The organism is [Anoxybacillus] calidus (assembly GCF_013760845.1).
GTDB lineage: Bacteria > Bacillota > Bacilli > Bacillales > Anoxybacillaceae > Paranoxybacillus > Paranoxybacillus calidus.
The window spans coordinates 1-115,343 of sequence record NZ_JACDUU010000009.1 but is presented as its reverse complement, the minus strand read 5'-3'; the positions used below and the strand labels follow the sequence as shown (position 1 = coordinate 115,343).

Sequence of the window (115,343 nt, the reverse complement as noted above, 5' to 3'; positions counted from 1 at the left end):
GCTCCCTCGAGTTCACGGATATTGGAGTCAATTTGGTTTGCTATATAAAGCATCACTTCGTTTGGAATATCAAACCCTTCCGCTTTGGCTTTTTTGCGCAGGATAGCAATTCGCGTTTCCAAATCAGGAGGAGTGATGTCCGTAATAAGGCCCCATTCAAAGCGTGAACGTAGGCGATCTTCGAGCGTCGGGATTTCTTTTGGAGGTCGGTCGCTCGAAATAACAATTTGTTTACTTTCTTCATGAAGCGTATTAAATGTATGGAAAAATTCCTCTTGTGTTTGTTCTTTTCCCGCTAAAAATTGAATATCGTCAATTAATAGAACGTCTACATTTCTATATTTATTGCGAAAATCGACCGCTTTGTTATCTCGAATGGAGTTAATGAACTCGTTTGTAAATTTTTCAGAAGATAGGTAGACAACTTTGGCCGATGGATTGTGCTCAATAACATAGTGACCAATTGCATGCATTAAGTGTGTCTTCCCTAATCCTACACCGCCGTATATGAAAAGAGGATTATATGCTTTAGCAGGCGCTTCCGCTACTGCTAATGAAGCTGCATGGGCAAAGCGGTTTCCTGAACCGATGACAAACGTATCAAAAGTATATTTTGGATTCAGCATGCTTTGCGGCAGTTCTGTTTGTTCTTCCTCTGTTTTCCGATGTTTTTTGATGGCGGGCTTTATGTTAAACTCTTCCTCGTTTTGATTTTGCGGAATAATAAACTTGATTTTCAGCTCTTCACCAGTAATGTCATAAATCGTTTCAGCAATTAAGTTGGCATAGCGGGAGTCTAGCCAGTCTCTTGCAAATTCATTAGGGGCTATGATGACGAGTGTATCACCTTTAAGAGAGTGGGCTTTTGTTGACTTTAGCCATGTTTCAAAGCTGGGCTTGCTGATTTTCTTTTCAATTTCTGCGAGCGCCTTATTCCATAAATCATGTATATTTTCCACCCGTTGGCCCTCCTTTACATAAGAGGTTGTTTAACTTTTGTATAACTGTATAAGATGAATGAATATAAGATTATAAAAATGCAAATGTGGAAAAACATATAAATAGGAAATAATAAAGTATTTCGACAAAATCCACGCTATGTGGATAACGTTTATTCACATGTTAAATACGATGTCCACAACTTATTCACATTTTGTGGATAAATAACTTATTCACAAAAATTATCCAAAGTAAAAACAACAATATAATAACAAATAAACTACTATGTTGCAATGTATTTTTAAAATTATCCACAATAACCAAAGTTGTGGAAAAGTTGTTATCCACACAGGAATAAAATGTGAAAAAAATGTCGATAAATGTTGTGGATAATATAAAAAGAGTGAAAAAAATTATCCACATTGAACTTTGTATAAGTTTAAAGATCATTTTGAAGAAAGATACTCCTGGAACGGTTGACATTTTTATAGATTTCTCACTATAATTAGAAAGACTGCCTGTAACAGTTATTCCTCAGGGAGGTGTCATATAATGAAAAGAACTTATCAACCAAATAAGCGTAAGCGCAGCAAAGTTCACGGTTTCCGCGCTCGCATGAGCACAAAGAACGGACGTAAAGTTCTTGCTCGTCGTCGTCGTAAAGGAAGAAAAGTATTATCAGCATAGGCCACTGAAACCTCAGTGGTCTTTTTTCTAAGCTTGCTTTCATCATAAAATCCCGAACGAATATGGGAGTGTGTTGGACCTTGGGATAAAGAAAAAATATCGTATAAAGAAAAATGACGAGTTTCAAAAAGTGTTCCAAAATGGAAGATCAACGGCAAATCGTCAGTTCGTTATTTACGTGCTTGATAAGCCGGAGCAGCCTTACTTTCGTGTCGGGTTGTCAGTAAGCAAAAAACTTGGCAAAGCTGTAGTTAGAAATCGAATTAAACGATATATAAGACAAGTGTTTTTAGAGACGGGGGAACAAATCGTTCCAGGCAAGGATTATGTTATTATTGCGAGAAGGCCTGTTTCGGATATGGGATATGCGGAAGTAAAGAAAAGCTTAATCCATGTCTTTAGGAAGGCTGGAATCATGAAATAACTGACATTTGGACAGCTATTTCAGCTATGATAATGTTAAAATACATAATGGATATGCACGAATATTAAATGTTAGGAGGAAAAAATGGTGAAAAGGCGGATTTGGTTAGCATTTTTATTAGTGGCCTTGCTAGCCTTTGTATCAGGTTGTTCACAAATAAACGAACCAATTACACCGGAGAGCAAAGGATTTTGGAATCAGTACATTGTTTATCCGCTTTCATGGCTAATCACATATGTTGCGAATTTGTTTAATGACAATTATGGTTTGTCGATTATTATTGTTACTGTTTTAATTCGCTTAGTTATTTTGCCACTCATGATTCAGCAGACGAAAAACTCAAAAGCAATGCAAGCTCTTCAGCCAGAATTGCAAAAGTTGCGCGAAAAATATAGCTCTAAAGATATGCAAACCCAACAAAAGCTGCAACAGGAAACAATGCTATTGTTCCAAAAGCATGGAGTAAATCCGCTGGCAGGCTGTTTCCCGCTTTTAATTCAGATGCCGATTTTGATTGGTTTTTACCATGCTATTATGCGAACAAAAGAAATCGCTAATCATAACTTCTTATGGTTTGATTTAGGAGATAAAGATCCGTACTATATTCTACCGTTAATAGCTGGAGTAACTACTTTTATTCAACAAAAAATGATTATGGCTGGAACGGAACAACAAAATCCACAAATGGCAATGATGCTCTGGATGATGCCGGTTATGATTGTTATTTTTGCGATTAATTTCCCGGCAGCGTTATCATTGTATTGGGTAGTTGGAAACATCTTTATGATTATTCAAACATACTTTATTAAAGGCCCAGATATAAAGACTGCTAATTCAGGAGGAGCGAAGAAGTGAAAGAAGTAACTGCTACGGCCCAAACTGTCGAAGAAGCAGTTCATCTAGCTTTAGCTCAACTAAATGTTTCGAAAGAACGGGCGGAAATTATTGTTGTTGATGAAGGAAAGAAAGGTTTTTTAGGGATTTTTGGGGCAAGACCGGCTATTGTAAAGGCAAAGTTAATCTATAATCCTATAGAAGAAGCTGAGAAATTTTTAAAATCTGTAATTGAAAAGATGGGAATTCAAGCAGATATTCAAAAAATAGAAAATGGCAGAAATGCAGAATTTATTTTAAGTGGCGAGCAAATGGCCTTATTAATTGGCAAACATGGACAAACGTTGAATTCGCTTCAATTGTTAGCTCAACTTGTAGCCAATCGATATTCGGAACATTATATTCATATTACGATTGATGCAGAAAACTATCGCGCGAGACGAAAAGAGACACTTGCTCAATTAGCGCAAAAATTAGCGGACAAAGCAATAAAAACGGGAAAAGAAGTCAAGTTAGAGCCGCTTCCAGCTTATGAAAGAAAAATTATTCATGCCGCGTTAGCGGAGCGTAAAGGAATAAAAACATATTCTGTTGGAACGGAACCGCACCGCTACATCGTTATATCCCCGGATCAATAAACTCTAGGGCGTAATGCCTAGGGTTTATTTTTTTAACTTTTTAAAGGCAAAATTTATGTTTATTCGTCTTCATTACTCCTGAATTGATATTGACGTGCTTATTATTATTGTTATTCACATGTGGATAAGTTAAAATTAAAATGATTGCACTGAATGTGGATAATTTTTGTGTCTGGGAATATAGAAACATTTTCTTTTGTTCACAATATAAATGTGTTATTTTAATAATTTAGGGAATCTATTCGGGATATAATGGGATTTAACATATAGATAGGATAGCGGCTTTTTTAGTAAAAAAGAGGTGATAGGAGATGGAGTTTGATACAATTGCAGCCATTTCAACGCCGCTGGGAGAAGGAGCGATAGCGATTGTCCGACTAAGCGGAAATGAGGCGATACAAATTGCTGATAAAATTTTTAAGGGAGTCGGGGACAAGCGCTTAAAAGACGTACCATCTCATACGATTCATTATGGTCATATTGTCGATCCTTCTTCAGGGCAAACGGTTGAAGAAGTAATGGTAACGGTGATGAGAGCGCCAAAAACATTTACAAGGGAAGACGTCGTGGAAATTAATTGTCACGGTGGTCTCTTTTCTGTCAATCGTGTTCTACAGCTTGTGTTAACGAATGGAGCGCGTTTAGCTGAACCGGGAGAATTTACAAAACGCGCCTTTTTAAATGGGCGCATTGATTTGTCACAGGCGGAAGCGGTTATGGATTTAATTCGTGCGAAAACAGACAGGGCGATGAATGTAGCGTTAAGTCAAATGGAAGGGCGCCTTTCAAAGCTAATCCGCGGGTTACGGCAAACGATTTTAGAGACATTAGCTCACGTTGAAGTAAACATCGATTACCCAGAATATGACGATGTTGAAGAGATGACGCATAAAATGCTCATTGAAAAAGCGCTCTATGTTCGTGATGAGATTAATAAGCTTTTGCAAACATCACAGCAAGGGAAAATATTGCGTGAAGGTTTGGCAACGGTGATTATTGGTAGGCCGAATGTCGGGAAATCATCATTACTCAACAGTTTAGTACATGAAAATAAGGCGATTGTCACTGATATTCCAGGAACAACAAGGGATGTCATTGAAGAATACGTAAACGTGCGCGGAGTGCCGCTTCGATTAATCGATACAGCTGGAATTCGTGAAACGGAAGATATTGTCGAAAGAATCGGAGTAGAGCGTTCGCGCGAAGTGCTTAAGAAAGCCGACTTAATTTTACTCGTTTTAAATTATAATGAGGAACTAACCCCAGAAGATGAGCAACTTTTTGAAGCGGTTAAGGATATGGATGTGATTGTCATCGTCAATAAAACGGACTTACCGCAGAAAATTGACATGGGACGTGTTCGGGAGCTCGCTGGCAATTGGCCAATTGTAACTACATCTCTTTTACAAGAAAAAGGAATTGATGAATTAGAAGAAGCGATTTCTTCTCTATTTTTTACGGGTGCTATTGAAGCAAAAGATTTAACATATGTATCTAACTCTCGGCATATTGCACTTCTTCATCAAGCGAAACAGGCGGTTGAAGAAGCGATTTCTGGAATAGAAGCAGGAGTGCCAATTGATATTGTGCAAATCGATTTAACAAGAACATGGGAATTGCTAGGTGAGATTATCGGTGATACGGTACATGAAAGTTTGATTGATCAGCTCTTTTCGCAATTTTGCTTAGGAAAGTAAGTATATTTGTCACAGAGGGATTGAAAGAAGGAGGTTATTTTTATGGAATATCACGCCGGCTCATATGACGTTATTGTAGTTGGTGCCGGGCATGCGGGGTGTGAAGCGGGATTAGCCGCGGCTCGCATGGGAGCAAAGACGTTAATGATTACACTCAATCTTGATATGGTTGCGTTTATGCCTTGTAACCCATCGATTGGTGGTCCAGCAAAAGGAATTGTTGTGAGAGAAATTGATGCGCTGGGCGGAGAAATGGGGAAAAATATTGATAAAACCTATATTCAAATGAGAATGTTGAATACAGGAAAAGGTCCAGCTGTGCGTGCGTTGCGTGCTCAAGCGGATAAGTTCCTATATCAGCATGAAATGAAAAAGACGCTTGAAAATCAAAAGAATCTCACATTATTGCAGGGAAAAGTAGAACGTTTAATCGTTGAGGACGGCGTCTGCAAAGGAGTTATTACGCATACAGGGGCTCACTATTATGCCAAAACAGTTGTTATTACAACTGGAACATTTTTACGCGGAGAAATTATTATCGGTGACATTAAATACTCGAGCGGTCCAAATAACCAGCAGCCTTCTATCAAGTTATCTGAGCATTTAGAAGAGCTTGGGTTTGAATTAGTGCGTTTTAAAACAGGAACACCTCCTCGAGTAAATAGTCGATCTATCGATTACAGTAAAACAGAAATTCAGCCGGGTGACGATGTTCCTAGAGCGTTTTCCTATGAGACGACGGAGTTTATTACCGATCAGCTTCCTTGCTGGTTAACGTATACAACGGAAGAGACTCATCGAATTATTGACGAGAATCTTCACTTATCACCAATGTACTCAGGAATGATTAAAGGAACAGGACCACGCTACTGTCCGTCCATTGAAGATAAAATTGTCCGTTTCCATGACAAACCGCGTCATCAAATTTTCTTAGAGCCGGAAGGACGCAATACAGAGGAAGTGTATGTACAAGGATTATCAACAAGCTTACCAGAGCATATTCAGCGGAAAATTTTAGCAACGATTCCTGGTTTAGAGAATGTGGAAATGATGCGCGCTGGCTATGCAATTGAATATGACGCGATTGTACCAACACAGTTGTGGCCAACGCTTGAAACGAAAATCGTGAAAAATTTATATACGGCCGGACAAATTAACGGAACTTCTGGCTATGAAGAAGCAGCGGGACAAGGAATTATTGCCGGAATTAATGCCGCTAGAAAAGCACTAGGAAAAGAAGAGCTTATTTTAAGTCGTTCCGATGCTTATATCGGTGTATTGATTGACGATCTTGTCACAAAGGGAACAAATGAGCCATATCGTTTACTGACATCACGTGCGGAATATCGTTTATTACTTCGTCATGATAACGCTGATTTGCGTCTAACAGAGATTGGTTATAAAATCGGTCTCATTTCCGAGGAGCGTTATCAAAAGTTTTTAGCGAAGAAAGAGGCCATTGAGAAAGAGAAAAAACGATTAGCTTCCCATATTATTAAACCGACTGCACAAGTGCAAGAGGTTATTCGTAATGCTGGCGGAAGCGAGTTGAAAGACGGAATTCGCGCTGCCGATTTATTGAAACGTCCAGAAATGACATACGAGCACATCAAAATGCTTGCACCGGCAGATGTAGAAATTCCGCCAGAGGTAGCGGAACAAGTAGAAATCCAAATTAAGTATGAAGGATACATTGAGAAATCACTTCAACAAGTAGAACGCTTGAAGAAGATGGAAAACAAAAAAATTCCAGAGGATATTGATTATGATGCGATTAACGGGCTTGCAACAGAAGCAAGACAAAAGTTAAAACAAGTTCGCCCGCTTTCCGTTGCACAGGCTTCCCGTATTTCCGGAGTAAATCCAGCCGATATTTCAATATTATTAGTTTATTTAGAACAAGGAAGAATCGCTCGAGTGTCGAATGAATAACAATAGTGAAAGGATTGGCTTATGGAGACGAGACAGTTTCAGACGATGTTAGAGGAGAGGGGAATTGTCCTTTCTCCTCAACAACTTGAACAATTTGAACTGTATTATGAATTATTAGTGGAATGGAACGAAAAAATGAACTTAACTGCTATTACGGACAAGCCTGGAGTATATTTAAAGCATTTTTTCGATTCAATTTCTCCAGCATTTTACTATGATTTTTCAAAGCCGATTTCTATTTGTGACGTAGGAGCAGGAGCCGGATTTCCAAGCATTCCTTTAAAAATTTGTTTTCCGCATTTAAAGTTATCAATTGTCGATTCATTGCAAAAACGAATTACGTTTCTTAACCATCTTGCGTCTAAGCTACAGTTAGAGAATGTGGCATTTTATCATGACCGTGCAGAAACATTTGGGAGAAAAGAAGGAATTCGCGAATCATTTGATGTAGTTATAGCAAGAGCGGTTGCACGAATGGCAGTATTAAGTGAGCTTTGCCTTCCATTAGTTAAAATGAACGGAACATTTATCGCCATGAAAGCAGCTGCTGCCGGGGAGGAATTAGAACAAGGAAAAACGGCTATTAAAGTACTTGGCGGGGAAGTTGAACGTACAGAACAGTTTATTTTACCAATTGAACAAAGTGAGCGCACGATCATTTTTATTGAGAAAAAACGGAAAACACCAAAAAAATATCCTCGAAAACCAGGAATGCCAAATAAGCTTCCGATTGAATAAATGTTTTATATTAACAGAATACAGGGGAGAGTTTTCAAAGGTGGTGTAGGGGCATGAAACATCCTTTTTCGCGCTTTTTCAATTTTGGGGAAAAGGAAACTGAACAAGTAATGGAAAAAACAGAAGGAGAAGAAATTAGAAAAATTCCTGTATCTCTTATTGTACCGAATCGCTATCAACCGCGTACGATTTTCGCAGAGGACAAGATTGAAGAATTAGCGCTAACCATCCGGACACATGGAATCATTCAACCGATTGTTGTCCGCGAATGCGAAGATGGGAAATTTGAAATTATTGCTGGAGAAAGACGCTGGCGGGCTGTCCAAAAACTTGGATGGGAAGAGATACCTGCTATTGTTAAAAATTTAAATGACACAGAAACCGCGTCTGTGGCGCTCATTGAAAACTTGCAGCGCGAGGAATTAACACCGATTGAAGAAGCGCTTGCATATGCGAAACTGCTTGAATTGCATAATTTAACTCAGGAGGCGTTAGCCCAACGATTAGGAAAAGGCCAATCAACGGTAGCTAACAAGCTGCGTTTATTAAAACTTCCTCAAGAGGTACAGGATGCTCTTTTACAAAGGAAAATTACAGAACGCCACGCTCGTGCGCTAATCGCATTGAAAGATAAAGAAAAACAGCTAAAACTTTTACAAGAAATTGTTGAAAAGCAATTAAATGTAAAACAAACAGAAGATCGCGTTCTCAAAATGTTGGAGAATGCTTCGCCTAAGCCAAAGCCTAAACGAAAAGCGTTCAGCAAAGATATGAGAATCGCTGTAAATACAATCCGCCAATCATTAACGATGGTGGCAGATAGCGGTCTTGCGATCGATTCAGAGGAAGAGGACTTTGAAGATTACTATCAAATTACGATTCGCATTCCTAAAAAGTAATATTGCCCTTAATTATGCCTCATCATAAGCTACATTGATGAGGTTTTTTATTTAATTTTTATTTATAGATTAGAAAAAGCATCCATCTTAGTTGTTTCATGATAAAATAAAAAACATAGCGACTCTTCTCGTCCGTTATGTTTTAAACAATAAATATGAAGGCAGCATTACGTACGGTTAGAACAAAATAAAGATTTGATTTAGTATGAGTTGAGGGTAGGTGTCATCGTGGGCAAGATTATCGCGATTGCAAACCAAAAAGGCGGGGTTGGAAAAACGACAACAGCAGTGAATTTAGCTGCCTGCCTTGCATATATAGGAAAAAAAGTGTTGCTTGTAGATATTGATCCGCAGGGAAATGCGACAAGCGGAATCGGCATTGAAAAAGGCGATGTGGATGAATGTATCTATAACGTTCTTGTTGAAGAGATGACAGCGAAAGAAGTAATAAGACCAACCTCTATCGAAAACCTACATATTATTCCTGCTACCATTCAGCTTGCAGGAGCGGAAATAGAGCTTGTTCCGATTATTTCTCGTGAGATTCGTTTAAAGAAAGCACTCGAGCCTTTAAAATCTCTATATGAATTTATTATTATTGATTGTCCGCCTTCTTTAGGCTTGCTCACTGTCAATGCTTTAACTGCTGCAGATACCGTTTTAATTCCGGTACAGTGTGAGTACTATGCTCTTGAAGGGTTAAGTCAATTACTGAATACAATACGTTTAGTACAAAAACATTTAAATAAAGATTTACGATTAGAAGGCGTTGTTCTGACGATGCTGGATGCTAGGACAAACCTCGGCATTCAAGTAATTCAAGAAGTGAAAAAATATTTTCGAGAAAAAGTCTATCAAACGATTATTCCACGGAATGTCCGCTTAAGCGAAGCACCAAGTCACGGGAAACCAATTATTCTTTATGATACAAAATCCCGCGGAGCAGAAGTATATTTAGAGTTTGCGAAGGAGGTGTTAGAACGTGGCTAAAGGTCTTGGAAAAGGGATTAATGCATTGTTTGCGAATTTAGAAACTAAAGAAGACGAGGTTATTCAAGAAATCAGTATTAAAGAGCTGCGGCCGAATCCTTACCAACCGAGGAAAACATTTAAGCAAGAAACAATTGACGAGTTAAAAGAATCAATTCTTCAACATGGTATTTTACAGCCGCTCATTGTTAGAAAAAGTATTAAAGGTTATGAAATTGTTGTTGGCGAAAGACGATATCGCGCCGCTAAAGAAGCAAAATTAAAAACAGTCCCTGCCGTAGTCCGCGATTTAACCGAACAGCAAATGATGGAATTTGCGCTATTAGAAAATTTACAGCGTGAGGATTTGACACCAATTGAGGAGGCGCGGGCTTATCAAGCGCTTATTGACCATTTGAACATTACTCAAGAAGAGTTGGCAAAGCGATTAGGAAAAAGCCGTCCTCATATTGCTAATCATATTCGGTTACTTTCACTTCCAAAAGATGTGCAGCAGCTTATCACAGATGGGATTTTATCGATGGGGCATGGTCGCGCTTTGTTAGGATTAAAGAAAAAAGGAAAATTGAAAACGATTGTCGACAAGATTGTAAAAGAAAAACTAAATGTTCGCCAAGTGGAACAGCTCATCAATCAGATTAACCAAAATGTTTCACGTGAAACATCACAGATAAAAGTAGAGAAAAGCATATTTTTAAAACAAAGTGAGTCTTTGTTAAGGGAAAAGCTTGGAACTCCTGTTGTGATTAAACAAAATCGAAAAAAAGGGAAAATTGAAATCGAGTTCTTTTCAAATGAAGACTTAGAAAGAATATTAGAATTATTAAATGTAAAATTTGATGAGCTGGAGTAACGATAACCATCCGTTATGATGGTTTATTTTTTTACTGCATAGGGGGAACAAAAAATTGGTTTTATTAGGAACAGTTGTTAATGGAGTTTGCATTACGATCGGAGCTTTGTTAGGGAAAGTTTTCCGTCGTATTCCTGAACGAGTAAAAACGACAGTGATGAGCGGAATTGGTCTTGCGGTTACGTTGTTAGGAATTCAGATGGGGTTAAAAGGTGAACAATTTTTAGTTGTTATTTTTAGCCTTGTGCTTGGCGGGATTTTAGGGGAATTATGGAAGCTAGAAGATAAGCTAAACAAGTTAGGTCTATGGTTAGAGAGAAAATTAGGGGATAATCAAGAAGGGAATATTGCAAAAGGATTTGTAACGGCAACTTTATTATTTGTAATTGGTGCTATGGCTATTATTGGTGCTTTGGACAGCGGTTTGCGGGGAGACCACAGGGTGTTATATACAAAATCAATTATTGACGGTTTTACAAGTATTATCCTTACGACAACTCTTGGTATCGGTGTTATTTTCTCAGCCATACCGGTTATGATCTATCAAGGAACAATTGCTCTATTAGCGACGCAAATTGAACGATGGGTGCCGAATGCTCTTCTTGAGTCGTTTATTACGGAATCGACTGCTACAGGAGGCATTTTAATTATTGCGATCGGTTTAAATATGTTAGGGTTGACGAAAATTCACGTAGCAAATTTACTCCCAAGTATTTTAGTAACTGCTATATTCGTTTCAATCATTTACGTCATATAAAATAAATAATCCCTTCTTGTTAATGAAAGAGGGGATTTATTTACTTTAAAAAAATTTATACTTTTCATGATTCATATCGAGTTTTGCTAAATGGATTCTTCTCATTAATTGTAAATCAGCTTCATAAATACCGTTCGCAATCGTTTTCGCCATATTCATAACTAAATGAAGTCGTGTGTTTTGCAAAACAAAAAATTCCATAAAACCGCTCACATTAACAGTTCCAGTAATATGAATATCACCAACGGGAGGTAAATCCTTGTTCACTCCTGCTCCTGGCCGTACCGGCCCTTCTCCGATTGTGATGGCACCGACGCTTTTTAATCTACCTAAGCAAGCATCAATTCCAATGATAAATGCATTTTCATGAAGCGAGTGAATCATGTTTAACTTTTCCTGTAAGTTCATTGCGTGAATGGGATCTTCTAATGTACCGTACACAAGGAAAGAAGAAACATCTTTTTCTTTTAACATCGTCCCAACAAGCGGACCAAGAGAGTCACCAGTGGAACGGTCTGTTCCGATGCACACGATGGCAATTGGTTGAGATAAATTAGAAGGTAGTAAAGAAGTAAGCCTCATTGCTACTAGTGTGGAAGCATCTTGCTCATCGTGGAAAATCCGTTCTTTCCCACCCTTCTGACCAAAAAAGGCAGACTTTAAGCTCATTATTTTCACTCCCGAATTCATTTAAGTATTAACAGTATACGGAAAATAGTGAATTCCTATACATATCTAATCCGTTTTTTGTTATAACAATAATGTATATTGCTACAAATCAACCTGAAATCTTGGTAGAATAGCTTATGTATCGAAAGAATCATCTGTATAGGCAACTAATTTAGACAGAGGTGTACATTTTGTGAATAGAGTAGAGAGGTTTTATGATAAAGTGTTGGGGATTCTTACAAATGGAGAGTTATGGATTAATATCGGATTAGGTTCAGTGAAAATTATTACCATTTTCGTTTTATCAACCATTTTTCTAAAAATTGTTAAGCTTGCTTTGCATAACGTATTCAAGGTGCGGCAAAAAGCGGCTTTGCGGATTTCGGAGCGAAGAGAGGCGACATTATTACGCCTGCTGGATAATGTTGTAACATATGTTGTTTATTTTATTGCGATTATTATGATTTTAGATACACTTGGAGTAGAAGTGAAAGCGATTCTTGCCGGTGCAGGGATTGTCGGTCTTGCTGTCGGCTTTGGGGCACAAAGCTTAGTAAAAGATATCATTACAGGCTTTTTCATTATTTTCGAAGATCAATTTTCTGTTGGTGACTACGTTCGAATTGGAAATTTTGAAGGTTATGTAGAGGAAATTGGCCTAAGAACAACGAAAATCAAAAGTTGGACAGGAGAAGTCCACATTCTCCCGAATGGAAGTATTAACCAAGTAACAAACTTCTCGTTAAACAACAGTATGGCCGTTGTTGATGTTAACATTGCCTATGAAGGAGATATCGAAAGAGCGGAAAATGTCATTCGCGAGTTGCTGGCGGAACTGCCGGCAAAGTATGAAGATATGGTTGCTGCGCCAGAGTTATTAGGAATTCAAAGTTTCGGGCAATCTGAAATTGTCTTGAGAGTCATTTGTGAAACGAAGCCAATGCGTCATTGGTTTATTGCCCGGGCGTTACGCAAGGAAATTAAACTTCGATTAGATGAGCATGGAATCGAAATACCGTTTCCGCGCCTTGTCCTTTATAATCGCCAGGAAGAAGCGGAGCCGGTACAAAAAACGATGAAATCAAATGCTTAAATAATCGAAGAAAGGCGGGATTCCGTTTGCTTGATAAAGAGTTTAATTTACACGACATCGTTGAAATGAAAAAACCGCATCCTTGCGGGACAAATCGCTGGAAAATTATTCGAATGGGCATGGATATACGCATTAAATGTGAAGGATGTGCTCATAGCGTGTTAATGCCGCGCAAAGAGTTTGTAAGAAAATTAAAAAAGGTATTAGTAAAGCATGGGGAATAAATTCCTCATGCTATTTCTATAAAGAAAGGGGTTAGGAGCATGGCAGCTACGTATCAATCCTCTTGTCCGTTAAATTGTTGGGATACGTGTGGATTTACGGTAACGGTAGAGAACGGTAAAGTAGTGAAAGTAGAAGGAGACAAGAGCCATCCGATTACGCAGGGGAAAATTTGCAGCCGGGGCCGCATGTTGGAAACGCGAACAAACTCAACAGAACGGTTGCTTTATCCGCTCAAAAAAGTGAATGGACAATTCGTAAGAATCTCATGGGAACAAGCATTAGATGAAATCGCTGAAAAAATGGAAGAAATTAAAGAAAAATACGGTACAACTGCCATTCTCCATAGCCACGATTATGCAAACAATGGATTGTTGAAAAATTTAGATCAGCGTTTTTTTAATTGTTTTGGAGGAGTGACAGAATTAACAGGCAGCCTTTGCTGGGGTGCAGGAATTGAGGCGCAAACGTGGGATTTTGGCAGTTCTTATAGTCATGCTCCAGAGGATATTTATAACAGTCAAAATGTCGTCATCTGGGGGAGAAACGTTGCACGCACAAATATGCATTTATTTCAGCATCTTCAAGCAGTCAAAAAACAAGGAACTAAGCTAGTTGTTATTGACCCGATTTTTAACCAAACTGCGAAAATAGCCGATATGTATGTTTCGATTAAACCGGGTATGGATGGGTTTCTTGCGATTGGTATCATGAAAGAACTGCTTCGTCTTGGGCTTGAAGATCAAACATTTATTAAGAACTATACAGTCGGTTTTGAAGACTTGTTGGCATTAATCGAACAAATCACACTTGATGAAATTATTGAGATGACGGAAGTTCGCCGCGAAGTGTTTACAGAACTTGCCTATATATATGGAAACCGTCCAACGATGACGTATTTAGGATTAGGAATGCAACGATATGCCAATGGTGGAAATACGATTCGTTTAATAGATGCGTTAGTTGCGATAAGCGGCAATATCGGTATCCCTGGAGGCGGTGCTAATTTTGGCAATCTTCAAGTAGGACAAAGTTTTAATATAAAAGCGTTAACGTTGCCGGAAAGAAAAACAGCTTCAAGAACATTTACGATGATGAAGCAGGCGGAAGGAATTTTACAGGCAAAAAATCCGGCAATTAAGATGATTATCGTGACGTGCGGTAATCCGCTTACTCAAGTTCCAAACACCAATCTAGTGAAAAAAGCATTTCAATCTGTTGAGACGGTCGTTGTGTTTGAACAGTTTATGACGGATACAGCAGAACTTGCCGATTATGTATTACCAACGACGACGGTTTTTGAGGAGGAAGATATTTATTATTCATCAATGTACCATGCTTATGTGAATTACGGTCCAGCCATTGTTGATCCGCCTGGCGAAGCAAAATCCGATCTTTGGATTTGGACGGAACTGGCAAAGCGACTCGGTTTTGGCGATGATTTTTCTTACTCAAGGGAAGAGTTTCTAAAAATGGGATTAAGCCATCTTGAAAAACATGGCATTACTTTAAAAAAGTTAAAACAAGAAAAACATATGCTTCTTCCGGTAAAATCTGTTCCATGGGACGATTATCAATTTAAAACGCCAAGCGGAAAATATGAATTTACTTCATTGCTTGCTAGACAAAAAGGGTTTGACGGAAAGTTGAAAATGATGTATCCAGCGGAAATTGGAAACCCCAAACTGGAAAATAAATATCCTTATACATTGCTAACGATTCATCCTCTTCGTTCCAATCATTCACAGCATTATCATTTGCTTGAGTCAATGCAGTCTGTAAAAATAGAAGTTTCTGAGGATATTGCAATAGAAAAAGGGCTAAAGGACGGCGACCTTGTGAAAATATTTAATGATCGTGGTGAACTGACTGGAAATATAAAGGTAATGAAGAAAGCCCATCCAAAAACGATTAATATTGATGAGGGACAGTGGCAAAAGTTTGGCGGGAGCGTTAATACTTTAACATCCGATCTGGAGTCTGACAATGGAGCTGGAAGCACATTATATGATTGTCTAGTCAATCTTGAAAAAATTTAGAGATGCTTGTCATTTCTTTTACTACTATCCTATAATTGTGAAAGATGTTTACGGTTTAAAAGAGGAGTGAAAACAATGGGATTAACAGCAGGAATCGTCGGTCTTCCTAACGTTGGAAAATCTACATTATTTAATGCTATTACGAAAGCAGGGGCTGAATCAGCCAACTATCCATTCTGTACGATTGAACCGAATGTTGGGATTGTTGAGGTGCCGGACGAACGTTTGAAAAAATTAACTGAAATCGTAAAACCAAAAAGAACAGTACCTACAGTTTTTGAATTTACAGATATTGCTGGAATTGTAAAGGGTGCCAGCAAAGGTGAAGGCTTAGGAAATAAGTTTTTATCTCATATCCGTCAGGTTGATGCCATCTGTCAGGTTGTTCGTTGCTTCGCTGATGAAAATATTACCCATGTTGCTGGTAAAGTCGATCCGATTGCCGATATTGAAACAATCAATCTCGAACTTATTTTAGCTGACCTTGAGACTGTAGATAAGCGTATTGATCGTGTAGGTAAAATGGCAAAGCAAAAAGATAAAGACGCAATGTTTGAGTACGATATTCTTCTCCGTTTAAAAGAAACGTTTGAAGCAGGAAAAGCAGCGCGTACATTACAATTTACGGAAGAAGAAATGAAAGTCGTTAAGCATCTTCATTTGTTAACCATTAAGCCGATGTTATATGTGGCAAATGTCGGCGAAGAGGACTTAGCTGATCCAAATAGCAATCCGTTTGTTCAGCAAGTGCGTGAGTTTGCGAAAAACGATAATGCAGAAGTCATTGTTGTGTGCGCAAAGGTGGAAGCGGAAATCGTTGAACTTGATGATGAAGAAAAAGAACTGTTTTTACAAGAACTTGGCATTGAACAATCAGGCTTAGATCAATTAATTCGCGCAGCTTACAATTTACTTGGCTTAGCGACTTACTTTACTGCCGGAGAACAGGAAGTACGTGCTTGGACGTTCCGTAAAGGTATGAAGGCCCCACAATGTGCAGGTATTATTCATTCAGACTTTGAGCGCGGTTTTATTCGTGCTGAAACCGTTTCTTACGAAGATTTAGTTGCTTGCGGCTCGATGGCGGCGGCGCGTGAAGCAGGAAAAGTTCGCCTAGAAGGAAAGGACTACGAAGTACAAGACGGAGATATTATGCATTTCCGCTTCAATGTTTAATATTGCATCTGTCTTTTTGCCATGTTATAATCAGAAAATGTGAGTAATGCTTTATTGCTCCTTGCTCTAGCTATAGAGCCGTTGAGACCAAAAGGAGGTGACTGTGATGAGAAAATACGAAATCATGTACATTATCCGCCCAAATATGGACGATGAAGCAAGAAAAGCGGTAGTTGAGCGTTTCAACAGCGTATTAACAGAAAATGGTGCGGAAATTACAAACGTAAAAGAGTGGGGTAAACGTCGCTTAGCATACGAAATTAAAGATTTCCGCGACGGTTACTACATGATTGTGAACGTAATGTCTGAGCCTAAAGCGGTACAAGAGTTCGACCGTTTAGCAAAAATCAGCGAAGACATTATTCGTCACATCGTCGTAAAAGAAGAAGAATAATTCCCTTATTTAAGGAGTGGTTCTGATGATTAACCGCGTAATTCTTGTAGGAAGGCTTACCAGAGACCCGGAATTACGCTATACTCCAAATGGAGTAGCTGTTGCCACGTTTACACTGGCGGTGAACCGGACTTTTACAAATCAACAAGGTGAGCGCGAAGCAGATTTTATTAACTGCGTTGTTTGGCGTCGTCCCGCAGAAAACGTTGCTAATTTCTTGAAGAAAGGGAGTTTAGCGGGAGTAGACGGTCGACTACAGACAAGAAGCTACGAAGGTCAAGATGGAAAACGAGTATATGTGACTGAAGTGGTGGCTGATAGCGTTCAATTTTTAGAACCGAAAAGTAGCTCAGAACAACGTGGCACAACAGCAGGCGGTGGCTACTACGGTGATCCGTTTCCATTTGGACCAAATCAGAACCCACGCAGCACAAATGATCCAGGATTTAGTCGCATCGATGAAGATCCATTTGCAAATGATGGACAAACAATTGATATTTCCGATGACGACTTACCGTTTTAATTAAGATATAAATGGAACGTGTCATAGATAATTTAGTAAGGAAGGAGGAAAAAGAGATGGCAGCACGTAAAGGTGGACGTGCAAAACGTCGTAAAGTGTGCTATTTTACAGCAAACGGTATCACACACATCGACTATAAAGATGTTGATACATTAAAGAAATTTATTTCTGAGCGCGGTAAAATTTTACCTCGTCGTGTAACTGGAACAAGCGCAAAATATCAACGTAAATTAACAGTTGCGATCAAACGCGCTCGTCAAATGGCATTATTACCATACGTTGCAGGTGAATAATAATGAAAAGGCAGTAAGGGGTCCTTACTGCTTTTTATTTTTTATGTTCTTAAATCAGCAACGATTATTAAAATGAACTATTCACTATGTTAAGGAGGTGGCCAAGTGAAAAATACATATGTTCTTACAGAAGGAGCCATTCAACTGGCCATTTTTGTGGTTTTATTTTTAGTTTCTTTAAATATTCCTTTATTAGGAGCGTTTGCCGCTTTATTTTTATCTCTTCCTTTTATCATTTTTACCATTAGGCACGGGATTAGAAATGGATTATTATTACTTTTTATATCGTTAATCGTCTCCTTAGTCGTTGGTTCCATATTTTCTGTTCCTATTGCATTTATGTTTGGAATGAGCGGAGTTGTCATTGGCTCCCTTTTGTCTAAAATGAAAAATCATTATATTATTTTATTGGCAGGAACCGTTGCATTTTTAATTGGAATTATTGTTGATTACGTTATTTCTGTTGTATTTTTACAATTTGATGTCATTAAAGAATCGATATCCTTATTGAGCAATGCTTTTGACCAAGCTTTTAAGTTGATGGAAGCAACGGGAAAGCAGCCGCCAAAAGAACTGATGGATCGTTTTAATGAAAGGCTAGAGTTTATTGGCTATATGACGCCAACTTTTTTCGTTATATTTGCATCTGTTTTATCTTATTTAACGATTTTGATCTCTATACCAATATTAAAACGTTTGAGAATAGAAGTGAGTGCTTGGCCGCCTTTTCGTCATATCGTCTTTCCTAAAAGTCTTATATGGTACTATTTGATAGTGGTCATCATTGCAACATTTTTCCCAATGGAAAAAGGAACGTTTGTTTATATAGCAATACTGAACATTTATTATTTACTCCAAATTTTAATGCTTATTCAAGGGTTTTCATTTATTTATTATGTTAGCCATCAAAAAGGGTTAGCGAGAGGAATAGTAGGCGTTTTTACGATTATTTCTTTCATGGTTCCTTTTTTTCTTTATCTTATCGCAATCTTAGGTATAATTGATTTAGGATTTGAATTGAGGAAGTATATTAATAATAAATAAATATTTTATACCATTTGTAACTTAGGAGCTGACATTGATGTCTAATTTTTATAAAAAGCAGGTATATCGCTATCCCATATATGCCTTAATTGGATTGTCGCTGATTTTTATAGTAATTGTTTCCTATTTCCAATGGATGATGGGGTTAGCAGGCTTATTGCTCCTTGGCTTTGTGATTTATTATTGGCTGAAATCACAACAAGCGTTAGATAAAGAAATGGAAGAATATATTTCCACTCTTTCCTATCGGGTCAAAAAAGTTGGCGAAGAGGCGTTAATGGAAATGCCTATAGGGATCATGCTGATCAATGATGATTATGGAATTGAGTGGACAAACTCGTTTTTAGCTTCTTGTTTTAATGAAGATACGTTAGTTGGTCGCTCGCTATATGATATTGCTGAGCAATTAATCCCGCTTATAAAGCAGGAAATGGATACAGAAGTAATTGATATTCATGGCAGAAAATTTAGGGTCATCGTTAAAAGAGAAGAAAGGCTTTTATACTTTTTTGATGTAACGGAACAAGTAGAGCTCGAAAAGCAATATGAAGAAGAAAGAACGGTATTGGGAGTTATTTTTCTTGATAACTATGATGAAGTCACTCAAGGATTGGACGATCAAACGAAAAGCCAAATCAATAGCCAAGTGATGTCGATTTTGAATAAGTGGGCAAATGATTATGGCTTATTTTTAAAAAGAACTTCTTCTGACCGCTTTATTGCTGTTATGAATGAACATATTTTGCAGCAGCTCGAGAAAAATAAGTTTTCGATATTAGATGAAGTTCGCGACCAAACGATGAAAAATAATATTCAATTAACGTTAAGTATCGGAATTGGCTCGGGAGCTTCCTCTTTGCCAGAGTTAGGGGCATTGGCACAATCAAGCTTAGATTTAGCATTAGGTCGTGGCGGTGACCAAGTAGCGATTAAACAAACGAACGGAAAAGTAAAGTTTTACGGCGGAAAAACAAACCCAATGGAAAAACGGACGCGGGTTCGAGCAAGAGTCATTTCTCATGCATTAAAAGAGTTGATTGCCGAAAGTGATAAAGTGCTCATTATGGGACATAAATATCCTGATATGGATGCATTAGGTGCTTGTATCGGCATTTTAAAAGTGGCCCAGCTCAATCAAAAAGAAGGTTTCATCGTTATTGATCTCACCCGCATCGATTCAGGAGTTCAACGGTTAATTGAAGAAATAAAAAAACATGCAGAACTTTGGTCTCGTTTTATTACTCCAGAAGAAGCTCTTGAAATCGCTACAGATGATACACTGCTCATTGTGGTTGATACACATAAGCCTTCTCTCGTGATTGAAGAGAAATTATTGTTTAGAATTGATAATGTAGTCGTTATTGACCATCATCGCCGCGGTGAAGAATTTATTGAAGATCCGCTTCTTGTTTATATGGAGCCATATGCGTCTTCAACTTCAGAACTTGTCACAGAATTGCTGGAATATCAACCGAAACGAATGAAATTAACCATGTTGGAGGCAACGGCTTTGCTTTCTGGTATTGTTGTTGATACAAAAAGCTTTACGTTAAGGACCGGCTCCCGCACATTTGATGCTGCTTCTTATTTACGCGCTCAAGGGGCTGATACAGTCCTTGTTCAAAAGCTATTAAAAGAAAATATTAGCAATTATATAAAGCGCGCTAAAATCATTGAAAACGCATCGATTGATGCCAATGGGATTGCGATTGCGAAAGGGAATGCAAATGAAACCTATGACCAAGTATTGATTGCACAAACAGCGGATACATTGCTGTCGTTAAATGGTGTTGTTGCTTCATTCGTCATTTCAAAAAGGGACGACCAAATGATAGCGATTAGTGCACGTTCTTTAGGAGATATCAATGTTCAGGTGATTATGGAAAGCCTTGGAGGAGGCGGACATTTAACAAATGCGGCTGTTCAGCTCCGCAATATCACATTAGAGGAAGCAGAAAAACGTCTGCGGGAAGCAATTCATGATTATTTAGAAGGGGGTAACAAATCATGAAAGTGATTTTCTTAAAAGATGTAAAAGGAAAAGGAAAAAAGGGCGAAGTGAAAAATGTAGCGGACGGTTATGCGCAAAATTTTCTTTTTAAACAAGGATTAGCAATTGAGGCTACTCCAGCTAATCTAAAAGCGTTAGAAGCGCAAAAAAATAAACAAAAGCGGGAAGCTGAAGAAGAGCTAGCTAGAGCCAAACAACTAAAAGGACAACTAGAACAGTTAATGGTGGAAATTTCGGCAAAAGCAGGAGAAGGTGGACGTCTATTTGGTTCGATTACAAGCAAACAAATTGCCGAAGCTCTTCAAAGCCAACATAAGATTAAAATTGATAAACGTAAAATCGAATTAAACGATGCTATTCGTTCACTAGGATATACCAATGTACCAATTAAGTTGCATCCGGAAGTAACAGCGACATTAAAAGTACATGTAAGCGAACAAAAATAATTTAATTTATAAAAATGTGATTTTATGAAGACGGTTTTCTTCATATAATCACATTTTTCTTATTGTTAAATCAGTTCGTGGAAATAAGAGGAAAGGAAGGTGAAAAGGATGAGCGATTTATTTGCTGACCGTATTCCACCGCAAAATATCGAAGCAGAACAGGCAGTATTAGGAGCGATTTTTCTTGATTCAGCTGCTTTAACGTTAGCTTCTGAGGTTCTTGTTCCAGAAGATTTTTATCGCGCTTCCCATCAAAAGATTTTTCATGCAATGCTGAAAGTTGCGGACAAAGGGGAACCAGTTGATTTAGTAACCGTAACAGCGGAGTTAGCAGATGCGAAGATGTTAGAAGAAGTCGGCGGTGTTTCATATTTAAGCGAATTGGCTAACTCTGTCCCAACAGCGGCAAACGTAGAGTACTATGCTCGTATTGTTGAAGAAAAATCGATTTTGCGTCGGTTAATTCGTACAGCCACCTCGATTGCCCAAGAAGGATATACAAGAGAAGATGAGGTTGATGACCTTTTAAACGAAGCAGAAAAGAAAATTATGGAAGTTTCCCAACGGAAAAATACAGGGGCTTTCCAAAATATAAAAGATATTCTTGTTCAAACGTATGATAATATTGAAATGCTTCATAATCGCAAAGGAGAAATTACCGGAATTCCAACCGGTTTTATTGAACTTGATCGGATGACAGCGGGGTTTCAGCGTAGTGATTTAATTATTGTGGCTGCCCGTCCTTCTGTTGGAAAAACAGCATTTGCCCTCAATATCGCCCAAAATGTGGCGACAAAAACGAATGAAAATGTAGCGATTTTCAGTTTAGAAATGAGTGCACAGCAGCTTGTGATGAGGATGTTATGTGCAGAAGGAAACATTAATGCGCAAAATTTACGTACCGGTAAACTGACCCCAGAGGATTGGGGAAAGTTAACAATGGCGATGGGGAGCTTATCGAATGCGGGAATTTATATTGATGATACTCCGGGCATTCGTATCAGTGAAATTCGCGCTAAATGTCGCCGCTTAAAGCAAGAAAGCGGGTTAGGAATGGTATTGATTGATTATTTGCAATTGATTCAGGGCAGCGGCAGAAATCGCGAAAACCGTCAGCAGGAGGTATCGGAAATTTCCCGCTCCTTAAAGGCACTTGCCCGCGAATTAGAAGTTCCGGTTATCGCTCTATCACAGCTATCTCGCAGCGTTGAACAGCGGCAAGATAAACGGCCAATGATGTCTGATATTCGTGAATCGGGAAGTATTGAACAGGATGCTGATATTGTTGCGTTTTTGTATCGCGATGATTATTATGATAAAGACTCAGAAAATAAGAACATTATTGAGATTATTATTGCGAAACAGCGGAATGGTCCGGTTGGAACGGTACAATTGGCATTTATTAAAGAGTACAATAAATTCGTTAATTTAGAGCGACGTTTTGATGATGCGAACATCCCTCCTGGTGCATAATCCTTCTTCAGCATGGAGGGATTTTTTTATTTCTTATTAAGACGAATGAAGGATTGGAATTACAATATAAATGTTCGGATTTAATTGACTTTAGTTCATAAAACTGATACACTTACTATGTTTGGTAATGAAAATGTTCTTATTTGAGACTAGTGGAGGTGCTCACCATGTCTTCAGTTGTAGTTGTCGGGACACAATGGGGAGATGAAGGAAAAGGGAAAATTACAGATTTCCTTTCAGAAAATGCGGAAGTTGTAGCAAGATATCAAGGTGGAAATAACGCAGGACACACGATAGTGTTTAATGGCGAAAAATATAAACTACATCTCATTCCATCAGGGATTTTTTATAAAGATAAAATTTGTGTCATCGGAAACGGAATGGTTGTCGATCCGAAGGCATTAGTAGAGGAATTAAAATACTTACATGAACGCGGTGTAAGTACAGATAATTTACGCATAAGTAATCGGGCACACGTGATTTTGCCTTATCATTTAAAGCTAGATCAAGTAGAAGAAGAGAGAAAAGGCGCTAATAAAATTGGAACAACGAAAAAGGGAATTGGACCGGCTTACATGGATAAAGCGGCCCGCATTGGTATTCGCATTGCTGATTTGCTTGATCGTGAAGTATTTGAAGAGAAACTTGCCCGCAATTTAGAAGAGAAAAACATGTTGTTTGAAAAAGTATACGGTGTTGAAGGATTTAAATTGGAAGATATTTTAGATGAGTATTATGAATATGGTCAACAAATTGCCAAGTATGTTTGTGATACATCTGTTGTTTTAAATAATGCTCTAGATGAGGGACGACGCGTATTATTTGAGGGCGCTCAAGGAGTTATGCTTGACATTGACCAAGGTACATATCCGTTCGTTACTTCTTCTAATCCAGTAGCTGGTGGAGTGACGATTGGTTCTGGCGTTGGTCCGACAAAAATTAAACATGTTGTTGGTGTGGCAAAAGCTTATACAACTCGTGTTGGCGATGGTCCATTCCCAACAGAACTAAAAGACGAAATCGGCGACCGTATTCGCGAAGTAGGACGTGAATATGGTACGACAACAGGACGGCCACGCCGCGTTGGCTGGTTTGACAGCGTCGTTGTTCGTCACGCTCGCCGTGTCAGTGGAATTACCGATTTGTCTTTAAATTCCATTGATGTTTTAACTGGAATTGAAACATTAAAAATTTGTGTTGCTTATCGCTACAAAGGACAAATTATGGAGGAATTTCCAGCAAGCTTAAAAGTGTTGGCAGAGTGCGAGCCAATATATGAAGAGCTTCCTGGATGGACAGAAGATATTACGGGCATAAAAAGCCTAGATGAACTTCCAACAAATGCTCGTCATTATGTCGAACGTATCTCACAGTTAACAGGAATTCCTTTATCAATTTTCTCTGTAGGCCCAGACCGTTCACAAACAAACGTTATACGTAGTGTATATGCTTAATAATATACAGAACAAGAAGCCTGCTAATAAAAAATGTTAGCAGGCTTCATTACAATTCATAACCATGTTAAAAACAGGCATCACTGTTTTATAAAGAAAATATTTTATAAAACACTTGTCAAAATCAGTATTCATATGTTAACATAAAAAACGTCACTAAAATAATATGGCTCGGTAGCGACGAGCGAAGCTTCTGTGAATGAACTGCGAGTTGTCCCGACGCATATAACTTCTTTGAATTGGCTAGAAGAGGAAGGGACACAGTCGGTAGAGCACGATCGAGTAATCTTCGGTGAGTAAACTACAGCGTACCGCTCGAGCCGCTGCTTGGATAGACTTACTGAGAGCGGGACGAAGGATTGTAAAAGTAGAAATATTTATTATTGTTGATTAAATAATATGGCTCGGTAGCTCAGTCGGTAGAGCAAAGGACTGAAAATCCTTGTGTCGGCGGTTCGATTCCGTCCCGAGCCACTTCTTTTTATGTAAAGCATAGATACGGTAAGGTGTCTATGCTTTTTTTATTTATACTAATATTGGTAATGGCTAATAAGTGAATTAGGTTATATAACGTGGTAAATTATAAATGTACTTATCTAAAAAAATTCATCTAGTGTACTAGATGTAATGATAGAAAGTACGAGATGTAATAATAGAAATGAAAATAAGAGAAGGGATGTGAATCACCATGAATAAGCGTATTCTCGTTGTCGATGATGAAAAACCGATTGCAGATATTTTGCAGTTTAATTTAAAAAAGGAAGGATATGAAGTTGTCTGTGCTTATGATGGAGAGGAAGCATTGCAAAAAGTAGAAGAACTTACACCTGACCTTATTCTATTAGACATTATGCTTCCACAAAAAGATGGAATAGAAGTATGTAGAGAAGTACGAAAAAAGTATGATATGCCAATTATTATGCTAACAGCTAAAGATTCAGAGATTGATAAGGTTCTTGGCTTAGAATTAGGTGCGGATGATTATGTTACAAAACCGTTCAGTACTAGGGAACTACTTGCTCGTGTAAAAGCAAACTTGCGCCGCCATCAACAAAATGCAAATGTTTCTGATGAGAACAATGACACAGGAGAAATTGTCATAGGTTCTCTCGTTATCCATCCAGATGCTTACATCGTATCTAAGCGCGGAGAAAAAATCGAACTGACTCATCGCGAATTCGAATTACTTCATTATCTTGCTAAACATATTGGTCAAGTAATGACGCGCGAACATTTGCTGCAAACGGTATGGGGATATGATTACTATGGGGATGTGCGTACGGTTGATGTCACAGTGCGCCGTTTGCGGGAAAAAATTGAGGATAATCCATCCCATCCGACATGGATTGTAACGCGCAGGGGAGTAGGATATTATTTACGCAATCCAGAACAGGAGTAAATGAAGAAGATGAAAAAAGTTGGACCGTTTCGTTCGATTCATTTTAAGTTTGTTCTCATTTATGTTCTTTTAATTCTTGTTGCGATGCAAATTATCGGTGTGTACTTTGTCAGACAATTAGAAGAGCAGCTCATTAATAATTTTAAAAACTCTTTAAATGAGCGTGTAACATTACTTGCTTACAATGTGGAGCAAGCAATGAATAAAGAACGGGATAAGAATAGCCCGACTCTGGAGGAAGATATTCGTCTTCTGTTACAAGACTTTGTCTCGCAAGATATTTCCGAAGTCAGAGTGATTGATAATAAAAGTAAAGTATTAGGAACATCTAATCCATATAGGCAAAATATTGTCGGCAAAAGAACAACAGAAATATTTGTCAAGCGAACATTAGTATCTGGTGAAACAGTTGAAGTGGATAAACCATGGGTAGATCCTAATACGAGACATCGAATGTACAGTTCTTCGACACCGATTAAATCGGACGGAGAAATAAAAGGAGCGATTTATGTAATCGCTTCGATGGAAAATGTCTTTTCACAAATGAAGCAAATTAATATGATTTTAGCGACAGGAACGGGAATCGCTCTTGCCATTACAGCTGTATTAGGCATTTTATTGGCGCGCACGATTACGCGACCAATTTCTGACATGAGAAGACAAGCGCTCGAGATGGCGAAGGGGAATTTTTCAAGAAAAGTAAAAGTATATGGTTATGATGAGATTGGGCAGCTGGCAATGACATTTAACAACTTAAACAAAAAATTGCAAGAAGCTCAGGCGACAACAGAAGGAGAACGACGAAAATTGGCTTCCGTTTTAACGCATATGACCGATGGAGTGATTGCAACGGACAGAAAAGGAAGAATTATTTTAATCAACGATGCAGCGCTTAATATATTAAATGTTTCACGTGAAACAGTTCTTTCTAGTTCGATTATTGATGTATTAGGCTTGAACGACCAATATACGTTTGAAACTTTAGTGGAAGAACGGGATTCTTTAATTTTAGATTTTAGTACGGATAATGAACTTTATATTTTACGTGCTTCCTTATCCGTTATTCAAAAGGAAACAGGGTTTATAAACGGATTAATCGTCGTGTTACATGACATTACTGAGCATGAAAAAATTGACCAAGAGAGAAGAGAATTTGTGGCAAACGTTTCTCATGAGTTGAGAACACCTTTAACAACGATGAAAAGTTATTTAGAAGCGCTCGCTGATGGAGCGTGGAAAGATGAAGAAATTGCTCCGCGGTTCATTGAAGTAGCACAAACAGAAACGGAGCGAATGATTCGTTTAGTCAACGATTTATTACAGCTTTCAAAGCTGGATAGTAAAGATTATAAGCTCAATACATCCTGGGTGAACTTTTCACGTTATTTTCATAAAATTATCGATCGTTTCGAATTAACAAAGCAAGAAAATGTTAAGTTTGTTCGCAAAATACCTGATGAGGCGATATTCATTGAAATTGACGAAGATAAAATTACACAAGTGCTCGATAATATTATTTCCAATGCGTTAAAATATTCCCCTCAAGGCGGTAAGATTACGTTTTGTGTAAAAGAGCTAAGCAACCATATTGAAGTTAGTGTAAGCGATGAAGGGGTTGGAATTCCAAAAGCAGATCTTTCAAAGATTTTTGAACGATTTTATCGTGTAGACAAAGCGCGCTCAAGAAAGCTTGGGGGAACAGGATTAGGTTTAGCAATCGCAAAGGAGGTTGTTGTCGCCCATGGTGGTGAAATTTGGGCGGAAAGCCGAGAAAACAAGGGCACAACCATTTTCTTTACTTTACCACTTGAGCGTATTCAAGAGGATGAATGGAATGACATATGAAAAAATAAAAACGATTATTTTGACCGTTTTGGTATTGACCAGCATTGTTTTAACAGGGGCATTATGGACATATCAACCGAAGTATGATTTTATGGAAAATGTAGATTCCGATTATATTCAAAATGTATCAGTAAGTAGCAATACTCAAGTTGATGCAGGCATTATTATTCGTCCTTCCAAAATACTCATTCATAAAGATGGAAAGCACTATGGAATTGTCCAAGAAACAGAAATGAATAAATTGATGAAACAAGTGAAAAAGTGGTCGTTTGACGAGTTTGAAAATATCTCATCAACCGTTTCAAAGAAAGATTTTTTATCTTTTCTTCATGGAAAGGGAAAAATTGAAATCATTTACCCCGATGATTTTCCGATTGAAATGTATCATTATATTTTTAAAATCGAGGATGAGGGCATTCAAGGGGTGAACTTTGATCGAATTGTCATTCCTGTAGAGAAAGAAAAGGAAGGAATTGTTTACTTTGTATGTATGAAGGACCGTAAAATTTATAAAGCAACGGTCAACAACTTTTCACTTCAAGAAATTCAGAACACATACTATTATCAAGCCGAAAAATACCCACGTTATTTTGTTTATGATATTGATGTAACAAAATCTTTATTTATTCCTGAAGGGCCTATTACGATGAACCGGTTGCAATATTACACGGATGAATTGGATCCTGATAAATTTAAACAGGCGCTTTTTAGTAATCCAAGCTTTGTGAAGCAAGATTTATTAACAAACGGTGAAGAGTATACAGATGGATCAAGTCTAATGAAAATCAATTCTATGCACAAGATATTATCATATGTCAATCCAGCTGCACAAAGAACATTGATACAGGGGCAAGACCCATTTTTAATCCAGAAAAGCATTGATTTTGTTAATGAACATGGTGGTTGGACAGATACGTATCATTTTGCCGAATGGGATGAGAAAAAGCGAAAAGTGGTTTTTCGTTTAGTGAAAAATAGTTATCCAGTATTTAATGCATTTGGTATGTCCGAAGTTGTACCAGAATGGGGAGACAGCGAAATCATTAATTATTCTCGACCAATTTTCAGGCTTGAAATCGCTGATCGAACTAACGTTTCCGTTCAATTGCCATCCGGGCGAGAGGTCGTTAAGCAGTTGAAAAACATGAGATGGTTTGAAAAAAAAGAGTTGGTTTATGATATAGTCTTAGGATATGAATTAATTAGAGACTCACAGAGAGATAAAATTGTTGTGTTAGAACCAGCATGGTTTTGTTTATATGATGGTACATGGCGGAAGATTGTTTTTAAAGAGAACGAAGAAATAAAAAGAGGCGATGTAATTGGATTGGAGTAAAACAAAAACAATATTTATTATTACCTTCCTCATCCTCGATATTTTTTTGGCTTATCAATTTATTCAGAAACGAAGCAGCAGCCAGTTGAATGTTATGTTGGAAACGACGATTGAAGAACAGTTAGAAGTAAATGGAATTACGTATGTTGAACCGCCAAAGGAGATTACAAAAGCTGCTTATTTAAGCGGGAAAAGTAAAATATTTACTGATGAAGAAGTAAAAAAGCTATCCAATCAACAAGCCGTGATTAGCAATCAACCGATATTAAAAGTATTATTTACGAAGCCTATTCCACTTTCCAATCCAAAGGATCAATACTTTTTAAATGATTTTATAAAAAGAAACATCATTTCAGGCGAAAATTATTCGTTTTGGAAATTTGATGAAAAGGCAAAAGAGATTTTGTTTTTTCAAAAGTATAACGGCAAAGTCATTTATAAAAATGCCAACAGTATGCTTGTACTACATTTAAATGAAAAGAATGAGATCATTTCTTATGAACAAACGTTACTTAATGATTTAGAAGAATATGAAAAACAAGAAATTGTATCAGCTATTAAAGCAATTGAAACGTTATATAAGAAAGATCACTTAAAGCCCGGTGACCATGTGACGAATATTCAACTTGGTTATTATGCACTTGTTCAATTTACTGCTTCTTCGCAAGTGTTAACGCCAACATGGCGTATTGTTGTGAATGGAAACAAGGATTATTATGTAAATGCCTTCGAAGGCCAAGTCATTAATGAAGAAAATAAAATTTTGGAGTGAGACATGGTGAGTATAAGGTTTAGCGTCCTTGCAAGCGGAAGCACAGGAAACGCCTTTTTTGTGGAGACCGATCGAAGTAGTTTGCTTGTTGACGCAGGCTTGAGCGGAAAACAGATGGAACAGCTGTTTCAGCAAATTGAGCGGGACATGAGGCAGCTATCAGGCATTTTAGTTACCCATGAACATAGTGACCATATTAAAGGTCTCGGCGTCATTGCCCGAAAATATCAATTGCCGATTTATGCTAATGAAAAGACGTGGAAAGCGATGGAAGGATTAATCGGCGATATTCCAACTGAGCAAAAATTTGTATTTCAAATGGGAACGGTAAAAACTTTTGGCGATCTAGATGTTGAATCATTCGGTGTTTCACATGATGCTGCTGAACCGATGTTTTATGTATTTCATCATGAAGGGAAAAAACTTGTATTAATTACTGATACAGGCTATGTAAGCGACCGTATGAAAGGCATCATTAAGAACGCCGATGTGTTTGTATTTGAAAGCAACCACGATGTGGAAATGCTAAGAATGGGGCATTATCCATGGAATATTAAACGTCGGATTTTGAGCGATGTTGGACATGTTTCCAATGAAGATGCAGGACTTGCTTTAGCTGATGTAATTGGTGATAATACAAAACGAATTTATTTGGCTCATTTAAGTCAAGATAATAATATGAAAGATTTGGCGAGAATGTCAGTGACTCAAGTACTGGCAAGCAAAGGAATTATTGTTGGAGAGCAGTTTGATTTATATGATACAGACCCAAAAATTCCAACAAAGCTGACGTATGTGTAACGATGTTTTTGGATATGCTGTGCTAATATCTTAATAATGGATTTTTAACGGTGGAGAGGAGTATAATGATAATTGGATACATACACTACCTTTTACTGACTCCTCTTTGATGAAAGGATTGGTGAGTGCAGTGGGGTATTATGATGATCATTATCAGCAATATCAACAAAAACAAAAAGGAAATCGGGGCGGTTGGTTTTTATCGGCTTTAGTTGGTGCGATTTTAGGCGCATTATTAATCATGTTCTCCATTCCGACTCTTTCAAAATGGAATGTTCTCCCTTATGATATAGCTATTACGGAGGATGAGAACGAACCGAAGGAAGGTACGTCCCGTCAGCCAACTATGCAAAAAAGTGTTGAGGTCGATGTCGTTTCCCAAGTGACGAAAGCCGTCGATAAAGTCTCTGACGCAGTCGTTGGCATTGTAAATATTCAAGAAGCTAACTTCTGGTCTCAAGGCGGCGAAGCAGGAACAGGATCAGGTGTGATTTATAAAAAAGCAAATGGTAAAGCATTTATTGTAACGAATCATCACGTTGTGGAAAACGCAAGTCAAGTGGAAGTGAGCTTAAAGGACGGTACAAGAGTTCCAGCGAAAGTATTGGGAAGCGATATTTGGACAGATTTAGCCGTACTTGAAATTGATGCGAAGCATGTAAAGAAAGTGGCGGAGTTTGGCAACTCCGATGCGGTCAAACCGGGTGAACCAGTCATCGCTATTGGTAACCCGTTAGGTCTTCAATTTGCTGGTTCTGTTACACAAGGAATTATTTCGGGAACGAACCGCACGATTGAAGTTGATTTGGACCAAGACGGTGTACCGGATTGGAATGCGGAAGTGTTACAAACAGACGCTGCCATTAACCCTGGAAACAGTGGAGGCGCTCTTGTAAACATTGAAGGTCAAGTCATTGGCATTAACTCGATGAAAATCGCCCAGCAAGCCGTTGAAGGAATTGGATTTGCCATTCCAATTAATTTTGCTCAACCAGTTATTGCTGACTTAGAAAAATATGGACAAGTGCGTCGTCCGTATATGGGAGTAGAACTCCGTTCGCTAAGTGACATTGCTTCTTATCATTTACAAGAAACGCTTCATTTACCGAAAGACGTAACTGAAGGAGTGGCGATTGTTCAAGTCGTACCAATGTCTCCGGCAGCACAAGCTGGTTTAAAACAGTTCGATGTCATTGTCGCTTTAGACGATAAAAAAATTCGTAACGTTCTTGAATTGAGAAAATACTTATATACAGAAAAATCCATTGGAGACAAAATGAAAGTGACGTTCTACAGGGAAGGCAAAAAGCAAACGGTCACAATGAAGTTAGCAAAAGAATCATTTTAAGTAGAAAAACGAAAAGAATTTCGGATATAATTTATCAACAGGAGAGTAGTTTCTCTCCTGTTTTTCTTTTTCCACAAGTGGATAACAGGAGGTACTGCAAGATGTATAAATGTTGCGAAGAACATATTGAATTAGCGATCGATATGTATATTGATGAAAGAGAAGTAGCACCAGAGATTGAAAAGATTTCTGTGGATAACCAGGCATTACATTGTGATTTTTGCAAAAATCAAGCGGTATATATTGTAGGGAACTAATGTTTCCACACAAAATGTGGATATGTTTTGTGAATATGTGGATAAATTCTGTGGATATTATGTTTGTAAAGTGGGGATGAACTGTGAATATCTCGATTATTTGTGTCGGCAAACTGAAAGAAAAATATTTAAAGCAAGGAATTGATGAATACGTAAAACGGTTATCAGGCTACGCAAAAGTAGAAATCATTGAAGTACCGGATGAAAAAGCGCCAGAGAATCTAAGTGATCAAGAAATGGAGCAAGTAAAGCAAAAAGAAGGCGAGCGCATCTTAGCGAAAATTTCAGATGATACATATGTTATTGCCTTAGCCATCGAAGGAAAGATGAAATCGTCCGAAGAGCTGGCAGAAAGCTTGGATAAGCTTGCTACCTACGGAAAAAGCAAAATGGCCTTTGTTATCGGGGGCTCACTTGGATTAAGCAAACAAGTCATGCAGCGGGCTGACGAAGCCTTATCCTTTTCAAAGATGACGTTTCCACATCAGCTCATGCGGCTTATTCTTCTTGAACAAGTATACCGGGCGTTTCGCATTAATAGAGGGGAACCGTATCATAAGTAAATGAGGTTTGTTTCTGATGAAATATCTTTTATATATTGATAATGAGAAAGCAAATTGCACAGACTTTATTCAGAGTAAATGAAAGATGTTTAGTTATGAGAGGAAAAGAAAAAAATATTAGAAGTTTAATTTATAAACAATGTAAGTGAAGTAGTAAGATAGCGATAAAAAGACTCCAAAATTCTTTTTTTTATACACCCATAATATATTTTGGTTCGTTCGTATTCTTTTAATACGATCATTTAAAAAACACGAGGGGATTTATATGAAGAAACTAACCAAGGGAGCCCTTGCCATGGTTTTAGCGGGATCTGTTACGTTTTCTGTCACCAACGCCTTGTTAGTCAATCAATCTTCTAAAAAATTTACAGAAGAAAATGCTTCAACTATATCCGGAGACCCAAAAAAAGCGGGTATAATCAGCCAAGCAGAAAAAACGGTGAAAGATCACACGCCAACAACGAATGTGAAAGACGGTCAAACCAAGCTTTCTCATGATATTCCTGCTTTTCAAGAGTCTTTAAAAAATAGAAACAAGAGTGATATGGCTATAGCAGCCATTCAACAAAATACGAAAAAATTCAGCAAGAGAACTACAACAAATCCTGCTAATACGGATACGGCAACAACCACAAAGCCAGCTGCAACAGCGATATCGTCGACAAGGGCAAAAGCACCGACGACAACGACTACACCCGTGACGACGGGAACTAATACAACAAATGTAACCACAACGCCTGTTGCAACAACGATACCTTCAACTAGCACAAAAGCACCAACGGCAACAACCACACCCACGGCGACGGGAACTAATACAACAACAAGTACTAATACAACAACAAGTACTACTAAAACGACAAGTACTACTACAAAGACAACCAACCGTGGACAACAAGTTTCTCAAGCCGCAAAAGAAAAGGCTGCGAGCCATGAGGATAAAAAAGACAAAAACGGAAAGAAAATATAATTCTTTCAAAAAGGATCATCAAAAGGAGGTGATCCTTTTCTTTTATAAATTAATATATAAAAGGCCTTCCCCAAATGGGAAAGACCTGTACGAAGATGCCATTATGCAGATTCCTTAACCGTTACAATAGAGGTTTCCTGAGTTACATTCCCTTTTCGTATTAGTTTATTCCAACCAACGGTTACTCCCTTTATTGCGGAGAAGAGGGATTTTATCACCACATAAGTCATAAGCTGTTTGTATAAGATTCGTTGTAGAAACAATGAACTTAGTGGTTTAGGACTTTCTTTCTCCAAACGAAATGCATATAGAGAAGTAACGAAATCCAGTAAGTAAAAAAGTATAAATCCAATGACTGCTTTTCCAGGGTTCGGACTAAAAAGGGATATAATAAACAATATATCTGCAATAGGCGATATGGTTTGATAAATATATTGGAAAAGCCACATGTTTGGTAGGCCGATATATCCTAATGATTTATGTTTTTTATTGAATAAAGCATCACGATGTTTCCATAAGCATTGTAACGTACCATAAACCCATCGGTAACGCTGTTTTGCCAGACTTTTAATATCTTCCGGTACTTCTGTATAGGCATAAGCCTTTTCTTCAAATTCAATCTTTTTCCCATGGCGTAAAAGAGTAAGAGTGATATCGGTATCCTCTGCCAGTGTATCCTCTTTAAAGTATCCTGCTTCTTCTACAGCCGTCTTTCTCCATGCACCGATCGCACCTGGTACAACCGTAATGCAATTAAGCGCGGCAAAGGCCCTTCTCTCTAGGTTAAAGCCTGTCACATATTCGATGTGCTGCCAGTTTGTAAGGAGGTTCACCTTATTGCCGACCTTTACATTACCAGAAACAGCAGCAACATTTTCATTTTTAAAATGGTTAACAAGCAGTGAGATAGCATTTTCAGCAATGAGTGTATCAGCGTCAAGAGCAACCACGATTTCCCCTTTTGCTTCTTTAAAACCAAGATTAACAGCGGAAGATTTTCCCCCATTGGTTTTTTTGATTAATCTGACTTGATGATGGTTTGCATAAGTTTCTTGAACCACAACAGCAGTATTATCCTTTGATCCATCGTCGACAATCAGCACCTCAAAGGCTGGGTAATCGCTGGATAAGATAGAATCAACGGTTTTGCAAATTACTTTTTCTTCGTTATAGGCAGCAATCACGACACTGACAAAAGGTGTAAAGTTAGGGTCGATCTGGGTTTCTTTATACCTTTTTACCTGTATTCTCGAAAGGAAAACGAAGATAATCAGCCGTAAGATTCCTAAAAGGATAGCCGAGTAGAACAGGAAATTTAACCCTATGTGCCAACCTTGTATGACTTTGAATACAGCCTTGTTATAGACCAAATAAGGGCTGTCCTGATCAGCAGGGGGCATAATCTGACTATTACTTTTTCCAATTAGATCAGCAATGGTGGTAAATGTGTAGCCGCGCTTTTTAAGTTCTTTAATAATAATAGGCAAGGCCTCTACAGTGTTGGAGCGGTCACCGCCAGCATCGTGCAGCAAAATCACATTTCCTTCTGGCAGCTGATCCAATACCCGCTTCACAATTTCATTACTAGAAATTTCTTTCCAATCTTCAGAGTCAATTGATTCACCGACCATGGTATAACCCATTTCCTGTGCCCGCAATATGGGCACGAGTTCGCTCCTTGTGCTCGGTTCGGCATCAGCAATATACGGTGGGCGGAAAAGGGTCATCGAATGACCTGTAATTTCTTGAAATAAACGCTGAGTTGCATTTAGCTCCATTCTCGTTTGAAATGGTGTGATGGATGCAACATCAGGATGGGTAAAGGTATGGTTGCCAACTTCATGGCCTTCCTTAAACATCCTTTCAACCAGTTCTGGATGCTTCATAGCATTCTCTCCAAGAATAAAAAAGGTCCCTTTTATATCATTCTTGTCCAAAATGTCCAATATTTGCGGTGTATAGGTTGGATCTGGACCGTCATCAAAGGAAAGGACGACTTCCTTACGTTTCGGTTTTCCATATCGAGCCACCTGAAAAGGCTTTGGTAATTTAATATAGGTTTCAGTTTGAATCATCCCATGAGAATCCAATTGAATCGTTCTTTTACCTTTTTCAGATTGAGAATCAATTTTTAAAATCTCACCATCACCTATATAGTGAACAAGTTCAGGACTGACCAAGGTTTTAAGGGCATTGGATGGATTGTTCATTTCCTCTGGTTTATTAATGTAATTCCAGATAGAAGGATCTTCAGAACCGAGACGCCAAACCGCTATTCCTCTTGAGCCGGCACCTATCGCTAACTTCATTTGATTATAAAAAGTAGCAGCATCTAAAAACCAAACAATATGGTTTTTTCCGTTTATTTTGTAGCGTAAATAAGGGTTGCCTGCTTGTTTATTCCAATGGATTTGGAGGTTGGTTCCCATTCCCAAATTCATGATATCTCCGAAGGTCATCGTATCTGCAGGCTGATTGGAGTTTTCTTCCCAGTCGTAACCGTAGCTTCCCAAACTCACAATCAACTTTTGGGAAGGAATATTGAGCTGGTTTAAGCTCTCTTTTACCCAATCAGATGGAGCAACAGGTCCAGGTTTACTCATGGAGTTGTGCAGGTCATATAGCATGACAATCATCCGATCAACTTTAGCTGCTAAAGAAGCATAGTCAAAACTATTGTTCTTCGGCGGGACATCCACTGTGACCATGAGACCATGTCGATGAAAGCTTTTAGAAACTTTATCAATAAAACGAGTGAAATGATCTTTGTCATTTGGATTGATTTCTTCAAAGTCTATATTAATACCGTCAAAGTCATTTGTTCTCACATAAGCCAGCAAATTTTTAATAAAAAGATCTTCAGCGCCGGGAGTAGTAAATAACCGATGCAGTGTTTCGCCATCCCATTTATTATTAATAAAATTATGAACTAATGGGAGAATCTTTACATCATGTGCTTTTGCCTCTGCAATAATTGACCTGTCAGTGTTGGTTTTAAGAGTAAGGTTAGGCGTAAGCTGCACCCACTCCGGCACTAATGTTGTAATAGAATTGATATTTTTTTTAAAAGAAGTTTTGCTGTTTTCGTCCCAATTGACGTAAAAACCATAAACTTCTTGTTTGCTCGCCAATTGTTTTTTGTTCAATATACCCATATATGGGGAAGGATTCGTTTTTTGAACCTGTGAAGCGAGCTGTTCTTCACTAAAGCTTTTATTAATCGGCTCGATCCCGCTCTTTGATGCGCTTTTATTTAATTGCAGCTCAGGAAATACTGGGTTCGTAGTAAGGCTTTCAATAAAAATAGTTGATACTAAAACAATTAAAATAGTAAAGCCTACACTCATTCGTTTAATAATGGACCAGCGTCTTTTTGCAGGATCAAGAAAAACATTTTCTTGATTTCGCTCCCTTTTTTTCAGCCCTAAATTGTAAAACCAGTAGAAGAAAAAATAGCAGACAAGACCAATCAAGCCCCCGAAGACCCCTGATGCAATGATTTGTGAAGATTGTATTTTAGTTTTTAGGACAGAAAATAGCCAGTAATCTTCCAATACAAGTAAATCTAGGAAGGGTAAATCACGAATATTAGGAATAAAAATCGTAATTAACGTTCCAAGGAATAAGGCAATGATATTAAGACGAAACAAAAGTGAAAAAGCAAGCAATAATGGAATTCTTAAACTATCTAAAGGTAAAAAGGCCAGAAAAAAACCAAGTGTACTCGCAACTGCTCCTGCATTTCCGGTGACAGGTGCAAACAATGATCTGACAATCCACCTAAAAATTCGATTCACTAAAGACTCCTCCTCATAGGTGAAGTATCGAAAAATGTATAACTATATTTTTAATAAATTGATTTTATACAAATAAAATCTGTAAAAAATCCAAAGGAACGTTAACTATTATGTCCCGGATCCAGCGGATAGCTTTTTCGATAAAAAATGACTATCAACAAAAGTTTAGGTAGACATTTTAAGATTTTGGGGGTATGCTGAAAAAGTTTTTTTTACTTATATATAGTAATTGAGAATATTTTTGGTTTTTACTTGAATTATTTTTGATGAATCAGTTTGGAGAGAGGTGTTAGGCGGAACCATGATAATAATAAGATGAATCTTTTTTTAAATAGGAATCTAGAACAAAATCTTTATTGAGAAATGAATAAGAAAGAATGTATATGTTCGAATGAATTGCTGGTACACATTACTCAATTCAATTAACGAGCACAAGCCCTTCAATTGTTGATTAGAGGTAAATATAAAAACCTCATTTAAATACGTTACGGTGAACCATATCACAAATAGTGTTAAACCCCAAAATAGAGATAGAGTAATTCTAAGCAAAATAATACTATATATGTAGTGAAACACAACCAGAGGCCCAATGTGCATTTAGTTTAAAAGATGTAAAATATATCTGGATGTTGCTTATTTCTGTATTGGTTTTTGCAACCACATTATATCTTGATTGGCATTCTGTGCTGTCACTTGTTCAGCTCAAAGCCTTGGTAGGTTATAGTGCAGTTTTTATTATTACGGTTCTTTGGAGAAAAGAGTAAGGAAATAAGATTGAGGGAGTGTTTTTAGGTGAATTTGTGGGAATTATTTGTAGCATTGATTTTAGGCATTGTTGAGGGGTTAACGGAATTCGCACCCATTTCCTCAACGGGTCACATGATTATTGTGGATGATATATTGCTCCATTCGAAAGAAATATTTACAGAGCCGGTGGCTAATACGTTCAAAGTTGTCATTCAACTAGGCTCTATTTTAGCAGTTGTTATTCTTTTTAAAGAAAGATTTATACATTTATTGAGACTGGACAAAGGAAAATCAGAACACCAAAATCAAAAGGCAAAGTTAAGTCTATCAAAAGTTATTGTAGGGTTAATACCAGCAGGAGTGTTTGGAGTTATTTTTGAAGATTACATTGATGAATACTTATTTTCCGTTCAGACGGTTATCATTGGACTGATAGTTGGAGCGGTTCTTATGTTAATAGCAGATAGATTGAGCTCAGGTAAACTTATTACAGAAACGGTTGATCAAATCACGTATAAACAGGCTTTGGGAATGGGGCTTTTTCAATGTTTAGGATTATGGCCTGGTTTTTCTCGATCAGGTTCCACCATCGCGGGTGGAGTTTTACTGGGTATGAGTCACCGTGCTGCAGCTGACTTTACTTTTATTATGGCAGTCCCTATTATGTTAGGAGCAAGTTGCTTATCGCTATTAAAGAATTGGGAATACTTCACGATAGAAGCGTTGCCCTTCTTTATAGTTGGCTTTATAAGCGCTTTTGTGGTTGCATTAATAGTTGTAAAATTCTTTTTAAAGCTAATTAATCGAATTAAACTTGTGCCTTTTGCCATTTATCGAATTGTATTGGCTGTATTGATTTATGTTGTTTACCTGAAATGATTTACCAGTGAAATTCTGTGAACCGTACTATAAGTAACAAACTCTTCTGAGTATGATGCAACATTTTTTGTAGAAAATACTGGCTTTTTACGCTCTCTATGAAAAGAAAGTATAACGAGTGAAAGAAAGAAGGAGTCAACCATCTGATTAAGAAATTTAAAATCCCCCTGTATCATTCAGCGGGGATTTTATTTATGTATTGTCCCTTTCCTTGAAGTGTTCAATTTAAAAAAGCGGCTGCTCCAAAAGCAAGTGTCAGACCCCACAACCAAATATATAGAGCATAACAACGGATCAAACCACTATATTGTGAGTTATGTGTGAGGTCAGACACTTATGGATCAGCCACCGAGGAGGAGGGTGTCTCTATGGATATCTAAACTTATTATATGCATTATTTTTAGATTAGATTAATGAAACATTTAGTTATCCTCGTCAAAACTTCGCCGCTTTTCATAACGTTATACATATATTTTCATGATCTTTGTACACTAATCGTACGCCAATAAGGTCCTTCCCACTTGACTTCTTCATATACTAGGGAAAGAACTGTTTGATTCCCAGTCTCATAAATCATCAACATGGTCGAGATTGTTTCGGATTCATTCCATCGTATGTTCATTTACTCGATAAATAAAGCCAACCACTAAATGGCTGTTACAGTATATTAAATAAGGATTAGAAGATTTCTCTTAAAATTTCTAACCCAGTAGTAAACTAATTACATACTATCCTCATTTCATTTTCATACAGCTCGAACGGTTTTTGGGAGTTCGATAGGCTCTTTTTTCGAGTTGTTCAAAGTAGTTATAAAAATTGTTTGTTTGCTGTATTAAATTTTTGTCTTTACGATGAAATCCTTCTCCACGAAATAAAGGATGTTTTTCATAATTCTACAGCGAACGCTTAATAAATTCCTTTTTACTGAAAGATTCAAGTCAAATTGCTTTCATTTTAGGAGGAATTCACATTTGATTTTGGGAACCAGTTGTAAAGTGACTAGGCATTAGTGAAGGATTCTGTGAACTTCCCACTCCATTTTTTTCTTTAGTCTAAATGGAAGGATAGGAGGTAAAAAGGAGAGAATGGGATTTTTCATTTGGAGGCCAGCTTATAATGATTTTGGTTTATTACCTAGAGCTTTTTCTCCGTTTTCCAAAGATGAAAGTTGATGAAAGCATAGAAGTATCTTTAGTGGAAATTTCAAACATCCTGTTTTGCACGGTTTGCAACAGCAAACTGACTCTGAAAAAGCTCGAGGAATTAGGCTGGATGATATGCAAACTAGGGAAAGGACGAGGCAATAAATCTTTGTTAACTTTTAGGGAAGAGCCTGATCGCTTAATTTGGAAAATAGGAATTATTCTTATTTTAATTGGTATTGCTATTACGCAAGTTTCTCTACGTTGACGATCTCATTGGAACATCGGATTTCATAGGAATTAATGTCTTGTCATTACGTGATAGAATGGTATACAATAGAGGGCTCCTCCTATGATGTCCTAATAAAAAGGTTTTTATGCTTTCATCAAGCAAAGTATATGTATACAAAATTTTCAATTAAGTGTCAAATTCTCCGCCATTTTGACTATTGGATAGTTCCTCAGAAAGGAGTTCCTCGTGTTGCGAATGATTTTGGTTATTCATCTTTGCTGAGTCCTCTTCTTGATGGAATGAATCGTGTGTTTGCTTTAGTTCATCCATTTTTTCTTTCCATTCCTCAGCCAACTCAGGAGGAATGATGCCTTTTTCATAGGTCGCTCCAATGTTTAAGCTGCCGCTTAATTCTTTAATACCTAGCTGGGCAATATTGTTGTTAAGTTCATATTTATCTAGGAGCATTTTGTCAATATGGATTTCTTGAAAGATAACCGGTTGACTTGTTGATTTTTCTTTCGTTTTTTGCTGTTGTTTCATACGTCCAGTTTCTTCTCGCAATTCGTTAAGCTGGGATCTGTATGTCTGCATTCGTTTTTTCAAATCAGAAAGGGTAGTTTCCAAATGGTAGAGCCGTTCTTCAATATCTGTTATGAGCCTATAATATGGCTCTAGCTTGCTGACAATGCGTTGTTCTATTTTTGCAAGTATTTGTTTTTCCCACTCCACGAATGAAGGTTGCTCGTTACTGTAGGTTCGATAAGGAGTATGGTGTTTTTTTTCGCTTTTTTCCCTACTTAGTTGTTCTTTTAAAGCGGAGACGGGGCCAAGCTGCTTCTCGAGATTGACTAATCGCTTAATATGAACTTCAAACGTGTTGAACTTTTTTAATTGTTTTTCTATAAGTTCGATTTTTTGCTTTACTATATTTAAATCTTCATGATGATCATTTTTGTTAAATATCCTTTTTATAGGCATATCGTTCCCCACACTTTTTTATTAGATAAATGAAGAAGGAAGAAGCGAAATTGAATTTTAAATATAGAATAAATATGCATTTAATCAAGATGAATTCGATCGGTAGACACTGTAGCATTTTCATAGCTAATATGTTCTAAATAGAGAAGCGTGTAATAAACAAAAAACAAAGGTTTAGTGAGAAAAAGGCAGATGGATGATGCATTCTTTCTTCAGATTTGAATGTTACAGATACTGATTTTTTAATAAGCAGACCGAAAACAAATGATAAATTATTCAATTACGATGTGTTCTTCGCGACTATATTTCCTTATATAGGATAAAATGAGCAATCCATTATCAAATCTTGCTGTAATATTTTTTCCTTCTGTTGGTTCTGGAAGTTCAACTGTTCTTTGAAATTCCCCATACATACGTTCGTTTTGTATGGTAACAACAGGAATTATTGGTAATTTACAATTTCCCTTTATGACCAACTGATTACCAGATACGAATAATTGAACATCCTCTTTGCGGAATCCTGGTAATTCAATCAAAATGATGACTTGTAAATCTGTCAAATAAATATCTGTTCGCGGGAAATTGGGGACAGTTTTACGTTCTTGTTTTTCTGTTGTCTCCCCTCCACCCATTTCCTGCATAAACTTTGTGTCGGAATCTTGATCAAACACATTTTTCCAAAAATTACCTGTATGGTATTTCTGCGCAATTTCCATCCATTGCTTTAATTTTTCAAAATCCAAGGCGCATTCCTCCTTCATTTAACTCATAAAAAATGATGATTTGAACATATTTTGTAAAAAAAGGTGGGGATATTGGCTGGTGCCTTTGTAAATATTAATATTTTTCTATTGAAGATTCATTCCTTTGAAAATGCTTCAACTGTAAATATAGTCCAGAACTTGTTGGCTAATTGGCGCAACTTTGACAAAAGACTAAAGAATATGATCAAAATTTTGGTGATGAGAGTACGCTCGTTGGCACACAAAGTTTGGTGATGATAAAGGCCAAATTGATTCTCTAACGTCATTTTCAGTGACTCCTATCAAATAAGAAAGGGGAGTTAGTCATTCATTTTCTTGCCTTAAACATCATGGATCGTGGATGAAGTGTTAGCTTTTATCGAACTCAACAAATCGATTTACTTCCTTCTAACAAGCAAAATTAAGGATTTGCTGAGGGTAACGGACATGTGTTGTTTGTCAATGTTCCATTCAGTGTAGTAAATCACTCCAATTTTCGTGACAAGAACGCAGGCAGGACAAGTGTAATTAAAAGGAAATAGACGTCCTCAATCAATATTAGGGACGTCTATTTCTGTGTACTGAAAATCGATTCGCTTAGGGATTTTTATTTGCAAAATGCCGTCTTTATAGTTCGTAGAAGCTCCTTTCTTTTTCACGATGGATGGCAAGGGAATGACATGGCGATCTTCAGGAGAGGGAATGCCTTCGATGATAGCTTGATTAGATGTATGGAAAATTTTCAGTTGGGATAATTGGGAGGAATCTTTAATTGGCATTTTTAAATAAATATGGTCAAGGGATTCGAATATATTTACATCAAGTTTAGGAGCAACAGTGGAGTTATCAGACGTGTGAGAGTTTGTGTGCTCGCTATTTCCAAACAGTTTTTTTAAGATTTCTGCATGATGCTCATACATCTGCATGGAATTAGGAATGGATTTAGCAATAGAATCTTGGACATATTTTTCAATTTCCATAGCATGTGATTGTTGTAACCATTTTTGAATGCCTTCTTTAAAAGGAAAGAATGATTGGAAAGGAAACATTCGCTACCCTCCTTTGGGTTAAAATTGATTGGTTATCGGTAATGATGGGTCCAGAATTTGGTCTTGATCGCTTACATCGGTATCGAAATATCCGCTAGCCATCCATGAGCTCGTAGGTGAAAAATCCCCTAATGAGATGTTAGTACCTATATTTTTCGAGTTAGCAGTATGGCTATTGTGAACGGTACCGCCTATATCGATACTTCCAACTTGCTTCACTCCGTTTGTTTTCATGTTAAAGATGTTGATAACAAAAGGCATAATTACTCCTCCTCTTTTTTGTAATCATTTTACTTTAAAGGAATTTTAGTTAAAGAAAAAATTTAAAACTGTATGATTTAGGCAGATGAATATCTGGCTTATGCTCCTAATCTCTTTGAATCGTTCCTGTTTAATCTTGGATGGCATTTACATTTGCAGGGTTTGCAATGTCGCCTTGGTCATTGACATCAGGATCGATAAATACATTTTCCATACCTGAAGTTGTAGGAGAGTGGTCCCCATATGAGGCATTCTGTCCTTGTAATTTGCTGTTGGCTGTAGGAGCATTATTAAGCGTTTCGCCAATATTAACCGACCCGTTGTTAGATATATTGTTAATTTTAACTAAATAAATATTGATAATAGAGGGCATAATATAGTTCCTCCTAGCGTCCTGTTATTCGGTAATATATGCAATTACTTGCTTATTTGTGAATCCAATGCCCAGATTCTTAAAACTATGGAGCGTCATTGTGGATGCTACTGTTTCTGTGCCCCATAACCTATTTTCCATGCCAAAAACCCCCTTCTCTACGAAGAGAGGGGGATTTCAGAATCACTTTATTCCAATTCAACTTTCTTTAAAGGCTTTTGCGCCGGACCTTCAACGACATCGCCATCGATGGAAAATCTTGAACCGTGGCAAGGACAATCCCATGTCCGGTCACCGCTGTTCCATTCCAATTCACAGCCCATATGCGTGCATGTGGTGTCAACAATATGCAACTTTCCTTCTTCGTCTTTGTAGGCCCCAGCCCTTTTCCCGTTAACGGAAACGACTGCTCCTTCATCGTTGGTTAAATCTTCAGGTTTTCGTAGGGCAAATTCCAGTTTTCCTTCAATTAAATGTTTGGCAACATCCATGTTCATCGAAATAAACTTTTTCACACTAGGATCGGCATAAAATCTCGATGGCGTATAAAGCTCGTGATAGCGGTTTTCTTTTTTCAGCACCAAATCCGTCAGCAACAATGCTGCGGCGGTTCCATTTGTCATTCCCCATTTTCGATATCCTGTCGCAACGAAGATATTTGGTGTACCATTATTCATTTGCCCGATATAAGGAACTTTATCTAATGTTGTGAAGTCTTGGGTAGACCAGCGATAAGGAATTTCCTTGATTCCAAATACTTCGTCACCGAACGATTGCAGAGCTTCATAATGTTGCATCATCGGAACGCCTTGTCCTGTTTTATGGTTTTCCCCGGCGATTAACACAAGCTTTTCTCCGTTCACATTAGCGTATCGGAGCGAACGTATAGGATCTTCGGCACTAATATACATACCTCCGGGATAGTCTTTTTCTGTTTTTACCGCAATGATGTAAGAACGTTCTGCATACATTCTTGAAAAATAAAATCCGGCATCATAAAAAGGAAAATGGGAACAGGCGATCACGTTTTCGCATGTAATTTTATATCCGTCTCTCGTTACTACTTTTGGCTGTGTTCCTCTTTCGACATCAATAGCGGTTGTATGTTCATAGATTTCGACACCCTTTTGTGTCATTTGTTCGACAAGTTTTGTTAAATATTTTAGAGGATGGAATTGGGCTTGATTTTTCATAATGACCGCTGCTTTTATCTGTATAGGAAGAGAAATGCTTTCCGCAAACGCCCCGTTAATTCCTAATTTTTCATATGCTTTGAATTCATTAATGACTTTGCTTATGTATGGATTGGAATTCGTGTATACATAGGCGTCTTCTTCCATCCAATCGCATTCAATGTGATGCTCGCGAATCGTATTCCGGATAAACTGCAGCGCATCGTTAGCAGCTTCATAATACATCTTTGCTTTTTCTTCACCTAAATGATTGATAAACTCGTCATAAATAAGACCATGTTGTGCCGTGACTTTTGCGGTTGTATGGCCGGTTGTTCCGTTTAAAATGCGATCTGCTTCAATGAGCGCGACTTTTACTCCGTGCTGAGCAAGCAAATAAGCCGCTGTTATTCCCGATATTCCTCCGCCGACAATGGCGACATCTACATTGATATCCTTGTTAAGTTTTGAAAATGACGGAAGCTTTATAAAATCCCGCCAATATGGTTCGGGAAATTGTGGCAGAACTCCCTCAGCTTTGTTCATTTCATTCATTGAAAAATTCCCTCCATTCATCGTTTTATTACATAAAATTCCCAATAAATAAAAATTCATGTATGGCGTGTCAGCTATTTATAATGGATAACGTATATTAGGTTGTCTTAGTTTACATAAGATCGTGAAAACATATAGCAGTACCGTTTCTTTTTTCAGGCAATAAACGCTCAATGAATGTGAAAGATGATAAAATAGAGAAAGAAGCTGGTAATTGGCGTGCTGATTTATCACGTTCTAACGGACGCTAGAAGTGCGATCAGTTCAACCAACATCAGTGGGGTTTTCTTCATCCTCCACTGATGAAGTTGTACTTTATTTTTATAAAATAGTTTAAGAGGGAGAGTAGAAGTGAATAAAAATACAGTTTATCCAACTGATCATTCATCAGGATTACAGGATAATTTGATTTTGGAGCATTATGGATTAAATGAATTAAATTATGAATCTGTCAAAAGTTATCGGGAACGGTTTGCTGCGGTGAAACCGAACCATCCTTGGAACGGCCTTGAGACGAAAGAATTTTTATACAAAATTGGTGCATGGGGGAAATTACGAAACAGCAGCAAAGAAGGAGTCACTCTTGCGGGGTTATTAATGTTCAGTGAAGAAAGAATCATTACAGAAGTTTTACCGCAATATTTTCTCGAATATCGAGAAAATTTGTCGAATATAGTAAATGGTACGTGGTCAAAGCGGTTTACGTCACAAGATGGCACATGGTCAGGCAATGTGTATGATTTTTATTTTAAAGTAATGTCCCACATTGCTGCGGATTCGTTTGCTGAACCAGCGATTCGCTCTGCTTTACATGAAGCGTTAATCAATGCGATCGTCCATTGTGATTATGATGGTGAAGGCGGCATTGTTATTGAAAAAGAACAGAATTTGTTCCGTTTTTCTAATCCTGGTCTTTTCCGCCCTTCGATCGAACAAGCCTTTGAAGGTGGAATCAGCAATTTACGTAATCCGAATCTGTTTAAAATGTTTATTTTAATCGGTCTTTGCAAACGGGCTGGTTCAGGATTAAAAAGTATTGAATTAACGTGGAAACAACAATATTGGCCAAAGCCTGAATTAGTACAACATCTTCAATCAAAACGGACGATTTTAACCTTGAGCATTCTAGCGAATGTTCATCAACATGAAGACCATACGAGCAATATAGATAAGGAATTAGATCTTTTCGTCACGGATGTTAGCGCTGAAAATGATTTTGTAAATAAAAAGATCAACTCCGTAAATAAAGAGTTGAACTTCATAAATAAAGAAGAAAACTCCGTAAATAAAGTGGTTAACTCCGGTAATAACAAAACAAACTCCATAAATAAATCTATCAACTCCTTAAATAAATCGGTCAACTCCTTAAATAAAAGCACTAACTCCGTAAATAAAGAGTTGAACTCCGTAAATAACAATAAGGTTTCCCGATCGATGAAACAAATGGAAGAAAAAGTAAATAATACGATAGGAAACCAAACGGATCAAGAAGACGAATTATGGAGAATCGCCGAATTAGCCCGTAAGAAAAAACGTCTCAGTCCGACTATAATGGAAGAGATTATTTTACAACTTTGTTCGAAAAGGCCATTAATGTTGAAGGAATTGGCTTATTTGCTGGAAAGAACACCAGACGGGCTGAGGAACAATTATTTGGCAAAATTATTAAACGAAGGAAAAATAAAGTTAAAATATCCAGATCAACCGAATCATCCGAAGCAAGCTTATATGATTGCAAAATAGCATATCTTTTCTAAGAATAGTTGATTGTCAAGGGATATCTCATCGTTTATGAGATGTCCCTTTTTCATTTAACATTTTCCCGAGAAATATTCCTCTTCTAAACAAAGTGTAGGAAGGAGAGGTTCATTACGTCTCAAGTCTTAGATAAAAATATAGCTCGAGCTCATTATGTGAATTTTAGATTGAAGATAAGATGAAGGTAAGAAAGGAGGGCAACGGGAAATGAAAAAGTTCGGATTACTTATAGCAGGCGGAATTGCAGCGGCAGTGCTGCTTGCCAACCTCGGTCCGATGGTTGGTCTCGCAATCAGTTTAATCATTCTTTACTATTCGTTTAAACAATTTATGAAAGCAGAATCGACTGGGAAAAAAGTGTTTTGGGCTGTCCTTGGACTGATTGCATTATCTGCTTCTGCTTCAAATGTGCCGGCTATTCTCGGCATGGTAGCGGCATACGTGTTATATATCGTGTACAAAAAATGGAATGAAAACAAAGAAAGAAGAAGTGTAGACGATCCATTTACAAACTTTGAAAAGCAATGGGCAGAGTTAAAACGAAATTATTAAGAGGAGTGAAAGATATGAGCAACTTATTGACACGTATTAAAAATGTCATCATGGCTGATTTACATGATATACTTGAGCAAAAAGAACGACAAAATCCAATCGCTTTATTAAATGAATATTTACGTCAATGCGAACAGGAAGTCGAAAAGGTGCGAAAGCTTGTTGAGCGCCAGTATTTATTGAAGGAAGAGCTTACACGTGAATACTATCACGCACAAGAACTTGCGGAGAAACGTAAGCACCAAGCACAAATTGCTTCGCAAGCGGGGGAGACAGAACTATATGAATTTGCTGTTCAAGAACAAATGAAATATGAAGAACGCGCTTCAAGATTAAAACAATCTCTTGATCAAGCGCTACATCAGCTTGAAGAATTAGAGCGCAAATATGAAGAGATGAAACATAAATTGAAAGATATGCATATTAAACGTATGGAGCTAATGGGGAGGGAAAATGTAGCACGCGCTTATTATCGAATAAACAAAGTATTGGAACAAGACCTATACGGAAACAAACCTTTTTCTCGTTTTGTCGAAATTGAGCAATACCTTGAACGATTAGAGCAGCAAGTCAGCTCGGCTTATTATTCCAGCACGATTGATGCCCGCATTGCTCAATTGGAAAAGGAATTAAAAAAACAAGAAACTCATTCAAATTCTTAATATAAACGTGGTATCCTAAAAGGGCGTAGATCTCTGCGCCTTTTTCTGTGTATTTCGTAATATAAGAAAACGAATCAATCGGAGGAAAGGAGGCACCTCTCATGGTCGATCAACTGAAAAAGGATTTTATAAGTTGGGTTCTTTTTATCGGAGTGATTCTTTTCTTAGGAGAGCTATTGTTTTTTCATGGAGGTGCCATTTTCTTCCTGGTGATTGCGATTGGCTGTATTTATATAGGCCGGAAGCGGATGCCGCGAACATCTGGGACAGTTCTGTTCTGGTTTGGTGTCATCAGCTTAATGATTTTAGTTTTTCATATGATGGCATTTCGATTTTTGTTGTTTGTTTATCTTATGTATATGATTGTTCAATTTGTCCGCTCAAAACAAAAACCAACGTATATCACTCCAGCCATTCAAGAGGCTGAGAAGATTCAAACAGGAGAATCTCTTCTGAGAAGAAAACCACTATTGAAAAATGTCTGGTTCGGGAGTCAAAAGACACCGGAACATATATATGAATGGAACGATGTAAACGTTCAAACGGGTATTGGCGATACGATTATTGATTTAAGTTATACGTTGCTTCCTAAAGGTGAAGCTGTTATCGTGATTCGCAATATTCTCGGAAACATTCAAATTATTGTACCTTATGAGATTGAAGTGAGTGTTCATCATTCGGTTATTGCTGGTTCTGTCGCAATCTTCGAGCACAGCGAAATGAAAGTATGGAACGAAACACTTCATTTCCAAACGGCAGGATATGAAAGTGCGGCACAAAAAATTAAAATTATCACCTCTATGATGATCGGAAACTTAGAGGTGAAACGAAGATGAACATACTGCAGCGGCAAATCGTTATTGGTGCAAGTCTCGCTTTTTTCGTGTTTCTTTTTGTGATGACAACGTTTTTTGTCGTATTTCCTTTATCAGACTGGTCTTTATTATGGGAACAAGAGATGATAGATGTTCCATTTATTATTTTTGTTTCCGGTATGAGTGTATTTATTGGTATCGTCTTTGGAGTTATTTCTGGTCTTTTTTGGAAAAAACAGCTGCGCATTGTAGAAGATGGGTTAAGGCAAATCGAGCAAGGGCAGCAAGCTGAAATAAACGAGCCGTTGCGTTTGAAAGAATTGGAATTGATTAACGCACGCATTGGAAAAATTCAAAAGCATCTTGCTGAACAGACAAAGCTGTCGCAAAAGCTTGCGAGTGAGAAAGCAGAAGAACAAGAAAAGCGCATTCAAGAGATTGTTTCCCAAGAACGTCATCGTTTAGCCCGTGAGCTTCATGATTCCGTTAGCCAGCAGTTGTTTGCGGCTTCAATGCTGATATCTGCCATCAATGAGGCACAAACATGTTCTGACAATATACAAGCAAAACAACTCAAATTAGTCGAAGAGATGATTCATCAATCACAGCTCGAAATGCGGGCGCTTCTCTTACATCTTCGTCCTGTTGCCTTAAAAGGAAAGTCGCTGCAGGAAGGAATTCAAGAGCTGTTACTCGAGTTACAGCAGAAAGTCCCAATGAAGATTCAATGGAAAATTGAACATTTTTCGCTTGATAAAGGAATCGAAGATCATTTATTTCGCATTTTGCAGGAGTCTGTTTCCAATACGCTTCGTCATGCGAAAGCGACAACGCTCGAAGTGTTATTAGTGAAGCGTGGCAACCTTGTTATTTTGCGTGTTGTAGACGATGGAATTGGATTTGATGTTGAAAAAACAAAGACGGGATCATATGGATTACAAAATATGCACGAGCGTGCCGTAGAAATTGGCGGAACGTTGCAAATTGTCAGCGTACCGAATCAAGGGACGCGCTTGGAAGTGCGAGTTCCGCTGCTGTCGTTAGATTAGAGGGGGAGGACAATGATTAAAGTGCTGTTTGTTGATGATCATGAAATGGTAAGAATCGGTGTATCCGCCTTTTTGTCTTCCCAGCCGGACATCGAGATTGTCGGTGAGGCGGATAATGGAAAAAAGGCAGTAGAACTGGCTTTAAACTTGCGCCCTGATATCATCTTAATGGATTTGGTCATGCCGGAAATGGACGGCATTGAAGCGACGAAGAAAATTATTCAAGAATGGCCGGAAGCAAAAATCATCATTGTAACAAGCTTTCTTGATGATGAAAAAGTGTACCCGGCATTGGAAGTAGGAGCAACCAGCTATATGCTAAAAACGTCAAAGGCTAACGAAATCGCCAATGCCATTCGCGCCACCTATTACGGTCAATCGGTTTTAGAACCGGAAGTAACGAACAAGATGATGGCGAAAATGCGTAAGAAAGAGGAGCGTCTTCCTCATGAGGAATTAACGAATCGGGAAATGGAAGTTTTGTTGTTGATGGCTCAAGGAAAGACAAACCAAGAAATTGCTGATGAATTGTTTATTGCGTTAAAAACGGTCAAAGTTCACGTCAGCAATATATTAAGTAAACTTGGAGTCCAAGACCGCACTCAAGCAGTCATCTATGCGTTTAAGCACTCTTTAGTAAAATAAATTAAGAAGAGGCTCGCCCTAAGGCAAAGTGTCAGAACTCGCAATCACAATAGGTCATGAGTTGTGCATGTTCAGACACTTTTAGGGCAGCCTCTTTTCATTAGATGACTTGTTTGCTTTCTGCAGTAGTTTCTTTATTTCGCTTATGGAATCCTTTGCCGTAGTAGAATGCAATCAAGATCGCATACCAAATCGGACCGACAATTAAAGCAATTCGTGTATCAGGGAAGTATGCCATCAACCCGATGACGCCGATTAAAAAGGCAAGCGCGATATAAGAACTGTAAGGGAAGAAAGGCATTTTGAATTTCAACTGTTTTTGTTGTTCAGGACTTAAGCTTTTACGGAAACGAATTTGTGATAGTAAAATGACGGCCCAAGTCCAGACGGCACCGAATGTTGCGATACTCGTTACCCATGTAAATACTTTTGCAGGAACGACATAGTTCAAACCAACGCCAATGAGCAACGCAGCTGCGGACACTAAAATCGCTGTACCAGGTACGCCGCGTTTTGTTAAATTCGCATATTTTTTTGGAGCTTCCCCTTGTTGCGCTAAGTTAAATAACATGCGTCCCGTGCTGAAAATACCGCTGTTGCACGAAGACAATGCCGCTGTTAAGACAACGAAGTTAATGATTCCCGCAGCGGCAGGAATACCGATTTTTTCAAACGTTAATACGAACGGGCTTCCTTTTTCTCCAATTTCAGTCCACGGATAGATGGACATGATCACGAATAAAGCACCGACATAGAAAATTAAGATTCGCCAAAAGACAGAGTCAATCGCACGTGTTAATGATTTTTGCGGATTTTTTACTTCGCCGGCTGTCACCCCGATCATCTCAATGCCTAAATAAGCAAACATCACCATTTGTAAAGACATTAACACACCAGTAATTCCGTTCGGGAAAAATCCGCCATGCTTCCAAAGATTGCTGATTCCAGTTGCAACGCCGCCGTTGCCAAAACCAAAAATAATCATGCCAAGGCCGACTAAAATCATAAAGACAATCGTTACAATTTTAATAAGGGCAAACCAAAACTCGAGCTCTCCATAGGCTTTGACGGCAAGGAAGTTTACTGCTGTCATAATCACTAGTGCCGCTAATGCCCAAATCCATTGCGGAGTTTCCGGAAACCAATATTGCATGTAAATTCCAGTTGCTGTAATCTCCGCCATACACGTAACAACCCATAAAAACCAATAGTTCCAACCGGTTAAATAACCTGCTAAAGGACCTAAATAGTTACGCGCATAACGGCTGAAGGAGCCAGCGACAGGGTTTTCAATCGCCATTTCACCAAGCGCGCGCATAATCAAAAACATGACGGCTCCGCCGATTGCATACGCCAAAAGAATGGATGGCCCTGCCAATTTAATGGTAGAAGCGGAACCAAGAAATAATCCAACCCCGATTGCTGCACCAAGGGACATAAGAGTAATGTGTCTTTCCTCTAACCCCCGATGTAACTCTTTTTCAGGTTTATTATTTCCCATAAACCTTCCTCCCTTGAGAAACATTATTTTTTAAAAATTATAAAAATAATAAAATAAAAGCGCTTACATTTTGATTCTAAAAATAAACAGATATTTTAATGATTTTATCTGTAAATAAAGTATTTGTTTTTAATATATATAAAATGAATGTAATTGTAAATAATTTTTATAATAAAATATTTACAAAAAATAAAAAATATTGGTTATTATTGCGCGTATATAATTTAGAAGGAACAAAAAAAGGCGTTCCCATATTTAGAGACACCTTACTTAGAGAACTAAAATAGTTTTTTGTAACAGAACCACCAGTCTAGACATTGAATTTGTCCTTGTTTTTGTTGTTCATAACGTTTTTTCGCTTTATCGATCGTGTCAGCCGGCGGCAAAATAACATTGCTGCCAATGAAACTATTATTTGGCCAATTTTCCGGTGTTGCTACATGATATAAACTTGCTGTTTGCAAAGCATGAACAGAACGCCAAATCTCCGCAATATTTCGTCCAACCTCTTGAGGATAATACAGCATTTGTCTGATAATGCCTTTATCATCAATGATAAACACTCCTCGTACCGTTCTTGTCCCTTTGTAAGGATGAATCATACCTAACATTTTAGCGAGTTCTCCTAGTGGATCGGCAATAATTGGAAATGTAATTTGCACGCCTGTTTTCTCTTTAATCCATTCAATCCATTTAATATGGGAAAATACTTGATCAATCGATAAACCAATTAAATCGGTATTCATCTTATGAAATGAATCTTTCCATTGTTCAAACGCAATAAATTCTGTTGTACAAACAGGTGTAAAATCGCCAGGATGGCTAAAAAGGATGAACCAGCGTCCTTTATAATCGACAGGAATCGTTTTTTGGCCGAGCGTTGTATGAATGGTTACTTCTGGAAATGGTTCGCCAATCGTTAAGGGCTTCAAGTCACCTTTGTTTTCGATCATTTCTTTATACCTCCTCAGTAAGAAAATGCGTGGTATTATATTCTGTTCAATACGATTTTGTTCCATAAAGTTAAGGCGAACATCAATTAACGATAGATGCAACGGGACTTTAAAATGATGTAGATGTCATTTCCTAATGGATCCTAATACATCAAAATTATTTAAAAAATTTACAAAAAATGTTTTCATCAAGTATGGTAAAAAATCAGATCAAATTGTCATTTTAAATAAAGGAAAAATTGAAGAAATTGGCACACCGCAAGAAATAGATTATCGGCCGCGAAACGTATTTGTCGCTCATTTTATCGGGGAAAATAATATTTTTGTTTTAGATAGCTATGGATCCGCAGTAAATGATTGTAGTTTGTACAGCAAAGATAAATCATGTAAAATGAAACTCGTTCTAAAACGATATCGGTAAAAAGTTTGTACGATATAACGATTTTTGCAGGAGGAAGGAGGAGAAAGAGATGGAGGATCATTTGGCTGTAAAGATGTCGGCTGAGGAAGCGAAAGCTTTTATTGAAAAATTAAAAGCAGAAGGGTTGTTAACAGAGGAAAACCGTATTGTCTGGGAAATGATTGTTCCTGAGCGGCTAAAGCGGATGTATGATGTATTAAACCGGCGTACCCGCTATATTACCGTTTTGACAGAAGGAGTCGACGACCCTCATAATCAATCAGCTGTATTGCGTACAGCCGAAGCATTTGGATTGCAAGACGTATTTGTCGTAACAGGAAAGGCACCGTTTCGACCAAATAAGTTTGTCACCCGCAATGCGGATAAATGGTTAACAGTGCATCAAAAGCCGGATATCGAAACAGCAATCAAAGACCTGCAAGCAAGGGGATATCAAGTATTTGCCAGTTACCTCGGTGAGGGAACGATTCCTCTTCAAGAAATCGATTTGTCAAAACCGACGGCTCTTTTATTTGGCAATGAGCATTCGGGAGTTTCTGAAGAAGCGATTCGTTTGGCAGATGGGAAATTTATTATTCCGATGCAAGGATTTGTCCAAAGCTTTAATATTTCAGTTGCCGCTGCTCTAAGCTTATACGATGTAACGGAACGGGCGAGAAAAATCGCAGGCGAGCGTTATTATTTAACGCTCGAGGAGAAAAAAGAGATTTATGAAAAATGGATGATGGATACGCTGAATCCAAGAGTAAGAAAGATGATTGAGACAGGGGTTATTTCCTAAGGTTGTTTGACATCGATGTGTTATGCAAGAAAGCCATTGATCTTTTAAAACGCGGAAAGAGGTTGTTTTCAGAGAAAAAATGTGATAAGACAACCTCTTCCTGAGTAAAAAGGACGTGTGATGGGCAATGAATAAAAGCCTAAAGGCAGTCATTTTTGATATGGATGGTGTTATTGCTGATACGGTCGAGTTTTATTATCGCGCTAATAAAAAGATCGCTGATGAAATAGGGGTTCCTTTTGACCGTGAGCTAAACCAAAAAATTCAGGGGCTTAATAGGTTTAAAACAATAGAAATCATGTTAGGAGATAAAAATGCGAATTATACTTATGAGGAAAAGCTTAAGCTTGCAGAAAGAAAAAACAAGTATTATTTAGAGCTCATTAAGGATCTCAACCGCTCGTATATTCTCCCAGGTATTTTGGAGCTGCTGAAGGAATTAAAAGAAAAAAGGATAAAAACCGCTGTAGCTTCTTCCAGCTCTAATGTAAAAACAGTACTTACCAGATTGGAAATCATCGATTGTTTTGATTATATTGTTGATATAGCAAAAATTAAAAAAGGAAAGCCCGACCCTGAAATCTTTTTAACAGCGGCGCAGGAGCTGCGAGTGCCTCCTCATTGTTGTGCAGCAATTGAGGACGGTGAAGCGGGGCTTAAAGCAATTCAAGAAGCAGGTATGTTTTCTGTTGCTGTTGGAGCACATTTAGCGTCAAGTCCGGCTCATTGGCATGTACTGAGCACAAAAGAAATTACTCTTAAAAAACTAATAGAGCGTTTTGAAAATTAAGGGACAACAATGGGGGTAAAAACATGGGTAAAATTTATATCATTCATGAAAATAGTGAATGGACGGTTCATTTAACGAAAAGGTTAGAAGAATTAGGCCTGCCATATGAAGAATGGTTTTTAAATGAAGGAATGGTTGATTTATCAGAAGCGCCGCCTGAAGGAGTATTTTACAATCGAATGAGCGCATCTTCACATACGCGCAATCACCGTTATGCACCTGAATTAACGGAGGCTGTGTTGGCTTGGCTTGAAAGGCATGGACGGAAAGTCTTTAATGGAAGTCGAGCATTAAGATTAGAGGTAAGTAAAGTAAACCAGTATATGGCGTTAAATGTGCACGGTATTCGTACACCAAAAACCATTGCGGCTGTTGGTAAGAAACAAATTGTTGCGGCAGCGAAAAAATTAGGCAGTCCATCTTTTATTACAAAGCATAATCGTGCTGGTAAAGGGCTTGGGGTCCAATTATTCCACTCTATGGAAGCACTACAGGAATATTTACAAAGTCCTTTGTTTGAAGATTCTGTAGACGGGATTACGCTTGTTCAAGAATATATTCAAGCTCCTGAGCCTTACATTACCCGTTGTGAATTTGTCGGTGGAAAATTTTTATACGCAGTGAGAGTAGATACATCAGAAGGATTTGAACTTTGTCCAGCTGATGCCTGTCAAATCGGAGACTTGTTCTGTCCAGTTGGTGAAACGACGGCAAGACCAAAATTTGAAATTATTGAAGGATTTGATGATCCAATTATCGGAAAATACACGCAATTTTTGAAAGCCAATCATATTCATATAGCCGGTATTGAATTCATACGTAACAAAGAAGGGGAAATCTTTACGTACGACGTGAATACGAATACGAACTATAACTCCGATGCTGAAGCAAGGGCCGGCAAATTCGGAATGCTTGAAATAGCAAAATTTTTGGGAGCGGAATTGCAAAAACTTTCATAAATACGGAGGAATGATCGATACTACTATTTTTGGGTAGATATCATCGATTGGTGTTATCTACCTTTTTTGAGGTCGTAAGGTTTTGGGGTATTTAGGAATAAACGTCATTTTTTATAAGTTGACAAGACTTCGAAAGCGACCTGCTGTAAAATTTATGGTAATATGATCTTGTTTATGAGCGAGAGGAAGGAAGTGAAGTCAAATGCGTGTATCAGCTGTTCAATATCATCTTCATACGATTCACTCTTATCAGGAATTTGTTGACCAAGTGACACATTATGTGAAAACAGCGCAAGAATTTGAGGCAGACTTCGTGTTGTTTCCGGAATTTGTGACAACGCAGTTAATGTCGATTCCGAATGGCAAAAAACAAGTGCAAACGATTGAAGATTTGCCAAATTATACGGAACAATATTATGAACTGTTTACTTCGCTGGCGAAAGAAACAGGAATGTACATTATCGGTGGAACTCATGTTATTCGCAAGGAAGGGAAACTGTATAACGTTGCCCATTTATTTTATCCGGACGGACAAATTAAAGAGCAGGCAAAGCTTCATATTACGCCGACGGAAGTAAAAGAATGGGGAATTACTCCTGGCGAGAGCGTCAACGTGTTTGAGACAGAAAAGGGAACAATCGGTTTATTAACATGTTACGACATTGAGTTTCCAGAAATTGTACGGATGGTTCGCGCGAAGGGGGCGGACGTCATTTTCTGTCCGTCATGCACGGACGATCGCCATGGCTTCCATCGTGTTCGTTATTGCTGTCATGCCCGCGCAGTTGAAAACCAAGTATATATTGTAACAACTGGCACAGTAGGTTCTTTGCCAACAGTAGATTTCATGCGGGCCAACTTCGGTCAGGCAGCTGTGATTACACCAAACGACATTCCGTTTCCGCCGCGTGGCATTTTAGTCGAGGGAGAAATTAACGACGACATGATTGTGACAGCGGACTTGGACTTGTCGCTATTGTATAAAGTGCGGGAAAAAGGCTCGGTAACGACATGGCGCGACCGCCGCATCGATTTATATCCAGATTGGAAGTAAAGGAGAGAAAACAATGGAATATGTACAAATTAAAAGCATTGATGATCCGCTTTTTGTAAAAATGTATGAGCTCTTGCAAGCTGTTTTTCCAGAAGAAGAAGTATTGGAGTTTGAGCTTTGGCGCGAACCGATTCAAGACCCTCATTTGCGCATTTGTGTCGCGGTGCATGAAGGAGAAGTCGTTGGTGCGACCGAGTATCGCTATTATCCAGATATGAATGTCGCGATGACGGACTTTACGATTATCGGTAAAGAAGGACTTGGCGTTGGCCGCTTTTTAATGAAAAAACGCGAAGAAGATTTAATGAAAATGGCGAAAGAACATGGAAACGAATTATTTGGCATGTTTGCAGAAATTTATGATCCTTATCGCGTTGAAGAACATGAATTCGGTGGAATTAAGCCGATGGACCCTTACGTGCGTCGCGAAGTTCTCTCCCATATTGGCTATCGGAAGTTGAACTTCCCTTATGTTCACCCATCATGGAAAAATGATGGAGAAGCGGTTTCGGCTTTAGATTTTTGTTTTCTCTCTTATAAGCATGAAGGAGACACTTTACCGGCACATTTAGTTGTACAATTTTTGAAAAAATATTATGCCGTTTTACCGAATAAATCGGATGCTTGGTATGAAATGATAAAAAACTTAGAAGCGAAAACGGAAGTGGAATTATTGCCAATTTAATAGAAAAAGTCGGTTGTCAAGAAAAAGTTCACTCTCCCCGTGAACTTTTTCTTTTCTTTGATTACATTAGGTGCTGTTCTTATGACAATCAAACTTGAAATATTCCCTATCCCAGATAATCTAATTGATTCATTTACAAGTATTGCTACCAAAAGTTATTAAAGCATTAAGTTCATTGACTTAGTCCCCACAGCGTAATAGAAACTCCAACTTATTTTCCCGTTCAACAATCTTGCCCTAGTAAAACAAAAAAGTGATATCTCCAATACAACAATTAATTTTAAACCAACTTTTTACGAAAAAATTGAAACTTTTGTACGCATTTTTACGTACATTAAGTTGTTAATTCTGTTCACTCTTGTTTGTGAAACTAAACTACCTTTGATAGCTACTCATTCATATGAGTAGAACAACATGTGAAAGCATACACATAACGATGGAGTTTGTACACTCTAATTCTATCATTACAAAAGGAGGATTAGAAAATGAATATTCGAGAAAGTGAGCTTCCTGGAATTGGAAAGAAATTTGAAGTGTTTACGAAAAACAAGGACAAAATGGTGATTATCATTCATGATAATGGTCGAAGAGAGCTTTATTATTTTGAACAGGATAATTATGAAGATTATGTGGCTAGTGCTGCTTTCGATGACGCTGAAGCTAGACAAATCGCAGCGATTATTGGGGGTATGACATATAAGCCCAGGGCGTTGGAGACCATTGAAATTGCTTTTGATGAGTTGGTCATTGAATGGTTTAAAGTGGAACGGAGTGCTAAAGCGGCAAATCAATCCATTGGTCAATTAAATGTCCGTCAATCTTTTGACGTAAATATCATCGCTATTGTCAAAAAGAATCATCAAGTAATCCATACCCCTGGTCCTGAAACTATTATTGAAGAGGGGGATACACTTATCGTCTCAGGTGAGCGTACTCAAGTAAAGAACATGGTCAAAGAGCTGTTGGCTGGAAGGGGGTCTTAATATCTCATGACAAATCATTTGGTTTTTGAAGTCGGTGTAGCTTTGATTTTAGTTGCTGTTGCAGCATTATTGGCTGGAAGATTAAACTTCTCCATTATCCCCTTTTTAATTTTGTTAGGGATGGCAGTAGGTCCTCATGCCCCTCAATTTGGAATTATCGATCTTACATTCATTGAGAGTTCAGAGATTATCGCATTTTTCGGACGTATTGGTGTATTATTTTTATTATTCTATCTTGGTTTAGAATTCTCCATCGGTAAACTGATCAGGTCTGGTCGCTCTATTGTCGTTGGAGGCTCCATTTATATCCTCATTAATTTTAGTCTTGGTCTTTTGTATGGTTATATTATGGGATTTCCTTTTCTTGAGATTTTGATTATTGCAGGTGTTATTACGATTTCATCTAGTGCTATTGTTGCAAAAGTATTAGTCGATTTACGAAGAACAGCTAACCCTGAAACTGAATTAATATTAGGGATTATTATGTTTGAAGATATTTTCCTGGCTGTTTACTTATCAATTGTCTCAGGACTAATATTGGGCGACTCTACTTCACTTGGAGGAACATTGTTATCAGTTGTCATTGCTTTAGGCTATATGCTATTATTCTTTATTCTAGCTAGAAAAGCTACACCTTTTATAAATAAATTGCTTAATATTTCCTCAGATGAAACCTTTATCATTGTTGTATTTGCAACCTTGTTCTTTGTAGCAGGATTCTCCGAAACGATTCATGTCGCAGAAGCGATTGGTGCTTTGTTATTAGGTCTGGTCCTCTCTGAAACAGAGCATAGTGATCGAATCGAGCGTCTGGTTGTTCCTTTTCGCGATTTCTTTGGTGCCATTTTCTTTTTCAGCTTTGGATTAAGTATCGATCCGTTTACGTTAGGTGAATCTGTCTGGCTGGCAATAGGAGCGGTTGTATTAACGGTAGTCGGTAATTTTGTAGCAGGTATAATCGCAGGCAGAAGATCAGGATTGTCCCATAAAGCCTCCTCTAATATCGGATTAACTATTGTGTCAAGAGGAGAATTCTCTATCATTATGGCAAATCTAGGGATAGCTGGTGGTTTATCAGCTAGTCTGCAACCTTTTGCTGCGTTATATGTGTTGATCTTAGCTATAATCGGTCCCTTATTAACTAAAGAATCGAAACGAATTTACGAATTCCTAAACAAGATATTTAAATGGAATAAACCTACTGATAAAAGGATGACAGGCGTTCAATCATAATACTGAAGTCGATTTAAAAACCCTTAAGAGCATCAATAGAAGTTGGACTGTATAATAAAGGAAAAACCCTTCTTGTTTTGAGAAGGGTTTTTCCTTTATTATAAAGCCTGCTTAAATTTATCAAACTGCTCGACAACTTGATCAGATGGTTTTGTCAATAAGCTTACGATGACAATAGCAATTAAGCTTGCCGCAAAACCTGGAATCATTTCATATAAAAGATTTTTCAAATAGCTAAACTGTGTCCAAATGATAACGGTGCTTGCACCAGCGATCATTCCCGCAAGTGCGCCCCATTTTGTCATGCGCTTCCAGCCTAAGCTTAATAAAATCACTGGTCCGAACGAAGCACCGAACCCAGCCCACGCATAGCCAACAAGCGCTAAGATCGTATCATTTTGCTCAAATGCAAGCGCAGCAGCTACAATGGATACAATTAAAACAGAGAGACGTCCTACCAATACAAGTTCTTTATCAGAAGCAGAACGACGGAATAATACTTTGTATAAATCTTCTGTTAAAGAGCTTGATGTTACGAGCAATTGTGAAGAAATGGTACTCATAATGGCCGCTAAAATCGCTGCCAACAAGAAACCAGTGATAAGCGGATGGAATAAAATCTCACCAAGTTTAATAAATACTGTTTCTGGATCTTCAAGTGTTATACCGCTTTTCGAAAAGTAAGCGATTCCAAAAAATCCTGTAAACATAGCCCCGACAATGGAGAAAATCATCCAGCCCATACCGATACGGCGAGCGTTTTTCATTTCTTTTACTGAGGAGATTGCCATAAAGCGGACAATGATGTGAGGTTGCCCGAAATAACCTAGTCCCCATGCAAAAAGCGAAATGATGCCAAGGAAGCTTGTTCCTTTAAATAAGTCTAAAAGAGTTGGGTCAATGTCGCGAATGGTTGAAACCGTATCACCTACACCACCTGTATGGAACAACGTAACAGCAGGAACAAGAATTAAGGCAATGAACATAATGAGACCTTGCACGAAGTCTGTCCAACTTACCGCTAAAAATCCGCCAAAAAGCGTGTAAGCAACGACAACGCCGGCGACAATCCAAAGACCAGTATGATAGCTAAAGCCGAAAGAGTTTTTAAATAGGACTGCTCCTGATACAAGACCAGAGGATACATAGAACGTAAAGAAAATCATAATAACGAGACCCGAAATTAAGCGTAACATTTTCGAAGTGTCATGAAATCGGTTCTCTAAAAATGCTGGAATTGTAATCGAATCGTTTGCTACTTCTGTGTACACACGTAAACGCGGTGCTACATATAACCAGTTAAAATAAGCACCGAGTGTTAAACCGATAACAATCCAAGAAGCGCTAAAACCTTGCGCATACATAGCACCTGGAAGTCCCATAAGCAGCCAGCCGCTCATGTCCGATGCACCGGCACTTAACGCTGTAACGGCTGGACCCAAATTACGGCCACCAAGCATGTAATCTGAAAGATCGGAAGTACGCTTATATGCCCAATAACCAATTACAAGCATACCTACCATGTAAATCATGATTGATACTAATACCAAATCCATGGTGTAACCTCCTTTGTTATGCTTCATTTTTCAAAATTGTTAAACAAAATAATATCTGAAGAGTACTATTTATGCAATAGTAATTATATTTTTTTTGCTGTAATATAACATAAGGGTTAAATTGGAAAAAATAATATTTTAAATAAAAAAGAAATATATTGCACTAAAATCTATTATTTTACTAAAAAATACCTTTATTATTTGAAGTTTTACAGATTTAATCGCGTAAGTCTAAATACTATTTAGGGAGAAACTTTATTTCCAAAATTTACGTAATATAAAATGAAAAATATTTCTTCATTGAATAAATATTCGTTTTACATAATATTTATTACGTATAACACAGGGACATCTCTATTTATATATTTTTTATATCTTCTAAATTTTTCTAAATTTATTTTTATGAATTATATTGAATAAATAATAAAGTATTGATAATATAGTAATTGCCTTAACATTAAGATTTTAATAAAAATAAAGACAAATCGTCGCTAATAAAAAAGGGGAGAAAGAAGGATGAAGAAAAAGAGCTTTATTTTTGGATTGATTGCTGTTTTGCTCTTGGCGTTAGTTGGTTGTGGAAAATCTGCTGAAGAAACTTCCTCAACAAATGGTGAGGCGAAGAAAAAAGTAGTAGTAGGAACAGACGCTGCCTTTGCTCCGTTTGAGTATATGGATAAAGGCGAGATTGTTGGCTTTGATGTTGATTTCTTGGATGCTGTCATGAAAGAAGCGGGTATTGATTATGAATTAAAAAATATTGGTTGGGATCCTTTATTTGCGGCAGTGCAAGGAAAGGAAGTAGATTTGGCGATTTCCGGAATTACAATTAATGACGAACGCAAACAAACATATGATTTTTCTACTCCTTACTTTGAATCTACTCATATGATTCTTGCAAAGGAAGATAACTCAATAAAAAATGCATTAGATTTAAAAGGTAAAGTGATTGGTGTACAAAATGGTACAACTGGACAAGAAGCTGTTGAAAAAATTGTCGGAGCTAATAGTAAAAATATCAAGAAGTTTGAAAATACGGCTGTAGCGATTATGGAACTTGTGAATGGCGGAGTGGAAGTAGTTGTTACTGATAACGTAGTTGCGACTGAATATATTAAAAATAATCCTGATCAAAAATTAAAAGCGATTGAGGATACGAAAAATTTCGAGTCTGAGTTTTATGGCTTAATGTTCCCTAAAGGAAGCGAGCTAAAACCAGAGATTGATAAAGCAATTAAAAAGGTGATTGAAAGCGGAAAATATGAAGAGATTTATAAAAAGTGGTTCGGTAAGGAGCCAAATGTAGATAACTTACTAAAACAGCAGTAATACATTACAGTTTTAAAAATTGCGTAACTAGCAAATAAATAGTTACGCAATTTTTATAATAGGGGTGAGGAGAATTGGATTTTCGTTTTGATATTATTGCGGAATATGCTCCGTTCTTTCTAAAGGGTGTCTTGTTAACGATTGGCTTATCTATTATTGCAATTATTGTAGGTTCGATTCTTGGATTAGTGATTGGGCTTGGGAAGATATCATCTAAGCAGCTTGTACGCTTGCCGTTTGAATGGTATATTAACTTCTTCCGCGGAACACCTTTATTTGTGCAAATTTTACTTGTTCATTTTGGTTTAATGCCGATGCTCTTTCCACAACCCAATCCAATTATTTCCGCTTCTGTATCGTTATCTTTAAACGCGGCGGCTTATATTGCGGAAATTTTTCGTGCGGGTATTCAATCCATTGACAGGGGACAAATGGAAGCGGCACGTTCGCTTGGAATGACACATGTACAGGCAATGTCGTATATCATTTTGCCTCAAGCATTAAAACGAATGATTCCGCCGTTTGGCAACGAGTTTATTGTCTTAATTAAAGATTCTTCTTTAGCTGCCATTATTGCCGCACCAGAATTAATGTATTGGGGAAGAGCGGCACAAGGACAGTATTATCGCGTTTGGGAGCCGTATTTAACGGTTGCACTCATTTATCTAGTGTTAACGCTTTCGCTTAGTAAGTTACTACATTACTTAGAAAGGAGGTATTCAGCGAAATGATTAAAGTAACAAATTTAAAAAAATCATATGGTGATTTAGAGGTATTAAAAGGGCTTGATGTTCATATTAAAGAGCGGGAAGTTGTTGTTGTCATCGGGCCGTCAGGTTCAGGAAAATCAACATTTTTACGCTGCCTAAATCTTTTAGAAGACTTTAATGAAGGAGAAGTTATTATTGACGGTTTTAATTTAAAAGATAAGAATATCGATATTAACAAAGTGCGTGAGGAAGTAGGGATGGTGTTTCAACGTTTTAATTTATTTCCACATATGACAGTGCTTGATAACATTACGTTAGCTCCCGTGAAAGTGCGAAAGTGGTCGATGGAGAAGGCAAAACAGAAAGCGTTGGAATTACTTGTGAAAGTAGGGCTGCAAGATAAGGCGCATGTTTATCCTGATTCGCTGTCAGGCGGTCAAGCTCAGCGTGTTGCTATTGCCCGTGCGTTAGCAATGGAACCAAAAGTGATGTTGTTTGACGAACCCACTTCTGCTTTAGACCCGGAAATGGTCGGTGAAGTATTGGCAGTTATGAAGCAGCTTGCGCAAGAAGGAATGACGATGGTTGTTGTAACCCACGAAATGGGATTTGCCCGTGAAGTTGGTGATCGCGTTATTTTTATGGACGGCGGCTACATTATCGAGGAAGGAAAGCCGAGTGAGATTTTTGATAATCCAAAGCATGAGCGGACGAAATCATTTTTATCGAAGGTATTATAGTAAAATTTGAGTAGGTTAACGGTCTCGTTATATCCTGTTTCATATAGGTGTTTTTTGGTTAAAAGGTTAGTGAATGTAACAGAAAATAATAGCACACAGGGCTCTTAAAAGGAGCCTTGTGTGCTTACAAAGTTAGAAATTATGACAGTATTTGCCCCTTTGGAACAGTTTGTTTTAATGCATAAATTAGTTTCCAAAGGGGCATTTTTTATACATTTTAAAGTTGGATTTTAGAGTGTAACTTTCCAATTAATAAAAGAATTAGTCAATTTTTATATTATGTGAAAGGTTGTGGGAAATATTAATTTTTTTAATAAATTCACATTTTTAGCAATAAAAATAGTTCACTTTTATTATAAAATGTATTATTATGTTAATCGCTTATATTATTCGACATAATATTACAAAATCATCAAAAAAATTACATAAATCGGCAAACTACTCGAAAGGGTAGGACGCAAAACTAAAGGGGCTAAACCTATTTTTATAAATAGGTATGCCAGCCAGTTGCTCTTTCTATGAAGAATCATTGTGATTTTTTAAGAAGGTTCTTTATTTAGGCGGAATAGTGCTGTCTAATCAACTGCCCTCTTTAGAATTTTAGAGGGCAGTTTTTTAGTTAGTAATTAATTAGAAAGGAGTTGTGATGATGGAGCAAAATATAAAATGTGTTGTTATCAAGCTACATAACGAACAATTTGGAATTGATATTCATCAGGTTCGTTCTATTGAACGATTGCAAAGTATTACAGTCATTCCTCAGACTCCCTCCTATGTCAAAGGGATTGTGAATCTTCGAGGAAATGTAATTCCTGTAATCGATTTATGTCAACGCCTTTCAATGGAATCGAGTTCTTATACTGATCAAACTAGATTAGTAGTAGTAACAGTCAAGGAAATAGATGTAGGGCTTATTGTCGATGCAGCAAACGAAGTAATGGATATCAGCCGAGAACAAATCCAACCTACACCTACTATTACCCAAGACAAGAAAATAAATTTTTTATATGGAATAGCAAAATTAGAAAATCAAATTTTAATTCTATTAGATGTAGAAAAATTGTTAAGTAATGATGATGTCATTCATTTAGAACAACTAAAAGAGTTGAAAGAAAACCTAGGAGAGGGGGATGAATTATGAAAAGCCTTCGATTAAAGATTATTAGTGGATTTTTAGTTATCAATTTTTTATTAATCATTGTATCAATTCTTAGTTTAAACGAAATCAATCAATTAAATACAAATGAAGCGGAAAGAGCATATACCTTGATTCTAACCTTTGCTATTATTTCTATCATTATTGGCTTGGGGATTGCCTTTGTCCTTTCTAACATGATTGTAAAACCAATTTTCCAAGTAGTAGATCGTATGAAAATGGTAGCAGAAGGAGATTTGTCGGCAAAGTTACTTGAAACCAAATCCAAAGATGAAATTGGTCAATTAACTCAATCAATGAATGAAATGATTTTGAACCTACGAAATATCGTTAGTGAAGTAAGAAACACAGCGGAACAAGTCGCTGCATCTTCAGAGGAATTAACAGCAAGTGCAGATCAGACAACAGCTGCAACGGAACAAGTCGCTTCTGCAATTCAACAAGTGGCAAGTGGAGCTGAAACGCAAACGAAGGGAATTGAGCGAAATGCTACTTCTTTAGAAGAAATTGCACAAGGTATTATCCGTGTTGCTGATAGTTCTAATCAGGTTACAGAACTTGCAAAACAAACCACTCAACAAGCTGAAGATGGCGGAAATTCTGTTGTACGTACAGTTGACCAAATGAATTCAATCTATAAATCGGTTATAGAAACTGATAAAATGGTTAAGTCTTTATATGAACGTTCAAAAGAGATTAGCAAGATTCTTGATGTAATCAGTGGAATTGCTGATCAAACGAACCTTCTTGCTTTAAATGCAGCAATTGAAGCAGCAAGAGCAGGAGAGCATGGAAAAGGATTTGCGGTCGTAGCCGATGAAGTACGAAAACTTGCTGAACAATCTCAAGCATCAGCGAAGCAAATAGCCGAATTAATTCTAAAAACCCAAAATGACACAGAAAATTCTGTTAAATTAATGACAGAAGTTACACAAAACGTAGAAAATGGTCTTGAAATATCGAAAGAAACATCTGAGAAATTTTCTCAAATAGTTCAAAATATGAAAGATATTGCTCCACAAATTGAGGAAATTTCTGCAATCACTCAACAAATCTCCGCAGGAGTACAAGAAATAACATCCACAGCGAATGAACTTACAGCGATTGCAAAAGAAAACGCAGCTACATCTGAAGAAGTAGCAGCCTCTACAGAGGAACAACTAGCTTCGATGGAGGAAATTACTGCTTCAGCGAAATCTCTCGCAAATATGGCAGAAGAATTGCGGGAAGTGGTTCATAAATTTAAGTTGTAAAGAAGAGGCTGTCCCAAAAGGAACAATATTTCAGTGCACTTTATTTGGTTGTATCCCCACTTATCAAAAACAATATACAGATATCTTTCAATGGCAAAAGGGGATATCTCATGTCTTATGAGAAATCCCCGCTTATAGAATGAAAATATTCGAAATAAATACAAAATTAAATGGGTTGAATGAGTGTTTACAAAAGTTTTCACACTTTTGAGCTGTAAGAAAGAACAATTTGGTGTTATCACACAGCTGTTCTTACTCTTGTTTGTCTAGCTCAAGCGTCTTATTATTCTTCTATTGAAATGTAAACATCTTTTGTCGGAAAAAGCATTTTCTCGATGGTAGCAAGTGTGGTACTCTTGCTTTTACTAGTTATTTAGTAAACATTTTCTCTTTATACAAACGATATGCCGCATGATTTGTCGGACCGACATATTGATTTAACGGGAATGAATGGCGAATCGCTTCAGTAATAAACGCTTTCGCTGTAAGAATTGCTTCTTTCACGGATTTTCCTTTTGCTAATTCGGCAGTGATTGCTGCGGAATATGTGCAGCCAGCACCGTGAGTATATGTCGTGTCAATGCGGTCTGATTCTAAAATTTCAAACGTTTTGCCATCATATAAAACATCGACTGCTTTTTCATGCGGAATTTTGCTGCCGCCTTTAACAAGAACGTATTTTGCGCCGAGTTCGTGAATTTTTGCCGCCGCCTCTTTCATTTCTTCAATCGTTTTAATTGGTGCTTGTCCGCTTAATTGCGCTGCTTCAAATAAGTTTGGTGTTACTACTGTTGCTTTTGGCACAAGCACTTCGCGATAACATACCGTATTTTCCGGATGCAGTGCTTCATCTGCTCCTTTACATACCATGACAGGGTCAACAACAACATTTGTCAGTTGATGCTTTTCAATCGTTCTTGCCGCAAGCTCAATAATATCAGTCGTTGGAAGCATACCTGTTTTCATGGCGTGGATGCCAACACCAACGATAATCGTTTCAAGCTGTGCTTCAATGGTTTTTAGGTCAATCGGAAATACTTGATGGAACCAGTTGTTGTGCGGATCCATTGCGACAATGGTTGTTAATGCGGTCATGCCGTAAACGCCGCGCTCTTGAAATGTTTTTAAGTCGGCTTGAATTCCCGCACCGCCGCTGCTGTCGGAGCCAGCGATCGTTAGTGCTTTGTACATCGTCATAAAAGTTCCCTCCTGTAAAAAACGTCTGTCTATATTATTCTATCAAAAACCATTCATATTTGGCTGTTAATGAGTTTTAAGAAAGCAAGTTCGTAATTTTAACGATTTCATTTTGATACCGGTAGACGCGCGGCACGCGTTTGCCGATTAAACAGACGACTTCGTAATTAATCGTGCCCATAAGTTCTGCCACTTCATCGATTTGCTGGTCGTCAAAAATCGTTACCTCATCGCCGACTTTGACTTCCGGAACGGCTGATACATCAAGCATTGTTTGATCCATGCATACTCTTCCGATAATTGGAACTTTTGTGTTTCGGACTGTCATTGTTCCACGATTGGATAATAAACGTGATAATCCGTCAGCATAACCGACAGGAATCGTCGCAATGATTGCTTCGCGCTCTGTTTTGTATGTGCACCCATAGCTAATTGCTTGTCCGCTTTTGACCTGTTTTAACGTCGCAATTTTCGTTTTGAACGTTAACGCTTGTTTGAGAGAGAACGCTTGATGGGCGATAGCTGGCGACGGAAGCAAGCCGTAAAGACTGATACCGACACGAACCATATCAAGATGGAACTCTGGGAACTTCATGGTTGCTGCGCTATTACAGCAATGTTTGATCGGGATTTCAATTCCATGTTCACGTAAGTAGTGGATCACTTCCATAAAATTAGCAAATTGTTGCTGTGTATAAGTTGGGTCAGGATTGTCAGCATCAGCAAAGTGCGTGAAAATGCCTTCAAGGATTATCCGGTTAGATGATAACGCTTTCTCAGCAAGTTTTAATGCTTCTTCTTTTGTTTGTACGCCAATTCTTCCCATTCCTGTGTCAACTTTCAAATGAACCTTTGCTTGTTTGCCTAATTTGGCTGCCTGTTCAATAATCGAATCGAGTACTTCTTCTGAAAAAAATGTTATCGTAATATCATGTTTAATCGCTGCTTCGACATACTGGGAAGCGGTATAGCCAAGAATTAAAATCGGGGAGGTGATGCGGGCATTTCGCAGCTGCAATGCCTCATCTAAAAAAGCAACACCTAAATAATCAGCGCCCCCCTTAATAGCCGCCTGCGCCACTTCCACTGCTCCATGGCCGTATCCGTCTGCTTTGACGACTGCCATAAAACGGCAATTTGTATTTAGCTTTTCTTTAAATTGTTTCACATTATGCTCAATGGCATCTAAATGAATTTCCACCCATGTATCGCGGTAATGAGTAAACGTCATACTGTATCTGCCCCTTTGTTTTAGTTGGAAAAAAAGCCGAATACGGAGACTGACCTGCAAGCAAAGTGTCAGATCTTACAACACCATAATATATAGTACATAACAATGGATAAAAATACTATATATTATACATTGTGCGTAAGGTCAGACACAGCTTGGTCAGCCCCGTACCGGCTTTTGAAAACACATATCCTAAGTTTCTTGAGGGTGAGAAATTTTTATTTATTGTGACAAGCTCCTGTTTACCTCGTCACACGGTAGTCAACGTAACAAACTTTCTGAAAACCGCTTAGTTAGTAGCTAGTTCTTTTTCTAATGCTGTTTCAACTGGCACATATTCATAGCCAAGGTCACGGGCAACCGCCTCGTATGTGATTTCACCGTTTGCTACGTTTACACCAAGTTTAAGTGCTGGGTTTTCCATGATCGCTTTATGAACACCTTTGTTCGCGATTTGTAATGCATATGGAATTGTTACGTTTGTTAATGCGATTGTAGATGTTCTTGGAACAGCGCCAGGCATATTTGCAACCGCGTAGTGAACAACGCCATGTTTTACATATGTTGGGTTGTCATGAGTTGTTACGTGATCGCTTGTTTCGACGATACCGCCTTGGTCGATTGCAACGTCAACGATGACAGAACCAGGTTTCATAGCTTTAACCATTTCTTCTGTTACAAGTTTAGGCGCTTTTGCACCTGGGATTAATACGGCACCGATAACAAGGTCAGATTCTGCTACTGCTTGGGCAATGTTCATTGGGTTAGACATTAATGTGTTAATTTGGTTGCCGAAAATATCGTCTAATTCACGGAGACGATCTGCGCTTAAGTCGATGATTGTTACGTCAGCACCTAAGCCGATGGCTACTTTTGCTGCGTTTGTTCCTACAACACCGCCGCCGATGATGGTTACTTTACCGCGGCTTACGCCTGGAACACCAGCAAGAAGGATACCTTTTCCGCCTTTTGGCTTTTCAAGGAATTGCGCACCGATTTGCGCTGCCATGCGTCCAGCCACTTCACTCATTGGTGTAAGAAGTGGAAGAGAGCGTCCTACTTGGACTGTTTCGTAGGCAATTGCGATCACGCCTTTTTCTTTAAGTTCACGCGCTAATTCAGGTTCAGCAGCAAGGTGTAAGTATGTGAATAAAATTAAACCAGGACGGAAGTATTTATATTCGCTTGCTAACGGTTCTTTCACTTTCATAACCATGTCAGCTTGCATCCATACGTCCGCTGCGTTGTCAATAATTTGTGCACCAGCATTCATGTAATCTTCGTTTGTGAAACCGCTTCCAATTCCTGCGTCTTTTTCGATAATGACTTTATGACCAGCATTTACAAATGACATAACTCCAGCAGGAGTAATTGCTACACGATTTTCGTTATTTTTGATTTCTTTTGGTACACCAATAATCATTGGTTGAGTTCCTCCTTTATATAGGTCTGTACTTGCAGTATAAACCGTTTTCATAATTTTTTCTTTGTTTATAAGAAAAAAAGAAGCGGCCTAATTTTGTGGATTTCCACAAAATTAATGCAGCGCTTCATATTTGGATAGTTTAATGTCAATATATAGTTTTAATTTTTGATTAATATCTGTTAAATCTATCTCGCCAATTTCCGCGATGCGTTTTAAGCGATAAGAGAGCGTGTTTGTATGAATGTTTAATGATTTTGCTGTTTCGTTCACATTGCTGTCGTGGTCAAAAAAGACTTCAAATGTTTCAACTAAATTCGTATGATGTTTTTCATCATATGCTTGTAATTTTCGGAGCGAAGAATTGATAAGCTCACCTTGTTGTTTTTTCTCTAAAAGCAAATCAAAAAACTGGTATATTCCTAATTGTTGGTAGCTGTAAATGGCGGCCGTTTCCGTTGGGAATTTTTCTTTCATCGCTAACACAGCTAAAGCTTCTTTGTAACTTTTTTCAATATGTTCGTATGTTTCATAAACGCCCCCAAAGCTGCTTTTGATACTATTGACATGAAATCGTTCATTCATTTTTGTAGCGAATGATATCATAAATTTATTGAATTCATGTATAGGTTGAGCCGTCGATTTAGGAGCGGCTAGTAAAATAAAGTCGTGACGGTCAATCGTGTGAAGGAGTACTTGGATTTGCTGCGTCGTTTGTAAAATATAAGAAATTTGTTTCTCCATCTCCTTCGTAATTTCGTTCGCAAATCGGAAGATGAGTACGGAAAATAACGGAGCAGTTGGAATCTGCATCATCGCAAAATTTTCTTTAATCTCTTCATTAGCTGTAATATGCCCAGTTAACAGCTTCCAAAAAAATTCCTGCACCCGCTCTTCTTTTTTATTTTTTCGCATATAAAGCTGCAATACTTTATTTTTTGCCGCTTTTGCCGCTTGTTTTAATAATTCCATATCGTCTTTCGATAGGATGCGGTCTGTTTCAAGCGCCCAAATAAAGCCGATGACTTCATTGTTTTTCCAAATCGATACGGCTACACGATTGCCGAGGCCAACGTCTGAGATGGTTTCAACGCGTACCGGCTCTTTGCTGCTTAATAATGTTTGAATGACTCCTTGTTTCCATAGACTATTAATTACTTTTTCCGGAACGCGACGGCTAATGATTGTTGCGGTACGCGCTGGGTCTGTATAGTCATCGTGCGCACTATAGGCAATTAATCGATGGTTTGCATCTTCAATCGTAATCGGACATTGCAAAAGTTCACTAATGTGGTCGGCAAATTCTTCCAGGCTATCAAAATTTGCTTTAAACGGATCGTTATTATATACCACTTCCTATGCCTTCCTTTCTTGAAGGGGAATTGTTGAAATCAACAAATATATGATTAAAAATATTGTAGCAAAAATTCTTGTTTACAAGGTAGCTTTAGATGGTTTCCTAGATATATGAAAGCTTTTGTGAATATCCGCTTTTATCACGGGATTGAATTTGACAAATAATAGGATGTTGTCATTTTGTTGGCTACTTTTTTCATGAAGTTTTTATTAATGACAGTGAAGAAGTATTTACAGCAAGAATCTTTCTTGATCGGGAGAACCGTTCTATTACGTTTGCAGCAAACCGCCAGATGTTTTTCAATATGGCAAAATGGAACTTATAACAGTGGTGTACATATGTATGCTGCTGTTTTTTTATTTTTTATTTTAATAATTTTAATAATATTGATAAAATAATCAGAGAGTCTTTAAGAAAAAGCGGGGGAAGAAGATGAAATGGCAAACGACGCAACAGTTAAAGCAACTGCTTTGTAAATTAGTACAATACCCAAGTGTAAGCGGATCGCAGGCAGAAGTGCTTTTGCCGCAATATATCGTTGAGCAATTAAGCACACTTGATTATTTCCAAGAAAATAAAAAACATCTGCAGTTAAATCCGACTGGTGATGGTCGTTATTTTGTAACAGCGCTTGTGAAAAAAAACGAAGAAACTCGTGATACGATTGTTCTTATCAGCCATTTTGACGTGGTCGATGTTCAAGATTATGGAGTGTGGAAAGATCTTGCTTTCTCTCCTGAGGAATTAACGAAACGATTCTATGAAAATAAAGAAAGTATTCCGCCAGCAGTGCAGGCCGATTTAGAAACAGGCGAATGGCTATTCGGACGAGGCGTCATGGATATGAAATGTGGACTTGCTTTACATATGTCACTCATTGAAAAGGCATGCTCAGGCAAGTTTAACGGAAACTTGCTGCTTTTAACCGTGCCGGATGAAGAAGTAAACTCTGTCGGCATGTGCGCTGCTGTCCCTGTTTTACTGGAAATAGCAGAAAAACACCATTTAAATTACAAGCTTGTCTTAAATTCTGAGCCCATGTTTGCCCGCTATCCGGGTGATCAAACGAATTATGTATACACGGGCACTATTGGAAAGGTACTGCCAGGGTTTTATTGTTACGGCAAGGAAACACATGTTGGAGAGCCTTTAGCGGGATTAAATGGAAACTTCATGGCTTCACAAATTACAAATGAGTTGGAATTAAATACGGATTTTTGTGAAGTATTTGCTGGAGAAGTAAGTCCCCCACCGACAAATTTAAGTCAGATGGATTTAAAAGAAGAATATTCCGTGCAAATTCCACATCGTGCTGTCACATTATTTAATTTATTTCTGCAAAAAAAATCAATGGACGAAGTAACTTCATCTTTGCTTGAGTTAGCAAAACGTTCAGCAAAGCTTATTGAAGAACGTTATCACCATCAAGCTGTTCGCTTTGCACAGCTGGAACAATCAACACCCCAATCTCTTTCAGTAAATGTATTTACATTTGCCGAATTAAGAGGCAAGGCAGTCGAAATGTTTGGACTCGAGAAAGTAGAGCAGATCGAAAAAAGTATTCTAAAGAATGAAAGCAATAAAGAGGAACGGGAGCTAACGATTGAATTAGTCGATCAATTAGCGATTCTTTGCAAAGATTTAGCGCCGATGATTGTTTTATTTTTTGCTCCACCTTATTATCCAGCGGTAAACTCAAGCGATGAACCGCTTATTCAGCGGATTGTCGGACAGCTGCAAGAGTATGCTGAAAAGAAGCATGGGGTTTCGTTTATTCAGCAGCATTATTTCGGTGGAATTTCCGATTTAAGCTATGTAGGGCTACAGCAGCCGCTTTCGTCATTGCAGTCGCTTACTGACAATATGCCGATGTGGAATCAAGGATATAGTCTGCCGTTTGCAGCGCTTGAGAAATTGAATGTGCCTGTATTGAATGTTGGACCAGTTGGACGCGATGCACATAAATGGACGGAGCGGTTAAACGTCCCTTTCTCGTTTGAGACGGTAAAAGATTTATTATTGTATACAATTGCAAAAGTATTTGAAGAATAAGAGGGATGACCGATAAGTGTCTGATCCCGCCATGTACTTCATTACGTGTCATATATTGTGGTTGTGGGGTCTGACCTTTTACTTTAGGTCGGCCTCTTTTTTCTTTGCTTTCTATTGCATCTGCACATATAATAGTGTAAAGTATAATCTTTACATCTGTAAATGAAGGGGGCTTGTCATGAGTCAACAGCAGACGATTTCAAACCGAAAGTTGTTAGGAATTGCCGGTCTTGGCTGGTTGTTTGATGCGATGGATGTAGGGATGCTATCCTTTATCATTGCTGCGCTGCAAAAAGAGTGGAATTTAACGGTCGAGCAAATGGGCTGGATCGGTAGCGTAAATTCCATCGGCATGGCCGTTGGTGCGCTTGTTTTTGGTCTTCTGGCTGACCGCATCGGGCGGAAAAATGTCTTTATTATTACGCTTTTACTATTTTCCGTTTGCAGCGGATTATCCGCATTTACAACTACGTTGACCGTCTTTTTAATTTTGCGCTTTTTCATTGGAGCTGGATTAGGGGGAGAGCTGCCGGTTGCGTCAACGCTTGTATCGGAAAGTGTTCCGGCGAACGAGCGTGGCAAAGTGGTTGTTTTGCTTGAAAGCTTCTGGGCAGTCGGCTGGTTGTTAGCAGCGTTGATTTCTTATTTTGTCATTCCAAAGTACGGTTGGGGAACGGCGCTGATTTTAGGAGCGCTTCCTGCATTTTACGCCCTTTATTTGCGTTGGAATTTACCTGATTCACCGTGTTTTATGAGCGTAAAAAAAGAGGAAACCGCTTTAGGAAATATCATCAAAGTTTGGTCTTCCGCTTATGCAAGACAAACGACGATGCTTTGGATTCTTTGGTTTTGTGTTGTATTCTCTTACTACGGAATGTTTTTATGGCTGCCAAGCGTGATGGTCATGAAGGGATTCAGCTTAATTAAAAGCTTTGAATATGTACTCATTATGACGCTAGCGCAATTGCCGGGATATTTTAGCGCAGCATGGCTCATCGAGCGCATGGGAAGAAAATTTGTTCTTGTTACTTACTTAATGGGCACAGCTCTCAGCGCATACTTTTTCGGTAATGCAGAGTCTTCAGCATTATTAATTACGTTTGGAGTTCTTCTATCATTTTTTAACTTGGGAGCTTGGGGTGCGCTGTATGCATACACACCTGAACAATATCCGACCGCGATTCGCAGCACAGGTGCAGGAATGGCAGCATCATTTGGACGAATTGGCGGCATTCTTGGTCCGTTATTAGTCGGCTACCTCGTTGCACAAAAGACCGCAATTACAACGATTTTTGCGATTTTCTGCGTGGCGATTTTCGTCGGTGCATTGGCTGTCCTTCTTTTAGGAAAAGAAACGAAGCAGCAGGAATTAGCGTAAGACAGTAATGGATTGACAAAAAGGGGAAGAAGCTATAATTTTGATATTATGGCTTCTTCCCCTTTTATTTTTTGCCCTATGTTGAATGAATGTGGAAACATTGCTAAGCGCAGCAGCTTCCTTGACTTACACTTAGTAACAATGATGTTGAAAGAGGTTAGAGCTATGTCGAAACTATCAACGTATCTTGCTCTTGTATTCGTGACGGTCATTTGGGGTGGGAATGTCGTTGCCGTTAAAATATTAGTGAATGCTTTTGAGCCGATAACGATTACAGCTCTCCGCATTTTTACGGCTTCTTTAGTTGTTTTTCTTGTTTTGTTAGCGACAAAAGGAATGAGGAAATTAACAAAACAAGAAATGGGAGCGATTTTTGCAGCTGGTCTGTTGAATGTTGTTGGTCATCATTTCTTTTTAGCAATGGGGTTAACGAAAACAACTGCTTCGAATGCTGGCATCATTTTAGGGCTTTCCCCACTGATCACAGCGGTGCTGGCGACGCTGTTCTTAGGAGAAAGATTTAGCCTGTTAAAATTCAGCGGCATTATTTTGGGATTTATCGGCGTTGTTTTTATCGTTTTGCATGGTTCAACGGCGATCGGTGTCATTTCCTTTGGCGATATATCCATTTTTTTATCCGTATTATCGCAAGGGATTAGCTTTATTTTAATTAAAAAAATGGCGCATGCGATTGACACGCGGCTGTTAACGGGGGGGATGCTTTTGTCCGGTTCCGTTGTTTTATTTTTAATCAGCCTGTTCAGCGAACCTCAAGGGTTGTCGACATTAAAACACGGTGAATTATTAACATGGCTTGTGTTCTTTGCTTCCGCTATATTTGCCACTGGGCTTGGTCATATGATTTACAATAAGGCGATTCATCGAATTGGAGCAACAGAATCAGCCATCTTTATTAATTTAACGCCGTTCTTTTCATTACTGGCGTCTTATTTATTTTTAGACGAAACGATTCATTTCGTACAAATATTCGGTTTTGTATTGATTGTAGTCGGGGTCATTTTAGCCTCAGGGGCTGTTGCCGATAAAGTAATAAAGCTGCAGATTCGTCGCAATAAAGTAAATTGGGGCCAGTGATAGAAAATAAACAGAAATAACATTGACTATTATTTTTTCTTTTTGTATGATAAGTACTAAAATATGAAATGAATATGTTAGTAACGATGAAGGACGGATAGTAGTTGATCCCTCTCTTCCTGCAGCGAGCCGGGGACGGTGGAAGCCCGGTGAAGACGGTCAATGAAACGGCAGTCCGGAGTTTCTTTTCTTTAAAAGTGGATGAGGCTGACCATAAAAAGCAAAGTGTCAGACTCATCAACTAGGGTGGAACCGCGGGAGTTACGCTCTCGTCCCTAGGCGCGAGGCCTAGTGGCGAGAGCGTTTTTATTTTCAGAAAAAAGTGAAGGAGGAAGAGAAGATGTCAGTTACAATGGAGCAAATTGTCGCTCATGCGAAGCATCGTGGCTTTATTTTCCCAGGCTCAGAAATTTACGGTGGTCTCGCAAATACATGGGATTACGGTCCATTGGGTACGGAATTAAAAAACAATATTAAGCGTGCATGGTGGAAAAAATTCGTTCAAGAGTCACCTTACAATGTCGGCTTAGACGCAGCGATTTTAATGAATCCAAAAACGTGGGAAGCATCTGGCCACTTAGGCAATTTTAATGATCCGATGATTGACTGTAAAAGCTGCAAAGCGCGTCATCGTGCCGATAAATTAATTGAAAACGCGTTGGAAGCGAAAGGGATTGAGATGATTGTTGACGGCCTTCCATTTGAAAAAATGGAAGAGTTAATAAAAGAACATAACATTGTTTGTCCAGAATGCGGCAGCAATGATTTTACAAGCATTCGCCAATTTAATTTAATGTTTAAAACGTTCCAAGGTGTAACCGAGTCAAGTGCGAACGAAATTTATCTTCGTCCGGAAACAGCGCAGGGTATTTTCGTCAACTTCAAAAACGTGCAGCGCACTATGCGTAAAAAGCTTCCATTTGGTATTGCACAAATTGGTAAAAGCTTCCGTAATGAAATTACGCCTGGTAACTTTACGTTCCGTACACGTGAATTCGAACAAATGGAGCTTGAGTTTTTCTGTAAGCCTGGCGAGGAATTAAAGTGGTTTGATTACTGGAAACAATTCTGCGAGCAGTGGCTGCTTTCGCTAGGTATTAAGAGTGAAAATATCCGCCTGCGCGACCACTCCGAGGAAGAATTATCACACTACAGCAACGCAACGACAGATATTGAATACAAGTTCCCGTTTGGCTGGGGTGAATTGTGGGGGATTGCGTCCCGTACAGATTACGACTTAAAGCAGCATATGGAACATTCCGGTGAAGACTTTAACTACATTGACCAAGAAACAAATGAGCACTACATCCCTTACTGCATTGAGCCATCACTTGGCGCAGATCGTGTCACTTTAGCATTCATGATTGATGCATATGAAGAGGAACAGCTCGAAGATGGTACAACTCGCACAGTGATGCACTTGCATCCAGCATTGGCGCCTTATAAAGCGGCTGTTTTACCATTATCGAAAAAGCTTTCTGAAGAAGCGCGCAAAATCTTTGAAGACTTATCAAAATACTTTATGGTTGACTATGATGAGTCTGGCTCCATCGGTAAACGTTACCGCCGTCAAGACGAAATCGGTACACCATTCTGTATTACTTACGACTTTGATTCCCAAGAAGATGGAATGGTAACAGTGCGCGACCGCGACACAATGGAACAAACGCGCGTACCGATTGCTGAATTAAAAAGCTTCCTTGAAGAAAAAATTCAATTTTAATAAAAAACGGTGCAGAAAGCGGTTTTTCTGCACCGTTTTATTTGTTTATAGAGGAGTTGTTCTTGTGGTACATTAATGATGAATGTTAATCTACAAATAGGGGTTTTGCATATGGCCATTTTGAAAAATGATTGGGCACCTTTATTGGAAGAAGAGTTTAAGAAACCGTATTATTTAAAGCTGAGAGAATTTTTAAAAGAAGAATACCGGACAAGGACGATTTATCCGGATATGCACGATATTTTTAACGCGCTTCATTATACTCCATATGAACAGGTAAAAGTGGTAATTTTAGGACAAGATCCTTACCATGGTCCTAATCAGGCGCACGGCTTAAGCTTTTCGGTGAAGCCGGGCGTTCCTTTGCCGCCTTCGTTGTTAAATATTTTCAAAGAGCTACATGATGATTTAGGATGTTATATCCCGAATAATGGTTATTTAGTGAAATGGGCGAAGCAAGGCGTTTTGCTGTTAAATACCGTTTTAACGGTACGACGTGGTGAGGCGAATTCCCATAAAGGAAAGGGATGGGAATTTTTCACTGATCGCGTCATTGAACTCGTGAACGAAAAACAAGAACCGGTTGTCTTTATTTTATGGGGACGACATGCCCAAGCGAAAAAAGAGCTCATTACAAATGCTCATCATTATATCATCGAAGCGCCTCACCCAAGCCCGTTTTCTGCAGCGCGTGGCTTTTTTGGCAGCCGCCCGTTTTCGAAAGCGAACGAATTTCTTGAAAAAGTAGGTCGAGACCCGATTGATTGGCAAATTGAGAACATATGAGGAGAAACATGGAGCGTCATCGAATCAATTGCTATCAATGCAAACATTTTTATGTGACGTGGGATCCGAAGTTTCCAAGAGGTTGTCGCGCTTTTGCGTTTAAGAGTACAATGATGCCTTCTGTTACCGTATTTCAGTCATCTGGGAAAGCGTGCATGAAGTTTGAACCAAAACAAAAGAAATAGAAGATAAAGGGCTGGCCCATCAGTGTCTGACCTCACGTGCATTTCATAATAGATCGTTCATTGATCCAATGTGATGTCCTATATATTGTATTGTGGGGTCTGACACTTTGCTTTGGGGTCAGCCTCTTTTCGGGTTTATGTTTAAACAAGTTTATAAATTCGTGCTTCATGCGGGCGCATATGTAAAACAGCGCCGCTTTCTTGAATGTCCGCATAGTTGCCAAGCAGCCATTCACGCTTATAATGGGCGAGTTGTTCAGGAAGTTCATACGTATTTTCATGGTCACAATGATTTAAGACAATAAGCCAGCGTTCATCATCTAATTCACGTGTGTATGCGTAAATGTATGGGTCACCTTCTGAGTAGTCATGGAAATTGCCGTATACCATGACTGGATTTTCTTTGCGCAGCTGAATCAACTTTTTATAGTAGTAATAGACGGAATTTGGATCTTCGAGCGCCTTTTTCACGTTAATTTCTTTATAGTTAGGATTCACTTTAATCCATGGCGTTCCTGTCGTAAATCCGGCATGTTCACTGTCGTCCCATTGCATCGGTGTCCGCGAATTGTCGCGGCTTAACGGCTGCAAGCTTTTCAATACTTCTTGAGGGTCGCGTCCTTTGGCGACTTCTTCTTTATATTTGTTTTTCATCGCAATATCGTTGTAATCTTCAATGGAATCAAATCGAACACCGGTCATACCAATCTCTTCGCCTTGGTAAATATATGGTGTTCCAGGCAATGTATGAATCATCGTTCCAAGCAGTTTTGCTGACTCGACGCGATATTCTTTGTCGTTGCCGTAACGTGTTACTTGTCGCGTATGGTCGTGGTTGTTTAAAAATTGCGAGTTCCAGCCTTTTCCCCACAATCCTTCATACCAGCGCTTTTGAATTTCTTTAAAGCGCAATGGTTCCCAGCTTGGCATTTCATCGCATACTTCAAAATGGAACAATGTGTGTAATTCGTTTCGATCCTCGCCTACGTATTTAAGCCCTTCTTTCGGCGACACAAATGCGACTTCACCAACGGTAAAAATGTCATAATGCTTTAATACTTTTTCGTTCATTTCCCATAAATATTCGTGAACCCCAGGATTATTTGTAAGGTAACGGATATCTTCGGGATTTTCAGCATCTGGAAAATCTTTTGGTTTAGCGAGCAAAGCAATCGCATCCAATCGAAATCCGTCAATACCTTTATCAAGCCAAAAGCGCATCATTTTATAAATTTCATCACGTACTTCGGGGTTTTCCCAGTTCAAATCCGGCTGCTCAACGGCGAAAGAGTGGAAGTAGTATTGTCCTGTTGCTGCGTCATATTCCCAAGCAGACGGCGTAAAATACGAGCGCCAGTTGTTCGGTTTATCGCGCCATATGTACCAGTTGCGCTTCGGATGATCTTTAGACGAACGAGATTCAATAAACCATGGATGCTTGTCTGATGTGTGATTGACGACAAGGTCCATAATCAGTTTCATGCCGCGTTTATGAACTTCTTCTAAAAGCTTTTCCCATATCTCCATGGTCCCGGCTTTATCCATAATTTTATAATAGTCAGAGATGTCATATCCGTTATCTTTATCCGGCGACTCGTAGCATGGATTGAGCCAAATCACGTCAACACCTAAATCTTTAATGTAATCTAACTTTTCGATAAGCCCTTGTAAATCTCCATAGCCGTCTCCGTTCGAATCATAAAAACTGCGCCAGTACACTTGATAGACGACAGCCTCTTTCCACCATGCTCTTTTCATTTGCTCTCTTCTCCTTAAACATTTACAGTTTTTTATTTATAGGTTACCATTAAATCACCCGGAAAAGAAAGATGGGAGTGAAAACGCTTTGAATATACCTATTACAACGATTTTGGAAAAGATGGCTAAAGAGATTCATGAGGCTCAGTCGTGTTATAGCGTGCAGCAAATTCGCGAACATGCCGCTGTCATTCGGGCGCTTTGCGACCTGATACTTGAGCGGTCAAATGAGGAGCAGACCGCCAATACGATGTCAAATGATGAAATTGTAAAGCTGATACAGTCATCTTCAGCAAGCAATGAGCGGATCGAGATAGGAGACGATGCAAACGGCCCTTCCTTGTTTGATTTTTAAAATATAGAAAAATTTTACTTTTTCTAAAATAATGTTTTAATATAGAGATAGAACTTTTACATAAACGATAAAAGGGGAAAGAGGTCAATGAAAACATTTTTATTATTAGGAGCGATTAATGCATTTTTAGCAGTAGCACTGGGGGCTTTCGGTGCGCATGGTTTAGAAGGGAAAATTCCTGACAAATATTTAGAAACATGGAAAACGGGTGTCAATTACCAAATGTTTCACACATTAGGATTGTTTGTCGTTGCTTTTTTAGCAGGTAAACTGACAAATGTTGGGCTGGTAACATCAGCAGGGTGGGTGATGCTAGTAGGAATTATTCTTTTTTCTGGAAGTCTTTATGTTTTAAGCATTACTCAGGTTAAAATACTAGGAGCCATTACTCCGTTTGGCGGAATTGCCTTTTTGGCAGCATGGCTTATGCTCGGATATGCAGCAGTTAAATATTTGTAAAAATTTAAAGAGGCTGCCCTATAAGTGTTTGACCTCATGCGCACTTCCATCGCTATAGCTCATTGATCCAATGGTGTGTTGAGGGATCTGACACTTTGATTTTGGGACAGCCTCGTTTTTGTTAACGCGGGGAGTATGTGCTTAATCCAGCCCCTCCTCCTGCATATGGGTACTCATAGGCGATTGGTTCATCAAACGTAATGTAGTCTACATAAATCATCGGTAAAAGGTAACGTGTACCTGTTTGCGGATCGCTTAAAATGACATGATCACGCCCTGCTGCTTCAATGACCCCTCTAAATACTTTGGCATTCCATTCGCGATTGTTTTCAAATGTGGCATAGATAGTAGCTACTTTGCCTTTATTTAAGCGTAAAATGTTTTCGATGTAAGATTCTTCGATTGGAAGCATGCCTGGAATCGGCTGGCTGGCCATTGTTGGTGGTTGCGTCGGCATAGCGAAAGTAGGTGCTTGTAGTCCGAAGCCGGTTTGTTGGGTAGGTGTTTGTTGTTGGTAGTATGGGTATGCTGTTTGGTAATATGGCTGTGAAAGCATGTAGCCATACGGGTATGGATTATAGCCTTGCTGGCGTTCGTCGCCGTAAGTTTGGCCTAAAGAATCGTGTTGATTTGCAGTCATAGGGTTACCTCCTATCAAAATATTTAAGAATAAACGCCAGGACAATCTGTTTGTGACGGTGAATAAAAACAATGTGACTTATAGCGTCCAGCGTTCCATTGATTAAACCATTGCGGCGGACAGGCTCCGTCCGGTTTAAAAAACCAAAGGCAATAACTAGCAGGGTGATAGCGCCAACCACGGATTACCTGGCGAGCTAATTGGATATCTACTTCTCTTGCTCGTTGGTAAAAATATCCCTTTTGCGTCGCCTCAAAGCCGCCTGGCCTTTGGAATACCATTTGGGGAATTGTACGTATCCCTCGAAAATCAAGACAGTTCGCCTTAACGCGGTTGACACCAACATTTCCGACCATGAGCATCCCTAGTCTTCCGTCACCTTCCGCCTCAGCCCGCATTAGTCTCGCCAGTAGTCTTACATGCTCTTCTGTACACGCAACAACAGCCATTTAATCACCTCACTTAAGGGGGGATCTTTTCCCGTCTTTTTCTAGACAATAATAGGCTATTGCAGAAGCGGAAAATGGTGACAAGAAAAACGGATTTTTATGAACAAATTTCTGATTTATATTTATGGGAAAATACGTTGTCATATGACAATAAAAACGAGGGGTGTCCTTAAATTAAAAAAATGGGGGACGTCTTGCGATGAGACATCCCCCTTCTTTATTATTATACGTGTAAAAACGAAGACACTTTTTCTTTTGGTAAAATATTTCCAACGAAGAAAGAACCGAACTCGCCATAACGCGCACTGACTTCATCAAAACGCATTTCGTAGACAAGCTTTTTAAATTGTAAGACATCATCAGAGAATAGCGTGACGCCCCACTCGTAATCGTCAAAACCGACAGAGCCAGTAATAACTTGTACGACTTTTCCCGCATATTTGCGGCCTGTCATGCTGTGAGCGCGCATTAAATTGCGGCGTTCTTCCATCGGAAGCATATACCAATTATCATTTCCTTGACGACGCTTGTCCATTGGATAGAAGCAAATATGTTTTGTTTTTGGCAGAATTGGGAACAAGCGGCGGCGCACTTCAGGATTTTCGTATGGATCGCTGCCATCAGAAGGTAGATAGTTGCTTAGCTCGACAACTGAGACATAAGAATAAGTTGGAATTAAATATTCTGCCAGCTTTGTTTTATTAAGTTCTGTCTCGATTTCATTTAACTCTTCCATTGTCGGACGTAAAATCATAAACATCAAATCTGCTTTTTGCCCAACAACTGTATAAATCGCATGGCTTCCCTCTTTTTTGTCCTCTGTCACCTGCCATTTTTCTACTATAGTTAAAAATTCATGAATGGCTGCTTGGCGTTCGTCACTTGTGAGCGTTTTCCATGCGGACCAGTCAACAGAACGGAAATCATGCAGACAATACCAACCGTCGAGAGTTTGTGTAGCTTGGCTCATTTCGTCTCACTCCTATACTATGTATTTACAGTTTTACTATAACATAGTTTAACCAAGAAACGCTCGAAAGTCACAAAATCAACAACATGGCTGAATTTTTTTAATAAAAAGACTATTTTTGTAAGGGCTTAACTTGGTTGCTTTTCCCTCTAATAAGAGTATCCTAGTAAATGGATGACTTTATTGTATTAAGGAGGAACTTCTGTGAGTGACTTATTTTCCATCTTAAAGCAAAAAGTGGTTGGAAAAAATCTTAAAATTGTATTTCCTGAAGGATTAGATGAGCGTATTTTGACAGCGGTGAGCCGTTTAGCTAATGAAAATGTATTGAATCCGATTGTGATCGGCAATAAAGAAGCGGTGGAGAAAAAGGCAGCGGAAATCGGCGTAACGCTTCCAAACGTTGAAATTGTCGATCCAGAACAGTATGAAGCAATGGATGAACTTGTGGATGCGTTCGTAGAACGCCGTAAAGGAAAAGTGTCGAAAGAAGAGGCACGTAACATTTTATTAGACGAAAATTATTTTGGCACGATGCTCGTTTATATGGATAAAGCACACGGCTTAGTGAGCGGTGCGGCTCATTCCACAGCGGATACGGTCAGACCAGCATTACAAATTATTAAAACAAAACCAGGTATCCGCAAAACATCGGGTGTGTTTATTATGGTGCGTGGCGACGAGAAATACGTCTTTGCTGATTGCGCGATTAATATTGCACCGGATAGCCAAGATTTAGCGGAAATTGCGGTAGAAAGCGCGAATACAGCAAAAATGTTTGACATCGAACCGCGTGTAGCAATGCTAAGCTTTTCAACAAAAGGTTCAGCAAAATCTCCGGAAACGGAGAAAGTGATTGAAGCGGTTCGCCTTGCAAAAGAAATGGCTCCTGACTTAACGCTTGATGGTGAGTTTCAATTTGACGCTGCATTTGTTCCGTCTGTGGCGAAAAAGAAAGCACCTGGTTCCGTCATTCAAGGAGATGCGAACGTGTTTATTTTCCCAAGCTTAGAAGCGGGAAATATTGGTTATAAAATTGCACAACGTCTTGGTAACTTTGAAGCAGTTGGTCCGATTTTACAAGGGCTAAATAAGCCAGTGAACGACTTATCCCGCGGTTGCAATGCCGAAGATGTGTACAAGTTGGCGCTAATTACGGCAGCTCAGGCTCTGTAATATGAAAAGGGGACGTTTTACAATAACATTGCTCATCTAAAGAAGAGGAATTTTTTGAAAAAAACACTAAATGGAAAATCGATAAACGAAACGCTCGGATTTTATCATCCGAGCGTTTTTATATTCATATTTTCTTTTATTATGTTAGTTGAAGATTTCATTTTCGAATTACATTGAGAATGTCAAACAGCAATAACATGTACGATTATTTCAAAGTTGCTTTCTTACAAGTGAATGGGCAGTCTTTATGATATAATGGATAGGATTTTAGCGATCATGACATCACGTTCAAATGCGGTGTGAGGAGATAAAGATGATGAATGAGCTTTTACAACAGCCGAAATGGCGGATTATTGATCAGTCTCATTTCGGGCCGATGTTTGACGCAAAACAGTCGTTTGCGATTGATGATACACTTTGTACAACAGTAGGACAAGGTGCATCGGATGCGGTTGTTCGTTCGTGGGTTCATCATAATACGATTGTTTTAGGGATTCAAGATACGAAGCTTCCATATTTACATGACGGAGTTTCCTTTTTAGAAGAACAAGGCTACCGGGTGATTGTCCGCAACTCCGGGGGATTGGCGGTCGTTCTTGATGAGGGAGTATTAAACCTTTCGCTTATTTTACCGGATACAAAAAAAGGAATCGATATTAACCGCGGCTATGATGCGATGTGGGAGCTTGTCAAGCATATGCTTGCGCCGTATCAGGCCAATATCGAGGCGCGCGAAATTGTCGGTTCATATTGCCCGGGTAGCTATGATTTAAGCATTCACGGCAAAAAATTTGCAGGGATCTCGCAGCGGCGCATTCGCGGTGGTGTCGCTGTGCAAATTTATTTATGTGCCAGCGGCAGCGGTTCGGCGCGTGCGGAAGTTATTCGCGGATTTTATGAGCGCGCTTTAAAAGGAGAAGAAACGAAGTTCACCTACCCGAATATTGTTCCGGAAACAATGGCATCGTTGTCAGAATTACTGCATGAGCCGCTGACAGTTCCGACGCTAATGCTGCGTTTGCTTGAGACACTCCGCTCATTTGGTGGAGAACTATATTCTTCTTCATTAACCGCGGAAGAATTGGCATTGTACGAACACCATTTGCAGCGAATGATTGAAAGAAATGAAAAGGTCTTTTAATGTATCTTTAAGTATCGGTTAGTCAGGAAAATAGTCGTTTCAATGCATTGATACAGTTGGCAAGCAAAAAGGGTACCTCATTTATAGAGATACCCTTTTTGCTTATTCTGCAATTTTTTCCAAATTTCCATTACGGTCCATTTTAAATTTTGTCGCTGGCCGCTCTTCTTCTTCTAACAATACCATTTTTCGAGCGCGGTTCATAATTTTCATCAGTGTTTCATAGTCTTCTTGAATGGTTGAAGAGTTTTCTTCCAGTTTGGCAATCTTTTTCTCAAGTTCTTCATTTTTTGCGATCATTTCGGCATTTTCTTTTTTCAATCTTTCATTCTCTTTTTGCAGTGCCTCGTGATTTGTATTCATTGCTTTTAATGTTTGCAAGAAAGAAATGACGTGGTCAATGGACATGCCATTTACTTCAACATTGTTCGTTGACGTCTGCAAAATGCTTGTCGCTTCTAAATCTTCTAATGAAGGTACAGGAGGTGTATAAAGCAATTTTTTGCGAACGGGCTGATTTTTGCCGAGCGCTCGTTGACGTTGTTTTCGCTGTTTTTTAGCAAGTTGCAGCGCTTGTTCGTAACGTTGGCGAACAACTGCATTCCAGCGGAACCCGCAAGCAGCAGATGTTCGATTTAATTTATCTCCTACTTCCTCAAAAGCATTCAGCTGTGTACTTCCTTCTCTCACATGGCGCAATACCGTTTCCGCCAACAGTAAATCATCTTCTTCTGACCACGCATCTTGTCGTTGTTTCATGCTCTCAACTCCCTTTTCTTGATAAATGTCTAGCTTCAGCGCCCATCCAGTTCGCTTCTTGAAAATACTTCATGGCAAAACTTGCGAAAAGCATGACCGATGCTTTAAGCAGCTCGAGATGCTCACAATCGCTCCAGCGCGTTTCGGGGCTAGATGGGGCGCTTACGCTTTTCTTATTAGTAGTAGCATAGACAAAAATAAGAAAGCCTATACTATTTTTTGGTAGATTTTTTATTTATAAATAAAAATTTGTGAGACTTTTAATCCATTAACTGGAGGAGCTAACAGCTTGCATTGTAAGCTGAGAAGATGTAGAATACACGTTAGTGTTGAAACGCCTGAATGATAGAAAGGATGAGAATCGATGACAAACGAGTTTCGTGTGTGTGATGACTGTCAAGCGACGAATTTGAAGACGCTTTTGCCGCGCCTAAAAAAGCTCGATCCGAACGCGAAAATTCAAATCGGTTGTCAATCTTACTGCGGTCCAGGAAGAAAAAAATCTTTTGCTTTTGTTAATAACCGCCCTATCTCTGCTGCAAACGAAGATGAATTAATCGAAAAAATTGCACAAAAGATTAAAAAATGACGAAAAAAATCGCCTTCATTTATGAAAGGTGATTTTTTGTTTCTATTTTTAGGAAATACTAGTATATAAAAATCAAGTATTTTTTTGCCGAAATAAACCGCTTATAATAGATTCATGTTAGAAATGGAAGAGGAGATAAAATGGCGTATCCAGGCGGACAATTAAGCGAAGAAAAAGTATTTAAAGATCCCGTTCACCGTTACATACATGTTCGGGATAAACTTATTTGGGATTTAATAGGGACAAAAGAATTTCAGCGCTTGCGCCGCATTAAGCAGCTTGGTACGACCTATTTAACGTTTCACGGCGCTGAACATAGCCGATTTAATCATTCGCTTGGTGTCTATGAAATCATTCGCCGCATTATTGACGATGTGTTTGTTGGGCGGGAGCATTGGGACCATAGTGAACGGCTCTTATGTTTATGTGCGGCGCTGTTACATGATTTAGGGCATGGTCCCTTTTCGCATTCGTTTGAAAAAGTGTTTCATCTCGATCATGAAGATTTTACGCAAGCAATTATTTTAGGTGATACGGAAGTCAACAAAGTATTGCGCCGTATGGGTGATGATTTTCCGAAAAAAGTAGCCGAAGTTATTGCGAAAACATATAAAAATAAGCTTGTTGTCAGTTTAATTTCCAGTCAAATTGATGCTGATCGTATGGATTATTTGCTTCGCGATGCTTACTATACAGGTGTCAGCTATGGAAATTTTGATATGGAGCGAATTTTGCGTGTCATGCGTCCGCGCGAAGATCAAGTCGTTATTAAGCGAAGCGGAATGCATGCGGTAGAAGATTACATCATGAGCCGATATCAAATGTATTGGCAAGTATACTTTCACCCAGTAACAAGAAGCGCTGAAGTGATACTCACGAAAATTTTGCACCGCGCGAAAAAGCTTCATGAAGACGGTTATTCTTTCAAAACAAAACCTGTTCATTTTTATTCCCTATTTCAAGAAAAAGTGAATCTCGAAGAATATTTAAGATTGGACGAGGCAGTTATTCTCTATTATTTTCAAGAGTGGCAAAATGAAGCGGACTCGATTTTAAGCGATTTATGCCGTCGGTTTGTCAATCGAAACTTGTTTAAATATGTGGAGTTTAGCCCGACGAACGAGCAGATGAAGAAGCTTTTGGAGCTGAATGCACTATTTAAAAAAGCAGGCATTGACCCGGAATATTATTTAGTTGTTGATTCATCGTCTGATTTACCGTATGACTTTTATCGTCCGGGTGAAGAAGGGGAGCGTCTGCCGATTTATTTGCTGATGCCAAATGGTGAATTGCGGGAGCTGTCCAGAGAGTCTGTCATTGTCGATGCAATATCGGGAAAGCGGCGGACTGATCATAAACTATATTTTCCGCAAGATTTTATTGATGACTTATCGACGAAGCGTGCGACAAAGAAAAAAATTAAAGAAATATTAGAGGGTTAGGAGATGACGGGGAGTTGTTAATCGAGCATGCAAAAATTATGAAGGCTTTGGCGATGGCGGGGGAGATTGTCGGTCGGAAAAAATTACAAAAAATGATCTATATCGCTAAAAAGATGAACTTTCCTTTTTATGAGAAATTTGGATTTCATTTTTATGGCCCATATTCTGAAGAATTGACACTAAGAATCGAAGAGCTATGTAACCTTGGATTTCTCCATGAAATGAAAGAGAAAAAGGGCGGTTATTTTCAATACCGTTATACTTTGACGGAAGCTGGTGAAGAGTTTTTAAGCCACTATGACATTGATATGCCGCATCTAGAAGAATGCATGCAGGATATGAATGAAAAAAATTCTCGGTTTTTAGAGTTAGTATCTACGATCCTCTATTTCGAAAATTTAAGTAAAGAAGAAGTAAAAGAAAAAATCGTTTCCTTAAAAAGCAAGCAACGTTATACGGAAGAGGAAATCGAGCAGGCGTATGCATATATTGAACAATTGCGCTCTAAAGCGAAAAAACATATTCATATGTGAGAATAAGGAAAGCATGGGGTAACCATGCTTTTGGCGTTTTTTTTTGGAATGTTATTGCTTTTAATTTGTTTTAAAGCACAAGGAAGAAAGGGAAGGAGAACAAGTTAAAATATCTGTTCATTAATAAAGATAAAGCAGCCCGTCGTTTATAACGAGCTGCTTTATTTGTTTTAGTGTGGCAAAAATGCTAACTGATAGAAGAACAATACAGCGAACAGGTAGACGAGCGGGTGTACTTCGCGCCATTTTCCGCGTGTCATTTTTAAAAGTGGATAAGAGATGAAGCCGAGCGCGATTCCTGTCGCGATACTGGATGTCAGCGGCATGCTTAAAATAATGAGAAATGCTGGGAACGCTTCATCAAGTTCGTCCCATTTAATGTGTGTAATGCTTCCCATCATGAGACTTCCGACAATAATTAATGCTGGTGCAGTAATTGCAGAAATTCCGGATACGGCACTGACAAGTGGACCGAAAAAGGCGGAAATCGCAAATAATACTGCAACAGTCAGCGATGTTAATCCAGTCCGTCCTCCAGCTGCTACGCCGGCAGAAGATTCAATATAAGCGGATGTCGGGCTTGTCCCGAACATAGCGCCTACTGTTGTCGCAATCGAATCAGCTAGAAGCGCTTCGCGGGCACGCGGCATTGTATTTCCTTTCATAAGTCCAGCCTGATGTGCGACACCAATCATCGTTCCTGTCGTATCAAAAATCGTTACAAGCAAAAACGAGAAGACAACGGCATATAATCCATATTGCACGACATCGCCGATGGCCGTCAGAGGATTCATAATCATGAGACCTTCTGGTAAAGACGGCATGGAGACAAAACCTTTATCAAACTTTAATTGTCCTGTAAAATAAGCGACAATCCCTGTTATAATCATTCCGAAAAAGAGGGCACCGTTGATTCGGAGCGACATCAAAATAAGCGTAACAGCTAAGCCAATTAATGCAAGAATCGCAGAAGGCGAATGTAAATCACCTAAGGCTACTAAATTTGTTGGATGATCTGTAATAATTCCTGTCAAACGCAGCCCGATAAACGCAATAAATAGCCCGATTCCTGCGGTAATTCCATGTTTTAAGTTCTCCGGGATCGCCTCAATGAGTTTGCGGCGGAATGGTGTTAATGATAAGGTAATGAAAATAATTCCAGCAACAAATACAGCTGAGAACGCAATTTCATAAGAAATATTCCCGTGCGAGCCGACAACGGAATAGGCAAAATAAGCATTTAATCCCATACCGGGTGCAATGGCGATTGGATAGTTTGCTAATAACGCCATCCAAAGTGTTCCGATAATGGTAGCGATAATCGTTGCCATAAACACTTGTTCAAACGGCACACCGGCGTCTGATAAAATGACTGGATTGACAATGACGATGTATACCATTGTTAAGAATGTTGTTAACCCAGCCAATATTTCGGTTTTGGTGTTTGTTTTATATTGTGATAGTTTAAACATGTGAACCTCCAAAAAACGAACATTTTTTAAAACCTATATTATAATATTCGTTTTTTCGTAGATATGCAATAAAAAAATATCGAGAAGCCGCATGTTAGCTTCCCGACATTATGTGCCTTATTCGTCGCTTAAACGTTTGCCGCCAATGGCATAATGGTTTTTTGACATTTCTTCAATAAATACAACAATTTTTTCTTTTGGTGCACCGGTTGTTTCGGCAACTGCTTCTGTTACTTTTTCTACAAGTGCTTTCTTTTGCTCTTCTGTACGGCCTTCAAGCATTTTTACAGTTACGTAAGGCATGGAACTCTTCTCCTTTATGATGAAGTTTGCAAATTTATTATACCATTTTCAATGGAAAAAATCGTTTAGTCATTGTTTTAGTATTGATAAAGAATCATGTATACTGTTGATGAGGATAGTAGAAAGAAGGAGTGGAAAATTTGCTGCCGTACTCGATTCAAGAAATTCCGTATGTATTTATGGCGTTAGCGATGGCTTTTTCTGTGCATGAATTTGCCCATGCATATACAGCGTATAAATTTGGCGATTCGACTGCTAAAAATCAAGGAAGATTAACGTTGTCGCCGCTTGCTCATTTAGATTTGCTCGGTACGCTGCTCATTTTTATTGCTGGGTTTGGCTGGGCAAGACCTGTGCCAGTGAATCGCTACAATTTTAAAAATCCGCGTCTGGCAGGCATTCTTGTCTCATTTGCCGGACCGCTTAGTAATTTAATGTTGGCAGCGCTCGGTTTTGCTGTTTGGTACAGCATGATGGGCTTTGGAATTCTTGATATGATTCCAGATTGGTTTGCCGCAGGTTTTGATCAGTTTTTTCAAATTTTTATCGGCTTGAATGTCGTATTATTTATTTTTAACTTATTGCCATTCCCGCCTTTAGACGGCTATCGAATTATTGAAGATTTAGCGCCGAATGATGTGCGGGTGAAAATGTCGCAATTTGAAAATTACGGTGCCCTTATTTTTCTTGTTCTTGTGTTAACACCGCTCGACCAATATACGATTCAGCCAATTTTTCATGTGGTGATTCCGTTTATTATTCAAATGCTTCATTCGATTTTTTCTGGACTTATGATGTAGATTGTGAAGGGGGACGAGTCAATGGAACAAAAAAAGAAAAAACTCGGTTTTAACATTATTAAAAATGACCCTACGGATGGACATGGCGGTTTTGGCGTAGGAACGTTAAGTTTAGAAAATGTCTCTCCTGTCATTATCGATATTGAAGCGGGAGAAGCGTTTGTTGATATGGGAGCGATGCACGCGCGTAGCGTTGTTGAAAAGGGGATTAAATTTACACCGAATCGTGAAGAAGTTCCAAACGGAAAACCATACTGGCTTGTATGGGTGACAATTGACCGCAAGGCGGAGGGACCTTACTATGCAGGGGTTGCTGCTTGTGAAATGACGGTTGACCGCGAAACGCGCCGCGGCTATAAATCGTTGCCGGAACACGTAAACCGTATGGATAAATCATTAAAGCGTCATATTATCGTCGAGCATATGGATGAAAAGTCGAAAAAGGTACTTGCTGACTTTTTAAAGAACCATGACATTGAAATGTGGAACCGTTCAAGTGAGGAATTAAAGAAAGGTTTGCTGGCATAAAATTAGTTTTTGGAATATTTTACCTTATATGTGAAGGTTTTGTGAACGACCTTCCGTCAAGACTTGAGCTTTTAATGGAAAAAGAGTAAACTAAATCTAAATGTGTAACACAATATAAAACTAGGACACGAAAATCCCCAAGCGTTTTGCTTGGGGATTTTCATGTTTAGAACCAGTTCAATATTTTTTCAAGCCAATTTTTCTTTTCTTTGTTTTCATTTGATTCTTTCTGTTTTGTTTTATGATGAATGTGATCGGTACAATATTCTGATGGCTCTGTGCCAGCGATATAGTAAGTAAGGCGTCTCACTGGGCAAGCTTTTGTCGCCAGCTTTCCGTTGTCAGGATTAATGTAGACACCGACGACTCCTTCGGTCGGCTTAAATGCCTTGACCGGTTTTCCCTCGAGTCCTTCTTCCATAAAGTGAGCCCAAATTTTTTTCGCGTATTGCTTTTCAGCCACTTTGTCAATCGTTTGACCTTTATCATATCCCGTCCATACTCCGGCAACAAGCTGCGGTGTATAGCCAATCATCCAACTATCTGTTTTCGTCGTTCCTGATTTGCCAGCATAAGGTCGGGTTATTTCTTTCGCAATCGTTTGTCCGGTAACAGAAGTATAATCGTTTAACCGCGAATCAAACATTCCTGTCATTAGTTGGGTTGTTACATAGGCCACATCTCGGTCAAGAATTTGCTCTTCGCTTTTTTTATGCTCATAAATCGTTTCGCCTTGATAATTAACCACTTTTTTAATAAATACAGGCCCAGCTTTTTTTCCGTTATTTGCGATAATGCTGTAGGCGTTGACCATATCAATCACTTTCACCGGTGATGTTCCTAATGCCAGGGATGGTACCTCTTTTAATTTGCTTGTAATTCCTAATTGTTTGGCCGTTTTCACAAGTTCCTCTTCACCGATAAACAGATGTGTTTTTACGGCAAAGACGTTATCAGAAAGGGCAATGGCCTGCGCGAGTGTAATCGTATCATTTGCATAATAGTTATTATAGTTGCGCGGTGTGTATGTCGATTTTCCGTTGTCAAAAGTAAAGGTTGTAGGCTCGCTTCGCATTTCTGTCGAAGGAGTAAACCCTTTTTTGAGCGCTGCGTAGTAAAGAAACGGTTTAAATGTAGAGCCAGGTTGCCGCTCTGCCTGAACAGCGCGATTAAAAGTGCTTTTTTCATAATCCCGTCCGCCGATTAGTGCTTTCACCTCTCCAGTGTGCGGCTCCATAGCGATAAAAGCGACTTGGATATCGGAATTTTTATCGATGGTTTCGTTGATGTGTTTTTCAGCAATTGCTTGCAGTTTTGGATCGAGAGAGGTGTAAACTCGTAAACCGCCCATTTCAATAGTCTGTTCGTCAATTCCTAAGTCATTTTTAAGTACATGATTAACAATGTCCTGGAAGTAAGGAGCAACTTGTTTTTTTTCCACTTCATGATTGCGGGAGTACACGAGAGGTGTCTCGTAGGCTTTTTCCGCTTCTTTTTTGCTAATATAACCGGCTTTCACCATCGACGTTAAAACGGCTTTTTGACGTTGTTTTGCTCGTTTTTCATTAATGAGAGGCGAATAGTAATAAGGACCCTTTGGAATCCCTGCCAACATGCTTGCCTCGCTTAATGTTAATTGCTTCGCTGTTTTACTGAAATAATAATTAGCGGCTGCTTCGATGCCGTATGCACCGTGACCATAGTAAATGGTGTTTAAGTAGCCTTCTAAAATTTCGTTTTTGCTGTAGTTTGCTTCAAGTCGAATTGTATAAAGCGCTTCTTGAAATTTCCTTGCCCATGTTTTGTTGTGGCTTAAAAATAAATTACGGGCGTACTGTTGCGTAATTGTACTTGCGCCTTGTATTTTTGCCATTGCTTTTATATCAGCAAGCGCTGCAGCAGCAATTCGTTTCATGTCAAAGCCATAATGCTCAAAAAATTTGCGATCCTCAACGGCAATGGTTGCGTTAATAAGGGTAGGAGATATTTGGTCGAGGTTGACCCAATAACGTTTTTGCCCGTTATGGCTTTCGCCAATTTTTGAACCATCGTCTGCATAAAAAATGGTTGTTTGCGGCACTGCTAAAGGTGGAGCTCCTTCGATTTTAGCAAATGCAATGACGCCGATAATGCCAATGCTGAATAAGATTGCTAGGATAAGGCTCACAAAAGCAAAAGCACGAATATATTTCAACGTTCCTCTAAATCGGTTACTCGGGATGATTTCCAAGGTAAATCTCACCTCATATATATTTCTTAATAATAGTTACGAATTTGTTTTTAGTTAGTATGAGGAGATTTTTCCTATTTTAAACGTTTTTCTAGCAATTTTTACTTGAAATTTTGCTAGATTACTCTATACTTTTTCATGTTTGGTTTTTTGTTTGTAAGGAAAAGATAAAATATCAGTTAAAATTGTCGAAAAGGTCTATCTTTTTTGGTGAAAGTGGAATATTCTTAATAATGATTTGATGAGGAAAGATCGAAGCCGAGAACCAGACTAAAAAAACAAGTAAATGATAAGTATAACTTTTGATATTTATGAAGAAAGGGTGTTCATCATGGAACTATGGTTTACGGAAAAACAGACAGAAAACTTTGGAATTACAGCAAAAATTAAGCGTACTTTACATACAGAACAAACAGAATTTCAAAAGCTCGACATGGTGGAGACAGAAGAGTTTGGCAACATGCTTATTTTAGACGGCATGGTCATGACAACACAAAAAGATGAGTTCGTCTATCATGAAATGGTAGCACACGTTCCTTTATTTACGCATCCAAATCCAGAAAACGTGCTTGTTGTTGGCGGCGGAGACGGTGGCGTTATCCGCGAAGTATTAAAACACCCGAGTGTGAAAAAAGCAACATTAGTTGAAATCGACGGGAAAGTTATCGAATATTCCAAAAAATATCTTCCTGAGATTGCTGGAAAATTAGATGATCCTCGCGTGGAAGTGAAAGTAGATGATGGTTTCATGCATATCGCGCAAAGTGAGAACGAATATGACGTCATTATGGTTGACTCTACAGAGCCTGTTGGCCCAGCGGTGAACTTATTTACAAAAGGATTCTATGCAGGCATTGCGAAAGCATTAAAAGAAGACGGTATTTTTGTTGCACAGACAGACAATCCGTGGTTCAAAGCTGACTTAATTAAAAACGTACAAAGAGATGTGCGCGAAATCTTCCCGATTACACGTCTATATATCGCCAACATTCCAACATATCCAAGCGGCATGTGGACATTTACAATCGGTTCGAAAAAATATGATCCATTAGAAGTTAGCGATGAACGCTTCCATGACATCGACACAAAATACTACACAAAAGAACTTCACAAAGCTTGCTTTGTTTTACCAAAATTTGTTAAAGATTTAATCGGGGTCTGACCCCCAACACATTAACGCATTAACACTTTAAACAAGTGGGGGACAGTCCCCCACTTTATTAACGCTTTAAAGCAACGGGGGTCTGACCCCCACATAATAAGGAGGTATTGTAATGCGGTTTGATGAGGCTTATTCTGGCAATGTGTTTATTAAGAGTCATCCAAATTTTGAGGAAAGTGAAGCGGTTATTTACGGCATGCCGATGGACTGGACAGTTAGCTATCGTCCAGGTTCGCGTTTCGGTCCGGCGCGCATTCGTGAAGTATCTATCGGTCTTGAAGAGTATAGCCCTTATTTAGACCGTGAACTAGAGGAAGTAAAATACTTCGATGCTGGTGATATTCCACTTCCATTCGGTAACGCACAGCGCAGCTTAGATATGATTGAAGAATTTGTTGATAAAATTTTAGCAGCAGACAAATTCCCGCTTGGTCTTGGTGGCGAACACTTGGTCTCTTGGCCTGTTATTAAGGCGATGTACAAAAAATATCCTGATTTAGCGATTATTCATATGGACGCGCATACAGACTTGCGTGAACAATATGAAGGTGAGCCGCTTTCCCACTCGACACCAATTCGTAAGGCAGCCGAATTGATCGGACCAACAAACGTATATTCTTTTGGAATTCGTTCCGGTATGAAAGAAGAATTTGAATGGGCAAAAGAAAACGGCATGTACATCGCAAAATTTGAAGTATTAGAGCCGTTAAAAGAAGTTCTTCCAAAACTCGCTGGACGTCCTGTATATGTGACGATTGACATTGACGTATTAGACCCAGCGCATGCTCCTGGAACGGGTACAGTTGATGCCGGCGGTATTACGTCAAAAGAACTACTTGCTGCTATCCATGAGATTGCTAAGTCTGATGTGAAAGTAGTCGGTGCCGACTTAGTAGAGGTAGCTCCTGTTTACGATCACTCTGAGCAAACAGCCAACACAGCAAGCAAACTCGTTCGTGAAATGATTCTTGGTTGGGTGCAAAAAAGAAAATAATGCACAAGACCCTTGCCTGCATAGGCGAGGGTCTTTTTTTGTTTATAAAATTCACACAAAAAAACATAAACAATTTTTCTTTGCAATAAAAATGTACTAGTTCTATTTTCATAATAAAAAATAAGGAGAGATGATATGGGGATCCGCTTAGTGAAAATCTCTGTCATTTATTTTGCGATTGGTGTCTGTCTCGGGCTCTATATGTCCATCTCGCACTCATTCACTTTGACCCCTGTTCATGTGCACATGAATTTACTTGGTTGGACTGCGTTAACACTTGCAGGAATTTTGTATCATTTATTTCCGCAAACGGCTTCAACGAAATTAGCGAAAACGCATTTTTGGCTGCATAACATTGGACTCCCGCTAATGATGGGTGGTTTAGCATTTGTCGTCAATGGTAAAACAGCATTGATTCCTGTTACGGCTGCTGGAGGTACGATTGTAACCATCAGTGTCCTTATTTTTACAATGAACATGTTACTCCATTTAAAAGAGGCCCAAGTCGATACGAATAAGAATCAAACGTTAGGTTGACTGATTAAGGTCAGATTCTCTCTAATGAACACCATATATCACGATGTATATGGTGATAGAGGAGTCTGGCCCTTTGTTTATGAGTTAGATAAAATGTTTTCTGTATCAAAATGATTCCTTGTTGGCTTGGCTCTTGAATATCATGAAAAAATTCATTTATACTATTTAAGTTATAGAGTATAGTAAGGAAGTGTATGTTGTGGACAAAACAACGGGTACTCCAATTCATTTAAAGCAAGTCACAGAAATTCGAGATGGTTTCCGCAAAGAGACTGTTGCATTCGAAACAAATGGTCTATACTACTTAAAAGGAAACACTATATATTTGAGTTTTGATGAAGAACAAGAAGTGGGAAAAGTGAAAACCGTTATAAAAATTACCGACGCGGAAGTGACCGTACTCCGCTCTGGTGCGGTTAACATGCGTCATGTATTTCGAAAAAGCAAAGAGACCACTGGAAATTATCAAAGTCCGCTCGGTCATTTTACAATGAAAACCAAAACCGAAAACGTGCAATATCAATATAATGAAAAGACAAAAAAAGGACAGTTATTTTTTTCTTACATATTGCAGCTGCAAAATCAACAAGCAGGGCGTTATTCCATTACGATTACGTTCAGGGAGGCAAAATTATGAACATCGTTGAACAGATGAAAGAAAAAATTAAGGAAGAAATTAAAGCTGCTGTCTTAAAAGCGGGATTAGCGACAGAAGAGCAAATTCCAAACGTCATTCTAGAAGTGCCAAAAGATAAAGCACATGGTGACTACTCAACGAACATGGCGATGCAGCTTGCGCGCGTCGCGAAAAAAGCACCGCGTATGATTGCGGAAGATATCGTCAACAACTTTGACAAAACAAAAGCATCCATTGAAAAAATCGAAATCGCTGGCCCTGGCTTCATCAACTTCTACATGAACAACAGCTATTTAACGGACTTAATTCCTGCGATTATAAAAGCAGGCGCGTCTTATGGGGAGACAAATGTCGGACAAGGACAAAAAGTGCAAGTCGAGTTCGTTTCCGCGAACCCAACAGGGAACCTGCATTTAGGACATGCGCGCGGTGCGGCTGTCGGCGACTCGCTATGCAACATTTTAGCAAAAGCGGGATTTGATGTAACTCGCGAGTACTATATTAATGACGCCGGAAATCAAATCTATAACTTAGCAAAATCAATCGAAGCGCGTTATTTCCAAGCATTAGGCATGGATAAAGAAATGCCAGAAGACGGTTATTACGGGGACGACATTATCGAAATCGGTAAAAAGCTCGCTGAAGAACATGGCGACAAGTACGTTCATATAGACGAACAGGAACGTTTAACATTGTTCCGCGAGTATGGATTAAAATATGAGCTAGACAAGATTAAAAAAGACTTAGAAGATTTCCGTGTTACGTTTGATGTCTGGTATTCTGAGACATCGCTGTACCATAACGGCAAAATTGACGAAGCATTAGCGACACTTCGTGAGAAGGGCCATGTTTATGAAAAGGATGGCGCGACATGGTTCCGCTCGACATCATTTGGTGATGACAAAGACCGCGTCCTTATTAAGCAGGATGGATCATATACGTATTTAATGCCAGATATCGCTTATCACCAAGATAAGCTAAAACGTGGCTTCCAAAAAATTATTAATATTTGGGGAGCTGACCATCATGGATACATTCCACGCATGAAAGCGGCGATTCAGGCGCTGGGATATGATCCGGATATGCTTGAAGTTGAAATCATTCAGCTTGTCAGCTTGTACCAAAACGGCGAAAAAGTAAAAATGAGCAAGCGTACAGGCAAAGCGGTGACAATGCGCGACTTAATGGAAGAGGTCGGACTTGACGCGACACGTTATTTCTTTGCGATGCGCTCAAGCGACACACACCTTGACTTTGACATGGACTTAGCTGTTTCTAAATCAAATGAAAACCCTGTTTACTATGCACAATATGCGCATGCGCGCGTATGCAGCATTCTTCGTCAAGGAGAAGAGCAAAACTTATCTTACGAAGGAGAACTGCAACTAGATTATATTCAGTCTGAAAAAGAGATTGAGCTGTTGAAAAAGTTAGGTGAATTTCCAGCTGCTGTATCTGAGGCAGCATTAAAACGCATGCCTCACCGCATTACGAACTATATTTTTGATTTAGCTTCAGCATTACATAGTTTCTATAATGCGGAAAAAGTATTAGATCCAGAAAACAAAGAGAAAAGCCGCGCCCGTCTGGCATTAATGAAGGCGGTGCAAATTACATTGCAAAACGCGTTGGCACTTGTTGGAGTATCGGCACCTGAGAAAATGTAATCATGAATGAGACCCTCTTCTTTTACGAGTAGAGGGTCTTTTTCTTGTAAATAATATCAGCAAAATGGACTTGGAGGTCGATAAAAGTGAAAGAAGTGATCTTATCCTTGCTAACCGGCATGATTGTCGGCTTTCTATTCGCATTATTAAGACTGCCAATTCCAGCTCCACCAGCATTGGCAGGGATTATGGGGATTGTTGGTATTTATTTAGGCATGAAAGTATTTCAGTGGATAGCCCCTTTATTGAAGTAAATATGGTGAATAGCTACTTTAAAAAAGTTGAGGGGATTCCCCCCAACTTTTTTCGCTTTACAATAATCCAGAGATTAACATAGAAACAGATTCTTTTCCCCGTTCCCATAATGTCCGTTTCCGCCAAAAATCAAGCGTCAGTTTTTCCGCATCAGCAAAGTCTTGATTCACAGCTGTCCTAACGGTCTTTATAAATTGCTTATCATGAATATAGCAATTGATTTCGCTGTTAAGGAAAAAGCTTCGCTTATCAAAATTCGCAGTTCCAATATCACACAGCTTGTCATCAATAATAATTACTTTTGCGTGATAAAATCCTTGATAAAAACGATAAATATGTGCTCCTGCTTTAAGCAGGCGGTAAAAGTATGGAAAAGCAGCTTCTTTTACTAAAGGGTGGTCAGCCTTTAGTGGTACAAGAATCATCACTTTTACACCGCGGTGCAAAGCGTCTAATAGAGCCTTCATTACTTTCTTACTTGGAATGAAATACGGGCTCCCAATAATTAATTCTTTTTTTGCTTGATGAATTAAGTGAACGTAGTCATTTTCTAAAAAATGACCATTTGTCGCAATGAATTTATGGGGAATAGTTCCGGACTCGACCTCTGGAAAATAATCGTTTTTTGAAACTAATTTTTCTTTTGTCGCTACAGCCCAATCATCAAAAAATTGTGTTTGTAAATCTTGTACACCTTCACCAGTTACTTTTAAATGATAATCCCGCCACTCTCCGAATTTCGGATCTTGTCCAATATACTCTTTGCCAATATTAAAGCCGCCGATGTATCCTATTTTTCCATCGATCACTGTAATTTTTCGGTGATTTCTTCGGTTCAGTTTATAAAAAAAATAGGGAAATGTCGGTCGATGAGTGTAGGCAAACTTTACGCCACTCTCCTGTAACGAACGAATCACTGTTTTCGGAAGGCCAAAGCTTCCAATTCGATCAACAAGGAGGCGCACTTCTACGCCTTCTTTTGCTTTTTGTTTTAAAAGGTCGTAAAACTGTTGACTAATGTGATCTGTTTTCACAATATAAAACAAAATATGGATATGATGTTTTGCTTGCTGAATCGCTTCAAAGTAATCATTAAACAGCCGTTTTCCATGTTTAAAAAACGTGAGATTGCTGTTTCGCATCGGATATTCTTTCTGTGCTGTCTTAGACCGGTATATTTTTTGTCCAAGCTTGTCATCAAGAACGATTAACAATAATAAAATAACAATAAAAAGAAGAACGACCATTTCATTCCCTCCCGCTAGTTTCCGTTAATTATTAACTTTCCCTTCTTAGCTTGAATCAATGATGGGATAACTTGTCAAAAAAATGTTGTTGACTGAATGCTCATTCACCCATAAAATAGACTCAAGAATACAATTCTGAAAATTTATTTTGTTGTAAATATTTTTAATTAAAGAAATGTTAATTGAGGGGGAAAGGGGAGTCAACGGTGAACGGGTTACTGCTTATTAATTTTATTGCGTTTTTGCTTGTAACCGCTTACGGGGTGTATTTATTTACTTATTTGGTGAAAACGAGAATGATCTACATTAAACTCGGTAAAAAAGTAGAATTTGACCAAAAAGTAAAAGAGCGCTTAGAAAAAATCTGGATCAATGTTTTTGGGCAGAAAAAGTTATTGAAAGATAAAAAAAGCGGAATCATTCACGTGATGTTTTTTTACGGTTTTATTCTTGTCCAATTCGGTGCGATTGACTTCATCATTAAAGGATTAGTGCCGGGGACTCATCTTCCGCTTGGTCCGCTTTATCCTGCCTTTACGTTTTTCCAAGAAATTGTTACGTTGCTCATTTTAGTTGCGGTGTTTTGGGCATTTTATCGCCGCTATATTGAAAAGCTTGTTCGTTTAAAACGCGATTTTAAAGCAGGCTTAGTATTAATTTTTATCGGTGGCCTTATGCTTTCCGTATTGTTTGGTAACGGAATGAGCATCGTTTGGCACGGCGAAGAGATAAAATGGAGCGAACCTGTCGCCTCAGCGATTGCCGTTGCATTCCAATGGATAGGGAAAACAGGCGCGGCTGTCCTTTTCTATGTTTCTTGGTGGGTACATTTATTGATTTTACTTACATTTCTAGTGTACGTGCCCCAATCCAAGCATGCGCACTTAATTGCTGGTCCTGTGAATGTGTTTTTTAGCCGTTTGTCTAGACCAAAACTTGAAAAAATCGATTTTGAAGATGAAACACAAGAATCATTTGGTGTCGGGAAAATCGAAGACTTTAAGCAAACACAGCTGATTGATTTATACGCTTGTGTTGAGTGCGGTCGCTGTACAAATATGTGTCCGGCGACGGGAACAGGAAAAATGCTTTCGCCAATGGATTTAATTTTAAAGTTGCGCGACCATTTAACTGAAAAAGGTGCAGCAGTCACATCAAGAGCGCCTTGGGTGCCGACATTTGCGTTTAAAAATACAAGGGGAAATCAACTTGCTTTTGCTGCACAAGGAATGCAAGAGCAAGCAGCAACGCTAGAAATACCAAACTTGATTGGCGATGTCATTACGGAAGAAGAAATTTGGGCATGTACCACATGTCGTAACTGTGAAGACCAATGTCCGGTTATGAATGAACACGTCGATAAAATTATTGACCTTCGCCGTTATCTCGTATTAACGGAAGGAAAAATGAATCCAGATGCACAACGGGCGATGACAAACATTGAGCGCCAAGGAAACCCGTGGGGATTAAATCGCAAAGAAAAAGAAAATTGGCGTGAATTAAGAGATGATGTTCACATTCCAACAGTAAAAGAAATGCAGAAAGCTGGCGAAGAGTTTGAATATTTATTCTGGGTTGGCTCAATGGGGGCATTTGATAATCGCAGCCAAAAAATCGCTTTAGCGTTTGCGCGTCTTTTAAACGAGGCGGGTGTCAAATTTGCGATTTTAGGAAACAAAGAGAAAAACTCTGGAGATACGCCGCGCCGTCTTGGAAACGAATTTTTATTCCAGGAACTAGCAACAAACAACATTGCCGAATTTGAAAAAGCGGGCGTTAAGAAAATCGTAACCATTGACCCGCACGCTTATAACACGTTCAAAAACGAATACCCTGATTTTGGCTTAGAGGCGGAAGTATATCATCATACGGAACTGCTGGCGAAGTTGATTGATGAAGGAAAGTTAGTACCGAAGTATGAAGTCAACGAAACAATTACATTCCACGATTCATGTTACCTTGGACGCTATAACGAAGTATACGAACAACCTCGGAAGATTTTACGCTCTATCCCTGGCGTAAAACTTGTTGAGATGGAACGTAATCGCGAAACAGGAATGTGCTGTGGCGCTGGCGGCGGCCTTATGTGGATGGAGGAAACAACAGGAACGCGTATTAATGTCGCAAGAACCGAACAAGCGCTGGCGGTCAATCCAACTATTATCAGTTCCGGCTGTCCTTACTGTTTAACGATGTTGACAGATGGAACAAAAGCGAAAGAAGTAGAAGATCAAGTAGCAACTTATGATATCGCTGAATTATTAGAGAAAGCCGTATTTGGAGATAAGTAAATAAATTAAAAAAATAATGAATTATCAGTAAAATATAGTATAATAGATTTGAAGGGGATGACCGAAAAGTGTCTGACTTTGCGTGAAATCCATCCTATATAGTGTTCTTATCTATATGGTGGTCGAGGGAGTTGACACTTTACTTTAGGGTTACCCCTTCACCTAACACTATAAATCGAGCGAACGTTCAGTCGGTTGTGTAATCGTTTTCTTTAGAGTTCATGTGTCTGAACTTTAGGCATTGCCTAGTTCAACATATACATTTAAAGGGGGAGAGGAAAATGGGAAAAACGGTTATTTTAAGCGGAGTACGCACTCCATTTGGTAAATTTGGTGGCGGATTAAGCTCTTTAACAGCATCTCAATTAGGAGGGATTGCTGTAAAAGAGGCATTGTTGCGTGCTCAAGTACAAGCAGAAGAAGTCAATGAAGTGATTTTAGGAACGGTGCTTCAAGGAGGTCAAGGACAGATTCCATCTCGTCAGGCCGCTCGTTATGCAGGAATTCCTTGGGAAGTTAAAACGGAAACAATCAATAAAGTGTGCGCATCTGGTATGCGCAGTGTTACGCTTGCTGATCAAATTATTCGCGCAGGCGATGAAGAAGTCATTGTCGCGGGCGGAATGGAATCAATGAGTAATGCTCCTTACATGTTGCCGAAGGCACGTTGGGGGTTTCGCATGGGAGATTCAACAGTAAAAGATTTAATGGTACATGATGGATTAACTTGTAGTTTTAATGGTGTCCACATGGGCAACTATGGCAGCAGTACAGCACGGGAACTAGAAATCTCTCGTGAAGAGCAAGATGCTTGGGCATATCGCAGCCATCAGCGCGCTATTGCGGCCATCGAGTCTGGAAAGTTAGCTGAGGAGATCGTGCCGGTTGAAATCCCGCAGCGCAAAGGCGAGCCCCTTTTAGTCGAACACGATGAAGCGCCGCGCAAAGATACATCTATTGAAAAATTAGCGAAACTCGCTCCCGTGTTTGACCCGACAGGAACGATTACAGCAGGAAATGCCCCTGGTGTGAACGATGGAGCGGCAGCGCTTGTATTGATGAGCGAAGAGCGGGCATTGCGTGAAGGAAGAAAACCGCTGGCAACGATTCTTGCTCATACAGCAATTGCTGTTGAAGCAAAAGACTTCCCGAAAACACCGGGTCTTGTCATCAATGAATTGTTAAGAAAGACAGGCAAAACAGCAGATGAAATTGATTTATTTGAAATTAATGAAGCATTTTCCGCAGTGGCGTTAGCAAGTATCAAAATTGCTGGGTTAGACCCGGAAAAAGTCAACGTCAACGGCGGTGCAGTAGCATTAGGACACCCAATCGGTGCAAGCGGAGCACGCATTATTATTACGCTTATTCATGAGTTAAAGCGCCGCGGTGGCGGAATTGGCATTGCTTCTATTTGTAGCGGCGGCGGCCAAGGCGATGCGATTATGATCGAAGTCAACTAAAAATAGTGAGGCTGACCCAAAAGCAAAGTGTTAGACCCCACAACACAATCATGAAGTATGTGAGGTTAGACGCTGATGGGTCAGCCGTATCGTTCAAAAAATATTCGTTGATAGGGGATGGGACAATGGACGTACAAAAAATAATGGTTGTCGGTGCTGGACAAATGGGTTCTGGTATTGCCCAAGTTTGTGCCATGGCTGGATATGATGTTTTCTTGCACGACTTAAAACAAGAGTATGTGGATCGCGGACTTGCGACAATTACAAAAAATGTAACGCGTCAAGTTGAAAAAGGACGAATGACACAAGAAGAGAAAGAAAGCATTTTGAATCGAATTACTCCTTCCATTGATTTAAACAATGCAAGCAACGTCGATTTAGTCATCGAAGCCGTTGTTGAAAACATGGAAGTGAAAACAAGTATTTTCTCGCAGCTAGACGAAATTGCTCCTGAACACGCCATTTTAGCAACAAATACCTCCTCGCTACCAATCACAGAAATCGCTGCAGCAACGAAACGACCAGAAAAAGTCATCGGCATGCATTTTATGAATCCAGTTCCTGTCATGAAGCTTGTGGAAATTATTCGCGGCTTAGCAACAGCAGATGAAGTGTACCAAACAATCGAAGATATTACACACAAATTGAATAAAGTGCCAGTAGAAGTGAACGATTTCCCTGGCTTTGTGTCCAATCGCATTTTAATGCCGATGATTAACGAAGCGATTTATACGTTATATGAAGGAGTAGCGACAAAGGAAGCAATCGATGAAGTGATGAAGCTTGGAATGAATCATCCGATGGGGCCTCTAACTCTAGCAGACTTTATCGGTTTAGATACGTGCCTCTACATTATGGAAACGTTGCATGAAGGTTTTGGCGATGACAAATACCGTCCTTGCCCGCTGTTAAGAAAATATGTGAAAGCCGGTTGGCTTGGACGCAAAACAGGAAGAGGATTTTACACATACGAATAACTCATGGCTAATTTCCAACAAAGAAGGTGGCATATATGAATTTACGTTTTACAGAAGAGCAAGAAATGATGCGGAAAATGGTCAAAGAATTTGCAGAAAACGAAATTGCGCCATTTGTTGAAAGGATGGAAAAGGGAGAATTTCCGCGCGAAATTTTAAAGAAAATGGCGGAGCTCGGTTTAATGGGAATCACCATTCCTGAGGAATACGGCGGCGCGGGAATGGACTTTACTTCTTATATTATTGCGATTCATGAAATTTCTAAGGTCAGTGCGACTGTCGGTGTTATTTTATCCGTGCATACGTCTGTCGGCACAAATCCGATTCTTTATTTCGGTACGGAGGAACAAAAAAGAAAATATGTGCCGAAACTTGCAAGCGGCGAATATTTAGGAGCGTTTTGCTTGACGGAGCCAGGAGCAGGTTCCGATGCAAAAAGCTTAAAAACGAAAGCGGTTCGTCAAGGCGATTACTATATCCTTAACGGCTCAAAAGTATTCATTACAAACGGTGGTGAGGCGGACACGTATATTGTCTTTGCTCGCACCAACCCTGATGAACCGGGAAGCCGCGGCGTTTCTGCCTTTATTGTTGAAAAAGACACACCTGGATTTATTATCGGCAAAGACGAGAAAAAGATGGGACTGCACGGTTCGCGAACCGTACAAATTTCCTTTGAAGATGCAAAGGTACCAGCAGAAAATTTATTAGGCGAAGAAGGCCAAGGCTTTAAAATTGCGATGGCCAACCTTGATGTCGGCCGCATCGGCATTGCCGCACAATCGCTTGGAATTGCTGAAGCAGCATTAGAACATGCAACTGCCTATGCCAAAGAGCGGATTCAATTCGGCAAACCGATTGCTGCACAGCAAGGCGTAGCATTTAAGCTTGCTGATATGGCAACGGCGGTAGAAGCAGCGAAACTGTTAGTGTATCGTGCAGCATTTCTTCGCTCTAACGGGCTTCCATGCGGCAAAGAAGCGTCAATGGCGAAGCTGTTTGCTTCAAGAGCAGCGATGGAAAATGCGATCGAAGCGGTACAAATTTTCGGCGGGAATGGCTACACAGAAGACTATCCAGTTGAGCGCCTGTTCCGCGATGCGAAAGTTTGCGAAATTTATGAGGGAACAAGCGAAATTCAGCGCTTAGTCATCAGCAAACAGTTATAGGGGGATGGGGACATGAACTTTCAATTAACAGAAGAACATGAAATGATACGAAAAATGGTGCGTGACTTTGCGAAGAATGAAGTAGCGCCGACAGCGGCAGAGCGTGACGAAGAAGAGCGGTTTGACCGCGAGATTTTTAATAAAATGGCCGATCTCGGTTTAACAGGGATTCCTTGGCCGGAAGAATATGGCGGTATCGGCAGCGATTATTTAGCTTATGTCATTGCTGTTGAAGAATTATCAAAAGTGTGCGCTTCTACAGGTGTTACGTTATCCGCACATATTTCCTTGGCAAGCTGGCCGATTTATAAGTTTGGTACGGAAGAACAAAAACAAACATATTTGCGCGCCTTGGCCACAGGGAAAAAGTTAGGTGCTTACGGCCTTTCAGAGCCGGGAGCGGGATCGGACGTGTCTTCAATGAAGACAAGAGCAGTATTAGATGGTGACCACTATGTATTAAATGGCTCAAAAGTATGGATTACAAATGGCGGCGAAGCGGAAATTTATGTCGTGTTTGCAGTGACAGATCCAGAGAAGAAGCATAAAGGAATCAGCGCGTTCATCGTTGAAAAAGGCACGCCGGGATTCTCCATCGGTAAAAAAGAGAAAAAGCTTGGCATTCGTTCATCACCGACAACAGAGTTAATTTTTGAAGACTGCCGCATTCCGAAAGACAACCTTCTTGGACAAGAAGGAGATGGCTTTAAAATTGCGATGATGACATTAGATGGCGGACGGAATGGTATTGCAGCACAAGCAGTAGGTATTGCGCAAGGAGCATTAGATGCGGCGGTGGAATATGCGAAAGGCCGCGTTCAGTTCGGCAAACCAATCGCTGAACAACAGGGTGTTGGCTTTAAATTGGCTGATATGGCAACGGCGGTAGAAGCAGCGCGATTATTAACATATCAAGCGGCATGGCTTGAATCAAACGGTCTACCGTACGGAAAAGAATCAGCTATGGCAAAATTATTCGCTGGTGATACGGCAATGAAAGTAACCGTGGATGCGGTACAAATTTTTGGCGGATACGGTTATACGAAAGACTATCCTGTAGAACGCTTCATGCGTGATGCCAAAATTACGCAAATTTACGAAGGAACGCAGGAAATTCAACGCATTGTTATTTCCCGTATGTTAACAAAATAATGATTGGATAAATGTGAGGGGCTGACCGTCACACCATGTATGGAGCGATTGAACAGTCAGTCTCATCTGTTGTAGGTGATGACAATGAGCAAGCGTGAAGTACCAGCATCTGTTAAAGATGCGCGCCTTATTAAAAAGAGGCGTAACCAAATGATTAAAGGAGCCATTGCTCTATTTAAACAAAAAGGCTTTCATCGTACGACGACAAGAGAAATTGCGAAAGCGTCCGGCTTTAGTATCGGAACGCTTTATGAATATATTCGGCAAAAAGAAGATGTCCTTTATTTAGTATGCGACCGCATTTACGATGAAGTACGCGAGCGCATGGAAAAAGACATCGATACACATCAAGGTACGCTGGAAAGCTTTAAGTTAGCCATTGCCCATTATTTTAAAGTTGTTGATGAGCTGCAAGATGAAGTGCTTGTCATGTATCAGGAAGCGAAATCGCTAAGTAAAGAGTCTTTGCCATATGTGTTGGATAAAGAGATGCAGATGGTCGGCATGTTTGAAAACATCTTGAAACAATGCGTCGATAACGGAGTGTTTCACTTAAATGAACAAGAAATTCGCTTATTTGCTCACAACATTTTCGTTTTAGGACAAATGTGGGGATTCCGTCGTTGGGCGTTGCAGAAAATGTACACGCTTGATGAGTACATTGAGATGCAAACGAATCTATTGTTAAAGGGGATTTTGGAGAAACGGTCATAAAAGGGGGAAAAGGTATGGCACATATTTATCGTCCGAAACATCACGTTCGCTTTGTAACGGCATCCAGTTTGTTTGATGGTCATGACGCATCGATTAATATTATGCGCCGTATTTTGCAGGCAAGCGGTGCCGAGGTCATTCACTTAGGACATAACCGTTCTGTTGAGGAAATTGTCAATGCAGCGATTCAAGAAGATGTACAAGGGATTGCGGTATCTTCCTATCAAGGCGGGCATGTGGAATTTTTTAAATATATGTATGACTTGCTAAAAGAGCGCGGTGCATCGCATATCCGCATTTATGGCGGCGGTGGCGGCGTCATTATTCCTAGGGAAATAAAAGAGCTGCACGAATACGGAATTGCCCGTATTTTCTCTCCGGAAGATGGACGCGTCCTTGGGTTGCAAGGAATGATTAACGTCATGATAGAAGAGTGTGATTTTCCAACTATTAGGGAAATTACCGACGAAATTAAACGGCTGCCAAAAGGGGATGTACAGGCAATCGCCCGTTTAATTACACTTTCAGAAAACCGTATTGAAGTAACAACAGAAGCGGCGGCGACAGTCGAAAGTGTCATGGAAAAAGTGAAAGAGTTGACAAAACCAGTTCCAATCGTCGGTATTACCGGTACGGGCGGTGCTGGTAAAAGTTCATTAACAGACGAGCTCATTCGCCGTTTCTTAAACGAAATTCCAGAGAAGAAAGTAGCGGTGTTATCTATTGACCCAACGAAACAAAAAACAGGCGGTGCTCTTTTAGGCGACCGCATTCGTATGAACTCCATTAACTCGCCGCGTGTCTATATGCGCAGCTTAGCGACAAGAAATTCCCGTTCCGAGTTGTCACTTGCGATTAAAGACGCGATTAATGTTGTCAAAGCAGCTGGTTTCGACTTAATCATTGTCGAGACAAGCGGAATTGGTCAAGGTGATGCAGCGATTACGGAAGTATGCGACATTTCCATGTATGTCATGACGAGTGAATTCGGTGCACCGTCACAGCTTGAGAAAATCGATATGATTGACTATGCTGATTTAATCGTCATTAATAAATTTGAACGAAAAGGCTCCGAAGATGCGAAGCGCCAAGTGCAAAAGCAGTATCAGCGCAGCCATCAGCTCTTTGATAAAGACTTATCAGAAATGCCTGTTTACGGCACGATTGCCAGCCAGTTTAATGATCCGGGCACGAACACTTTATTTGTTGCACTCATTGATTTAATTAACAAAAAAGCAGGAACGAACTGGACGACAACATTACAAAAAGTGGATCAGGTCGAAAAGCAAAACGTCATTATTCCAAACGAACGACGCCATTACTTACGTGAAATTACTGAAACGGTTCGCAACTATCATAAAAAGGTTGATCAACAAGTGAACATTGCGCGCCGCTTGTTCCAGTTAGAAGGTGCGATTGAAGCGGTGAAAGAGCGCGAGCGAAACAAAGAAATTCTTACTTCTCTGGAAGCATTGAAACAGCATTATGAAAGTCAGCTAACTCCAGAGTCAAAACAAATTCTTGCTTCGTGGGAGGATGTAAAAGCCAAATATGCAGCGAAGCAATTTGTCACAAAAATTCGCGACAAAGAGATTGTTACAGAGCTGACAACAAAGAGCTTGTCCGGCTTAGATATTCCGAAAGTTGTACTTCCGAAATTTAAAGATTACGGCGAGATTTTGCGCTGGGTATATAAAGAAAACGTACCAGGATCCTTTCCGTTTACAGCGGGTGTATTCCCATTTAAGCGCCAAGGCGAAGATCCAAAACGGCAATTTGCTGGTGAAGGAACACCTGAACGGACAAACCGCCGCTTCCACTATTTATGTAAAGATGATCCGGCGAAGCGTTTAAGTACAGCGTTTGATTCTGTGACATTGTACGGACATGACCCGGACTATCGCCCGGACATTTTCGGGAAAATTGGCGAAAGCGGTGTCAATGTATGTACGTTAGATGACATGAAAAAGCTGTATAAAGGCTTTGATTTATGTGACCCATTAACTTCCGTTTCCATGACCATTAACGGTCCGGCGCCAATTATTTTAGCGATGTTTATGAATACGGCTATTCATCAGCAAGTAGAAAAACGTGAAGCGGAGTTAGGCCGCCCGTTAACAGAAGCGGAGTATGAAGAGGTAAAAGCGTATACGCTGCAAACGGTCCGCGGTACGGTACAAGCTGATATTCTTAAGGAAGACCAGGGACAAAACACATGCATTTTCTCAACCGAATTTGCGCTAAAAATGATGGGAGACATTCAAGAGTACTTCATTAAAAATAAAGTACGCAACTATTATTCTGTTTCGATTTCCGGCTATCATATTGCCGAAGCGGGAGCGAACCCAATTTCGCAGCTTGCGTTTACGTTGGCAAACGGCTTTACATACGTGGAGTATTATTTAAGCCGTGGCATGCATATTGATGATTTCGCGCCAAACCTCTCATTCTTCTTCAGCAACGGACTGGACCCAGAGTATACGGTGCTCGGTCGTGTGGCGCGCCGCATTTGGTCGATTGTCATGCGTGAGAAATACGGGGCAAATGAAAGAAGCCAAAAATTAAAATATCATGTTCAAACATCAGGCCGTTCGCTCCATGCGCAAGAGATTGACTTTAACGATATTCGCACAACATTGCAGGCATTGATGGCGATTCATGATAACTGCAACTCACTGCATACAAATGCGTATGATGAAGCGATTACAACGCCAACAGAAGAATCTGTCCGCCGTGCGATGGCGATTCAGCTCATCATTACAAAAGAGCATGGTTTAACGAAAAATGAAAATCCATTGCAAGGATCGTTTATTATTGAAGAGTTAACCGACTTAGTAGAAGAAGCGGTATTGAAAGAATTTGAGCGACTCAATGACCGCGGCGGTGTGTTAGGTGCGATGGAGACGCAATATCAGCGCGGAAAAATTCAAGATGAGTCAATGTATTATGAAATGAAAAAACATAGTGGAGAGCTTCCGATTATTGGCGTGAACACATATTTAAACCCAAATCCGCCATCTGAAGAAGAATTGAACAATATCCAGCTGGCGCGCGCTTCTTATGAAGAAAAAGAATTGCAAATTAAGAATTTACGTGCCTTCCACGAGCGCAATAAAGATAAAGTAGACGAGGCGCTAAAACGCTTAAAGCATGTGGCCGTAAGCGGCGGCAATATTTTTGAAGAATTGATGGAAACAGTGAAAGTCGCTAGCCTCGGTCAAATTACAAAAGCGCTATATGAAGTTGGCGGTCAATATCGCCGCAACATGTAAGACGGTCAAATAGAGGCTGACCCAGAAGTGTCTGACCTCACGCACAATCCATCATATATAGTGTTCTCAACTCATGTTATGCACTATATATTGGGGTTGAGGGGTCTGACACTTTTTAGGTCGGCCTCTTTTCGACTGTAAAAAGGAATTTTTTCAGAAACTATGAGAATGAACTAGCATAAACTCAATGAAATTGTTTATAATGAATGGTATGTATTCTAATAGGAACACGATTTACTTTTCATAAAAGTTCCACTATACATATAGAAGGGGAGTGCCTGAGTTGAGTTTGGAGCAATACTCTCAAGAAGAATTGCAAGAAATGTCACTTGTTGAGCTTGCTTACTTAGTACTGTCCGATAAAAAGGAAGCAGTGTCTTTTCAACAGCTGGTTAATGAAATTGCCGCTATCCTCCATTTATCAGAGGAAGAAGTAAGAGGGCGCATCGCACAATTTTATACAGACTTAAACATTGACGGCCGTTTTATTTGTATCGGAGAAAACCGTTGGGGATTGCGGGCATGGTATCCTTATGATCAAATTGAAGAAGAGACAGCACCAGTTGTTAAAACAACGAAGAAGAAGAAAAAAGTGCTTGATGAGTATGACGACTTTGATGAGATTGATGAAGAAGAACTTGAATATGATGCTCTCGATGACTTTGAAGATGACATCGATCTCGATGATGAAGATATAATCGATGATGAATTTGATCTTGATGATCCAGACGAATTCGATGAGGAACTTCTTGATGATGAAGAGTTTGACTTAGGCGATGAGGATCTAGAAGATGAATTAGATGTCGATGATGAAGCTGAAGAAGAGGAATTATAATTTTCTTGACTTTATATAGCGAACTATGTAGAATTTTATCTGGGCTCTTTAAAAAAGGTATTTATAAAAAATATATCGCTCCCTTACGTATTGAGTAAGCGGAGCGTTTTTTATTTTTGGCTGTTCCCTATGAAAATGAAATAGTGTCGTTTTGCGCACACTTTAAATGTTACATATATTTTTGGCAAGGGGGAAACAAAAGATGACAAAGTATATTTTCGTGACTGGCGGTGTTGTTTCATCTCTAGGAAAAGGAATTACAGCAGCCTCTTTGGGCCGTTTACTGAAAAACCGCGGTTTAAATGTAACAATTCAAAAATTTGATCCATACATTAACGTCGACCCAGGGACAATGAGTCCGTATCAACACGGAGAAGTGTTTGTCACAGATGACGGTGCGGAAACAGATTTGGATTTAGGTCACTACGAACGTTTCATTGATATTAACTTAAATAAATATAGCAATGTAACGACCGGAAAAATCTACTCTACTGTTTTGAAAAAAGAGCGCCGTGGCGATTACCTAGGCGGTACGGTGCAAGTCATCCCGCACATTACAAATGAAATTAAAGAACGGGTATTCCGTGCGGGGCGCGAAACCAATGCCGATGTCGTGATTACAGAAATCGGCGGTACGGTTGGTGACATTGAATCATTGCCGTTTTTAGAAGCGATTCGCCAAATTAAAAGCGATGTCGGCCGTGAAAATGTCATGTATATCCATTGTACGCTTGTTCCTTATATTAAAGCAGCTGGCGAAATGAAAACGAAGCCAACGCAGCATAGCGTAAAAGAACTTCGTAGCCTCGGCATTCAGCCGAACGTGATTGTTGTTCGTACAGAAATGCCGATGTCTCAAGACATGAAAGACAAAATCGCTTTATTCTGCGATATTGATCCAAAAGCTGTCATTGAAGCACGCGATGCTGATACGTTATATGCCGTTCCGTTAATGCTTCAAGAACAAAAATTAGACCAAATTGTTTGTGAACACTTAAAGCTAGATTGCAAAGAAGCAGATATGACAGAATGGAAAGCGCTTGTTGAAAAAGTGCGTAACCTTTCTAACAAAACAAAAATTGCGCTTGTTGGTAAATATGTAGAGCTTCAAGATGCATACATTTCTGTTGTTGAGGCGCTTCGTCATGCAGGTTATGCATTTGACTCAGAAGTAGAAATTAAGTGGATTAACTCTGAACATGTCAATAGCGAAAATGTTGAAGAACTCTTAAAAGATGCGGACGGTATTCTCGTACCGGGCGGCTTTGGGGACCGCGGTATTGAAGGAAAAATTGAAGCCATTCGCTATGCCCGCGAAAATAAAGTGCCGTTTCTTGGTATTTGCTTGGGAATGCAGCTGGCTTCAGTTGAATTTGCCCGCAATGTCGTCGGTTTGAAAGGCGCTCATTCATCAGAAATTGATCCAAATACACCGCATCCGATTATCGATTTACTGCCGGAGCAAAAAGAAGTCGAAGATTTAGGCGGAACATTGCGTTTAGGACTTTATCCTTGTAAGCTGACAGAAGGCACACTTGCATTTGCTGCCTATCAAGATGAAGTCATTTATGAGCGTCATCGCCATCGCTATGAATTTAATAACCAATATCGTCAAGTGATGGAGCAGCACGGTTTTGTCTTTTCTGGTACAAGCCCGGATGGCCGTTTAGTCGAAATTATTGAATTAAAAGACCATCCATGGTTTGTTGCGGCGCAATTCCATCCGGAATTTACATCTCGTCCGACGAGACCGCAGCCGCTGTTCCGTGAGTTTGTGAAAGCATCGTTAAAACAGTAGTTGAGAAAAGGGGCTGACCACTTATGATATTATCCCCTTATAGTAGACAGGAAAAAGCAAAGGCTGATACTGTTTACTATGGAGGGGTTTTTTTATGGGAAAAATCAGAAAAA

General features: G+C 39.1%; 106 protein-coding genes, 1 tRNA gene, 2 pseudogenes and 1 riboswitch (1 of these 110 running past the window's edge). Of the genes and pseudogenes, 84 read left to right on the top strand and 25 right to left on the bottom strand.

Features of this window, described 5'->3' with window-relative positions:
* Positions 1 to 959: the 5' portion of a chromosomal replication initiator protein DnaA gene (gene dnaA / locus HNQ85_RS15575; protein WP_181538648.1), read on the bottom strand. 391 nt of this gene lie to the left of the window's left edge; only the first 959 of its 1,350 coding nucleotides appear in the window; its start codon is at positions 957 to 959; the stop codon falls past the left edge of the window.
* Between the two features lie 532 nt (positions 960 to 1,491).
* On the opposite strand from dnaA, the gene rpmH reads away from it, so the two are divergent.
* The 11 genes from rpmH to HNQ85_RS15520 all read left to right on the top strand — a co-directional run bounded on the left by rpmH (position 1,492) and on the right by HNQ85_RS15520 (position 11,388).
* On the top strand, positions 1,492 to 1,626 hold the full coding sequence (gene rpmH, locus HNQ85_RS15570; RefSeq protein ID WP_003397591.1) for a 50S ribosomal protein L34: 135 nt from the start codon (positions 1,492 to 1,494) through the stop codon (positions 1,624 to 1,626).
* Between the two features lie 85 nt (positions 1,627 to 1,711).
* Positions 1,712 to 2,050, top strand: coding sequence for a ribonuclease P protein component (gene rnpA, locus HNQ85_RS15565; protein ID WP_181538657.1), 339 nt, complete (start codon positions 1,712 to 1,714; stop codon positions 2,048 to 2,050).
* 84 nt (positions 2,051 to 2,134) lie between these two features.
* Complete coding sequence (gene spoIIIJ / locus HNQ85_RS15560; protein ID WP_181538647.1) at positions 2,135 to 2,905, top strand: YidC family membrane integrase SpoIIIJ; 771 nt, start codon at positions 2,135 to 2,137, stop codon at positions 2,903 to 2,905.
* Positions 2,902 to 3,522 carry an RNA-binding cell elongation regulator Jag/EloR gene (jag, locus tag HNQ85_RS15555; protein ID WP_181538646.1) on the top strand — a complete coding sequence of 207 codons (621 nt, stop codon included), beginning with the start codon at positions 2,902 to 2,904 and terminating at the stop codon, positions 3,520 to 3,522. The genes spoIIIJ and jag overlap by 4 nt, the downstream gene beginning before the upstream one ends.
* Positions 3,523 to 3,833: 311 nt before the next feature.
* Positions 3,834 to 5,219, top strand: a complete 1,386-nt coding sequence (gene mnmE / locus HNQ85_RS15550; protein WP_181538645.1) for a tRNA uridine-5-carboxymethylaminomethyl(34) synthesis GTPase MnmE — start codon at positions 3,834 to 3,836, stop codon at positions 5,217 to 5,219.
* 42 nt (positions 5,220 to 5,261) lie between these two features.
* Complete coding sequence (gene mnmG, locus HNQ85_RS15545) at positions 5,262 to 7,151, top strand: tRNA uridine-5-carboxymethylaminomethyl(34) synthesis enzyme MnmG (RefSeq protein ID WP_181538644.1); 1,890 nt, start codon at positions 5,262 to 5,264, stop codon at positions 7,149 to 7,151.
* Positions 7,152 to 7,172: 21 nt separating this feature from the next.
* Positions 7,173 to 7,889 carry a 16S rRNA (guanine(527)-N(7))-methyltransferase RsmG gene (rsmG, locus tag HNQ85_RS15540; RefSeq protein WP_181538643.1) on the top strand — a complete coding sequence of 239 codons (717 nt, stop codon included), beginning with the start codon at positions 7,173 to 7,175 and terminating at the stop codon, positions 7,887 to 7,889.
* A 53-nt stretch (positions 7,890 to 7,942) separates the two neighbouring features.
* Positions 7,943 to 8,788 (top strand): nucleoid occlusion protein, encoded by an 846-nt coding sequence (noc, locus tag HNQ85_RS15535; RefSeq protein ID WP_181538642.1) that lies wholly within the window; start codon positions 7,943 to 7,945, stop codon positions 8,786 to 8,788.
* 228 nt (positions 8,789 to 9,016) lie between these two features.
* Positions 9,017 to 9,778: an AAA family ATPase gene (locus tag HNQ85_RS15530; protein ID WP_181538641.1), complete on the top strand. Its 762-nt coding sequence runs from the start codon at positions 9,017 to 9,019 to the stop codon at positions 9,776 to 9,778.
* Positions 9,771 to 10,631: a ParB/RepB/Spo0J family partition protein gene (locus tag HNQ85_RS15525; RefSeq protein WP_181538640.1), complete on the top strand. Its 861-nt coding sequence runs from the start codon at positions 9,771 to 9,773 to the stop codon at positions 10,629 to 10,631. The genes HNQ85_RS15530 and HNQ85_RS15525 overlap by 8 nt, the downstream gene beginning before the upstream one ends.
* A gap of 55 nt (positions 10,632 to 10,686) precedes the next feature.
* Positions 10,687 to 11,388, top strand: coding sequence for a DUF554 domain-containing protein (locus HNQ85_RS15520; RefSeq protein WP_181538639.1), 702 nt, complete (start codon positions 10,687 to 10,689; stop codon positions 11,386 to 11,388).
* Between the two features lie 45 nt (positions 11,389 to 11,433).
* Here the strand turns inward: HNQ85_RS15520 and yyaC are convergent, their stop codons facing one another.
* Positions 11,434 to 12,057 carry a spore protease YyaC gene (gene yyaC, locus HNQ85_RS15515; RefSeq protein WP_181538638.1) on the bottom strand — a complete coding sequence of 208 codons (624 nt, stop codon included), beginning with the start codon at positions 12,055 to 12,057 and terminating at the stop codon, positions 11,434 to 11,436.
* Positions 12,058 to 12,250: 193 nt separating this feature from the next.
* On the opposite strand from yyaC, the gene HNQ85_RS15510 reads away from it, so the two are divergent.
* The 22 genes from HNQ85_RS15510 to HNQ85_RS15405 all read left to right on the top strand — a co-directional run bounded on the left by HNQ85_RS15510 (position 12,251) and on the right by HNQ85_RS15405 (position 33,513).
* Complete coding sequence (locus HNQ85_RS15510; RefSeq protein ID WP_181538637.1) at positions 12,251 to 13,150, top strand: mechanosensitive ion channel domain-containing protein; 900 nt, start codon at positions 12,251 to 12,253, stop codon at positions 13,148 to 13,150.
* Between the two features lie 26 nt (positions 13,151 to 13,176).
* Positions 13,177 to 13,374, top strand: a complete 198-nt coding sequence (locus tag HNQ85_RS15505; RefSeq protein WP_044749261.1) for a DUF951 domain-containing protein — start codon at positions 13,177 to 13,179, stop codon at positions 13,372 to 13,374.
* Between the two features lie 39 nt (positions 13,375 to 13,413).
* The gene (locus HNQ85_RS15500; RefSeq protein ID WP_181538636.1) at positions 13,414 to 15,411 is read left to right on the top strand and encodes a molybdopterin-dependent oxidoreductase; all 1,998 of its coding nucleotides are present in this window, start codon (positions 13,414 to 13,416) and stop codon (positions 15,409 to 15,411) included.
* Between the two features lie 75 nt (positions 15,412 to 15,486).
* Positions 15,487 to 16,587 (top strand): redox-regulated ATPase YchF, encoded by a 1,101-nt coding sequence (gene ychF / locus HNQ85_RS15495; protein ID WP_181538635.1) that lies wholly within the window; start codon positions 15,487 to 15,489, stop codon positions 16,585 to 16,587.
* Positions 16,588 to 16,693: 106 nt separating this feature from the next.
* On the top strand, positions 16,694 to 16,981 hold the full coding sequence (gene rpsF, locus HNQ85_RS15490) for a 30S ribosomal protein S6 (RefSeq protein WP_181538634.1): 288 nt from the start codon (positions 16,694 to 16,696) through the stop codon (positions 16,979 to 16,981).
* A gap of 25 nt (positions 16,982 to 17,006) precedes the next feature.
* Positions 17,007 to 17,504 carry a single-stranded DNA-binding protein gene (ssb, locus tag HNQ85_RS15485; protein WP_181538633.1) on the top strand — a complete coding sequence of 166 codons (498 nt, stop codon included), beginning with the start codon at positions 17,007 to 17,009 and terminating at the stop codon, positions 17,502 to 17,504.
* Positions 17,505 to 17,560: 56 nt separating this feature from the next.
* The gene (rpsR, locus tag HNQ85_RS15480; RefSeq protein WP_181538632.1) at positions 17,561 to 17,797 is read left to right on the top strand and encodes a 30S ribosomal protein S18; all 237 of its coding nucleotides are present in this window, start codon (positions 17,561 to 17,563) and stop codon (positions 17,795 to 17,797) included.
* A gap of 105 nt (positions 17,798 to 17,902) precedes the next feature.
* Entirely contained in the window at positions 17,903 to 18,841 is a 939-nt protein-coding gene (locus tag HNQ85_RS15475) for a DUF2232 domain-containing protein (RefSeq protein ID WP_181538631.1), read from the top strand.
* Positions 18,842 to 18,878: 37 nt separating this feature from the next.
* Positions 18,879 to 20,852 carry a DHH family phosphoesterase gene (locus HNQ85_RS15470; RefSeq protein WP_181538630.1) on the top strand — a complete coding sequence of 658 codons (1,974 nt, stop codon included), beginning with the start codon at positions 18,879 to 18,881 and terminating at the stop codon, positions 20,850 to 20,852.
* Entirely contained in the window at positions 20,849 to 21,298 is a 450-nt protein-coding gene (gene rplI / locus HNQ85_RS15465; RefSeq protein ID WP_181538629.1) for a 50S ribosomal protein L9, read from the top strand. Before HNQ85_RS15470 ends, rplI begins: the two co-directional genes overlap by 4 nt.
* A 108-nt stretch (positions 21,299 to 21,406) precedes the next feature.
* Positions 21,407 to 22,771: a replicative DNA helicase gene (dnaB, locus tag HNQ85_RS15460; protein WP_181538628.1), complete on the top strand. Its 1,365-nt coding sequence runs from the start codon at positions 21,407 to 21,409 to the stop codon at positions 22,769 to 22,771.
* 167 nt (positions 22,772 to 22,938) lie between these two features.
* Positions 22,939 to 24,225, top strand: coding sequence for an adenylosuccinate synthase (locus HNQ85_RS15455; RefSeq protein WP_181538627.1), 1,287 nt, complete (start codon positions 22,939 to 22,941; stop codon positions 24,223 to 24,225).
* Between the two features lie 401 nt (positions 24,226 to 24,626).
* Positions 24,627 to 24,699: transfer RNA gene (locus HNQ85_RS15450), tRNA-Phe, on the top strand.
* Positions 24,700 to 24,913: 214 nt separating this feature from the next.
* Positions 24,914 to 25,624: a response regulator YycF gene (gene yycF, locus HNQ85_RS15445; protein ID WP_181538626.1), complete on the top strand. Its 711-nt coding sequence runs from the start codon at positions 24,914 to 24,916 to the stop codon at positions 25,622 to 25,624.
* A 9-nt stretch (positions 25,625 to 25,633) separates the two neighbouring features.
* Positions 25,634 to 27,469 (top strand): cell wall metabolism sensor histidine kinase WalK, encoded by a 1,836-nt coding sequence (walK, locus tag HNQ85_RS15440; RefSeq protein WP_181538625.1) that lies wholly within the window; start codon positions 25,634 to 25,636, stop codon positions 27,467 to 27,469.
* On the top strand, positions 27,450 to 28,805 hold the full coding sequence (locus tag HNQ85_RS15435; protein ID WP_181538624.1) for a YycH family regulatory protein: 1,356 nt from the start codon (positions 27,450 to 27,452) through the stop codon (positions 28,803 to 28,805). The genes walK and HNQ85_RS15435 overlap by 20 nt, the downstream gene beginning before the upstream one ends.
* Positions 28,792 to 29,577 carry a two-component system regulatory protein YycI gene (locus tag HNQ85_RS15430; protein ID WP_181538623.1) on the top strand — a complete coding sequence of 262 codons (786 nt, stop codon included), beginning with the start codon at positions 28,792 to 28,794 and terminating at the stop codon, positions 29,575 to 29,577. The genes HNQ85_RS15435 and HNQ85_RS15430 overlap by 14 nt, the downstream gene beginning before the upstream one ends.
* 6 nt (positions 29,578 to 29,583) lie before the next feature.
* Entirely contained in the window at positions 29,584 to 30,378 is a 795-nt protein-coding gene (locus tag HNQ85_RS15425; protein ID WP_181538622.1) for an MBL fold metallo-hydrolase, read from the top strand.
* A gap of 130 nt (positions 30,379 to 30,508) precedes the next feature.
* Positions 30,509 to 31,726 carry a S1C family serine protease gene (locus HNQ85_RS15420; protein ID WP_343046546.1) on the top strand — a complete coding sequence of 406 codons (1,218 nt, stop codon included), beginning with the start codon at positions 30,509 to 30,511 and terminating at the stop codon, positions 31,724 to 31,726.
* Between the two features lie 101 nt (positions 31,727 to 31,827).
* Positions 31,828 to 31,983, top strand: coding sequence for a CxxH/CxxC protein (locus tag HNQ85_RS15415; RefSeq protein ID WP_181538620.1), 156 nt, complete (start codon positions 31,828 to 31,830; stop codon positions 31,981 to 31,983).
* A gap of 83 nt (positions 31,984 to 32,066) precedes the next feature.
* On the top strand, positions 32,067 to 32,546 hold the full coding sequence (gene rlmH, locus HNQ85_RS15410) for a 23S rRNA (pseudouridine(1915)-N(3))-methyltransferase RlmH (RefSeq protein ID WP_181538619.1): 480 nt from the start codon (positions 32,067 to 32,069) through the stop codon (positions 32,544 to 32,546).
* Between the two features lie 295 nt (positions 32,547 to 32,841).
* The gene (locus HNQ85_RS15405) at positions 32,842 to 33,513 is read left to right on the top strand and encodes a hypothetical protein (RefSeq protein ID WP_181538618.1); all 672 of its coding nucleotides are present in this window, start codon (positions 32,842 to 32,844) and stop codon (positions 33,511 to 33,513) included.
* Between the two features lie 101 nt (positions 33,514 to 33,614).
* Here HNQ85_RS15405 and HNQ85_RS15400 read toward each other — a convergent pair whose 3' ends face one another.
* Positions 33,615 to 36,935 carry a polysaccharide deacetylase family protein gene (locus HNQ85_RS15400; protein WP_181538656.1) on the bottom strand — a complete coding sequence of 1,107 codons (3,321 nt, stop codon included), beginning with the start codon at positions 36,933 to 36,935 and terminating at the stop codon, positions 33,615 to 33,617.
* 1,167 nt (positions 36,936 to 38,102) lie between these two features.
* Here HNQ85_RS15400 and HNQ85_RS15395 point away from each other — a divergent pair.
* The gene (locus HNQ85_RS15395) at positions 38,103 to 38,936 is read left to right on the top strand and encodes an undecaprenyl-diphosphate phosphatase (RefSeq protein WP_181538617.1); all 834 of its coding nucleotides are present in this window, start codon (positions 38,103 to 38,105) and stop codon (positions 38,934 to 38,936) included.
* 1,116 nt (positions 38,937 to 40,052) lie between these two features.
* Positions 40,053 to 40,346, top strand: a complete 294-nt coding sequence (locus HNQ85_RS15390; protein ID WP_181538616.1) for an SgrR family transcriptional regulator — start codon at positions 40,053 to 40,055, stop codon at positions 40,344 to 40,346.
* Positions 40,347 to 40,496: 150 nt separating this feature from the next.
* Here HNQ85_RS15390 and HNQ85_RS15385 read toward each other — a convergent pair whose 3' ends face one another.
* The gene (locus HNQ85_RS15385; protein ID WP_181538615.1) at positions 40,497 to 41,291 is read right to left on the bottom strand and encodes a hypothetical protein; all 795 of its coding nucleotides are present in this window, start codon (positions 41,289 to 41,291) and stop codon (positions 40,497 to 40,499) included.
* A 272-nt stretch (positions 41,292 to 41,563) separates the two neighbouring features.
* Positions 41,564 to 42,034 carry an Hsp20/alpha crystallin family protein gene (locus HNQ85_RS15380; RefSeq protein WP_181538614.1) on the bottom strand — a complete coding sequence of 157 codons (471 nt, stop codon included), beginning with the start codon at positions 42,032 to 42,034 and terminating at the stop codon, positions 41,564 to 41,566.
* 72 nt (positions 42,035 to 42,106) lie between these two features.
* Between HNQ85_RS15380 and HNQ85_RS17725 the strand changes: the two are divergent.
* A pseudogene (locus HNQ85_RS17725) lies at positions 42,107 to 42,344 on the top strand (hypothetical protein).
* Between the two features lie 238 nt (positions 42,345 to 42,582).
* On the opposite strand, the gene HNQ85_RS15375 reads toward HNQ85_RS17725, so the two are convergent.
* From HNQ85_RS15375 to HNQ85_RS15360, 4 genes are all read right to left on the bottom strand, one after another.
* On the bottom strand, positions 42,583 to 43,083 hold the full coding sequence (locus HNQ85_RS15375; RefSeq protein ID WP_181538613.1) for an Hsp20/alpha crystallin family protein: 501 nt from the start codon (positions 43,081 to 43,083) through the stop codon (positions 42,583 to 42,585).
* An 18-nt stretch (positions 43,084 to 43,101) separates the two neighbouring features.
* Positions 43,102 to 43,344: a spore germination protein gene (locus HNQ85_RS15370; RefSeq protein WP_181538612.1), complete on the bottom strand. Its 243-nt coding sequence runs from the start codon at positions 43,342 to 43,344 to the stop codon at positions 43,102 to 43,104.
* A gap of 130 nt (positions 43,345 to 43,474) precedes the next feature.
* Positions 43,475 to 43,717 (bottom strand): spore germination protein, encoded by a 243-nt coding sequence (locus tag HNQ85_RS15365; protein WP_181538611.1) that lies wholly within the window; start codon positions 43,715 to 43,717, stop codon positions 43,475 to 43,477.
* Between the two features lie 188 nt (positions 43,718 to 43,905).
* Positions 43,906 to 45,444 (bottom strand): FAD-dependent oxidoreductase, encoded by a 1,539-nt coding sequence (locus tag HNQ85_RS15360; protein ID WP_181538610.1) that lies wholly within the window; start codon positions 45,442 to 45,444, stop codon positions 43,906 to 43,908.
* A gap of 351 nt (positions 45,445 to 45,795) precedes the next feature.
* Here HNQ85_RS15360 and HNQ85_RS15355 point away from each other — a divergent pair, with 351 nt between their 5' ends.
* The 6 genes from HNQ85_RS15355 to HNQ85_RS15330 all read left to right on the top strand — a co-directional run bounded on the left by HNQ85_RS15355 (position 45,796) and on the right by HNQ85_RS15330 (position 50,925).
* On the top strand, positions 45,796 to 47,187 hold the full coding sequence (locus tag HNQ85_RS15355) for an ATP-binding protein (RefSeq protein ID WP_181538609.1): 1,392 nt from the start codon (positions 45,796 to 45,798) through the stop codon (positions 47,185 to 47,187).
* Between the two features lie 222 nt (positions 47,188 to 47,409).
* A complete protein-coding gene (locus tag HNQ85_RS15350) occupies positions 47,410 to 47,754 on the top strand; it encodes a lmo0954 family membrane protein (protein WP_181538608.1) in 345 nt (114 codons plus the stop codon).
* A 14-nt stretch (positions 47,755 to 47,768) separates the two neighbouring features.
* Complete coding sequence (locus tag HNQ85_RS15345) at positions 47,769 to 48,416, top strand: PspA/IM30 family protein (RefSeq protein WP_181538607.1); 648 nt, start codon at positions 47,769 to 47,771, stop codon at positions 48,414 to 48,416.
* Between the two features lie 101 nt (positions 48,417 to 48,517).
* A complete protein-coding gene (gene liaF / locus HNQ85_RS15340) occupies positions 48,518 to 49,252 on the top strand; it encodes a cell wall-active antibiotics response protein LiaF (RefSeq protein WP_181538606.1) in 735 nt (244 codons plus the stop codon).
* Positions 49,249 to 50,280: a sensor histidine kinase gene (locus HNQ85_RS15335; RefSeq protein WP_181538605.1), complete on the top strand. Its 1,032-nt coding sequence runs from the start codon at positions 49,249 to 49,251 to the stop codon at positions 50,278 to 50,280. Before liaF ends, HNQ85_RS15335 begins: the two co-directional genes overlap by 4 nt.
* 12 nt (positions 50,281 to 50,292) lie before the next feature.
* A complete protein-coding gene (locus HNQ85_RS15330) occupies positions 50,293 to 50,925 on the top strand; it encodes a response regulator transcription factor (protein WP_181538604.1) in 633 nt (210 codons plus the stop codon).
* A 100-nt stretch (positions 50,926 to 51,025) separates the two neighbouring features.
* On the opposite strand, the gene alaP is transcribed toward HNQ85_RS15330, so the two are convergent.
* On the bottom strand, positions 51,026 to 52,426 hold the full coding sequence (alaP, locus tag HNQ85_RS15325; protein ID WP_181538603.1) for an alanine permease AlaP: 1,401 nt from the start codon (positions 52,424 to 52,426) through the stop codon (positions 51,026 to 51,028).
* A gap of 278 nt (positions 52,427 to 52,704) precedes the next feature.
* Positions 52,705 to 53,379 carry a peroxiredoxin gene (locus HNQ85_RS15320; protein ID WP_220129263.1) on the bottom strand — a complete coding sequence of 225 codons (675 nt, stop codon included), beginning with the start codon at positions 53,377 to 53,379 and terminating at the stop codon, positions 52,705 to 52,707.
* Positions 53,380 to 53,584: 205 nt separating this feature from the next.
* Here HNQ85_RS15320 and HNQ85_RS17720 point away from each other — a divergent pair.
* The 8 genes and pseudogenes from HNQ85_RS17720 to HNQ85_RS15280 all read left to right on the top strand — a co-directional run.
* Positions 53,585 to 53,701, top strand: a pseudogene (locus tag HNQ85_RS17720) (spermidine/putrescine ABC transporter ATP-binding protein); the annotation flags it as partial.
* A 172-nt stretch (positions 53,702 to 53,873) separates the two neighbouring features.
* Positions 53,874 to 54,581 carry a TrmH family RNA methyltransferase gene (locus HNQ85_RS15310; RefSeq protein ID WP_181538654.1) on the top strand — a complete coding sequence of 236 codons (708 nt, stop codon included), beginning with the start codon at positions 53,874 to 53,876 and terminating at the stop codon, positions 54,579 to 54,581.
* A gap of 127 nt (positions 54,582 to 54,708) precedes the next feature.
* The gene (pgmB, locus tag HNQ85_RS15305; protein WP_181538601.1) at positions 54,709 to 55,371 is read left to right on the top strand and encodes a beta-phosphoglucomutase; all 663 of its coding nucleotides are present in this window, start codon (positions 54,709 to 54,711) and stop codon (positions 55,369 to 55,371) included.
* A 23-nt stretch (positions 55,372 to 55,394) separates the two neighbouring features.
* Positions 55,395 to 56,330: an ATP-grasp domain-containing protein gene (locus tag HNQ85_RS15300; RefSeq protein WP_181538600.1), complete on the top strand. Its 936-nt coding sequence runs from the start codon at positions 55,395 to 55,397 to the stop codon at positions 56,328 to 56,330.
* 202 nt (positions 56,331 to 56,532) lie between these two features.
* Entirely contained in the window at positions 56,533 to 57,384 is an 852-nt protein-coding gene (locus HNQ85_RS15295; RefSeq protein WP_181538599.1) for a carbon-nitrogen hydrolase family protein, read from the top strand.
* Between the two features lie 13 nt (positions 57,385 to 57,397).
* A complete protein-coding gene (locus HNQ85_RS15290; protein ID WP_181538598.1) occupies positions 57,398 to 58,069 on the top strand; it encodes a GNAT family N-acetyltransferase in 672 nt (223 codons plus the stop codon).
* A gap of 485 nt (positions 58,070 to 58,554) precedes the next feature.
* On the top strand, positions 58,555 to 59,052 hold the full coding sequence (locus tag HNQ85_RS15285; RefSeq protein ID WP_181538597.1) for a cation:proton antiporter regulatory subunit: 498 nt from the start codon (positions 58,555 to 58,557) through the stop codon (positions 59,050 to 59,052).
* Between the two features lie 6 nt (positions 59,053 to 59,058).
* Positions 59,059 to 60,285 carry a cation:proton antiporter gene (locus tag HNQ85_RS15280; RefSeq protein ID WP_181538596.1) on the top strand — a complete coding sequence of 409 codons (1,227 nt, stop codon included), beginning with the start codon at positions 59,059 to 59,061 and terminating at the stop codon, positions 60,283 to 60,285.
* Between the two features lie 98 nt (positions 60,286 to 60,383).
* Here the strand turns inward: HNQ85_RS15280 and putP are convergent, their stop codons facing one another.
* Positions 60,384 to 61,841, bottom strand: a complete 1,458-nt coding sequence (gene putP, locus HNQ85_RS15275; protein ID WP_181538595.1) for a sodium/proline symporter PutP — start codon at positions 61,839 to 61,841, stop codon at positions 60,384 to 60,386.
* 516 nt (positions 61,842 to 62,357) lie between these two features.
* Between putP and HNQ85_RS15270 the strand changes: the two genes are divergently transcribed.
* The 5 genes from HNQ85_RS15270 to HNQ85_RS15250 all read left to right on the top strand — a co-directional run bounded on the left by HNQ85_RS15270 (position 62,358) and on the right by HNQ85_RS15250 (position 67,029).
* Complete coding sequence (locus HNQ85_RS15270; RefSeq protein WP_181538594.1) at positions 62,358 to 63,170, top strand: basic amino acid ABC transporter substrate-binding protein; 813 nt, start codon at positions 62,358 to 62,360, stop codon at positions 63,168 to 63,170.
* A gap of 74 nt (positions 63,171 to 63,244) precedes the next feature.
* Positions 63,245 to 63,901, top strand: a complete 657-nt coding sequence (locus HNQ85_RS15265; protein WP_181538593.1) for an amino acid ABC transporter permease — start codon at positions 63,245 to 63,247, stop codon at positions 63,899 to 63,901.
* A complete protein-coding gene (locus HNQ85_RS15260) occupies positions 63,898 to 64,620 on the top strand; it encodes an amino acid ABC transporter ATP-binding protein (protein WP_181538592.1) in 723 nt (240 codons plus the stop codon). Before HNQ85_RS15265 ends, HNQ85_RS15260 begins: the two co-directional genes overlap by 4 nt.
* 422 nt (positions 64,621 to 65,042) lie before the next feature.
* Positions 65,043 to 65,135, top strand: a riboswitch (cyclic di-GMP riboswitch).
* 134 nt (positions 65,136 to 65,269) lie between these two features.
* Positions 65,270 to 65,761 (top strand): chemotaxis protein CheW, encoded by a 492-nt coding sequence (locus HNQ85_RS15255; RefSeq protein ID WP_220129262.1) that lies wholly within the window; start codon positions 65,270 to 65,272, stop codon positions 65,759 to 65,761.
* Positions 65,758 to 67,029, top strand: coding sequence for a methyl-accepting chemotaxis protein (locus HNQ85_RS15250; protein ID WP_181538590.1), 1,272 nt, complete (start codon positions 65,758 to 65,760; stop codon positions 67,027 to 67,029). Before HNQ85_RS15255 ends, HNQ85_RS15250 begins: the two co-directional genes overlap by 4 nt.
* Positions 67,030 to 67,398: 369 nt before the next feature.
* Here HNQ85_RS15250 and pdxK read toward each other — a convergent pair whose 3' ends face one another.
* The 4 genes from pdxK to HNQ85_RS15230 all read right to left on the bottom strand — a co-directional run bounded on the left by pdxK (position 67,399) and on the right by HNQ85_RS15230 (position 72,233).
* Positions 67,399 to 68,226, bottom strand: a complete 828-nt coding sequence (pdxK, locus tag HNQ85_RS15245; RefSeq protein WP_181538589.1) for a pyridoxine/pyridoxal/pyridoxamine kinase — start codon at positions 68,224 to 68,226, stop codon at positions 67,399 to 67,401.
* A 76-nt stretch (positions 68,227 to 68,302) separates the two neighbouring features.
* Positions 68,303 to 69,457 carry an alanine racemase gene (alr, locus tag HNQ85_RS15240; protein ID WP_181538588.1) on the bottom strand — a complete coding sequence of 385 codons (1,155 nt, stop codon included), beginning with the start codon at positions 69,455 to 69,457 and terminating at the stop codon, positions 68,303 to 68,305.
* Between the two features lie 289 nt (positions 69,458 to 69,746).
* Entirely contained in the window at positions 69,747 to 70,880 is a 1,134-nt protein-coding gene (ald, locus tag HNQ85_RS15235; protein ID WP_181538587.1) for an alanine dehydrogenase, read from the bottom strand.
* Between the two features lie 114 nt (positions 70,881 to 70,994).
* Positions 70,995 to 72,233: a helix-turn-helix domain-containing protein gene (locus HNQ85_RS15230; protein WP_181538586.1), complete on the bottom strand. Its 1,239-nt coding sequence runs from the start codon at positions 72,231 to 72,233 to the stop codon at positions 70,995 to 70,997.
* A gap of 436 nt (positions 72,234 to 72,669) precedes the next feature.
* Between HNQ85_RS15230 and HNQ85_RS15225 the strand changes: the two genes are divergently transcribed.
* The 5 genes from HNQ85_RS15225 to HNQ85_RS15205 all read left to right on the top strand — a co-directional run bounded on the left by HNQ85_RS15225 (position 72,670) and on the right by HNQ85_RS15205 (position 79,271).
* On the top strand, positions 72,670 to 74,289 hold the full coding sequence (locus HNQ85_RS15225; RefSeq protein WP_181538585.1) for a M20/M25/M40 family metallo-hydrolase: 1,620 nt from the start codon (positions 72,670 to 72,672) through the stop codon (positions 74,287 to 74,289).
* Between the two features lie 178 nt (positions 74,290 to 74,467).
* Positions 74,468 to 75,667 (top strand): MFS transporter, encoded by a 1,200-nt coding sequence (locus tag HNQ85_RS15220; RefSeq protein ID WP_181538584.1) that lies wholly within the window; start codon positions 74,468 to 74,470, stop codon positions 75,665 to 75,667.
* A 165-nt stretch (positions 75,668 to 75,832) separates the two neighbouring features.
* Positions 75,833 to 76,762, top strand: a complete 930-nt coding sequence (locus HNQ85_RS15215) for a DMT family transporter (protein WP_181538583.1) — start codon at positions 75,833 to 75,835, stop codon at positions 76,760 to 76,762.
* Between the two features lie 340 nt (positions 76,763 to 77,102).
* On the top strand, positions 77,103 to 78,485 hold the full coding sequence (locus HNQ85_RS15210; RefSeq protein ID WP_181538582.1) for a glycine--tRNA ligase: 1,383 nt from the start codon (positions 77,103 to 77,105) through the stop codon (positions 78,483 to 78,485).
* Between the two features lie 111 nt (positions 78,486 to 78,596).
* Positions 78,597 to 79,271: a uracil-DNA glycosylase gene (locus HNQ85_RS15205; protein WP_181538581.1), complete on the top strand. Its 675-nt coding sequence runs from the start codon at positions 78,597 to 78,599 to the stop codon at positions 79,269 to 79,271.
* A gap of 326 nt (positions 79,272 to 79,597) precedes the next feature.
* Here the strand turns inward: HNQ85_RS15205 and HNQ85_RS15200 are convergent, their stop codons facing one another.
* Positions 79,598 to 81,214, bottom strand: coding sequence for a glycoside hydrolase family 13 protein (locus tag HNQ85_RS15200; protein ID WP_181538580.1), 1,617 nt, complete (start codon positions 81,212 to 81,214; stop codon positions 79,598 to 79,600).
* Positions 81,215 to 81,302: 88 nt separating this feature from the next.
* On the opposite strand from HNQ85_RS15200, the gene HNQ85_RS15195 reads away from it, so the two are divergent.
* Together HNQ85_RS15195 and HNQ85_RS15190 are read left to right on the top strand one after the other, a co-directional pair.
* On the top strand, positions 81,303 to 81,569 hold the full coding sequence (locus tag HNQ85_RS15195) for a YwdI family protein (RefSeq protein WP_181538579.1): 267 nt from the start codon (positions 81,303 to 81,305) through the stop codon (positions 81,567 to 81,569).
* An 87-nt stretch (positions 81,570 to 81,656) separates the two neighbouring features.
* Positions 81,657 to 82,028: a DUF423 domain-containing protein gene (locus HNQ85_RS15190; protein ID WP_181538578.1), complete on the top strand. Its 372-nt coding sequence runs from the start codon at positions 81,657 to 81,659 to the stop codon at positions 82,026 to 82,028.
* Positions 82,029 to 82,149: 121 nt separating this feature from the next.
* On the opposite strand, the gene gerQ is transcribed toward HNQ85_RS15190, so the two are convergent.
* The 3 genes from gerQ to hemQ all read right to left on the bottom strand — a co-directional run bounded on the left by gerQ (position 82,150) and on the right by hemQ (position 84,087).
* Positions 82,150 to 82,668, bottom strand: coding sequence for a spore coat protein GerQ (gerQ, locus tag HNQ85_RS15185; RefSeq protein WP_181538577.1), 519 nt, complete (start codon positions 82,666 to 82,668; stop codon positions 82,150 to 82,152).
* Positions 82,669 to 82,691: 23 nt separating this feature from the next.
* On the bottom strand, positions 82,692 to 83,117 hold the full coding sequence (locus HNQ85_RS15180; protein ID WP_181538576.1) for a cell wall hydrolase: 426 nt from the start codon (positions 83,115 to 83,117) through the stop codon (positions 82,692 to 82,694).
* Positions 83,118 to 83,340: 223 nt separating this feature from the next.
* Positions 83,341 to 84,087 carry a hydrogen peroxide-dependent heme synthase gene (hemQ, locus tag HNQ85_RS15175; RefSeq protein WP_181538575.1) on the bottom strand — a complete coding sequence of 249 codons (747 nt, stop codon included), beginning with the start codon at positions 84,085 to 84,087 and terminating at the stop codon, positions 83,341 to 83,343.
* 204 nt (positions 84,088 to 84,291) lie between these two features.
* Between hemQ and pta the strand changes: the two genes are divergently transcribed.
* A complete protein-coding gene (pta, locus tag HNQ85_RS15170) occupies positions 84,292 to 85,263 on the top strand; it encodes a phosphate acetyltransferase (RefSeq protein WP_181538574.1) in 972 nt (323 codons plus the stop codon).
* 307 nt (positions 85,264 to 85,570) lie between these two features.
* A complete protein-coding gene (locus HNQ85_RS15165) occupies positions 85,571 to 86,404 on the top strand; it encodes a lipoate--protein ligase family protein (protein ID WP_409994146.1) in 834 nt (277 codons plus the stop codon).
* A 102-nt stretch (positions 86,405 to 86,506) separates the two neighbouring features.
* On the opposite strand, the gene HNQ85_RS15160 is transcribed toward HNQ85_RS15165, so the two are convergent.
* Positions 86,507 to 87,163 (bottom strand): RsfA family transcriptional regulator, encoded by a 657-nt coding sequence (locus HNQ85_RS15160; protein ID WP_181538572.1) that lies wholly within the window; start codon positions 87,161 to 87,163, stop codon positions 86,507 to 86,509.
* A gap of 364 nt (positions 87,164 to 87,527) precedes the next feature.
* On the opposite strand from HNQ85_RS15160, the gene HNQ85_RS15155 reads away from it, so the two are divergent.
* The 3 genes from HNQ85_RS15155 (at position 87,528) to HNQ85_RS15145 (ending at position 89,727) form a co-directional block, all read left to right on the top strand.
* On the top strand, positions 87,528 to 87,752 hold the full coding sequence (locus HNQ85_RS15155; RefSeq protein WP_044749305.1) for a YuzB family protein: 225 nt from the start codon (positions 87,528 to 87,530) through the stop codon (positions 87,750 to 87,752).
* Between the two features lie 140 nt (positions 87,753 to 87,892).
* Positions 87,893 to 89,194 carry an HD domain-containing protein gene (locus tag HNQ85_RS15150; RefSeq protein WP_181538571.1) on the top strand — a complete coding sequence of 434 codons (1,302 nt, stop codon included), beginning with the start codon at positions 87,893 to 87,895 and terminating at the stop codon, positions 89,192 to 89,194.
* A 14-nt stretch (positions 89,195 to 89,208) separates the two neighbouring features.
* A complete protein-coding gene (locus HNQ85_RS15145) occupies positions 89,209 to 89,727 on the top strand; it encodes a YwgA family protein (protein WP_181538570.1) in 519 nt (172 codons plus the stop codon).
* A gap of 170 nt (positions 89,728 to 89,897) precedes the next feature.
* Here the strand turns inward: HNQ85_RS15145 and HNQ85_RS15140 are convergent, their stop codons facing one another.
* Positions 89,898 to 91,199, bottom strand: a complete 1,302-nt coding sequence (locus HNQ85_RS15140) for an NCS2 family permease (protein WP_181538569.1) — start codon at positions 91,197 to 91,199, stop codon at positions 89,898 to 89,900.
* 117 nt (positions 91,200 to 91,316) lie between these two features.
* Positions 91,317 to 91,520, bottom strand: a complete 204-nt coding sequence (locus HNQ85_RS15135; protein ID WP_343046552.1) for a 2-hydroxymuconate tautomerase — start codon at positions 91,518 to 91,520, stop codon at positions 91,317 to 91,319.
* 113 nt (positions 91,521 to 91,633) lie between these two features.
* Between HNQ85_RS15135 and HNQ85_RS15130 the strand changes: the two genes are divergently transcribed.
* Positions 91,634 to 92,302 carry a site-2 protease family protein gene (locus tag HNQ85_RS15130; protein ID WP_181538568.1) on the top strand — a complete coding sequence of 223 codons (669 nt, stop codon included), beginning with the start codon at positions 91,634 to 91,636 and terminating at the stop codon, positions 92,300 to 92,302.
* 21 nt (positions 92,303 to 92,323) lie between these two features.
* Positions 92,324 to 92,830: a YwhD family protein gene (locus HNQ85_RS15125; protein WP_181538567.1), complete on the top strand. Its 507-nt coding sequence runs from the start codon at positions 92,324 to 92,326 to the stop codon at positions 92,828 to 92,830.
* Positions 92,831 to 92,996: 166 nt separating this feature from the next.
* Here HNQ85_RS15125 and HNQ85_RS15120 read toward each other — a convergent pair whose 3' ends face one another.
* Entirely contained in the window at positions 92,997 to 95,060 is a 2,064-nt protein-coding gene (locus HNQ85_RS15120; RefSeq protein WP_181538566.1) for a transglycosylase domain-containing protein, read from the bottom strand.
* Between the two features lie 331 nt (positions 95,061 to 95,391).
* Here HNQ85_RS15120 and speE point away from each other — a divergent pair, with 331 nt between their 5' ends.
* The 6 genes from speE to HNQ85_RS15090 all read left to right on the top strand — a co-directional run bounded on the left by speE (position 95,392) and on the right by HNQ85_RS15090 (position 100,311).
* Positions 95,392 to 96,222: a polyamine aminopropyltransferase gene (gene speE / locus HNQ85_RS15115; RefSeq protein WP_181538565.1), complete on the top strand. Its 831-nt coding sequence runs from the start codon at positions 95,392 to 95,394 to the stop codon at positions 96,220 to 96,222.
* Positions 96,223 to 96,334: 112 nt separating this feature from the next.
* A complete protein-coding gene (speB, locus tag HNQ85_RS15110; RefSeq protein WP_181538564.1) occupies positions 96,335 to 97,216 on the top strand; it encodes an agmatinase in 882 nt (293 codons plus the stop codon).
* Positions 97,217 to 97,351: 135 nt separating this feature from the next.
* A complete protein-coding gene (locus HNQ85_RS15105; protein ID WP_181538563.1) occupies positions 97,352 to 97,753 on the top strand; it encodes a cytochrome-c oxidase in 402 nt (133 codons plus the stop codon).
* 199 nt (positions 97,754 to 97,952) lie between these two features.
* Entirely contained in the window at positions 97,953 to 98,390 is a 438-nt protein-coding gene (locus tag HNQ85_RS15100) for a DUF1934 family protein (protein WP_181538562.1), read from the top strand.
* Positions 98,387 to 100,057, top strand: coding sequence for an arginine--tRNA ligase (gene argS, locus HNQ85_RS15095; RefSeq protein WP_181538561.1), 1,671 nt, complete (start codon positions 98,387 to 98,389; stop codon positions 100,055 to 100,057). Before HNQ85_RS15100 ends, argS begins: the two co-directional genes overlap by 4 nt.
* Before the next feature lie 86 nt (positions 100,058 to 100,143).
* A complete protein-coding gene (locus HNQ85_RS15090) occupies positions 100,144 to 100,311 on the top strand; it encodes a DUF1427 family protein (protein WP_181538560.1) in 168 nt (55 codons plus the stop codon).
* A 57-nt stretch (positions 100,312 to 100,368) separates the two neighbouring features.
* Here HNQ85_RS15090 and cls read toward each other — a convergent pair whose 3' ends face one another.
* Positions 100,369 to 101,559, bottom strand: a complete 1,191-nt coding sequence (gene cls / locus HNQ85_RS15085; protein ID WP_181538559.1) for a cardiolipin synthase — start codon at positions 101,557 to 101,559, stop codon at positions 100,369 to 100,371.
* A 206-nt stretch (positions 101,560 to 101,765) separates the two neighbouring features.
* On the opposite strand from cls, the gene HNQ85_RS15080 reads away from it, so the two are divergent.
* From HNQ85_RS15080 to HNQ85_RS15040, 9 genes are all read left to right on the top strand, one after another.
* Positions 101,766 to 103,850, top strand: coding sequence for a heterodisulfide reductase-related iron-sulfur binding cluster (locus tag HNQ85_RS15080; protein ID WP_181538558.1), 2,085 nt, complete (start codon positions 101,766 to 101,768; stop codon positions 103,848 to 103,850).
* Positions 103,851 to 104,131: 281 nt separating this feature from the next.
* A complete protein-coding gene (locus HNQ85_RS15075) occupies positions 104,132 to 105,313 on the top strand; it encodes an acetyl-CoA C-acetyltransferase (RefSeq protein WP_181538557.1) in 1,182 nt (393 codons plus the stop codon).
* 125 nt (positions 105,314 to 105,438) lie between these two features.
* Positions 105,439 to 106,290, top strand: coding sequence for a 3-hydroxybutyryl-CoA dehydrogenase (locus HNQ85_RS15070; protein ID WP_181538556.1), 852 nt, complete (start codon positions 105,439 to 105,441; stop codon positions 106,288 to 106,290).
* 35 nt (positions 106,291 to 106,325) lie between these two features.
* On the top strand, positions 106,326 to 107,459 hold the full coding sequence (locus HNQ85_RS15065) for an acyl-CoA dehydrogenase (RefSeq protein ID WP_181538555.1): 1,134 nt from the start codon (positions 106,326 to 106,328) through the stop codon (positions 107,457 to 107,459).
* Between the two features lie 12 nt (positions 107,460 to 107,471).
* Positions 107,472 to 108,611: an acyl-CoA dehydrogenase gene (locus tag HNQ85_RS15060; RefSeq protein ID WP_181538554.1), complete on the top strand. Its 1,140-nt coding sequence runs from the start codon at positions 107,472 to 107,474 to the stop codon at positions 108,609 to 108,611.
* An 84-nt stretch (positions 108,612 to 108,695) separates the two neighbouring features.
* Positions 108,696 to 109,325, top strand: coding sequence for a TetR/AcrR family transcriptional regulator (locus HNQ85_RS15055; protein WP_181538553.1), 630 nt, complete (start codon positions 108,696 to 108,698; stop codon positions 109,323 to 109,325).
* A gap of 14 nt (positions 109,326 to 109,339) precedes the next feature.
* A complete protein-coding gene (gene icmF / locus HNQ85_RS15050; protein ID WP_181538552.1) occupies positions 109,340 to 112,597 on the top strand; it encodes a fused isobutyryl-CoA mutase/GTPase IcmF in 3,258 nt (1,085 codons plus the stop codon).
* 283 nt (positions 112,598 to 112,880) lie between these two features.
* Positions 112,881 to 113,432 carry a DNA-directed RNA polymerase subunit delta gene (gene rpoE, locus HNQ85_RS15045; RefSeq protein WP_181538551.1) on the top strand — a complete coding sequence of 184 codons (552 nt, stop codon included), beginning with the start codon at positions 112,881 to 112,883 and terminating at the stop codon, positions 113,430 to 113,432.
* Positions 113,433 to 113,634: 202 nt separating this feature from the next.
* Entirely contained in the window at positions 113,635 to 115,230 is a 1,596-nt protein-coding gene (locus HNQ85_RS15040; RefSeq protein WP_181538550.1) for a CTP synthase, read from the top strand.
* Positions 115,231 to 115,343 lie beyond the last annotated feature (113 nt).

What these genes read in the sequence shown, in the direction of transcription:
- HNQ85_RS15160 (WP_181538572.1), bottom strand. Translation starts at nt 87,163, where the DNA reads ATGAAACAACGACAAGATGCGTGGTCAGAAGAAGATGATTTACTGTTG.
- HNQ85_RS15155 (WP_044749305.1), top strand. Translation starts at nt 87,528, where the DNA reads ATGACAAACGAGTTTCGTGTGTGTGATGACTGTCAAGCGACGAATTTG.
- gerQ (WP_181538577.1), bottom strand. Translation starts at nt 82,668, where the DNA reads ATGACTGCAAATCAACACGATTCTTTAGGCCAAACTTACGGCGACGAA.
- noc (WP_181538642.1), top strand. Translation starts at nt 7,943, where the DNA reads ATGAAACATCCTTTTTCGCGCTTTTTCAATTTTGGGGAAAAGGAAACT.
- HNQ85_RS15270 (WP_181538594.1), top strand. Translation starts at nt 62,358, where the DNA reads ATGAAGAAAAAGAGCTTTATTTTTGGATTGATTGCTGTTTTGCTCTTG.
- HNQ85_RS15290 (WP_181538598.1), top strand. Translation starts at nt 57,398, where the DNA reads ATGGAATATGTACAAATTAAAAGCATTGATGATCCGCTTTTTGTAAAA.
- HNQ85_RS15390 (WP_181538616.1), top strand. Translation starts at nt 40,053, where the DNA reads ATGATTTTGGTTTATTACCTAGAGCTTTTTCTCCGTTTTCCAAAGATG.
- HNQ85_RS15370 (WP_181538612.1), bottom strand. Translation starts at nt 43,344, where the DNA reads ATGCCTTTTGTTATCAACATCTTTAACATGAAAACAAACGGAGTGAAG.
- HNQ85_RS15285 (WP_181538597.1), top strand. Translation starts at nt 58,555, where the DNA reads ATGAATATTCGAGAAAGTGAGCTTCCTGGAATTGGAAAGAAATTTGAA.
- HNQ85_RS15070 (WP_181538556.1), top strand. Translation starts at nt 105,439, where the DNA reads ATGGACGTACAAAAAATAATGGTTGTCGGTGCTGGACAAATGGGTTCT.
- HNQ85_RS15140 (WP_181538569.1), bottom strand. Translation starts at nt 91,199, where the DNA reads ATGTTTAAACTATCACAATATAAAACAAACACCAAAACCGAAATATTG.
- HNQ85_RS15210 (WP_181538582.1), top strand. Translation starts at nt 77,103, where the DNA reads ATGTCAGTTACAATGGAGCAAATTGTCGCTCATGCGAAGCATCGTGGC.
- hemQ (WP_181538575.1), bottom strand. Translation starts at nt 84,087, where the DNA reads ATGAGCCAAGCTACACAAACTCTCGACGGTTGGTATTGTCTGCATGAT.
- spoIIIJ (WP_181538647.1), top strand. Translation starts at nt 2,135, where the DNA reads ATGGTGAAAAGGCGGATTTGGTTAGCATTTTTATTAGTGGCCTTGCTA.
- rsmG (WP_181538643.1), top strand. Translation starts at nt 7,173, where the DNA reads ATGGAGACGAGACAGTTTCAGACGATGTTAGAGGAGAGGGGAATTGTC.
- HNQ85_RS15260 (WP_181538592.1), top strand. Translation starts at nt 63,898, where the DNA reads ATGATTAAAGTAACAAATTTAAAAAAATCATATGGTGATTTAGAGGTA.
- HNQ85_RS15190 (WP_181538578.1), top strand. Translation starts at nt 81,657, where the DNA reads ATGAAAACATTTTTATTATTAGGAGCGATTAATGCATTTTTAGCAGTA.
- HNQ85_RS15385 (WP_181538615.1), bottom strand. Translation starts at nt 41,291, where the DNA reads ATGCCTATAAAAAGGATATTTAACAAAAATGATCATCATGAAGATTTA.
- cls (WP_181538559.1), bottom strand. Translation starts at nt 101,559, where the DNA reads ATGGTCGTTCTTCTTTTTATTGTTATTTTATTATTGTTAATCGTTCTT.
- HNQ85_RS15300 (WP_181538600.1), top strand. Translation starts at nt 55,395, where the DNA reads ATGGGTAAAATTTATATCATTCATGAAAATAGTGAATGGACGGTTCAT.
- HNQ85_RS15200 (WP_181538580.1), bottom strand. Translation starts at nt 81,214, where the DNA reads ATGAAAAGAGCATGGTGGAAAGAGGCTGTCGTCTATCAAGTGTACTGG.
- HNQ85_RS15330 (WP_181538604.1), top strand. Translation starts at nt 50,293, where the DNA reads ATGATTAAAGTGCTGTTTGTTGATGATCATGAAATGGTAAGAATCGGT.
- HNQ85_RS15125 (WP_181538567.1), top strand. Translation starts at nt 92,324, where the DNA reads ATGGAACAAAAAAAGAAAAAACTCGGTTTTAACATTATTAAAAATGAC.
- HNQ85_RS15320 (WP_220129263.1), bottom strand. Translation starts at nt 53,379, where the DNA reads ATGATCGAAAACAAAGGTGACTTGAAGCCCTTAACGATTGGCGAACCA.
- HNQ85_RS15105 (WP_181538563.1), top strand. Translation starts at nt 97,352, where the DNA reads ATGGGGATCCGCTTAGTGAAAATCTCTGTCATTTATTTTGCGATTGGT.
- HNQ85_RS15415 (WP_181538620.1), top strand. Translation starts at nt 31,828, where the DNA reads ATGTATAAATGTTGCGAAGAACATATTGAATTAGCGATCGATATGTAT.
- argS (WP_181538561.1), top strand. Translation starts at nt 98,387, where the DNA reads ATGAACATCGTTGAACAGATGAAAGAAAAAATTAAGGAAGAAATTAAA.
- ssb (WP_181538633.1), top strand. Translation starts at nt 17,007, where the DNA reads ATGATTAACCGCGTAATTCTTGTAGGAAGGCTTACCAGAGACCCGGAA.
- icmF (WP_181538552.1), top strand. Translation starts at nt 109,340, where the DNA reads ATGGCACATATTTATCGTCCGAAACATCACGTTCGCTTTGTAACGGCA.
- yycF (WP_181538626.1), top strand. Translation starts at nt 24,914, where the DNA reads ATGAATAAGCGTATTCTCGTTGTCGATGATGAAAAACCGATTGCAGAT.
- HNQ85_RS15180 (WP_181538576.1), bottom strand. Translation starts at nt 83,117, where the DNA reads ATGGCTGTTGTTGCGTGTACAGAAGAGCATGTAAGACTACTGGCGAGA.
- HNQ85_RS15350 (WP_181538608.1), top strand. Translation starts at nt 47,410, where the DNA reads ATGAAAAAGTTCGGATTACTTATAGCAGGCGGAATTGCAGCGGCAGTG.
- speE (WP_181538565.1), top strand. Translation starts at nt 95,392, where the DNA reads ATGGAACTATGGTTTACGGAAAAACAGACAGAAAACTTTGGAATTACA.
- pdxK (WP_181538589.1), bottom strand. Translation starts at nt 68,226, where the DNA reads ATGACGATGTACAAAGCACTAACGATCGCTGGCTCCGACAGCAGCGGC.
- HNQ85_RS15280 (WP_181538596.1), top strand. Translation starts at nt 59,059, where the DNA reads ATGACAAATCATTTGGTTTTTGAAGTCGGTGTAGCTTTGATTTTAGTT.
- HNQ85_RS15375 (WP_181538613.1), bottom strand. Translation starts at nt 43,083, where the DNA reads ATGTTTCCTTTCCAATCATTCTTTCCTTTTAAAGAAGGCATTCAAAAA.
- alaP (WP_181538603.1), bottom strand. Translation starts at nt 52,426, where the DNA reads ATGGGAAATAATAAACCTGAAAAAGAGTTACATCGGGGGTTAGAGGAA.
- rpmH (WP_003397591.1), top strand. Translation starts at nt 1,492, where the DNA reads ATGAAAAGAACTTATCAACCAAATAAGCGTAAGCGCAGCAAAGTTCAC.
- HNQ85_RS15405 (WP_181538618.1), top strand. Translation starts at nt 32,842, where the DNA reads ATGGTTTTAGCGGGATCTGTTACGTTTTCTGTCACCAACGCCTTGTTA.
- walK (WP_181538625.1), top strand. Translation starts at nt 25,634, where the DNA reads ATGAAAAAAGTTGGACCGTTTCGTTCGATTCATTTTAAGTTTGTTCTC.
- rplI (WP_181538629.1), top strand. Translation starts at nt 20,849, where the DNA reads ATGAAAGTGATTTTCTTAAAAGATGTAAAAGGAAAAGGAAAAAAGGGC.
- HNQ85_RS15455 (WP_181538627.1), top strand. Translation starts at nt 22,939, where the DNA reads ATGTCTTCAGTTGTAGTTGTCGGGACACAATGGGGAGATGAAGGAAAA.
- ald (WP_181538587.1), bottom strand. Translation starts at nt 70,880, where the DNA reads ATGATTATTGGTGTACCAAAAGAAATCAAAAATAACGAAAATCGTGTA.
- rpsF (WP_181538634.1), top strand. Translation starts at nt 16,694, where the DNA reads ATGAGAAAATACGAAATCATGTACATTATCCGCCCAAATATGGACGAT.
- HNQ85_RS15065 (WP_181538555.1), top strand. Translation starts at nt 106,326, where the DNA reads ATGAATTTACGTTTTACAGAAGAGCAAGAAATGATGCGGAAAATGGTC.
- rpsR (WP_181538632.1), top strand. Translation starts at nt 17,561, where the DNA reads ATGGCAGCACGTAAAGGTGGACGTGCAAAACGTCGTAAAGTGTGCTAT.
- HNQ85_RS15055 (WP_181538553.1), top strand. Translation starts at nt 108,696, where the DNA reads ATGAGCAAGCGTGAAGTACCAGCATCTGTTAAAGATGCGCGCCTTATT.
- speB (WP_181538564.1), top strand. Translation starts at nt 96,335, where the DNA reads ATGCGGTTTGATGAGGCTTATTCTGGCAATGTGTTTATTAAGAGTCAT.
- mnmE (WP_181538645.1), top strand. Translation starts at nt 3,834, where the DNA reads ATGGAGTTTGATACAATTGCAGCCATTTCAACGCCGCTGGGAGAAGGA.
- HNQ85_RS15470 (WP_181538630.1), top strand. Translation starts at nt 18,879, where the DNA reads ATGTCTAATTTTTATAAAAAGCAGGTATATCGCTATCCCATATATGCC.
- putP (WP_181538595.1), bottom strand. Translation starts at nt 61,841, where the DNA reads ATGGATTTGGTATTAGTATCAATCATGATTTACATGGTAGGTATGCTT.
- HNQ85_RS15215 (WP_181538583.1), top strand. Translation starts at nt 75,833, where the DNA reads ATGTCGAAACTATCAACGTATCTTGCTCTTGTATTCGTGACGGTCATT.
- pgmB (WP_181538601.1), top strand. Translation starts at nt 54,709, where the DNA reads ATGAATAAAAGCCTAAAGGCAGTCATTTTTGATATGGATGGTGTTATT.
- HNQ85_RS15295 (WP_181538599.1), top strand. Translation starts at nt 56,533, where the DNA reads ATGCGTGTATCAGCTGTTCAATATCATCTTCATACGATTCACTCTTAT.
- HNQ85_RS15310 (WP_181538654.1), top strand. Translation starts at nt 53,874, where the DNA reads ATGTCGGCTGAGGAAGCGAAAGCTTTTATTGAAAAATTAAAAGCAGAA.
- HNQ85_RS15250 (WP_181538590.1), top strand. Translation starts at nt 65,758, where the DNA reads ATGAAAAGCCTTCGATTAAAGATTATTAGTGGATTTTTAGTTATCAAT.
- HNQ85_RS15360 (WP_181538610.1), bottom strand. Translation starts at nt 45,444, where the DNA reads ATGAATGAAATGAACAAAGCTGAGGGAGTTCTGCCACAATTTCCCGAA.
- HNQ85_RS15435 (WP_181538624.1), top strand. Translation starts at nt 27,450, where the DNA reads ATGAATGGAATGACATATGAAAAAATAAAAACGATTATTTTGACCGTT.
- liaF (WP_181538606.1), top strand. Translation starts at nt 48,518, where the DNA reads ATGGTCGATCAACTGAAAAAGGATTTTATAAGTTGGGTTCTTTTTATC.
- HNQ85_RS15255 (WP_220129262.1), top strand. Translation starts at nt 65,270, where the DNA reads ATGGAGCAAAATATAAAATGTGTTGTTATCAAGCTACATAACGAACAA.
- HNQ85_RS15500 (WP_181538636.1), top strand. Translation starts at nt 13,414, where the DNA reads ATGGCAGCTACGTATCAATCCTCTTGTCCGTTAAATTGTTGGGATACG.
- HNQ85_RS15060 (WP_181538554.1), top strand. Translation starts at nt 107,472, where the DNA reads ATGAACTTTCAATTAACAGAAGAACATGAAATGATACGAAAAATGGTG.
- mnmG (WP_181538644.1), top strand. Translation starts at nt 5,262, where the DNA reads ATGGAATATCACGCCGGCTCATATGACGTTATTGTAGTTGGTGCCGGG.
- alr (WP_181538588.1), bottom strand. Translation starts at nt 69,457, where the DNA reads ATGACGTTTACTCATTACCGCGATACATGGGTGGAAATTCATTTAGAT.
- HNQ85_RS15365 (WP_181538611.1), bottom strand. Translation starts at nt 43,717, where the DNA reads ATGCCCTCTATTATCAATATTTATTTAGTTAAAATTAACAATATATCT.
- HNQ85_RS15205 (WP_181538581.1), top strand. Translation starts at nt 78,597, where the DNA reads ATGGCCATTTTGAAAAATGATTGGGCACCTTTATTGGAAGAAGAGTTT.
- HNQ85_RS15040 (WP_181538550.1), top strand. Translation starts at nt 113,635, where the DNA reads ATGACAAAGTATATTTTCGTGACTGGCGGTGTTGTTTCATCTCTAGGA.
- HNQ85_RS15335 (WP_181538605.1), top strand. Translation starts at nt 49,249, where the DNA reads ATGAACATACTGCAGCGGCAAATCGTTATTGGTGCAAGTCTCGCTTTT.
- HNQ85_RS15075 (WP_181538557.1), top strand. Translation starts at nt 104,132, where the DNA reads ATGGGAAAAACGGTTATTTTAAGCGGAGTACGCACTCCATTTGGTAAA.
- yyaC (WP_181538638.1), bottom strand. Translation starts at nt 12,057, where the DNA reads ATGAGCTTAAAGTCTGCCTTTTTTGGTCAGAAGGGTGGGAAAGAACGG.
- HNQ85_RS15150 (WP_181538571.1), top strand. Translation starts at nt 87,893, where the DNA reads ATGGCGTATCCAGGCGGACAATTAAGCGAAGAAAAAGTATTTAAAGAT.
- ychF (WP_181538635.1), top strand. Translation starts at nt 15,487, where the DNA reads ATGGGATTAACAGCAGGAATCGTCGGTCTTCCTAACGTTGGAAAATCT.
- HNQ85_RS15225 (WP_181538585.1), top strand. Translation starts at nt 72,670, where the DNA reads ATGAAATGGCAAACGACGCAACAGTTAAAGCAACTGCTTTGTAAATTA.
- HNQ85_RS15345 (WP_181538607.1), top strand. Translation starts at nt 47,769, where the DNA reads ATGAGCAACTTATTGACACGTATTAAAAATGTCATCATGGCTGATTTA.
- HNQ85_RS15220 (WP_181538584.1), top strand. Translation starts at nt 74,468, where the DNA reads ATGAGTCAACAGCAGACGATTTCAAACCGAAAGTTGTTAGGAATTGCC.
- dnaB (WP_181538628.1), top strand. Translation starts at nt 21,407, where the DNA reads ATGAGCGATTTATTTGCTGACCGTATTCCACCGCAAAATATCGAAGCA.